At 71.3% G+C, this 112,376-nt stretch carries 96 protein-coding genes and 2 pseudogenes (1 of these 98 only partly in view); 45 read left to right on the top strand and 53 right to left on the bottom strand.

All coding sequences use genetic code 11. From position 1 onward, the window contains the following. Together ACTJKJ_RS12840 and ACTJKJ_RS12845 are read right to left on the bottom strand one after the other, a co-directional pair. Positions 1 to 2,381 (bottom strand): annotated as a pseudogene (locus ACTJKJ_RS12840) (heme utilization protein); the annotation flags it as partial. A 623-nt stretch (positions 2,382 to 3,004) separates the two neighbouring features. After that, positions 3,005 to 3,682, bottom strand: coding sequence for a GntR family transcriptional regulator (locus ACTJKJ_RS12845; protein ID WP_440820687.1), 678 nt, complete (start codon positions 3,680 to 3,682; stop codon positions 3,005 to 3,007). An 80-nt stretch (positions 3,683 to 3,762) separates the two neighbouring features. On the opposite strand from ACTJKJ_RS12845, the gene scpA reads away from it, so the two are divergent. The 5 genes from scpA to ACTJKJ_RS12870 all read left to right on the top strand — a co-directional run bounded on the left by scpA (position 3,763) and on the right by ACTJKJ_RS12870 (position 11,265). After that, positions 3,763 to 5,970, top strand: a complete 2,208-nt coding sequence (gene scpA / locus ACTJKJ_RS12850) for a methylmalonyl-CoA mutase (RefSeq protein WP_440820688.1) — start codon at positions 3,763 to 3,765, stop codon at positions 5,968 to 5,970. 53 nt (positions 5,971 to 6,023) lie between these two features. Further along, positions 6,024 to 7,055: a methylmalonyl Co-A mutase-associated GTPase MeaB gene (meaB, locus tag ACTJKJ_RS12855; protein WP_440820811.1), complete on the top strand. Its 1,032-nt coding sequence runs from the start codon at positions 6,024 to 6,026 to the stop codon at positions 7,053 to 7,055. Further along, positions 7,048 to 8,580: an acyl-CoA carboxylase subunit beta gene (locus tag ACTJKJ_RS12860; RefSeq protein WP_440820689.1), complete on the top strand. Its 1,533-nt coding sequence runs from the start codon at positions 7,048 to 7,050 to the stop codon at positions 8,578 to 8,580. Before meaB ends, ACTJKJ_RS12860 begins: the two co-directional genes overlap by 8 nt. A 131-nt stretch (positions 8,581 to 8,711) precedes the next feature. After that, positions 8,712 to 10,760, top strand: coding sequence for an acetyl-CoA carboxylase biotin carboxylase subunit (gene accC, locus ACTJKJ_RS12865; protein WP_440820690.1), 2,049 nt, complete (start codon positions 8,712 to 8,714; stop codon positions 10,758 to 10,760). A 10-nt stretch (positions 10,761 to 10,770) separates the two neighbouring features. Next, the gene (locus ACTJKJ_RS12870; RefSeq protein WP_440820691.1) at positions 10,771 to 11,265 is read left to right on the top strand and encodes a VOC family protein; all 495 of its coding nucleotides are present in this window, start codon (positions 10,771 to 10,773) and stop codon (positions 11,263 to 11,265) included. Between the two features lie 63 nt (positions 11,266 to 11,328). Here ACTJKJ_RS12870 and ACTJKJ_RS12875 read toward each other — a convergent pair whose 3' ends face one another. Continuing rightward, entirely contained in the window at positions 11,329 to 11,763 is a 435-nt protein-coding gene (locus ACTJKJ_RS12875; RefSeq protein ID WP_440820692.1) for a response regulator, read from the bottom strand. A gap of 72 nt (positions 11,764 to 11,835) precedes the next feature. Then, on the bottom strand, positions 11,836 to 12,222 hold the full coding sequence (locus ACTJKJ_RS12880; RefSeq protein ID WP_440820693.1) for a FlxA-like family protein: 387 nt from the start codon (positions 12,220 to 12,222) through the stop codon (positions 11,836 to 11,838). A gap of 133 nt (positions 12,223 to 12,355) precedes the next feature. On the opposite strand from ACTJKJ_RS12880, the gene ACTJKJ_RS12885 reads away from it, so the two are divergent. After that, on the top strand, positions 12,356 to 13,144 hold the full coding sequence (locus ACTJKJ_RS12885; RefSeq protein WP_440820694.1) for an inositol monophosphatase family protein: 789 nt from the start codon (positions 12,356 to 12,358) through the stop codon (positions 13,142 to 13,144). 59 nt (positions 13,145 to 13,203) lie between these two features. Continuing rightward, on the top strand, positions 13,204 to 14,685 hold the full coding sequence (locus ACTJKJ_RS12890; RefSeq protein WP_440820695.1) for an MFS transporter: 1,482 nt from the start codon (positions 13,204 to 13,206) through the stop codon (positions 14,683 to 14,685). 13 nt (positions 14,686 to 14,698) lie between these two features. Here ACTJKJ_RS12890 and ACTJKJ_RS12895 read toward each other — a convergent pair whose 3' ends face one another. Together ACTJKJ_RS12895 and ACTJKJ_RS12900 are read right to left on the bottom strand one after the other, a co-directional pair. Further along, a complete protein-coding gene (locus tag ACTJKJ_RS12895; protein WP_440820696.1) occupies positions 14,699 to 15,628 on the bottom strand; it encodes a glucosamine inositolphosphorylceramide transferase family protein in 930 nt (309 codons plus the stop codon). After that, positions 15,621 to 16,697, bottom strand: a complete 1,077-nt coding sequence (locus tag ACTJKJ_RS12900; RefSeq protein WP_440820697.1) for a glycosyltransferase — start codon at positions 16,695 to 16,697, stop codon at positions 15,621 to 15,623. The genes ACTJKJ_RS12895 and ACTJKJ_RS12900 overlap by 8 nt, the downstream gene beginning before the upstream one ends. A gap of 389 nt (positions 16,698 to 17,086) precedes the next feature. Here ACTJKJ_RS12900 and ACTJKJ_RS12905 point away from each other — a divergent pair, with 389 nt between their 5' ends. Further along, the gene (locus ACTJKJ_RS12905; protein WP_440820698.1) at positions 17,087 to 18,280 is read left to right on the top strand and encodes an efflux RND transporter periplasmic adaptor subunit; all 1,194 of its coding nucleotides are present in this window, start codon (positions 17,087 to 17,089) and stop codon (positions 18,278 to 18,280) included. 30 nt (positions 18,281 to 18,310) lie between these two features. Next, the gene (locus ACTJKJ_RS12910) at positions 18,311 to 21,544 is read left to right on the top strand and encodes an efflux RND transporter permease subunit (protein ID WP_440820699.1); all 3,234 of its coding nucleotides are present in this window, start codon (positions 18,311 to 18,313) and stop codon (positions 21,542 to 21,544) included. A gap of 15 nt (positions 21,545 to 21,559) precedes the next feature. Here ACTJKJ_RS12910 and ACTJKJ_RS12915 read toward each other — a convergent pair whose 3' ends face one another. From ACTJKJ_RS12915 to ACTJKJ_RS12925, 3 genes are all read right to left on the bottom strand, one after another. Next, on the bottom strand, positions 21,560 to 24,859 hold the full coding sequence (locus ACTJKJ_RS12915; protein ID WP_440820700.1) for a sensor histidine kinase: 3,300 nt from the start codon (positions 24,857 to 24,859) through the stop codon (positions 21,560 to 21,562). Positions 24,860 to 25,049: 190 nt separating this feature from the next. After that, on the bottom strand, positions 25,050 to 26,462 hold the full coding sequence (locus ACTJKJ_RS12920; protein WP_440820701.1) for an FAD-binding oxidoreductase: 1,413 nt from the start codon (positions 26,460 to 26,462) through the stop codon (positions 25,050 to 25,052). After that, positions 26,459 to 26,911, bottom strand: coding sequence for a DUF2069 domain-containing protein (locus ACTJKJ_RS12925; protein ID WP_440820702.1), 453 nt, complete (start codon positions 26,909 to 26,911; stop codon positions 26,459 to 26,461). The genes ACTJKJ_RS12920 and ACTJKJ_RS12925 overlap by 4 nt, the downstream gene beginning before the upstream one ends. Before the next feature lie 57 nt (positions 26,912 to 26,968). On the opposite strand from ACTJKJ_RS12925, the gene ACTJKJ_RS12930 reads away from it, so the two are divergent. Beyond that, entirely contained in the window at positions 26,969 to 28,243 is a 1,275-nt protein-coding gene (locus ACTJKJ_RS12930) for a YihY family inner membrane protein (RefSeq protein WP_343603011.1), read from the top strand. On the opposite strand, the gene ACTJKJ_RS12935 is transcribed toward ACTJKJ_RS12930, so the two are convergent. Beyond that, positions 28,227 to 28,547, bottom strand: coding sequence for a hypothetical protein (locus ACTJKJ_RS12935; protein ID WP_091724808.1), 321 nt, complete (start codon positions 28,545 to 28,547; stop codon positions 28,227 to 28,229). The genes ACTJKJ_RS12930 and ACTJKJ_RS12935 overlap by 17 nt on opposite strands. Before the next feature lie 110 nt (positions 28,548 to 28,657). Then, positions 28,658 to 29,236, bottom strand: coding sequence for a helix-turn-helix domain-containing protein (locus ACTJKJ_RS12940; protein ID WP_091724807.1), 579 nt, complete (start codon positions 29,234 to 29,236; stop codon positions 28,658 to 28,660). A gap of 130 nt (positions 29,237 to 29,366) precedes the next feature. On the opposite strand from ACTJKJ_RS12940, the gene kbl reads away from it, so the two are divergent. From kbl to ACTJKJ_RS12955, 3 genes are read left to right on the top strand one after another with little or no spacing between them, the layout of a single operon-like run. After that, a complete protein-coding gene (kbl, locus tag ACTJKJ_RS12945; protein ID WP_091724806.1) occupies positions 29,367 to 30,584 on the top strand; it encodes a glycine C-acetyltransferase in 1,218 nt (405 codons plus the stop codon). A gap of 21 nt (positions 30,585 to 30,605) precedes the next feature. Continuing rightward, positions 30,606 to 31,583 (top strand): NAD-dependent epimerase/dehydratase family protein, encoded by a 978-nt coding sequence (locus ACTJKJ_RS12950; RefSeq protein ID WP_440820703.1) that lies wholly within the window; start codon positions 30,606 to 30,608, stop codon positions 31,581 to 31,583. 42 nt (positions 31,584 to 31,625) lie between these two features. Then, positions 31,626 to 32,357: a hypothetical protein gene (locus tag ACTJKJ_RS12955; RefSeq protein ID WP_440820704.1), complete on the top strand. Its 732-nt coding sequence runs from the start codon at positions 31,626 to 31,628 to the stop codon at positions 32,355 to 32,357. Positions 32,358 to 32,418: 61 nt separating this feature from the next. Here the strand turns inward: ACTJKJ_RS12955 and ACTJKJ_RS12960 are convergent, their stop codons facing one another. The 3 genes from ACTJKJ_RS12960 to ACTJKJ_RS12970 form a co-directional block, all read right to left on the bottom strand. Continuing rightward, a complete protein-coding gene (locus ACTJKJ_RS12960; protein WP_147242535.1) occupies positions 32,419 to 32,778 on the bottom strand; it encodes a DUF962 domain-containing protein in 360 nt (119 codons plus the stop codon). Between the two features lie 62 nt (positions 32,779 to 32,840). Then, the gene (locus tag ACTJKJ_RS12965; RefSeq protein ID WP_440820812.1) at positions 32,841 to 33,662 is read right to left on the bottom strand and encodes an alpha/beta fold hydrolase; all 822 of its coding nucleotides are present in this window, start codon (positions 33,660 to 33,662) and stop codon (positions 32,841 to 32,843) included. A gap of 5 nt (positions 33,663 to 33,667) precedes the next feature. Then, entirely contained in the window at positions 33,668 to 34,981 is a 1,314-nt protein-coding gene (locus ACTJKJ_RS12970) for an O-acetylhomoserine aminocarboxypropyltransferase (protein WP_440820705.1), read from the bottom strand. 100 nt (positions 34,982 to 35,081) lie between these two features. On the opposite strand from ACTJKJ_RS12970, the gene ACTJKJ_RS12975 reads away from it, so the two are divergent. Then, positions 35,082 to 35,537 (top strand): CBS domain-containing protein, encoded by a 456-nt coding sequence (locus tag ACTJKJ_RS12975; RefSeq protein WP_091724801.1) that lies wholly within the window; start codon positions 35,082 to 35,084, stop codon positions 35,535 to 35,537. A gap of 218 nt (positions 35,538 to 35,755) precedes the next feature. On the opposite strand, the gene ACTJKJ_RS12980 is transcribed toward ACTJKJ_RS12975, so the two are convergent. Beyond that, the gene (locus ACTJKJ_RS12980) at positions 35,756 to 36,097 is read right to left on the bottom strand and encodes a PRC-barrel domain-containing protein (RefSeq protein WP_147242765.1); all 342 of its coding nucleotides are present in this window, start codon (positions 36,095 to 36,097) and stop codon (positions 35,756 to 35,758) included. 173 nt (positions 36,098 to 36,270) lie between these two features. Between ACTJKJ_RS12980 and ACTJKJ_RS12985 the strand changes: the two genes are divergently transcribed. From ACTJKJ_RS12985 to ACTJKJ_RS13010, 6 genes are all read left to right on the top strand, one after another. Continuing rightward, the gene (locus ACTJKJ_RS12985) at positions 36,271 to 37,185 is read left to right on the top strand and encodes a YihY/virulence factor BrkB family protein (protein ID WP_147242766.1); all 915 of its coding nucleotides are present in this window, start codon (positions 36,271 to 36,273) and stop codon (positions 37,183 to 37,185) included. 200 nt (positions 37,186 to 37,385) lie between these two features. Further along, entirely contained in the window at positions 37,386 to 38,561 is a 1,176-nt protein-coding gene (locus tag ACTJKJ_RS12990; RefSeq protein ID WP_440820706.1) for a hypothetical protein, read from the top strand. Between the two features lie 214 nt (positions 38,562 to 38,775). Beyond that, positions 38,776 to 39,765, top strand: a complete 990-nt coding sequence (locus ACTJKJ_RS12995; protein ID WP_440820707.1) for a glycosyltransferase family 9 protein — start codon at positions 38,776 to 38,778, stop codon at positions 39,763 to 39,765. Positions 39,766 to 39,992: 227 nt separating this feature from the next. Further along, complete coding sequence (locus tag ACTJKJ_RS13000; RefSeq protein WP_440820708.1) at positions 39,993 to 40,340, top strand: hypothetical protein; 348 nt, start codon at positions 39,993 to 39,995, stop codon at positions 40,338 to 40,340. Positions 40,341 to 40,603: 263 nt separating this feature from the next. Continuing rightward, positions 40,604 to 42,079: a sigma-54-dependent transcriptional regulator gene (locus ACTJKJ_RS13005; protein ID WP_440820709.1), complete on the top strand. Its 1,476-nt coding sequence runs from the start codon at positions 40,604 to 40,606 to the stop codon at positions 42,077 to 42,079. Between the two features lie 79 nt (positions 42,080 to 42,158). Then, entirely contained in the window at positions 42,159 to 43,379 is a 1,221-nt protein-coding gene (locus ACTJKJ_RS13010) for a DNA topoisomerase IB (RefSeq protein ID WP_440820710.1), read from the top strand. Positions 43,380 to 43,431: 52 nt separating this feature from the next. Here ACTJKJ_RS13010 and ACTJKJ_RS13015 read toward each other — a convergent pair. Together ACTJKJ_RS13015 and ACTJKJ_RS13020 are read right to left on the bottom strand one after the other, a co-directional pair. Beyond that, positions 43,432 to 43,980, bottom strand: a pseudogene (locus ACTJKJ_RS13015) (D-glycero-alpha-D-manno-heptose-1,7-bisphosphate 7-phosphatase); the annotation flags it as partial. A gap of 22 nt (positions 43,981 to 44,002) precedes the next feature. Then, positions 44,003 to 44,536 (bottom strand): response regulator, encoded by a 534-nt coding sequence (locus tag ACTJKJ_RS13020; RefSeq protein ID WP_297388542.1) that lies wholly within the window; start codon positions 44,534 to 44,536, stop codon positions 44,003 to 44,005. A 252-nt stretch (positions 44,537 to 44,788) separates the two neighbouring features. Between ACTJKJ_RS13020 and ACTJKJ_RS13025 the strand changes: the two genes are divergently transcribed. From ACTJKJ_RS13025 to ACTJKJ_RS13040, 4 genes are all read left to right on the top strand, one after another. Further along, a complete protein-coding gene (locus ACTJKJ_RS13025; protein ID WP_183479830.1) occupies positions 44,789 to 45,292 on the top strand; it encodes a hypothetical protein in 504 nt (167 codons plus the stop codon). A gap of 113 nt (positions 45,293 to 45,405) precedes the next feature. Beyond that, the gene (locus ACTJKJ_RS13030) at positions 45,406 to 45,771 is read left to right on the top strand and encodes a DUF883 family protein (RefSeq protein ID WP_091724791.1); all 366 of its coding nucleotides are present in this window, start codon (positions 45,406 to 45,408) and stop codon (positions 45,769 to 45,771) included. A gap of 13 nt (positions 45,772 to 45,784) precedes the next feature. After that, complete coding sequence (locus tag ACTJKJ_RS13035; RefSeq protein ID WP_440820711.1) at positions 45,785 to 46,327, top strand: phage holin family protein; 543 nt, start codon at positions 45,785 to 45,787, stop codon at positions 46,325 to 46,327. Then, entirely contained in the window at positions 46,302 to 46,949 is a 648-nt protein-coding gene (locus ACTJKJ_RS13040; RefSeq protein ID WP_440820712.1) for a hypothetical protein, read from the top strand. The genes ACTJKJ_RS13035 and ACTJKJ_RS13040 overlap by 26 nt, the downstream gene beginning before the upstream one ends. A gap of 50 nt (positions 46,950 to 46,999) precedes the next feature. On the opposite strand, the gene ACTJKJ_RS13045 is transcribed toward ACTJKJ_RS13040, so the two are convergent. The 3 genes from ACTJKJ_RS13045 to ACTJKJ_RS13055 all read right to left on the bottom strand — a co-directional run bounded on the left by ACTJKJ_RS13045 (position 47,000) and on the right by ACTJKJ_RS13055 (position 51,190). Then, positions 47,000 to 47,458 (bottom strand): ferritin-like domain-containing protein, encoded by a 459-nt coding sequence (locus tag ACTJKJ_RS13045; protein ID WP_091724788.1) that lies wholly within the window; start codon positions 47,456 to 47,458, stop codon positions 47,000 to 47,002. A 44-nt stretch (positions 47,459 to 47,502) separates the two neighbouring features. Then, entirely contained in the window at positions 47,503 to 49,857 is a 2,355-nt protein-coding gene (locus ACTJKJ_RS13050; protein WP_440820713.1) for an ATP-binding protein, read from the bottom strand. A 79-nt stretch (positions 49,858 to 49,936) separates the two neighbouring features. Continuing rightward, positions 49,937 to 51,190 carry an AI-2E family transporter gene (locus tag ACTJKJ_RS13055; RefSeq protein ID WP_440820714.1) on the bottom strand — a complete coding sequence of 418 codons (1,254 nt, stop codon included), beginning with the start codon at positions 51,188 to 51,190 and terminating at the stop codon, positions 49,937 to 49,939. 536 nt (positions 51,191 to 51,726) lie between these two features. On the opposite strand from ACTJKJ_RS13055, the gene rpoN reads away from it, so the two are divergent. Next, positions 51,727 to 53,130 carry an RNA polymerase factor sigma-54 gene (gene rpoN, locus ACTJKJ_RS13060; RefSeq protein WP_221210973.1) on the top strand — a complete coding sequence of 468 codons (1,404 nt, stop codon included), beginning with the start codon at positions 51,727 to 51,729 and terminating at the stop codon, positions 53,128 to 53,130. Between the two features lie 117 nt (positions 53,131 to 53,247). On the opposite strand, the gene ACTJKJ_RS13065 is transcribed toward rpoN, so the two are convergent. Further along, complete coding sequence (locus ACTJKJ_RS13065; RefSeq protein ID WP_183491783.1) at positions 53,248 to 53,604, bottom strand: hypothetical protein; 357 nt, start codon at positions 53,602 to 53,604, stop codon at positions 53,248 to 53,250. A gap of 146 nt (positions 53,605 to 53,750) precedes the next feature. Here ACTJKJ_RS13065 and ACTJKJ_RS13070 point away from each other — a divergent pair, with 146 nt between their 5' ends. Beyond that, positions 53,751 to 54,809: a mechanosensitive ion channel family protein gene (locus tag ACTJKJ_RS13070; protein ID WP_440820715.1), complete on the top strand. Its 1,059-nt coding sequence runs from the start codon at positions 53,751 to 53,753 to the stop codon at positions 54,807 to 54,809. A gap of 270 nt (positions 54,810 to 55,079) precedes the next feature. On the opposite strand, the gene otsB is transcribed toward ACTJKJ_RS13070, so the two are convergent. The 4 genes from otsB to ACTJKJ_RS13090 all read right to left on the bottom strand — a co-directional run bounded on the left by otsB (position 55,080) and on the right by ACTJKJ_RS13090 (position 59,055). Then, positions 55,080 to 55,865: a trehalose-phosphatase gene (gene otsB, locus ACTJKJ_RS13075; protein WP_440820716.1), complete on the bottom strand. Its 786-nt coding sequence runs from the start codon at positions 55,863 to 55,865 to the stop codon at positions 55,080 to 55,082. Further along, the gene (locus ACTJKJ_RS13080) at positions 55,862 to 58,153 is read right to left on the bottom strand and encodes an alpha,alpha-trehalose-phosphate synthase (UDP-forming) (RefSeq protein ID WP_440820717.1); all 2,292 of its coding nucleotides are present in this window, start codon (positions 58,151 to 58,153) and stop codon (positions 55,862 to 55,864) included. The genes otsB and ACTJKJ_RS13080 overlap by 4 nt, the downstream gene beginning before the upstream one ends. Continuing rightward, entirely contained in the window at positions 58,150 to 58,716 is a 567-nt protein-coding gene (locus tag ACTJKJ_RS13085; RefSeq protein ID WP_141225294.1) for a hypothetical protein, read from the bottom strand. Before ACTJKJ_RS13085 ends, ACTJKJ_RS13080 begins: the two co-directional genes overlap by 4 nt. A 126-nt stretch (positions 58,717 to 58,842) precedes the next feature. Continuing rightward, on the bottom strand, positions 58,843 to 59,055 hold the full coding sequence (locus tag ACTJKJ_RS13090; RefSeq protein WP_175538128.1) for a hypothetical protein: 213 nt from the start codon (positions 59,053 to 59,055) through the stop codon (positions 58,843 to 58,845). 377 nt (positions 59,056 to 59,432) lie between these two features. Between ACTJKJ_RS13090 and ACTJKJ_RS13095 the strand changes: the two genes are divergently transcribed. The 3 genes from ACTJKJ_RS13095 to ACTJKJ_RS13105 all read left to right on the top strand — a co-directional run bounded on the left by ACTJKJ_RS13095 (position 59,433) and on the right by ACTJKJ_RS13105 (position 61,847). After that, the gene (locus ACTJKJ_RS13095) at positions 59,433 to 60,425 is read left to right on the top strand and encodes an SDR family oxidoreductase (RefSeq protein WP_217648416.1); all 993 of its coding nucleotides are present in this window, start codon (positions 59,433 to 59,435) and stop codon (positions 60,423 to 60,425) included. Between the two features lie 217 nt (positions 60,426 to 60,642). Further along, on the top strand, positions 60,643 to 61,287 hold the full coding sequence (locus tag ACTJKJ_RS13100; protein ID WP_297389879.1) for a hypothetical protein: 645 nt from the start codon (positions 60,643 to 60,645) through the stop codon (positions 61,285 to 61,287). Beyond that, positions 61,284 to 61,847, top strand: coding sequence for a hemerythrin domain-containing protein (locus tag ACTJKJ_RS13105; RefSeq protein ID WP_091724777.1), 564 nt, complete (start codon positions 61,284 to 61,286; stop codon positions 61,845 to 61,847). Before ACTJKJ_RS13100 ends, ACTJKJ_RS13105 begins: the two co-directional genes overlap by 4 nt. Before the next feature lie 13 nt (positions 61,848 to 61,860). Here ACTJKJ_RS13105 and ACTJKJ_RS13110 read toward each other — a convergent pair whose 3' ends face one another. The 3 genes from ACTJKJ_RS13110 to ACTJKJ_RS13120 form a co-directional block, all read right to left on the bottom strand. Further along, positions 61,861 to 63,345: a type II toxin-antitoxin system HipA family toxin gene (locus ACTJKJ_RS13110; RefSeq protein WP_297389883.1), complete on the bottom strand. Its 1,485-nt coding sequence runs from the start codon at positions 63,343 to 63,345 to the stop codon at positions 61,861 to 61,863. Continuing rightward, positions 63,342 to 63,665 carry a helix-turn-helix transcriptional regulator gene (locus ACTJKJ_RS13115; protein ID WP_297389885.1) on the bottom strand — a complete coding sequence of 108 codons (324 nt, stop codon included), beginning with the start codon at positions 63,663 to 63,665 and terminating at the stop codon, positions 63,342 to 63,344. Before ACTJKJ_RS13115 ends, ACTJKJ_RS13110 begins: the two co-directional genes overlap by 4 nt. 162 nt (positions 63,666 to 63,827) lie before the next feature. Next, the gene (locus tag ACTJKJ_RS13120; protein ID WP_297389888.1) at positions 63,828 to 65,249 is read right to left on the bottom strand and encodes a PQQ-dependent sugar dehydrogenase; all 1,422 of its coding nucleotides are present in this window, start codon (positions 65,247 to 65,249) and stop codon (positions 63,828 to 63,830) included. 182 nt (positions 65,250 to 65,431) lie between these two features. Between ACTJKJ_RS13120 and ACTJKJ_RS13125 the strand changes: the two genes are divergently transcribed. Next, positions 65,432 to 67,564, top strand: coding sequence for a TonB-dependent receptor family protein (locus tag ACTJKJ_RS13125; RefSeq protein ID WP_440820718.1), 2,133 nt, complete (start codon positions 65,432 to 65,434; stop codon positions 67,562 to 67,564). A gap of 24 nt (positions 67,565 to 67,588) precedes the next feature. On the opposite strand, the gene ACTJKJ_RS13130 is transcribed toward ACTJKJ_RS13125, so the two are convergent. The 6 genes from ACTJKJ_RS13130 to ACTJKJ_RS13155 form a co-directional block, all read right to left on the bottom strand. Further along, positions 67,589 to 69,583, bottom strand: coding sequence for a response regulator (locus ACTJKJ_RS13130; RefSeq protein ID WP_440820719.1), 1,995 nt, complete (start codon positions 69,581 to 69,583; stop codon positions 67,589 to 67,591). Continuing rightward, positions 69,580 to 70,521: a sensor histidine kinase gene (locus tag ACTJKJ_RS13135; protein ID WP_440820813.1), complete on the bottom strand. Its 942-nt coding sequence runs from the start codon at positions 70,519 to 70,521 to the stop codon at positions 69,580 to 69,582. The genes ACTJKJ_RS13130 and ACTJKJ_RS13135 overlap by 4 nt, the downstream gene beginning before the upstream one ends. A 72-nt stretch (positions 70,522 to 70,593) precedes the next feature. Beyond that, a complete protein-coding gene (locus ACTJKJ_RS13140; RefSeq protein WP_440820720.1) occupies positions 70,594 to 71,634 on the bottom strand; it encodes a SpoIIE family protein phosphatase in 1,041 nt (346 codons plus the stop codon). 2 nt (positions 71,635 to 71,636) lie between these two features. Beyond that, positions 71,637 to 72,044 carry an anti-sigma regulatory factor gene (locus tag ACTJKJ_RS13145; protein WP_183491773.1) on the bottom strand — a complete coding sequence of 136 codons (408 nt, stop codon included), beginning with the start codon at positions 72,042 to 72,044 and terminating at the stop codon, positions 71,637 to 71,639. Next, complete coding sequence (locus ACTJKJ_RS13150) at positions 72,031 to 72,465, bottom strand: STAS domain-containing protein (protein WP_091724769.1); 435 nt, start codon at positions 72,463 to 72,465, stop codon at positions 72,031 to 72,033. The genes ACTJKJ_RS13145 and ACTJKJ_RS13150 overlap by 14 nt, the downstream gene beginning before the upstream one ends. Then, positions 72,462 to 73,352, bottom strand: coding sequence for an STAS domain-containing protein (locus tag ACTJKJ_RS13155; protein ID WP_440820721.1), 891 nt, complete (start codon positions 73,350 to 73,352; stop codon positions 72,462 to 72,464). The genes ACTJKJ_RS13150 and ACTJKJ_RS13155 overlap by 4 nt, the downstream gene beginning before the upstream one ends. A 206-nt stretch (positions 73,353 to 73,558) precedes the next feature. Between ACTJKJ_RS13155 and ACTJKJ_RS13160 the strand changes: the two genes are divergently transcribed. The 5 genes from ACTJKJ_RS13160 (at position 73,559) to ACTJKJ_RS13180 (ending at position 80,632) form a co-directional block, all read left to right on the top strand. Beyond that, entirely contained in the window at positions 73,559 to 74,656 is a 1,098-nt protein-coding gene (locus ACTJKJ_RS13160; RefSeq protein WP_440820722.1) for a response regulator, read from the top strand. Positions 74,657 to 74,767: 111 nt separating this feature from the next. Then, on the top strand, positions 74,768 to 75,559 hold the full coding sequence (locus tag ACTJKJ_RS13165; RefSeq protein ID WP_254783339.1) for a beta/gamma crystallin-related protein: 792 nt from the start codon (positions 74,768 to 74,770) through the stop codon (positions 75,557 to 75,559). 86 nt (positions 75,560 to 75,645) lie between these two features. Further along, positions 75,646 to 79,236 (top strand): response regulator, encoded by a 3,591-nt coding sequence (locus ACTJKJ_RS13170; RefSeq protein ID WP_440820723.1) that lies wholly within the window; start codon positions 75,646 to 75,648, stop codon positions 79,234 to 79,236. Between the two features lie 13 nt (positions 79,237 to 79,249). Further along, a complete protein-coding gene (locus ACTJKJ_RS13175) occupies positions 79,250 to 80,080 on the top strand; it encodes a CheR family methyltransferase (RefSeq protein ID WP_091724765.1) in 831 nt (276 codons plus the stop codon). A 165-nt stretch (positions 80,081 to 80,245) separates the two neighbouring features. Further along, positions 80,246 to 80,632, top strand: a complete 387-nt coding sequence (locus ACTJKJ_RS13180) for a hypothetical protein (protein ID WP_091724764.1) — start codon at positions 80,246 to 80,248, stop codon at positions 80,630 to 80,632. A gap of 275 nt (positions 80,633 to 80,907) precedes the next feature. Here the strand turns inward: ACTJKJ_RS13180 and ACTJKJ_RS13185 are convergent, their stop codons facing one another. Continuing rightward, positions 80,908 to 81,207 (bottom strand): hypothetical protein, encoded by a 300-nt coding sequence (locus ACTJKJ_RS13185; RefSeq protein ID WP_147242647.1) that lies wholly within the window; start codon positions 81,205 to 81,207, stop codon positions 80,908 to 80,910. A gap of 469 nt (positions 81,208 to 81,676) precedes the next feature. Here ACTJKJ_RS13185 and pepA point away from each other — a divergent pair, with 469 nt between their 5' ends. Then, complete coding sequence (gene pepA, locus ACTJKJ_RS13190; protein ID WP_297382115.1) at positions 81,677 to 82,477, top strand: flocculation-associated PEP-CTERM protein PepA; 801 nt, start codon at positions 81,677 to 81,679, stop codon at positions 82,475 to 82,477. Between the two features lie 215 nt (positions 82,478 to 82,692). On the opposite strand, the gene ACTJKJ_RS13195 is transcribed toward pepA, so the two are convergent. Then, positions 82,693 to 83,484 (bottom strand): Crp/Fnr family transcriptional regulator, encoded by a 792-nt coding sequence (locus ACTJKJ_RS13195; RefSeq protein ID WP_147242649.1) that lies wholly within the window; start codon positions 83,482 to 83,484, stop codon positions 82,693 to 82,695. 263 nt (positions 83,485 to 83,747) lie between these two features. Further along, positions 83,748 to 84,440, bottom strand: coding sequence for a heavy metal response regulator transcription factor (locus ACTJKJ_RS13200; protein WP_091724759.1), 693 nt, complete (start codon positions 84,438 to 84,440; stop codon positions 83,748 to 83,750). 95 nt (positions 84,441 to 84,535) lie between these two features. Between ACTJKJ_RS13200 and ACTJKJ_RS13205 the strand changes: the two genes are divergently transcribed. Then, entirely contained in the window at positions 84,536 to 86,821 is a 2,286-nt protein-coding gene (locus ACTJKJ_RS13205; protein ID WP_440820724.1) for an ATP-binding protein, read from the top strand. On the opposite strand, the gene paoC is transcribed toward ACTJKJ_RS13205, so the two are convergent. The 13 genes from paoC to ACTJKJ_RS13270 all read right to left on the bottom strand — a co-directional run bounded on the left by paoC (position 86,796) and on the right by ACTJKJ_RS13270 (position 100,293). Then, positions 86,796 to 89,018 (bottom strand): aldehyde oxidoreductase molybdenum-binding subunit PaoC, encoded by a 2,223-nt coding sequence (paoC, locus tag ACTJKJ_RS13210; RefSeq protein WP_440820725.1) that lies wholly within the window; start codon positions 89,016 to 89,018, stop codon positions 86,796 to 86,798. The two genes, ACTJKJ_RS13205 and paoC, sit on opposite strands and share 26 nt — an antisense overlap. Then, positions 89,015 to 89,983 (bottom strand): FAD binding domain-containing protein, encoded by a 969-nt coding sequence (locus ACTJKJ_RS13215; RefSeq protein WP_440820726.1) that lies wholly within the window; start codon positions 89,981 to 89,983, stop codon positions 89,015 to 89,017. Before ACTJKJ_RS13215 ends, paoC begins: the two co-directional genes overlap by 4 nt. Continuing rightward, positions 89,980 to 90,720: an aldehyde dehydrogenase iron-sulfur subunit PaoA gene (gene paoA, locus ACTJKJ_RS13220; protein ID WP_440820727.1), complete on the bottom strand. Its 741-nt coding sequence runs from the start codon at positions 90,718 to 90,720 to the stop codon at positions 89,980 to 89,982. The genes ACTJKJ_RS13215 and paoA overlap by 4 nt, the downstream gene beginning before the upstream one ends. Positions 90,721 to 90,817: 97 nt before the next feature. Next, positions 90,818 to 91,000 (bottom strand): DUF3606 domain-containing protein, encoded by a 183-nt coding sequence (locus ACTJKJ_RS13225; RefSeq protein WP_091724754.1) that lies wholly within the window; start codon positions 90,998 to 91,000, stop codon positions 90,818 to 90,820. A gap of 81 nt (positions 91,001 to 91,081) precedes the next feature. After that, the gene (locus ACTJKJ_RS13230; RefSeq protein WP_440820728.1) at positions 91,082 to 93,208 is read right to left on the bottom strand and encodes a diguanylate cyclase domain-containing protein; all 2,127 of its coding nucleotides are present in this window, start codon (positions 93,206 to 93,208) and stop codon (positions 91,082 to 91,084) included. Positions 93,209 to 93,273: 65 nt separating this feature from the next. Beyond that, on the bottom strand, positions 93,274 to 94,233 hold the full coding sequence (locus ACTJKJ_RS13235; protein ID WP_147242457.1) for a Gfo/Idh/MocA family oxidoreductase: 960 nt from the start codon (positions 94,231 to 94,233) through the stop codon (positions 93,274 to 93,276). 53 nt (positions 94,234 to 94,286) lie between these two features. Beyond that, the gene (locus ACTJKJ_RS13240) at positions 94,287 to 95,183 is read right to left on the bottom strand and encodes a class III extradiol dioxygenase subunit beta (protein WP_440820729.1); all 897 of its coding nucleotides are present in this window, start codon (positions 95,181 to 95,183) and stop codon (positions 94,287 to 94,289) included. Further along, entirely contained in the window at positions 95,180 to 95,641 is a 462-nt protein-coding gene (ligA, locus tag ACTJKJ_RS13245; protein WP_147242459.1) for a protocatechuate 4,5-dioxygenase subunit alpha, read from the bottom strand. The genes ACTJKJ_RS13240 and ligA overlap by 4 nt, the downstream gene beginning before the upstream one ends. A gap of 59 nt (positions 95,642 to 95,700) precedes the next feature. Beyond that, the gene (locus ACTJKJ_RS13250; RefSeq protein WP_297382134.1) at positions 95,701 to 96,639 is read right to left on the bottom strand and encodes an amidohydrolase family protein; all 939 of its coding nucleotides are present in this window, start codon (positions 96,637 to 96,639) and stop codon (positions 95,701 to 95,703) included. An 81-nt stretch (positions 96,640 to 96,720) separates the two neighbouring features. Further along, positions 96,721 to 97,692 carry a DUF1932 domain-containing protein gene (locus ACTJKJ_RS13255; protein ID WP_440820730.1) on the bottom strand — a complete coding sequence of 324 codons (972 nt, stop codon included), beginning with the start codon at positions 97,690 to 97,692 and terminating at the stop codon, positions 96,721 to 96,723. Position 97,693: 1 nt separating this feature from the next. Continuing rightward, on the bottom strand, positions 97,694 to 98,731 hold the full coding sequence (locus ACTJKJ_RS13260; protein WP_440820731.1) for a Bug family tripartite tricarboxylate transporter substrate binding protein: 1,038 nt from the start codon (positions 98,729 to 98,731) through the stop codon (positions 97,694 to 97,696). 144 nt (positions 98,732 to 98,875) lie between these two features. Then, a complete protein-coding gene (ligK, locus tag ACTJKJ_RS13265) occupies positions 98,876 to 99,559 on the bottom strand; it encodes a 4-carboxy-4-hydroxy-2-oxoadipate aldolase/oxaloacetate decarboxylase (RefSeq protein WP_440820732.1) in 684 nt (227 codons plus the stop codon). Positions 99,560 to 99,597: 38 nt separating this feature from the next. Continuing rightward, on the bottom strand, positions 99,598 to 100,293 hold the full coding sequence (locus ACTJKJ_RS13270) for a substrate-binding domain-containing protein (protein WP_440820733.1): 696 nt from the start codon (positions 100,291 to 100,293) through the stop codon (positions 99,598 to 99,600). A 165-nt stretch (positions 100,294 to 100,458) separates the two neighbouring features. On the opposite strand from ACTJKJ_RS13270, the gene ACTJKJ_RS13275 reads away from it, so the two are divergent. Next, positions 100,459 to 101,349 (top strand): LysR family transcriptional regulator, encoded by an 891-nt coding sequence (locus tag ACTJKJ_RS13275; protein WP_183491755.1) that lies wholly within the window; start codon positions 100,459 to 100,461, stop codon positions 101,347 to 101,349. A gap of 133 nt (positions 101,350 to 101,482) precedes the next feature. After that, positions 101,483 to 101,638: a DUF3309 family protein gene (locus ACTJKJ_RS13280; protein ID WP_091725332.1), complete on the top strand. Its 156-nt coding sequence runs from the start codon at positions 101,483 to 101,485 to the stop codon at positions 101,636 to 101,638. A gap of 81 nt (positions 101,639 to 101,719) precedes the next feature. On the opposite strand, the gene ACTJKJ_RS13285 is transcribed toward ACTJKJ_RS13280, so the two are convergent. Further along, positions 101,720 to 103,039 (bottom strand): 3-oxoacyl-ACP reductase, encoded by a 1,320-nt coding sequence (locus ACTJKJ_RS13285; protein WP_440820734.1) that lies wholly within the window; start codon positions 103,037 to 103,039, stop codon positions 101,720 to 101,722. Continuing rightward, on the bottom strand, positions 103,036 to 103,941 hold the full coding sequence (locus ACTJKJ_RS13290; RefSeq protein WP_440820735.1) for an ATP-binding protein: 906 nt from the start codon (positions 103,939 to 103,941) through the stop codon (positions 103,036 to 103,038). Before ACTJKJ_RS13290 ends, ACTJKJ_RS13285 begins: the two co-directional genes overlap by 4 nt. 137 nt (positions 103,942 to 104,078) lie before the next feature. Here ACTJKJ_RS13290 and ACTJKJ_RS13295 point away from each other — a divergent pair, with 137 nt between their 5' ends. Next, positions 104,079 to 104,525 carry a DUF4148 domain-containing protein gene (locus ACTJKJ_RS13295; RefSeq protein WP_175538280.1) on the top strand — a complete coding sequence of 149 codons (447 nt, stop codon included), beginning with the start codon at positions 104,079 to 104,081 and terminating at the stop codon, positions 104,523 to 104,525. Positions 104,526 to 104,715: 190 nt separating this feature from the next. Here the strand turns inward: ACTJKJ_RS13295 and ACTJKJ_RS13300 are convergent, their stop codons facing one another. After that, on the bottom strand, positions 104,716 to 105,768 hold the full coding sequence (locus ACTJKJ_RS13300; protein ID WP_440820736.1) for an alpha/beta fold hydrolase: 1,053 nt from the start codon (positions 105,766 to 105,768) through the stop codon (positions 104,716 to 104,718). A gap of 256 nt (positions 105,769 to 106,024) precedes the next feature. On the opposite strand from ACTJKJ_RS13300, the gene ACTJKJ_RS13305 reads away from it, so the two are divergent. The 5 genes from ACTJKJ_RS13305 to ACTJKJ_RS13325 all read left to right on the top strand — a co-directional run. Continuing rightward, on the top strand, positions 106,025 to 107,134 hold the full coding sequence (locus tag ACTJKJ_RS13305) for a beta family protein (RefSeq protein WP_440820737.1): 1,110 nt from the start codon (positions 106,025 to 106,027) through the stop codon (positions 107,132 to 107,134). Beyond that, complete coding sequence (locus tag ACTJKJ_RS13310; RefSeq protein WP_440820738.1) at positions 107,104 to 107,484, top strand: cobalt-zinc-cadmium resistance protein; 381 nt, start codon at positions 107,104 to 107,106, stop codon at positions 107,482 to 107,484. The genes ACTJKJ_RS13305 and ACTJKJ_RS13310 overlap by 31 nt, the downstream gene beginning before the upstream one ends. Before the next feature lie 135 nt (positions 107,485 to 107,619). After that, positions 107,620 to 108,924: a TolC family protein gene (locus ACTJKJ_RS13315; RefSeq protein ID WP_440820739.1), complete on the top strand. Its 1,305-nt coding sequence runs from the start codon at positions 107,620 to 107,622 to the stop codon at positions 108,922 to 108,924. A gap of 8 nt (positions 108,925 to 108,932) precedes the next feature. Then, on the top strand, positions 108,933 to 110,219 hold the full coding sequence (locus ACTJKJ_RS13320) for an efflux RND transporter periplasmic adaptor subunit (protein WP_297382161.1): 1,287 nt from the start codon (positions 108,933 to 108,935) through the stop codon (positions 110,217 to 110,219). Between the two features lie 10 nt (positions 110,220 to 110,229). Then, positions 110,230 to 112,376 carry the 5' portion of an efflux RND transporter permease subunit gene (locus tag ACTJKJ_RS13325; protein WP_440820740.1) on the top strand. The gene runs 1,042 nt beyond the window's last position, so the window shows 2,147 of its 3,189 coding nt (coding positions 1–2,147); the start codon lies at positions 110,230 to 110,232; its stop codon lies off the right edge, out of view.

The raw sequence follows: 112,376 nt of genomic DNA on the forward strand, positions 1-112,376 counted from the left end.
CTGGACATGGCCTGGACCTGGCCGGTGGTCAGCGCGGCGACCTGGCCGGTCGTCAGCGCGGCGACCTGGGCGGAGCCCAGCGCGTCGAACTGGTCGGTGGTCAGCGAGCGGATCGCGGCGGTGGACATGGCGCGCAGGTCACCGGTCTCGATCGCGCCCATCTGGTCGGTCGTCAGGCCGGCGATCTGGCGGGTCGACAGCGCGGCGACCTGGGCCGAGCTCAGCGCGGCGACGTTGTCCGTCGACAGTGCGCCGACCTGGGCCGAGCCCAGCGCGGCGACCTGCTGCGTGGTCAGCGCCTGCACGTCGGCGCTTTCCATGGTGTTGACCTGGGCGGTCGACAGCGCGGCGACCTGGGCGGTGCCCAGCGCGCGGATCTGGGCCGAGCCCAGCGCGTTCAGGTCGTCGCTGGACATGGCCTGGACCTGGCCGGTGGTCAGCGCGGCGACCTGGCCGGTCGTCAGCGCGCCGACCTGGTCGGAGTTCAGCGCGTCGAACTGGTCGGTGGTGAGCGAGCGGATCGCGGCCGTGGACATGGCGCGCAGGTCGCCGGTCTCGATCGCGCCCATCTGGTCGGTCGTCAGGCCCGCGATCTGGCGGGTCGACAGCGCGGCGACCTGCTGCGAGCTCAGCGCGGCGACGTTTTCCGTGGACAGCGCGCCGACCTGGGCCGAGCTCAGCGCCTGCACCTGCTGGGTGCTCAGCGCCTGGACGTCGGCGCTTTCCATGGTGTTGACCTGGGCGGTCGACAGCGCCGCGACCTGGGCGGTGCCCAGCGCGCGGATCTGGGCCGAGCCCAGCGCGTTCAGGTCATCGCTGGCCATCGCCTGGACCTGGCCGGTCGTCAGCGCGGCGACCTGGCCGGTCGTCAGCGCGCCGACCTGGTCGGAGCTCAGCGCGTCGAACTGGTCGGTGGTCAGCGAGCGGATCGCGGTCGAGGACAGCGCGCGCAGGTCGCCGGTCTCGATGGCGGCGATCTGGTCGGTCGACAGACCGGCCAGCTGGCGGGAGGTGAGGGTGGCGACCTGGGTCGAGCTCAGCGCGACGATGGCGTCGGTCGACAGCGCGGCGATCTGGGCCGAGCTCAGCGCGGCGATCTGGGCGGTGGTGAAGGCCTGGACGTCGGCGGACTCCATGCCCTGGACCTGGTCGGTCGACAGCGCGGCGATCTGGGCGGTGCCCAGGGCGCGGATCTGGCTGCTGCTCAGCGCGTTCAGCTCATCGGTGGACAGCACGGCGACCTGGCCGGTCGTCAGCGCGCCGATCTGGCTGCTGGACATCGCGGCGACCTGGTCCGAGTTCAGCGCCTGGACCTGGTCGGTCGACAGCGCGCGCACGGTGGCGGTGGACAGCGCCTTCATGTCGTCGGAGCTGATCGCGGCCATCTGGTCGGTGGTCAGGCCCTTGACCTGGGTCGAGGTCAGCGCGCCGATCTGGCCGGAGCTCATCGCCTCGATGGAATCCGAGCTCAGCGCGCCGATCTGGGCGGAGCTGAGCGCGCGCACCTGCGCGGTGGACAGCGCCTGCACATCGGCGCTGTCGACGCCGGCCAGCTGGTCGGTGGTCAGCGCGGCGATCTGCTGCGTGGTGATGGCGCGGATCTGGTTGGTGTCCAGCGCGGCGATCTCATCGCTGGCCAGCTGGCGGATCTGCTGGGTGGACAGCGCGTTGATCTGGGCGGTCGTCAGCGCGGCGACCTGGTCCGAGTTCAGCGCGGCGACCTGGTCGGTGCCCAGCGCCTTGACGGCGGCGGTGCTCAGCGCGTGCACGGCGTCGGAGCTCAGCGCGGCGGCCTGGTCGGAATTCAGCGCGGCGGTCTGGGTGCTGGTCAGCGCGGCGGCCTGGCCGGTGCCCAGAGCGGCGACGCCCTCGGTGGCGAGGGCGGCGACTTGCTGGGAGCTCAGGGCCTTGATCTGCTCGGTCTTGAGCGCCTGCAGGTCATCGGAGGCCAGGCTGTTGATCAGGCTGGTGGAGATGGCGGCCACCTGCTGGGTGCTCAGCGCCCGGATCTGGTCCGAGGCCAGCGCATTCAGGTCGTCGGACTCCAGGTTGCGGACCTGCTGGGTGGTCATCGCGCCGACCTGGCGGGTGGTCATCGCGCCGAACTGGTCGGAGCCCAGCGCATTGAGCTGCGCGCTGGTGAAGGTCTGGACCGCGGCCGTCGACAGGGCGCGCAGGTCGTCGGACTCGATGGCGGCGATGTTGGTCGTCGTGAAGAACGACACCGCCCGGGTGCCGAGCGTCGCGAACTGCGAGGTCGTCAGCGCCTGGAACTGTTCGGTGGAAAACGCTGCCCAGTCTTCGCTGGTCAGGCGCGCCAGGGTCGTCGACGTGAGGGCGGCGATCTGGTCGGTCGTCAGGTTGGTAATCAGCGATGCCATCTTTGGAACTCCGTGAACCTATGGGGCGGATGCGCCCATAGGCGCGAGGTGATATGGGTCAGCTTTGGCACCCGACTTCCGGATGCCGTCATCCGGTTTTCGGACGCGGGATGACGAACTTGAGCTAGCCCAGAAATGTTATTTGCCCACCGCTTAACGTGAACGGAACAAAAGGGCCGGGAGTCGGCCTCAGTTCACGGTTACAGACGGCGCGTAAAGCCCGCGAACGCGGGGGAGGGGATGCTTGCCGCGGCAAGGTTTCCGGGGCCAATGAGCGAACGGTCGTTCACTTGTCGCGGCCGGGACATCCAATGGTGATCGGCACTTGGGCGCGACTCTGAAGCAGGCGGAGCCCGGGTTTGCCGCGGTGGTGAGGCCGGCGTGAGCCTCTTGGAGGCTGCAACAAGATGTGAGCCGTGTGAACGAACACCGCTGGGGGAAGGGGCCGGGAGAGCGCGCCGAGGGGGCGCCGAGGGCGCGACAGATGTCGTCCGTGACAAGTTCACGGATTTTCCGGAGGCCCGGAAAGGTGGTTTTCGGGGGTTATCTCAAATACACCGGGAATATCGCCGGTGAATTAATGCCGAGGGATTTTCGCGGCGGCCTCGGGTTCGCGCGCGCGCCTAATCGGCAGCGCGGCCGGTGGCCTTGAGTCCATTGTCGAAGTGACATCGGACCAGTCGCGCCGCCCGCTCCGGGTCGCGGGCGAGCAGGGCGTCCAGCATGTCGCGGTGCTCCTGCAGCGACTCCTGCAACCGCCCCTGCTTGAACAGCGAGTGGTGGCGGTTGAGCTTCATCACCCGACGCAGGTCCGTGATGATCTGCATCCGCCAGCGGTTGCCGTCGATCTCGATGATGCGCAGGTGGAAGCGCTCGTTGGCGGCGAAGAAGTGCTCCCGGCCGGCCTCGCCGGCGGCCAGGCTTTCCTCGAGGGCCTGGTGCAGCTGGCGAAGTTCCGCCAGCTCCGGGTCGGTCGCCGTGCGGGCCACGACCGCGGCGGCGTCGCTCTCCAGCAGGGACAGCAGCTGGTAGGCCTCGCGCACGTCGCGCTCGGACATCTCGGTGACGTAGGCGCCGCGGCGCAGCCGCATCGTGACCAGACCCTCGGAGGCCAGCACCTTGAGCGCCTCGCGCATGGGAGTGCGGCTGATGCCGAGCTCGGCGCAGAGCTTGAGCTCGTCGATCCAGCTGCCGGGCTCGAGCTCCTTGGCGAAGATGCGCTGGCGCAGCCGCTCGGCGACCTCCTCATAAAGAGGGGCGCGGGGAGCGAGCGGTGCGGTGAGCGGGCCGGTGAGGGGCATGGCGCGGGAGTGTAGCGAATCCGAAATTCATAATTATGAATTCGCGCCACGCTATGATCCGCCGCTTCCAGGAGTCCCCCATGTCGAACGAACACAAGGTCCCCTCCGCCGCGCCGTCCGCCACAAGCGGGACGAACACTCCCCCGGAGTTCGCGCCGGCGACGCTGGAGCAATGGCACAAGGCGGCGGCCAAGTCCGCGCCCGGCGGGGACCCCGCCACCCTGAACTGGCACACCCCCGAAGGGCTGGTGGTCAAGCCGCTGTACACCGCGGCCGATACCCGCGACCTGCCGCACGCGGACACGCTGCCCGGCTTCGAGCCCTTCCTGCGCGGCCCGCAGGCCACGATGTACGCGGTGCGGCCCTGGACGATCCGTCAGTACGCCGGCTTCTCGACCGCCGAGGAGAGCAACGCCTTCTACCGCAAGGCGCTGGCCGCCGGCGGGCAGGGCGTGTCGGTGGCCTTCGACCTGGCCACGCACCGCGGCTACGACTCGGACCATCCGCGCGTGACCGGCGACGTCGGCAAGGCCGGCGTGGCGATCGACTCGGTGGAAGACATGAAGATCCTGTTCGACGGCATCCCGCTGGACAAGGTCTCGGTCTCGATGACGATGAACGGCGCGGTGCTGCCGGTGCTTGCCGGCTACGTCGTCGCGGCGGAGGAGCAGGGCGTCGCGCAGGCCCAGCTCAGCGGCACCATCCAGAACGACATCCTTAAGGAGTTCATGGTCCGCAACACCTACATCTACCCGCCCGAGCCGTCGATGCGCATCATCGGCGACATCATCGAGTACACGGCCTCGCACATGCCGAAGTTCAACTCGATCTCGATCAGCGGGTACCACATGCAGGAGGCGGGCGCGAACCAGGCGCTGGAGCTGGCCTTCACGCTGGCCGACGGCAAGGAGTACGTCAAGACCGCGATCGCCAAGGGCATGGACGTGGACGACTTCGCCGGCCGGCTGTCCTTCTTCTGGGCGGTGGGGATGAACTTCTATCTGGAGATCGCCAAGATGCGGGCCGCGCGCCTGCTGTGGTGCCGGATCATGAAGGGCTTCGGCGCGAAGAACCCCAAGAGCCTGATGCTGCGCACGCACAGCCAGACCTCCGGGTGGAGCCTGACCGAGCAGGATCCCTACAACAACGTGGTGCGCACCACCATCGAGGCGATGGCGGCGGTGTTCGGCGGCACGCAGTCGCTGCACACGAACTCGCTGGACGAAGCGATCGCGCTGCCCACCGAGTTCAGCGCCCGCATCGCGCGCAACACGCAGCTGATCATCCAGGAGGAGACCCACATCACGAACGTGATCGACCCCTGGGCCGGCAGCTACATGATGGAGTCGCTGACCCAGGACATGGCCGACAAGGCCTGGGCGATCCTCGAGGAGGTCGACGCCATGGGCGGCATGACCAAGGCGGTGGACTCCGGTTGGGCCAAGCTCAAGATCGAGGCCAGCGCCGCGGAGAAGCAGGCGCGCATCGACAGCGGCAAGGACGTGATCGTCGGCGTCAACAAGTACCGGCTGGCCAAGGAGGATCCGGTCGAGATCCTCGAGGTCGACAACGTCAAGGTGCGCGACAGCCAGATCGCGCGCCTGCGGAAGATCAAGGCCACGCGCGACGGCGCCAAGGTGCAGGCGGCGCTGGCGGCGCTGACCGAGGCCGCCCGCTCGGGCACCGGCAACCTGCTGGACCTGAGCATCCAGGCGATCCGGCTGCGGGCGACGGTGGGCGAGGTGTCGGACGCGCTGGAGGCGGTCTTCGGCCGGCACCGCGCCGACACGCAGAAGGTCACCGGCGTGTATGCCGCGGCCTATGACTCGGCCGAGGGCTGGGCCAAGCTGCAGGACGAGATCGCCGCCTTCGCCGAGGAGCAGGGCCGGCGGCCGCGGGTGATGATCGCCAAGCTCGGACAGGACGGGCATGACCGCGGCGCGAAGGTCGTCGCCACCGCCTACGCGGACCTGGGCTTCGACGTCGACATGGGGCCGCTGTTCCAGACGCCGGAGGAATGCGCGCGCCAGGCCATCGAGAACGACGTGCACGCCGTCGGCGTGTCGACGCTGGCGGCCGGCCACAAGACGCTGGTGCCGGCCATCATCCAGGCGCTCCAGGAGCAGGGCGGCGATGACATCGTCGTGTTCGTCGGCGGCGTGATCCCGGCGCAGGACTACGACTTCCTCTACGAGGCCGGCGTCAAGGGCATCTACGGGCCCGGCACGCCGATCCCGGCGAGCGCCAAGGACGTGCTCGAGCAGATCCGCAAGACGGTCGCGGCCTGAGCGGAGCGGACCGCGTGAACGCGCCGCTCCCTTCCGACCTCCCCGAGCACCCGCTGGCCGCGGCGCTGCTGGGCGAGCCCGGACCGGCCCAGCGCCGCGCGATGGCCAAGGCCATCACGCTGCTGGAGTCGACCCGCGCCGATCACCGCGCGCAGGCCGACGCGCTGCTCACCGGGCTGCTGCCGCGCACGGGGCGCTCGCTGCGGCTGGGCATCTCGGGCGTGCCGGGCGTGGGCAAGAGCACCTTCATCGAGGCGCTCGGCCTGGATCTGATCGCGCGCGGCCATCGCGTCGCGGTGCTGGCCGTGGATCCGTCGAGCACGGTGTCGGGCGGCTCCATCCTGGGCGACAAGACGCGCATGGAGCGGCTCTCGATGGACCCGCGCGCCTACATCCGGCCCAGTCCGTCCAGCGGCACGCTGGGCGGCGTGGCGGAGAAGACGCGCGAGGCCATGCTGGTCTGCGAGGCCGCCGGCCATGACATCGTGATCGTCGAGACGGTCGGCGTCGGCCAGAGCGAGACGGCGGTGGCGGGCATGACCGACATGTACTGCCTGCTGCAGCTGCCCAATGCCGGCGACGACCTGCAGGCGATCAAGAAGGGCGTGATGGAGCTGGCCGACCTGGTCGTGATCAACAAGGCGGACCTGGACGACGCCGCGGCGACGCGGGCGCAGGCGCAGATCACGTCCTCGCTGCGGCTGTACGGGCTGCATGGCCGGCCCGACCACGCCCATCACGACACGGCGATCTGGCATCCGCGGGTGATGCGGATGTCGGCGCTCAAGGGCGAGGGCGTCGACGCGTTCTGGCGCGCGGTGACCGAGTTCCAGGCGCTCCAGCAGGCCAACGGCGCTTTCGAGGAGAAGCGCCAGCAGCAGGCGCTGGCGTGGATGTGGGAGCGCATCCAGTCGGGCCTGAAGCAGCAGTTCAAGACGGCGCCCGCGGTGCGCGGCGCGCTCGAGGACATCACGGCGCGGGTGCTCGGCGGGCAGCTCGCGGCGTCGACGGCGGCGCGGGAGCTGCTGGCGAAGTTTTCCGGAGACAGGAATCCCGAGGATTCAAAGGACCAACGACATGCATGACATCCAACAGATGCTCGAGGACAAGCGCGAGCAGGCGCGCCAGGGCGGCGGCGAGAAGCGCATCGCGGCCCAGCATGCCAAGGGCAAGCTGACCGCGCGCGAACGGCTGGACCTGCTCTTCGACGACGGCACCTTCGAGGAATGGGACATGTTTGTCGAGCACCGCTGCGTCGACTTCGGCATGGCGGACAACCGGATCCCGGGCGACGGCGTCGTCATCGGCTACGGGATGATCAACGGCCGGCTGGCCTTCGCCTTCAGCCAGGACTTCACCGTCTTCGGCGGCGCGCTGTCCGAGGCGCATGCCGAGAAGATCTGCAAGGTGATGGACCAGGCGATGAAGGTCGGCGCGCCGGTGATCGGCCTGAACGACTCGGGCGGCGCGCGCATCCAGGAGGGCGTGGCCTCGCTGGGCGGTTATGCCGAGGTGTTCCAGCGCAACGTGATGGCGTCGGGCGTGATCCCGCAGATCAGCATGATCATGGGCCCCTGCGCCGGCGGCGCGGTGTACTCGCCGGCGATGACCGACTTCATCTTCATGGTGAAGGACAGCAGCTACATGTTCGTCACCGGGCCCGAGGTGGTGAAGACCGTGACGCACGAGGAGGTGACGGCCGAGGAACTGGGCGGCGCCTCGACGCACACGGCGCGTAGCGGCGTCGCGGACCTGGCCTTCGAGAACGACGTCGAAGCCATCCTGATGCTGCGGCGCTTCTTCAACTACCTGCCGCTGAACAACCGCGAGAAGGCCCCTTGCCGCCCGAGCGGCGATCCCGGCGCGCGGCTGGACCATTCGCTCGACACGCTGGTGCCGGACAACCCGAACAAGCCCTACGACATGAAGGAGCTGATCCTCAAGGTCGTGGACGACGGCGACTTCTTCGAGCTGCAGGCCGAGAACGCGAAGAACATCCTGACCGGCTTCGCCCGCATGGAAGGGCAGACGGTGGGCATCGTCGCCAACCAGCCGCTGGTGCTGGCGGGCTGCCTGGACATCAAGAGCAGCATCAAGGCAGCGCGCTTCGTGCGCTTCTGCGATGCCTTCAACATCCCGGTGATCACCTTCGTCGACGTACCGGGCTTCATGCCGGGCACCTCGCAGGAGTACGGCGGCATCATCAAGCACGGCGCCAAGCTGCTCTATGCGTATGCGGAGTGCACGGTGCCCAAGGTGACGGTGATCACGCGCAAGGCCTATGGCGGCGCGTATGACGTGATGAGCTCCAAGCACCTGCGCGGCGACGTCAACTTCGCCTGGCCCAATGCGGAAATCGCGGTGATGGGCGCCAAGGGCGCGGTGGAGATCATCTTCCGCGAGGACAAGAACGATCCGGCCAAGCTGGCCGCGCGCGAGGCCGAGTACAAGGCGCGCTTCGCGAATCCGTTCGTGGCCGGCGCGCGTGGTTTCATCGACGACGTCATCCAGCCGCACGAGACGCGCAAGCGCATCTGCCGCTCGCTGGTGATGCTCAAGGACAAGCAGCTCGAGAACCCGTGGCGCAAGCACGGGAACATCCCCCTGTGATCCGGGCCCCCCAGTCGCTTCGCTCCTGCCCCCAAGGGGCGCCGCCCAGCGGACCGGCGGAGCCGGATCCGCGGGCGTTGCTTGATCAAGGCCTGGCGTCGCCGGCCTGAACCGAATTCGAAGGTGCTGACATGTTCAAGAAGATCCTGATCGCCAATCGCGGTGAGATCGCGTGCCGTGTGATCAAGACGGCCAAGAAGATGGGCATCGCCACGGTGGCGGTGTATTCGGAGGCGGACAAGGACGCCCGCCACGTGGCGCTGGCCGACGAGGCCGTGCTGCTGGGCCCGGCGCCCTCGCGCGAGTCCTACCTGGTGGCCGACAAGATCATCGCCGCCGCGAAGCAGACCGGCGCCCAGGCCATCCATCCCGGCTATGGCTTCCTGTCGGAGAACGAGGACTTCGCGCGCCGCGTGGAGGAGGAAGGCCTGGTCTTCATCGGGCCCAAGCACTACTCGATCGCGGCGATGGGCGACAAGATCGCCTCGAAGAAGCTGGCCGGCGAGGCACAGGTCAACACGATCCCGGGCCACAACCAGCCGATCGAATCGCCCGACGAGGCCGTGGCCATCGCCCATCGCATCGGCTACCCGGTGATGATCAAGGCGAGCGCGGGCGGCGGTGGCAAGGGCCTGCGCGTCGCGTTCAACGACAAGGACTGCCACGATGGCTTCACCAGCTGCCGCAACGAGGCGCGCGCGAGTTTCGGCGACGACCGCGTGTTCATGGAGAAATTCGTCGAGTCGCCGCGCCACATCGAGATCCAGGTGCTGGGTGACGCGCAGGGCAACGTGGTCTACCTGTGGGAGCGCGAGTGCTCGATCCAGCGCCGCCACCAGAAGGTGATCGAGGAGGCGCCGTCGCCGTTCATCAGCGAGGCCACGCGCCGCGCGATGGGCGAGCAGGCCGTGGCGCTGGCCAAGGCGGTGAAGTACCAGAGCGCGGGCACGGTGGAGTTCGTGGTCGGCAAGGACCAGTCTTTCTACTTCCTGGAGATGAACACGCGGCTGCAGGTCGAGCATCCGGTCACCGAGTGCATCACCGGGCTGGATCTGGTCGAGCTGATGATCCGCGTCGCCGCGGGCGAGCCGCTGCCGTTCAAGCAGGACGAGATCCGGCGCGAGGGCTGGGCGATCGAATGCCGCATCAACGCGGAGGATCCCTTCCGGAACTTCCTGCCGTCGACCGGCCGGCTGGTGAAGTACCAGCCGCCGGAGACCTCGATGGAGGCGGCCGGCGAGGCGCGCTTCGGCGTGCGCGTGGACACCGGCGTCTTCGACGGCGGCGAGATCCCGATGTTCTACGACTCGATGATCGCCAAGCTGATCGTGCACGGCCGCGACCGCGACGACGCGATCGCCAAGATGCGCGAGGCGCTCAACGGCTTCGTGATCCGGGGCATCTCGAGCAACATCCCGTTCCAGTCGGCGCTGCTGGCGCATCCGGACTTCCGCTCGGGCGACTTCAACACCGGCTTCATCGCGCAGCACTACGGCAGCGGCTTCCATGCCGAGGACGTGCCGCACGACGATCCGGACTTCCTCGTGGCGCTGGCCGGCTTCATCCGCCGCAAGGCCCGCGAGCGCGAGGCCGGCATCACCGGTCAGTTGCCGGGGCACGAGGTCCGCATCGAGCACGACTACGTCGCGGTGGTCAACGAAGGGCAGGGCAACTTCAGCCGCCATCCGCTGAGCATCACCGAGTACGTCGGCAGCCTGGGCGAGGCGCTGGTGGCCATCGGCGGACACAAGCAGTACCGCATCGTGAGCCAGTCGCGGCTCAACGACACGCGCATCGTCGGCACGGTGGATGGCCGGCCCTTCGTCGCGCAAGCCGAGCGCGGCACGCCGAAGGCGCCGCTGGCGTATCGCATCCAGCACAACGGGCGCGCGATCGAGGTCACGGTGCTGTCGCCGCGCGCGGCCGAGCTGCACCGGCTGATGCCCTACAAGGCGCCGCCGGACACCAGCAAGCTGCTGCTGTCGCCGATGCCGGGCCTGCTGGTGCATGTCGCGGTCGAGCCGGGGCAGCGGGTGCAGGCGGGCGAGCGGCTGGCCGTCATCGAGGCGATGAAGATGGAGAACATCCTGACCGCGACGCAGGACGTGACGGTGGCCGAGGTGCTGGCCAAGGTGGGCGAGAGCCTGGCGGTCGATCAGCCGATCGTGCGCTTCGAGTGAGGAGGAGACGATGAGCGCATCCAACGGGCAGGGCGCGAAGCCCTATCGGATCCTGGGGATCCAGCAGATCGCGATCGGCGGGCCGGACAAGGCGGCGCTGCGGCGGCTGTGGGTGGACGTGCTGGGGCTGGAAGTCACGAGCAACTTCGTGTCGGAGCGCGAGAACGTCGACGAGGACATCTGCGCGATCGGCAGCGGGCCGCACAAGGTCGAAGTCGACCTGATGCAGCCGCTGGATCCGGAGAAGAAGCCGGCGGTGCACACGACGCCGCTGAACCACGTCGGGCTGTGGGTCGACGACCTGCCGAAGGCGGTCGAGTGGATGACGGCCAACGGCGTGCGATTCGCGCCGGGCGGCATCCGCAAGGGCGCGGCGGGTTACGACATCTGCTTCATCCATCCGAAGAGCAATGACGAGTTCCCCATTGCGGGGGAGGGCGTGCTGATCGAGTTGGTGCAGGCGCCGGAGGAGGTGGTGAAGGCGTTGGGCGAAGCCGGTGGCTGATGGGGCTGACGGCAGCCGGCTCCGATGGGGGACGCTTGGCGCTTCAGGAGCACTCCTGGCGCGTCAGTCGACCAGGATGTTCCGGTTCTTCAGCGTCAGGTGGATCTTGTCGCCGACCGTGTCCTTGTTGAACGGCTTGACGATGTAGCCGGTCGCGCCGAGTTGCGCGGCGCGGATGATGTCTTCCTTGCGGCCCTCGGCGGTGACCAGCAGCACCGGAATCGTGCGCAGTTGATCGCCTTCGGGTTTGGTGCGCAGCGCCTCCAGCAGCTGGAAGCCGTTCATCACCGGCATGTTCACGTCGCTGAGCACGAAGTGGACCGGCTCGCCGGACTCGGCCGACAGCTCCAGCTGCCGCAGCGCCGCCTTGCCGTCCTCGGCCTCCAGGATCTTCTTGAAGCCGAGCTCGCGCAGCAGGCCGGAGATGATGCGGCGCATGGTCGAGAAGTCGTCGACCACCAGGAAACAGAATTCTTCGCGCTTGATCGTCGTGACCATCTGACACCTCTTCAGGCGGGGAATCGTAGCGCGGCAGGATCCGCGCCCGAGCGCCCGAGCGCCCGGCGCGCGTCAGGCGACCTCGTCCAGCAGCGCGCCCAGCATCGATGTCGCCGGCGAGCGCCGGCCCACCGGCTCCTCCTCCGCGCGAGCCGCCGCTGGCGCCACCGGCGGGGCGCTCCGTGCCGCCGCCTTGGCCTGGGCGGCTTCCGCGGCCGCCTTCTGGATCTGCGCGATCTGCTCCATCACCATCTGCATCTGCGCCTGCAGCAGCTTCTGGTGCTTCTCCTTGACGGACGGGTCCATCGTCGAATCGGTCGCCAGGTCCTTCATCTGCTTCTGCAATTGCTTGAGCTGGGCCTGCAGGCGGGCGATCTGTGCATCGCTGCCCGACCCCGAAGGCGCGGAGGTGGACGATCCGGCGGGGGCGGCGGCGGCGGTGGGAACGGCGACATGCATGGAAACTCCTTCGGCAACCCTCGGGATATCGACCGCCGGGGGCAGGTCTTGAGCGTCGTCCGGGCGCATGCCGCGCAGCGTGCCGGCGCGCCTGTCGCCGCGAGGGGCAAGCCCGTGCGGGTAGCATCGCCGGATGAGCGCCACCCGTCCCGATCCCGTCGCCGAGCTGCTGCGGCACGCCGCCACCACCTACATCGCACCGCGCTTCCGCCGCCTGGCGGATGACGACGTGATGCAGAAGGCGCCCGGCGAATGGGTCACGACGGTGGACCGGGAGGTCGAGGCCTTCCTGACCCCCGAGCTGCGCGCGCTGGTGCCGGGCTCGCGCGTGGTCGGGGAAGAGCAGTGCGCGGAGACCCCGGAGCTGCTGGACCAGCTCGACGAGGGTCAGGTGTGGCTGGTCGATCCGCTGGATGGGACCTTCAACTTCATCTCGGGACGCGAGCCGCTGTCGTCGATGGTGGCACTGCTCGAGGATGGCGTGGCGGTCGGCGCCTGGATGCTCGATCCGATCGGCGGCGTGCTGCACCACGCGCGGCGCGGGCAGGGCGCCTGGCGCGAGGGCGAGCGGCTGAAGGCGGCGCCGGGACCCGGGCTGCGTCGCGCGGTCGTCAAGACGCGCTTCCTGCCGCAGGAACACCAGGGTCGCGTGGCGACCTGGCAAGGCGTCGAGATCCTCCCGGGCTTGAACTGCGCCGGTGCGGAATACCCCGCGCTCGTCGAGGGCGCCTTCGACGCGACGCTCTACTGGCGCAAGCTCGCCTGGGACCACGCGCCCGGCACGCTCTTCGTCACCGAGGCCGGCGGCGTCGCCGCGCGGCTGGACGGCACGCCGTACCGCGCGGGCGACCGCGAGCCCGGGTTGCTCGTGGCGCGCAGCCCCGAGGTGTGGGACGAAGCCGCGGCGGCCTGGAGGGTCTGACCGAGCCTGCGCCGTCGAACGCCCCGAGCGGGGAACGCCGATTGCCGCATCGCCCGTCGATGACGGCCTCGCTCGCTTCCCTGGACATCGCCCGCCGGCTCGATCGGCTCCCTTGGTCACGCTGGCACTGGCGCGTGGTGCTCGCGCTGGGCGTGGCCTGGGTGCTGGACGGCCTGGAGGTGACGCTGGTCGGCTCCGTCGGCGCCGTGCTGGAGCGACCTGACACGCTGGGGCTGTCCGCGGTGCAGGTCGGCTGGTCCGGCTCGCTCTACCTGGCCGGCGCGATCGTTGGCGCACTGGTCTTCGGGCGCCTGTCCGACCGGCTCGGCCGCAAACGGCTGTTCCTCGCCACGCTGGCCGTCTACGCCGTCGCGACGCTCGCCACCGCCTTCTCGACCGATTTCGCGTTCTTCGCGCTGTGCCGCTTCGTCACCGGCCTGGGCATCGGCGGCGAATACGCCGCCATCAACTCCGCCATCGACGAGCTGGTGCCCGCCCGCGTGCGCGGCCGCGTGAACCTGGCGATCAACGGCAGCTTCTGGATCGGTGCCGCGCTCGGCGCCGCGGCCAGCCTGCTGCTCCTGCATCCGGACGTGCTGGGCCCGGTGCGGGGCTGGCGCGTCGGCTTCGCGATGGGCGCGTTGCTGGCGGTGGCCATGGTGCTGGTGCGCCGTCACGTGCCCGAAAGCCCGCGCTGGCTGCTGCGCCACGGTCGCGTCGAGGAGGCGCAGCGCATCCTGGCGGACATCGAGGCGCAGGTCGCCGCCCAGCACGGTCCCTTGCCCGAGGTGCCGCCGGTCGCGCGCCGGGAGCACCGCCGCGCGGTGCCCGACCTGCGCGAGGTGCTGCACGTGCTGCTGCGGCGCTATCGGACGCGCAGCGCCGTCGCGCTGGCGCTGATGCTGGCGCAGGCCTTCTTCTACAACGCGATCTTCTTCAGCTACGCGCTGGTGCTCACCCGCTTCTATGGCGTCGAGGACCACCGCGTGGCGCTCTACATCTTCCCGTTCGCACTGGGCAATGTGCTGGGACCGCTGCTGCTGGGGCCGCTCTTCGACCGCGTCGGGCGGCGGCGGATGATCGCGCTGACCTACGGACTGGCCGGCGTGGGCCTGGCCGCCACCGGCGTGGCCTTCGTCGCGGACGTGCTGGACGCGCGCTCGCAGGCGCTGTGCTGGTCGGCGGTGTTCTTCTTCGCGTCCGCCGCCGCCAGCTCTGCCTACCTGACGGTGAGCGAGGTCTTCCCGCTCGAGATGCGCGCGATGGCGATCGCGATCTTCTATGCGGTGGGTACCGGGGCCGGCGGCTTCGCGGCGCCGCTGCTGTTCGGCTGGCTGGTCGAGAGCGCCCAGCGCGGCCAGGTGGCGATCGGCTACGGCATCGGCTCGGCGCTGGTGATCGTGGCCGGCCTGCTGGCGCTGCGTTTCGGTGTCGACGCCGAGTGCAAACCGCTGGAGGACATCGCACCGTCGATGGACGGCGCGCACGATGGGGACGACGGACTCGAGGGCGTGTCGCGCGACGCGGTCGCGCGTCGTTAAGGCGCCGGGCGGATCAGCGCTGGCCGAACCAGCGTCGCACGCGGCGCTTCCAATCCAGCCACTGGCGATGGCGCGAGCGGTCGATGCGCTTGACGTCGATCAGCGTGAACTCACCGCAGGCCGACATCGTGTGCAGGCCGCTGAGGAACCCGGGATGCGCGAGGTCGCCGGTGAAGGTGGCCGGCAAGGCGCGCACCTCGACGGCCTGCGGCGTGAGCCGGTCGAAGCGCAGCCAGCGCGTCGCGCCGCCATAGCTGGTGCGGCTGTCCTGCACCGGCAGCGTCACCCGGCCGTCGGCGTCGACGAAGGGCGTGCCGGCCGGACGCGCGCCGTCATGCGCGGACCTCACCGGATTCGCCGCGTGAGGCGTCCAGGGGCCTTGCAGCGCGTCGGCCCAGGCGACTTGCAATTCGCGCTGGTCGCGCTTGTCGGGCCCGATGACGGCATAGAACATCCACCAGCGCCCCTCATGCCGCAGCAGCGAGGCATCGACCGCATGCACGCCGGGCAGCAGCGCGCAGACCCGTTCCCAGCGCTCCCAGCGCTCGGCGCCATCCACCGCGCGGTACAGGGCGACCTCGGCGGCCTGGCTGGACTCCGGCACCATCCAGACCTGGCCCTCGTGCTCGAAGACGAAGGGATAGGAGAGGTGGAAGGGCTGCCGCAGCACCGGCTGGGGCGTGCTCCAGGCGCCGTCGGCCAGGTTCAGCGTGAGGCGCTGCAGGTCGGCGCGCTTGGTCCGGTAGTCGAAGTGCTCGACGAAGACATGGAGCGCGTCGCCCTCGCGCAGTGCGAAGGGGTCGGCGTAGTAGCGCCAGTCGCCGGCTTCCGGCATCCAGACGATGCGGTCGCGCAGTTCGCGCAGGCGCTCGGGGCTGAGGCGGTCCAGGCGCTCGGGGACGACGCCGACGGTCCAGAAATCCGACTTCGGCCGCTTAACCACGGGCGTCTTCCACGCTCAGCCCGGCAAGGTCCTGGATCTTGACGCCCTGGCGCGCGAGCGCCTCCTGGTACAGGCCCAGCGTGGCCCGCACCGCGCTGGAGCGGTCGTAGCGGTCCATGTCGTAGTCCACCGGGCGGCGGGCATGGCGGACGCGCTCGGCCAGCGCGGCGGCGATCGCCTGGCCCATCGCCACGGCGTCGTCGACCGGCACGATCGCCGACTGCGCCGGGTCCAGCATCTCGCGCGCGCCCAGCGTGGCTGTCGCCACGATCGGCAACCGCGCGCGCATGGCCTCGAGGATGGCCAGCGGGAACTGTTCCTCGCGCGACGACGACACGTACAGGTCCATCTCGCCGAGCAGTTCGTCGATGTTCCAGCGGAAGCCGAGCAGGTGGATGCGCCGGTCGTCGCCGCGCAGCGACTCGAGTTCCGCGTGCTGCGGGCCTTCGCCGATCAGCACCAGGTGGGCCTGCGGCGGCGCATGGCGCTGGAAGGCCTCGATCAGCGTGTGCATGCCCTTGGCCGCGTGCAGCCGGCCGACGCAGCCGACGACCGGCGCGGTCGCCGGGATGCCGAGCTCCTGCCGCAGCGAGCCCGAGGGCGCCTTCGCCGCGCAGGACGCGGGGCTGCGTTCCGGAGCCCAGTTGTAGATGACGCGATGCATGCCGCCGAAATCCTTCAAATGACCGACCTGGGCCGAATTGACGCACACCAGCGCGTCCATCCGCGCATGGTGGTGCGCCTTGTAGCCCACATGGAGCGTGCCGACCCGTACCCGGTCCCGGGCCGCCGCCACCGCCTTGCAGGCCGGGCCCAGGTGGCCGTGGACGATGTCCGCGCCCAGCCGGGCCGCCAGGCGCCGCACGCGCGCCCCGCGCAGCACCGGCAGGCGCAGGCCGTGGAAGCGCACGCGCTGGTCGAGCGCATGCCGGACGGCCGAGCCGGCCGGGCCGATCACGTGGACGGTGTGGCCCAGCGCCGCTTGGGCGTTGGCCAGGTCGACGCAGTGATGCTCGCCACCGGCGATGCGAGACGAGAAGACCACGTGGACGATGGAGAGTGCGCGCATGACGTCGAAACGGCAAAAAAGCTAAGAAACGTTTCGAGTCTATTTCTTAACAATCAGCAATACTGACGGCACTTCCCCTAGTCGTGGGGTGTACGGGTAGCGCATGTGCAGCAGGTGTGCGCAATTCCCGGCGGGGCATTAACGGCTTGTGAACACCTGACCCTCGGTCGGGCGGCGGACGGGGCGCCGCGATGAAACCTCAGGTAACCGGCGCCGGTGGTTCCCGTGCAGCGGGAACGGCGCGACGAAGCGCTGTTTCCCGGGGATGAACTGCAGGGGGTGACCACCTGCATGCAGGGTCATTGAAGTTAAGCTAGCGCGCCCTTTTTGCGGCTTGCGCACGAAGGACATTTTTTTACGACCTTGTCATCTCCGCCGGAGCCCGCTTCATGTTGCGTTTGTCGCTGATCGCCGTTGTCGCCGCGTCCCTGCTTGCCGCCTGCGGCAAGCCTTCCCCCGACAAGCAGGCATCGCCCGCCGCCGCCGCGGCCAGCGCGCCCAGCCTGCTGGTGGCGCCGGAGGACGTGCAGACGCTGGGCGTGAGCGAATACGCCAGCGGCCCGGTCATCACCGGCTCGATCCAGCCGGAACGCCGGGCCGACCTGCGCGCCGAACTGCAGGCCGTCGTGCTGCAGGTGTTCAAGGAGAACGGCGAGCGGGTGAAGCGCGGCGACCTGCTGGTCCGCCTGGACGACACCGCGATCCGCGACACGGTGCAGTCCGCCGACGAAGCCGCCCGCGCCGCCTCGCAGAGCTTCGAGCAGGCCGAGCGCCAGTACCAGCGCCTGAAGACGCTGCAGGCCCAGGGCATGAGCTCCATCCAGGCGATGGAGGACGCGGAGATCCGCCGCAACAACGCCCAGAGCGACCTGGTGGCCGCCCGCGCCCGCGTGGCCACCGCGCGCCAGCAGCAGCAGCGCACCGAGGTGCGCGCCCCGTTCGACGGCGTCGTCAGCGACCGCAAGGTCTCGCCGGGCGACTCGGCGCAGATCGGCAAGGAGCTGATCAAGGTGATGGACCCGGCGTCGATGCGCTTCGAGGGCCTGGTTTCCGCGGACCGCATGGCCGAGATCAAGCTGGGCCAGACGGTCTACTTCCGGGTCAACGGTTATCCGCAGGTCGATTTCCAGGGCAAGGTGCGCCGCATCGCGCAGGCCGCCAACGCGAGCACCCGCCAGGTGGAAGTGCTGGTCGACTTCGCCGGTGCCCAGCAGCCCGGCGTGGCCGGCCTGTACGCCGAGGGCCGGGTGCAGACCAACAGCGTCTCGGCGCTGATGGTGGCCGACGGCGCGCTGGTGCGCGAGGGCGACAAGGCCTTCGTCTGGCGCGTGGACGGCGGCAAGGTCGGCAAGTCCGCGGTCCGCCTGGGCGCGCGCGACGACCGCCAGGGGCTGTACGTCGTCACCACCGGCCTGAAGCAGGGCGACCGCATCCTGCGTCATCCGACCAGCACGCTGATCGACGGCCAGCGCGTCGAGCTGACCAAGGCTGCGGTGCCCATGGCCAGCGGCGCCGGCACCAGGTCCGCCGCACCCGCCGGCGCGGCGCCGGACTTCGCGGCCTCCGCGGCCTCGGGCATCTGACGACCGGCCGGACTCGAGGAGACTTCCGCCATGTTCCTGTCCAATTTCTCGGTCAAGAAGCCGATCTCGATGGTGGTGATCATCATCGGGCTGATGGCGCTGGGCCTGCTGGCGCTGTCCAAGCTGCGCGTCAACCAGATCCCCGACGTCGAGCAGCCGTTGATGGTCGTGGGCATCACCTACCCGGGCGCCTCGCCCGAGACCGCCGAGCGCGAGATCATCAACCGCATCGAGAAGTCGCTGAACAGCATCTCGGGCGTGACCGAGGTGCGCTCGACCGCGAGCGAGGGCTACGCGCAGCTGCTGCTGATCTTCAACTTCAACAAGAACATGATCGAGGCGGCCGATGAGGTCCGCAACGCGATCGCCGCGGTCCGGCACAAGCTGCCGCTGGAGATGCGCGAGCCGGTGCTGCAGCGCATCGATCCGTCGGCGCAGCCGATCATGCAGCTGGCGTTGTCGTCGAGCTCGCAGACCCACGCGGAGATCTCCCGCCTGGCCGAGGACCAGCTCGCCGATCGCTTCCGCGCCATCTCCGGCGTGGCCACGGTGACCGTCAACGGCTCGCTGAACCGGGAACTGTCGGTGCTGCTGAGCGCGCAGAAGCTGCGCGAGTTCAATGTCTCGGTGACCGAGGTCGTCAACGCGCTGAAGATGCAGAACACCACCGCGCCGGTGGGCAAGGTGCGCGGGCTGATGGAGGACCAGTCGATCCGGCTGCTGGGCCGCATCGAATCGCCGAGCGACTTCAACCAGATCGTGGTCAAGCGCTCCGGCGGCGAGCTGATCCGCCTGGGTCAGGTCGCGACGGTGCAGGACGGCTTCGCTGAGCAGACCGGCTTCTCGGTGCGCAACGGTCATCCGAACGTGGGCCTGTCGGTTACCCGCTCGCGCGACGCGTCGACGGTGACGGTGGCCGACGCCACCCGCAAGCTGGTCGAGGAGATCAACGCCACGCTGCCCAAGGGCACGAAGCTGGAGGTGACGCAGGACGGCGGCCGCGACGCGCAGGACAGCCTGAACAACGTGATCCACGCGCTGGTCTTCGGCGCCGGCCTGACGGTGTTCGTGGTCTACGTGTTCCTCAACTCGTGGCGCTCGACGCTGATCACCGCGCTGTCGCTGCCCACCTCGGTGATCGCGGCCTTCATCGCGGTCTGGCTGTGCGGCTTCACGCTGAACTTCATGAGCCTGCTGGGCCTGTCGCTGGCCATCGGCGTGCTGATCGACGACGCCATCGTGGTACGCGAGAACATCGTGCGCCACATGGAACGCGGCGCCGACCGCCGCACCGCGGCGCTCAAGGGCACGGCCGAGATCGGCATGGCCGTCGCGGCGACCACCTTCTCCATCGTGGCCGTGTTCATCCCGGTGGCCTTCATGCCGGGCGTGTCCGGCGAATGGTTCCGGCCCTTCGGCCTGACCGTGGTGGCCTCGGTGCTGGTGTCGCTGTTCATCTCCTTCACCCTGGACCCGATGCTGTCGGCCTACTGGGGCGACCCGCCCGGCTACCACCATGCGAAGAAGACCGGCGTGTCGCGGCTGCTGCAGCGCTTCAATGACTGGTTCGACCACCAGGCCGACCGCTACGGCCTGGTCATCGAGTGGGCGCTGCACCACCGCCGCTGGATGGCCTTCTTCGCGGCGGCGAGCTTCGTGCTGGCGATCGTGCTGCAGTCGACGCTGGGCGGCTCGAGTTTCCTGCCGGCCTCGGACTCCGGCACCATCGCCATCGAGGTCCGCACGCCCGCGAGCTCCAGCCTGGAATACGCGCGGCTGAAGATGGCCGCCGGCTCCGCGCTGGCGCGCCAGCTGCCCGAGACCAAGGCGACCAACGAGTACGTCAACGTCAGCGGCGGTCGCATCTACGTGGACCTGGGCAAGAGCACCGAGCGCAAGCGCAGCGCCGCCGAGATCGCGGCGGACCTGCGCACCCGCGTGGCCCGCCTGGTCGGCGCCGAGTACGTGGTGCTGGACGACCTGAACAACGGCGCGCAGAAGCCGGTGCAGATCCGCTTCCACGGCGCGGAGTCGCGCAAGCTGATGGAGATCACCACCGAGTACATGGCCAAGCTGCGCAACGTGCCGGGCGCGGTCGACGTCGGCCTGTCGGAGCAGGATCCGCAGGACGAGCTGCAGATCGAGATGAACCGCGGGTTGGCCAACTCGCTGGGCATCTCCGTCGGCGACGCGGCCAATGCGCTGCGCGTGGCCTTCGCCGGCGTGGAGGTCGGCGACTGGGTCGACCCCAGCGGCGAGACCCGCGACGTGGCGGTGCGCCTGGCGCCGGAGGACCGCGTCGACGCGAGCAACATCGAGCGCCTGCCGATCGCGGTGAGCGGTGCCGGCGTGATGGTGCCGCTGGAGCAGATCGCGACGGTGTCGATGGGCAAGGGCCCGGCCAAGATCCAGCACTCGGACGGCAAGCGGATGATCGCGGTGTCGGCCAACGCGCATGGCCGCTCGCCCGGCGAGGTGACCAAGGACGCGGTCAAGCTGGCGCGCTCCATCAACTTTCCGCAGGGGTACGGCATCGAGCTGGCCGGCGCGTCCAAGGACCAGGAAGAGGTCTTCGGCGCCATGTTCATCGCGCTGTTCTCCGGCATCGGGCTGATGTACCTGATCCTGGTGATGCAGTTCGGCAGCTTCTCGGCGCCGATCGGGGTGATGTATTCGCTCAAGCTGTCGTTGATCGGCGTGGTGGTGGCGCTGCTGCTGACCAAGGGCACGCTGAACCTGATGAGCTTCATCGGCATCATCATGCTGGCCGGCCTGGTGGCGAAGAACGCCATCCTGCTGCTGGACGCGGCGCGCCAGGAGGAGGCCGCCGGCGTGCCGCGCGAGGAAGCGCTGATGCATGCGGGCCGCAAGCGCTTCCGGCCCATCCTGATGACCACCTTCGCGCTGGTGGCCGGCATGCTGCCGGTGGCGGTCGGCGTGGGCGAGGGCGGCGAGTTCTACCGTCCGATGGCCGTGGCCATCATCGGCGGCACCATCACCTCGACCTTCCTGACGCTGCTGATGGTCCCGTGCTTCTACGACAGCATCCAGCTCTTCTTCGATCGCCTGATCGAGCGCTTCCCGCGCCGCGTCGAGCGCTTCAGCGCCGCTGGTGCCTGGGCGATCAGCATCTTCCAGACGCTGCTGGTCGGACTGGCCTTCCTGACCTGGGTGCTGTTCGTGTTCTGGGTCCTGGAGTGGCTCTACCGGCGCGTGAAGCCGGCGCCGCGCGCCGACGCGGTGCCGGTGGGCGCTGACGACTGATCCGCGTCAGCCGCGTCAACCGCGTCGAACGCGGCGCCACCATGGGCCGCGGGAGACCGCCGGCCCGGCGTCGCTGGCGCCTTCGTAGGCGCGCGCGGCGGGAGCGTGCAACTCGACCTGCGTGCCGATGCCGGCCTGCGAGTCCAGCCGGTAGGCGACGCCCGCGAGCTCCGCGCGTTCGCGCATGCCCGACAGGCCCCAGTGGCCGGGGCGGCCGCCGCGGGCTTTCACCTCGTCCGGCACGCCGACGCCGTCGTCGCGGACGAACAGCGTGAAGCCGCCGTCGCCATAACGGAGCGCGACCTCGATGCGCCCGGCCTGCGCATGCTGGAAGGCGTTGAAGATCGCTTCGCGCGCGATCAGGCAGATCGATGCCGCCAGCGCCGGCGCCAGCGGGCGCGGCGTGCCCTCGACGGTCAGCACGAAGTCCGCGCCGTGGGTGTGGGAGAGCTCGCGCCCCAGCGCCTCGAGCGTCTGCTCCAGCCGGTTGAGGTCGGGCGGCGGCAGGCGCAGGTCGGTGACGCGGTCGCGGCCTTCGACCAGCAGCGCGTCCGCATCGACCAGCACGCGCTCCATCGCGGCGCGTTCGGTGCCGGGCAGCCGGCGCGCGATCGCCTCGAAGCGCAGGATCAGGCCGTAGACGCCCTGCAGCAGCGTGTCGTGCAGGTCGCGCGCGATGCGCTCGCGCTCCTGGATGCGGGCGGCGAGGCGGTCCTGCTCATGGGCGCGGCGCTGGCGGGCGCGCAGCGCGGCCAGGCCGGCCAGGAGCGCGATGCCGATGGCGATCGCCGCGACCCGGAAGCCCGCGTGCTGCGTCAGCGTTGGCGCGATCTCGAAGCGCAGCGCCGCCGGCGTGGCGCTCCAGGGACCGCGGTCCTGGGACGCCTCGACGCGGAACTCGTAGGTGCCCGGGCCGAGGTTGGTATAGAAGGCGCGGCGCCGCGCGCCCGCGTCCTGCCAGTCGCGGTCCTGGCCGATCAGCCGGTAGCGGAATCGGGTGCGCTCGGGCTGGGCCAGGCTGATCGCGGTGTACGAGATCTCCAGGTCGCGGGTGCCGGGGGCCAGGCGCAGAACCCGGTTTGCGCCGTCTGCGCCATCCAGGCCGGCCGCGACGGGCTCGCCATGCACGGACAGCTGGTGGATGTCCACCGCCGGGGGCGCGGCCTCGCCCTCGGGCAGGCGCCGCGGATCGACGCGCATGACGCCGTTGCTCAGCGAGAACCACAGCAGCCCGTCCGGCGTGCGGGCCGCGGTGCGCAGCGGCCAGGACTGTTCGGCGCGACCGGTCAGGCCGTCGAGCAGGTCGAAGCGGCGGCCCGCCGGGCGCTGCGCCGCCTCGGTGGTGCTGGCGAGCGCGCGGCGGACCTCATCGGCGCGCAGTCGCGTGATGCCGTTCGCGCCGTTGATCCAGAGCTCGCCCTCCGGCGTCTCGACGAGGCCCGACACGCCCTCGAGCGCATCCGCGTCGGCCAGCCGCAGCCGGGGCATACCGGGCTCGGAAAGCAGTTGCACGCCGCGTTCGCCGCCGACCCACAGGTGCGCGCCCTGGCGCGCGATGACCTTGATCGCGCCGATCGCCAGGCCGTCGGCGGCGGTGAGGCGGGTGGTCTGGCCGGCTTCGTGACGCAGCAGCGTGCCGTCGGAGTAGCCGATCCAGACCCGGCCCTGCGCGTCGCTGGCGATCGCGTCGGGGCCCTTGCGCGGGAAGACGCCCGAGCCGGACAGGCGCGTGGTCTTGCCGTCGGCGTAACGCATCAGCCCGTAGCGGTGGCCGTTGAACCACAGCGCGCCGGTGGCGTCCTCGGTGATCTCGAACACGGCGGCCCGCCAGGGCTCGCCGTCGGGCGTGGGGACGGGCACGAAGCGGCCGTCCTCCTGCGTCCACAAGCCGGTGCGACCGCCGGCCCAGAGCCGCTGGCGGCTGTCGACGAAGACCGACGTGAAGGTGGTCATGCCCGGGTCGGTGGGCACGGTGCGGGGCGTGGTCTCGCCGGGCGCGAGGCGCTGGATCGAATCGCCGGCGGCGACCAGCAGCCCGCCGGATCCGTCGACCGCCATCGCGATGCTGGCGCCGCGGTTGGGCAACTCCACGCGATCGACCGCCGCGCCGCGGAAGCGGTCCAGCCCGCCGTTGGTGCCGACCCAGATCGCACCGTCCCGGTCCTGGAAGACACGCATCACCAGCGGGCCGGACAAGCCCTTGTCGGTGCCGAGGAACTGGGACGCGGCGTCGGCCGCGGGATCGATCCGGTTGAGCCCGTCCTTCGCGCCATACCACAGCTGGCCCGCGCGATCGAAGGTCGGCACGAAGAAGCTGCGAGGCACCGGCACCGGCGCGGCGACCGTCCCGATCCGGTCGGCGATCGGGCCGGCCTTGGCGCTGTCCGCTCCGGGTTTGATGCCGCTCGCTCCGGTCGAGGCGCTGGCTACGCTCGTCGCGCCCGCTCCGGTCGGGGCGTTTGCTCTGCTCGTTGTGCTCGCTCCGCTCATGGCGCCGGAGCCGACGCCGGCGCCTTCACCCGGCAGGGGCAGGCGGAAGAAACCGCGCACGGCGGGCGAGATGTCGTTGGCCCAGGCGCGGCCGTCGGGCCCGATGACCAGCTGGGTCTGGCCCAGCGACGGCACCTCGGACGCGACGAAGCGGGCGCCGCCCGCGGGCCGGACGAAGACGGTGCGATCGGTGACGCACCAGATGTTGCCGGCCGCGTCGACCGCCACCGACAGCGCGATCGGCGCCTGTCCGTTGCCATCATCGAAGCCGGAGCCCGGGTCCATCGCGACCCAGCCAGCGCCCTGGCGCTTGAGCAGCGAGCGGCCGGTGGCGACCCAGAGCGTGCCGTCGCGCTCGGCCGCGAAGGCGCGGGTGGAGGTGACGAAATGGCCGGTCGCCGGCTCGACCTGGACGATGCGCCCCCGGCGGACGAGCGCGAGGCCGCCCTCGAGCAGGCCCACCCACAGGCCGTTGTCGGCGGTCGCGAAGAGCGACAGCACCTGCCGGCTGGGCAACTGCTCGCCGGCGATCGTGTCGAAGCGCTCGAAGCGCAGGCCGTCGAAGCGGAACAGGCCGTTGCCGGTGCCCAGCCAGAGGTAGCCGTCGCTCGTCTGCGCGATCGCCATCACCGGCCCCGGCATGCCGTCCTTCAGGCCCCAGCTCGTGTGCTGCAGATGGGCCAGGGGCTGCTCGGAAGGCGTCGAGGACTGCGCATGCGCGGCCGGGCCGGACAGTATGAGGGCCAGAGCCAGGGCCAGCGCGATGGCGTGTGGCCGGCAGACGCGCGCGGCGGACAGCGAGCCACGCGGGCGCGGCGATGGCATCAAGGGCGGGTTCGGGACGGACATCGAGACGGAGAGACGGGAAGGCACGCGCAAGCGCGAGGATTGTGCCCGCGCGGCCAGCACGATCCGTGCAAGCGCCGGTGACTGGCCTCTCTAAAGGAAAGCGCTCGCCGAAAGCGCCCGGGGGAAAGCGCTCGGGAGAAGCGCCCGGTGGAAGCGCCGCGCGCCTTCAGACCACCCGGCCGGGGTTCAGCAGCCCGCGCGGATCCAGCGCCTGCTTGATCTGGCGCATCAGCTGCAGGGCCACCGGGCTCTTGCGCTGCGCCAGCTCCTCGCGTTTGAGCTGGCCGATGCCGTGCTCGGCCGAGATCGATCCGCCGTGCGCGGCCACCTGGTCGTAGACCAGCGCGTTGACCGCCGCTTCGTGCGTGCGCAGGAAGTCCGCGGGCGCGACGCCCTCCGGCGCCTGGACGTTGTAGTGCAGGTTGCCGTCGCCCAGATGGCCGAAGTCCACCAGCCGCGAGCCGGGGAAGCGCTCGGCCAGCAAGCGGTCGCAGCCTTCGACGAAATCGGGGATGCGCGACACCGGCAGCGCGATGTCGTGCTTGATGTTCAGGCCTTCCTCGCTCTGCGCCAGCGGAATGGACTCGCGCAGGTGCCACATCGCATGGCTCTGCGCCAGCGTCTCGGCCACCGCCGCGTCGTCGATGACGCCGCGCTCCAGCGCGTCCTCGAGCAGGGCCTCGAACTGCGCGCGGGCATGGGTCTCGCCCTCGCTGTCCGACAGCTCCAGCAGCACCGTCCACGGCCGCGGGCCCAGCGGCTGCACCAGCTGCGGGAAATGCTTGCCCACCAGGGCCAGCGACAGCGCGTTCATCACCTCGAAGCCGGTCAGCGCCGCGCCGCAGCGCGCCTGCGCCAGGCCCAGCAGCGCGACCGCGTCGCGCAGCGTGTCGCAGGCGGCCAGCGCCGTCATCCGCGCCAGCGGCAACGGATGCAGCTTCAGCGTCGCGGCCGTGATCACGCCCAGCGTGCCTTCCGAACCGATGAAGAGGTCGCGCAGGTCGTAGCCGGTGTTGTCCTTGCGCAGGCCGGACAGCCCGTCCCAGACGGTCCCGTCCGCGGTCACCACCTCCAGGCCCAGGCACAGCTCGCGCGCGTTGCCGTAACGCAGCACCTGGGTGCCGCCGGCGTTGGTCGCCAGGTTGCCGCCGATGGTGCAGCTGCCTTCGGCGGCCAGGCTCAGCGGGAAGAGCAAGCCGGCGTCGCGCGCCGCCTGCTGCACCTGCTGCAGCACGCAGCCGGCGTCGACGGTCATCGTCAGGTTGGCGGGATCGATCTGGCGCACGCGGTTGAGCCGCTGCAGGCTCAGCAGCAGTTGCGTGCCGGAGTCGTCCGGCACGCCGCCCCCCACCAGCCCGGTGTTGCCGCCTTGCGGGACCAGCGGCACGCCGTGCTCGCGCGCCAGCGAGACGATGGCCGCGACCTGCGCGGTGTCGGCCGGCCGCACGACCGCCAGCGCGCGGCCCGCGTAGCGCTTGCGCCAGTCGCGCTCGTAGCCGGAGAGGTCGTGCTCGCCGGGCAGCAGCACGTGCGCCTGGCCCAGGCAGGCGCGCAGGGCATCGATCAGCGCGGCGCTCATGCGGGGTCTCCCGTCGATCCGGCCTCGGCCGCGCGGGCCTGCGCCAGCCGCAGGCGGATCTGCGCCGCGCAGGCGATGAAGATCGTCAGCGACAGGGCGACCTCGATCCACGCCAGCGCCATGCCGGCGCCGCCCTCGGAGGTGCCGCGCACCAGGCCCTCGGTCATGTAGAGCCAGATCATCAGGCTGACCCAGCGGTAGGTGTAGAGCCGGTAGCGCCACAGGCCGGGCAGCGGCAGCAGCAGCGGCAGGGCCTTGATCGCCAGCGTGCCGCGGCCGGTCGGCGCGAGCCACAGTTCCCAGGCCAGGCAGACCAGCGCCAGCGCCAGCGTGGCGAGGAACGCGACCTGGCGGCTGCCGCGCTCGCGCGCGGTCGGCTCGGTGCGGGCGGTCGGGGGGCGGGCGGTCGTCGAGGTCGTCGCGGTCGCGGGCGGCGCGGTCGGTGTCATCGCGAGGCGATCCGCGGGGCGGCGGCGAGGGTTGACATGGCTGGCATCATAGCCAGCATGTTGAGGGAACCTAGCAGTGATCAGGCGCCGCCGCAGAGCTGGCGCGAGGGCATCCGCGAGCTCGCGCGCGAGCTGTTGACCTGGCCTTACGCACGCACGCTGCGCCTGTTCGTGCAGCGCTTCCGGGAGGAGCGCCTGGGCCTGACCGCCGGCAGCCTGACCTTCACCACGCTGATCTCGCTCGTGCCCCTGCTGACCGTGGCGCTGGCGCTGTTCACCGCGTTCCCGATGTTCTCCAGCTTCCAGTCGGCGCTGGAGAAATACTTCCTCAAGTCGCTGATCCCCGACAACATCGCGCGCCCGGTGCTGATGTCGCTGACGCAGTTCGCGGCCAAGGCCAACCGGCTGGGCGTGGTCGGCCTGATCGTGCTGGCGGTGACGGCGCTGTCGCTGATGCTGACGATCGACCGCACGCTCAACCAGATCTGGCGCGTGCAGCGGCCGCGTCCGATCGCGCAGCGGGTGCTGGTGTACTGGGCGGCGATGACGCTGGGCCCGCTGCTGCTGGGCGGCAGCCTGACCGTCACCAGCGTGCTCATCACCTACAGCCGGGACCTGGTCGACAACATGCCGCGCGGCCTGGTGGTCCTGCTCAACAGCGTGGACCTGGTGGTGCTGTGGGGCGCGATCGCGGCGCTCTTCCATTACGTGCCCAACACCGACGTGCGCTGGCGCCACGCGCTGACCGGAGCGGCCTTCGTCGCGGTCGCCTTCCACCTGGCCAAGCAGGCGCTGGCCTGGTACGTGAAGCAGGTGCCGACCTATTCGACGCTCTACGGCGCCTTCGCGGCGGTGCCGATCTTCCTGATCTGGATCTACGTCGGCTGGTCGATCGTGCTGCTCGGCGCGATCCTGGCGGCCAATGCGCCGGCGCTGGCCGGCGGCGTCAGCGTGCGCCGCAACCGGCCCGGCATGCAGATGGCGCTGGCGCTGGACGTGGTGCGCGAGCTCGAGGCCGCGCGCGCGGGCGGAGAGTCGGGGCTGTCGATGCTGGCGATGTCGCAGCGCATGAGCGTCGATCCGCTGCAGCTCGAGCCGGTGCTCCAGCAGCTGCAGAAGCTGGACTGGGTCGGCCGCCTGGAGGAGGAGGGCGCCCAGCGCGTGGTGCTGCTGTGCGAGCCGGCCTCGACGAGCGCCGAGCCGCTGGTGCGCGCGCTGCTGGCCGAGCGCCAGCCGGGGCTGGCGGCGCTGTGGGAGCAGGCCGGCTGGGGGCGCGCCACGCTGGGCGCGCTGATCGAGCGGCCGGCGCCGGTGGCTAGCGCCACAGCGTGACGGCCGCGCCGCCGATCACCGCCAGCAGGGCCACGATCGAATAGACCGCCCGCCGGTAGGGCGGCTTGGGCCGCGTGGCGCCGGTGGGCTTCATGCCGTACTTGGGCGTCGCGCCCAGCGGCAGCGCGGCCTTGTCGATCAGCGGTTGCGCGCGGTGCTCGCGGGCGCGCTGCTCGGCCACGCGCAGGCGCGCCGAACCGTCGAGCAGCTGGAGCTGCTTCGCCTGGGTTTCGGTGTCGACAGTGGCCGGCTGGGTCGGGGTGGGGATGTGGGGATGCTTCTCTGAAAACGAGCGTTGCTGCATGTGGACTGCCTTGACTGCAATACGCTCCCTCGCCTCCGCGAATCGGGCAATTGTCTCGACGACGACGCGCGGGTCAAGTAACAGGAGGTGATCCGGGGCGTTCGCCGCGGTCAGGCGTGCAGCACCACGAGCAGCGCCGTCGCCGCCTTCTTCGACAGGTTGCGGATCGCGTGCGCGCCGTCCACGGCGTAGCGCGCGGTCTCGCCGCTCTTGACGAGCTGGCGGCTGCCGCCGGCCGTGACCTCGAGTTCACCGGCCAGCACGCTCAGGTGCTCGCGCGAGCCGGGCTCGTGCGCGGCGGACTCGAGCGCGCCGCCGGGCTGCACCGTCAGCTCGTACCACTCGAAGTTGCCGGCCAGGTCGATGGGGCCGAGGATGCGCAGTCGGCACAGACCGTCCGGGCTCGACAGCGCCGGCGTCGCATGCGAGGCGACCACCTCGATCGGCGGGGCGGCGGGCCGCTCGCCGCCCAGCAGCTCAGACAACTCCACCCGCAGCGCATTGGCAAGCCGCCACACCACGGCCACCGTGGGATTGGCCTGGTTGCGCTCGATCTGCGAGAGCATCGACTTGGAGACGCCCGCCCGCCGCGACAGCTCGTCCAGCGACAGGCCCTGGGCTTGCCGCAGCGCCTGCAGCGTCGCGCCCACGCGGGGAGGTTCCAGTTTTTCGGAAGGATTGGCGGACATCTGAGGCGGGCGAGGGCGTTCCGGGGTGGAAGAAGGCGCCTTGACCGGCCTCCGCTCTTCCTTGATACTGCACGGCTGTTCGATATAACGAACGCGTTCGATTTAACGGATTGTGCCGCAGGAGCACCGCATGACCAACATCGCCTCCCCGTCCACCGACGACTTCTATCGCCACCTGCAGAACGAGCTGCAGGGCATCCGCGACGCCGGCCTCTTCAAGAGCGAACGCATCATCACCAGCCCGCAGGGCGCCGTCGTCAAGACGCGTGACGGGCGCGAGGTCCTCAACCTGTGCGCCAACAACTACCTGGGGCTGTCCTCGCATCCGAAGGTGGTGGAGGCCGCCCACGAGGCGCTGCGCACCCATGGCTACGGCCTGTCGTCGGTGCGCTTCATCTGTGGCACGCAGGACATCCACAAGGAACTCGAGCAGCGCCTGGCGCGTTTCCTCGGGACCGAGGACACCATCCTCTACGCCGCCGCCTTCGACGCCAACGGCGGGCTGTTCGAGCCGCTGCTGGGCGAGCAGGACGCGATCATCAGCGACGAGCTGAACCACGCCTCCATCATCGACGGCATCCGCCTGTGCAAGGCCAAGCGCTTCCGCTACAAGCACAACGACATGGCCGACCTGGAGGCGCAGCTGACCGCGGCCCGCGCCGCCGGCGCGCGTCACGTGATGGTCTTCACCGACGGCGTGTTCTCGATGGACGGCACGATCGCGCAGCTGGACAAGATGCGCGAGATCACCGACCGCTTCGGCGCGCTGCTGGCGATCGACGAATGCCACGCCAGCGGCTTCATGGGCAAGACCGGCCGCGGCACCCACGAGTACCGCGGCGTGTTCGGCAAGGTCGACATCATCACCGGCACGCTGGGCAAGGCGCTGGGCGGGGCGTCGGGCGGCTTCACGACGGGGCGCAAGGAAGTGATCGAGCTGCTGCGCCAGCGCTCGCGGCCCTACCTGTTCTCCAACACGGTGGCGCCGAGCATCGTCGGCGCGTCCATCGCCGTGCTGGACCTGCTGGAAGGGAGCACCGCGCTGCGCGACAAGCTCGAGGCCAACACCGCCTTCTTCCGCGAGGCCATCCAGCAGGCGGGTTTCCAGATCAAGCCGGGCACCCATCCGATCGTGCCGGTGATGCTGTTCGACGCGGTCAAGGCGCAGCAGCTCAGCGCGCGGCTGCTGGAGCTGGGCGTGTACGCGGTCGGTTTCTTCTATCCGGTGGTGCCCAAGGAGCAGGCCCGGGTGCGGGTGCAGATCTCGGCGGTGCACGAACGCGAGCACCTGGAGCGGGCCGTCGCCGCGTTCGCGCAGGCGGGCCGCGAGCTGGGACTGGTGAAGTAAGGCGCTGAGAAGAAGATCCCCATGACGACCAAGATCCTGTTGATCGGCGCGAACGGCCAGATCGGTTCCGAATTGGCGGTGGAGCTGGCCAAGCGCCATGGCAACGCCAATGTCATCACCAGCGACGTGGCGCCGCAGGGCCGCGTGCCGCAACTGACCCACGAGATGCTGGACGTCACCGACGCGGCGGCGCTGGCGGCGGTGGTCAAGCGGCACGGCATCACGCAGATCTATCACCTGGCCGCGGCGCTGTCCGCCACGGGCGAGAAGCATCCGATGTGGGCCTGGGACCTGAACATGAAGGGCCTTCTGAACGTGCTGGAGCTGGCGCGCACGGCGAAGCTGGAGCGCGTGTTCTGGCCGAGCTCCATCGCCGCCTTCGGACCGCAGACGCCCAAGCAGGCCACGCCGCAGACGACGGTGATGGATCCGACGACGATCTACGGCATCTCCAAGCTGGCCGGCGAGGGCTGGTGCCGCTGGTACCACGCCAATCACGGCGTCGACGTGCGCAGCCTGCGCTATCCCGGCCTGATCAGCTGGAAGACGCCCCCGGGCGGCGGCACGACCGACTACGCGGTGGAGATCTTCCACGAGGCGCTCAAGCACGGCCGCTACACCTGCTTCCTGAAGGAGGACCAGGCGCTGCCGATGATGTACATGCCGGATGCGCTGCGCGCGACGATCGAGCTGATGGAGGCACCGGCGGAGCGCATCACCGAGTGGGGCAGCTACAACCTGGCGGGCGTGAGCTTCACGCCGGAGCAGATCGCCGCGTCGATCCGCCGTCGCATCGCGGGCTTCACGATCGACTACGCGCCGGACTTCCGCCAGAACATCGCCGCGAGCTGGCCGCAGTCCATCGATGACAGCGTCGCGCAGCGCGACTGGGGCTGGAAGCTGGGCTACGACCTGGACGCGATGGCCGACGACATGCTGGCCTCGCTGAAGGCGCAGGCCGAGCAGGGTGCCGCGGCCGCCCAGGCGGCGCAGGCCTGAGGACGTAGAGTCACGAGCTGTCTTCGTTGCCCTGAACACACCGTGACCCGACTCGCCGCTGAATTCCAACGCCTCTACGCCGCCGGCCCAGATGGTGCCTCGCGCGCGCTCGTGCTCGACGTGGGGCGCCCGTCGGACTGGGAGTTGCTTGCCAACGTGTGGCGCGGCGTGCAGCTCGACCTGGCGCTGCCCGCGCCGGGCATCGCCATCGCGGGCGAGAACAGCTATCAGCTGTGGTTTTCGCTGGAGCGCGGATGCTCGCCGGAGGCGGCCGCCGCCTTCTTCGATGGCCTGAAGTTCCGATACCTGGCCGGCATCGCGGGCCCGCGCATTCACTGCCTGACGGAGCCGCCGGTGATGCCGGCCGAAGTCCGGGAAGGGCAATGGTCGGCGTTCGTCGCACCGGATCTCGCGCCGGTGTTCGTCGAGGCGACATGGCTGGACATCCCGCCCGGCGCCGAAGGCCAGGCGGATCTGCTGAAGTCCTTGAAGTCGATCACACCGCAGGCGTGGGAGGCGGCGCTGGCGACCCTCGCGCCGCGCGGCCAGCAGGACGGCGCGCGCTCCGACGGGCGCGTGGACCGCGCGTCGACCGGCGAGGCGATGCCGGAAGCGCCGCGGGTGACGTCGACGCCTGCCGTTCCGTCAGCCATCCCGACGAACTTCACCGACCCCCGCACCTTCCTGCTGCACGTCATGAACGACGCGACGTTGCCGATGGCGATGCGGATCGAGGCGGCCAAGGCCTTGCTGCCTGAATCGGGCAAGTCCTGACCGGCGGCTGGCAGCGCGGGTGCGATGTCGGCATCGACCCAATCCCCTCCCACGGGGACGCTCAGAACCGGATCTTCCCGGTCCAGATGTCCTTGTACATGACCCAGTCGCCCATGAAGCTGTAGAGCGGGCGCTTGAACGAGGCGGGCTTGTTCTTCTCGAAGCCGAAGTGCCCCACCCAGGCGAAGGCGTAGCCGCACAGCAGCCCGATCAGGATGAAGCCCCAGCGCTGCGTCGCGAGCGCGTAGGCCAGGAAGGCCAGCCCCAGCGTCGAGCCGACGAAGTGCAGTCGGCGGCAGGTGCGGTTGCGATGCTCGCCCAAGTAGAAGGGATAGAACTCGGCGAAGCTGCGCATCGCCTTCACGCGGTCCGCGCCGGCGTCCGAGTCGCGCGGCGCGTGGGGCAGGGGGCTGGTGCTCATGGGCGTCTCCTGGCGCGGCCCTCGCGGGGCCGTCTGCGGGTGAGGGACTCACCGTACGGCGCTCAGCCGAGCGCCGCCTTCAGCGCATTCAACATCCCTTCCGGCGCCTCGGTCATCAGTGAATGCCCGGCCGGCAGCGTCTGCACCCGCGCGCCCAGCAACTCGGCCAGCTGCTTCGCCGCCTTGGGCGGCGTCATCGCGTCCTTCGCGCCAAGGATGAGCTCGGTCCGCACGCCGGCGGCTGTCAGCGTCGCGGCGGCCTGCGGCGCACCCTGGTAGCGATCGCAGACCAGGAAGTCGTGCTCGAACAGGTTGCCCCGTTCGCCGTAGCCATCCTGCATGCGCTCCATCAGCGCGAGGTTGCCGCCGTGCAGCCACGCGCCCGGTCCCGGGTAGGACGGCTTGCCGGCGGTCGTCGCATGCGAGAACGCGTTGACCATGGCCATCGCCGCGCGCGGCCGCTCGCGCGAGGTGGCCAGCAGCGCGTCCGAGACCTTCATCGGCCAGGCCGTGCCGACCATCGCCAGCCTGGCGATGCGCGCCGGGCGCCGTGCCGCGGCCTCGAGCGCGATCAGCGATCCCATCGAGTGCCCGACCAGCGAGACCGCGCGGTCGGCCGTCACGCCGGCGGTGTCCAGCAGCGCGTTGATCCAGTCGCCGAGCGCCTCGACGTCATCCAGCGCCGGCCCTGCGCTGCGGCCGTGGCCGGGCAGGTCCACCGCCAGCACGCCGCGCCCGTGGTGGGCGAAGTAGCGGGCCAGCAGCGTCCACACGCTGTGGTCGTGCAGCGCGCCGTGGATGAACACGACGACGGGCAGCGTCGCATCGAAGCGCTTGCCGCCGGTGTAGGCGTAGGCCGGGCGGCCCTGGAGGTTCAGCTTCATCGCGCTCATTTGGCGGCCACCTTCAATGCGGACTTGAGATCGGCGATCAGGTCCTCGGGATCCTCCAGGCCGATCGACAGCCGGATCGTTCCTGCGCCGATGCCGGAGGCGGCGAGCGCCGCGTCGTCCATGCGGAAATGCGTCGTCGAGGCCGGATGGATCACCAGCGAGCGCGCATCGCCGACATTGGCCAGGTGCGAGAACAGCCGCAGCGATTCGATGAAGCGGCGGCCGGGCTCGCGGCCGCCCTTCAGGTCGAAGCTGAACACCGCGCCGGCGCCCTTGGGCATCAGGCGCTGCGCCAGCGCGTGGTCGCGGTGCGAGGGCAGGCCGGGGTAGTTGACGCGTTCGACGATGTCCTGCGATTCGAGGAACTCGGCGATCCGCTGGGCGTTGCTCACGTGGCGCTGCATGCGCAGCGGCAGCGTCTCGATGCCTTGCAGCATCAGCCAGGCGGTGTGCGGGCTCATGCAGGCGCCGAAGTCGCGCAGGCCTTCGCGGCGCGCGCGCAGCAGGAAGGCGCCCACCGTGCTTTCCTCGCTGAACACCATGCCGTGGAAGCCGTCGTAGGGTTCGCAGAGTTCGGCGTAGCGGCGGCGGTCGCCGCTGGCCGCGTGGGCGCGGTCCCAGTCGAAGCGGCCGCCGTCGACCAGCAGCCCGCCCACCACGGTGCCGTGGCCGCAGAGGAACTTGGTCGCCGAGTGATGGACCAGGTCGGCGCCCAGCGCGATCGGCTGCTGCAGGTAGGGGGTTGCGAAGGTCGCGTCCACCAGCAGCGGGCGGTGGGCGTCGTGGGCGATCTGGGCGATGGCGGGGATGTCCAGCACGTCCAGTCCCGGGTTGCCCAGGCTTTCGCCGAGCAGCAGCCGGGTCTCGGGCCGGATCGCCGCGCGCCAGGCGTCGAGGTCGCCGGGCCGGACGAAGGTTGTCGAGATGCCGAAGCGCTTGAGCGTGTAGTGCAGCAGGTTGTGCGAGCCGCCGTACAGCGCGCTCGAGGCCACGATGTGGTCGCCGGCGCTGGCGATGGTGGCGATGGCCAGCTGCAGTGCGGCCTGGCCGCTGGCTGTGGCGATGGCGCCGACGCCGCCGTCGAGCGCGGCGATGCGTTCCTCCAGCACCGCGGTCGTCGGGTTGGACAGCCGGGAGTAGACGTGTCCGCTGCGTTCCATGTTGAACAGGCCGGCGGCCTGTTCGGCGCTTTCGAACACGAAGGAGGTGGTCAGGTGCAGGGGCACGGCGCGGGCGCCGGTGCTGGGGTCGGGCGCGGCGCCGGCGTGTAGCGCCAAGGTATCAAAGCCCGGGTCGGAAGGACCTGACATGGGTGGTCTCCTGCTTGTGATGCGGTGAGGTGAGGTCTGGCGCCGGGCATTGTGTGCTATGTTGGCGGCCAACTTTTCCTCACGTTTTTCTCAGGCGACCATGAAAGTCTCCGACATCCTGCGCGTCAAGGGCAGCACGCTGTTCACTGTCTCTCCGGACACGCCGCTGGCGCAAGCGGCCGAGACCATGGCCGAGCGCGACATCGGCTCGCTGGTCGTGATGGAGTTTGGCGACCTGGTGGGCATGCTCACCTTCCGCGAGGTCATCCAGGCGGTGGTGGGCAATGGCGGGAGTGTCGGGACGCGGCTGGTGCGCAGCGTGATGGATGATGCGCCGCTGACCTGCACGCCGGAGACCGAGATCGACGAGGTGCGGCGGATGATGCTGGGTCGTCACGCGCGCTACATGCCGGTGCTCAATGGCAAGCAGTTGATGGGCGTGATTTCGTTCTACGACGTGGCCAAGACGGTGGTGGATGCGCAGGATTTCGAGAACCGGATGCTGAAGGCCTACATCCGGGATTGGCCGTCCGAGGACGGCGCCCAGCCCTCCTGACGCGACTCGCGCACAAGAAAAAACGCCCCGCATCCACGGGGCGTTTGTCTTTGCCCGCCGCGCCTCGGTCAAGGGGCAGTCGTGCACTGCGAGGCAGATGTGATGCCTGCCGCGGTGCCCGGCTGGGATGCGGGGCTAGGCGCAGACCGGAGCCATAGCGGCGCTATGGCGAGGATCTGCAACGCCGCCCCGCGCCCAGCCGGGCGCCGCGGCGGGCGTCACATCCAGGCGACGCCGTAGTAGTCGTAGACCTTGCGGCCGTACTCGTCGGTGTACTCGGGGCGGTCGGTCTGGGCGTAGCGGGGCGCCTTTTCGAGCTGGTCTTCGCGCAGGGGGACGACGTAGCCGTCGAGGCTGGTGTCGTACTTGAGCATGTTCCAGGGGATGGGATAGCGGTCGGTGCCGATGCCCATGAAGCCGCCGAACTCGAGGGCTGCATAGCGGACGAGGCCGGAGCGCTTGTCGATCACCAGGTTGTCGATGGTGCCGAGCTTGTCGCCGTTGCCGTTGTAGACCTTGGTGCCTTCGACGCGATCGGAGGCGATGGTGGTGCTGGCCATGAGGGGGTTCTCCTAGTCAGTTGCGATAAGGGGAAGGAGGCAAATCGCGTGCCGCGCTCCTCCCAGCCACCCGCTCACCCGCCCGTACGCCCATTCGCCCGTACGCAACTCGACCGGGAATTTCCCTTGCCTGAACAAGGGAACCCTTCACCGCCGCGCCGCGGCCCTTCCGCATGCCCAAGCTGCCCACCGCCGTCCGTGAAGCCGTCGACATCGTCAGCGAGGCCGCGCAAGGCTGGAGCGACGACAACGCGCCCAGCATGGGCGCGGCGCTGGCCTACTACACGCTGTTCTCGATCGCGCCGCTGCTGCTGATCGTTATCAGCGTGGCCGGCCTGGTGTTCGGCGAGCAGGCCGCGCGCGGCGAGGTGATGGCGCAGCTCTCCGACCTGCTGGGCACGCAAGGCGCGATGGCCGTGGAGGACCTGCTCAAGCGCGTGAACCGGCCCGACGAGGGCGGCTGGGCCGCCGCGATCGGGACCGTCGTGCTGCTGGTGGGCGCCACCTCGGTCTTCGCCGAGCTGCAGAACTCGCTCAACCGCATCTGGAAGGCGCCGCTGGTGAACAGCGGTCCCGTCTGGAAAAGCCTGCTGACGCTGCTGCGCAAGCGGCTGCTGTCGCTCGGGCTGATCCTCGGCCTGGGTTTCCTGTCGATGGTGTCGATGGTCGCCAGTGCTGCGCTGGCGGCGATCAGCAAGTGGTGGACCGGCTGGCTGGGCGCGGAGTTCGTGCTGCTGGCGCAGGTGCTGAACGCCACGCTCGCCTATGCGCTGATCACCGTGATGTTCGCCGTCATCTACAAATGGGTGCCGGACGTGCCGGTGCGCTGGCGCGACGTCTGGGTCGGCGCGCTGATCACCTCGGCGCTGTTCAGCCTGGGCAAGACGCTGATCGGGCTCTACATCGGCCGCAGCGGCGTCAGTTCCGCCTACGGCGCGGCGGCCTCGCTGGTGGTGATGATGCTGTGGGTTTACTACTCGACGCAGGTCTTCCTGATGGGCGCCGAACTCAGCTGGGCCTTCGCCAAGCGCCACAGCCTGCGGGAACAGGCGGCCGCCACCGCGGCGCGGGCGCTCCAGGCTCGCTGAAACCTTTGTCGGCGCGGTGCCGACGCCGCGCCGACGTCCCTCGGCCGTTCCCCTGACGACCCGTGGATGCCCGATGAACACGGGGATTCCGGCCGTCAGGTCCGTCGACGCCGGCATGAGGTTTGCCTTGATCCCTTGTGGATTCGGCGGCATGGGCCGCCGGGTTTGTACAACCGGCGAAACGCCTGAAAGGAAGTGCCATGAACCAGTATGGGCAACGAGGCAGACAGGACCAGCGTCAGGACAACCAGTGGGGCCAGGGCGATCGCGATCGTTCGCACTACGGGGCGCAGACGGGCAGCCAGCGCGGCCAGGACCGGTCGCGGGAGGACCAGCAGGCGGCCTACCAGGGCTCGAGCTTCCAGGCCGACCGGGACGACTCGCGCGGCGGCAGCTACGGCGGCGGTTACGGCGGCAGCTACGGCCAGGGCCGCGACGAGCGCGACGACTACCGCCAGGACTACCGCAGCCACGGCGACCTCCAGAGCCAGGGTGGCTATCGCGGCGGCTACGAGAACGAAGGCTGGGGCGGTGACCGCGGGCGCTCGATGAGCGGCAATTACGGCGGTGGCAGCCAGGGCGACAGCGGTGGCTACGGCGGCTACAGCGGGTCCGGCGACTACGGCAGCCGAAGCTACGGCGCGTCCAGCGGCTACGGGCGCGACAGCACCGGCTCGGGCGCTTATCGCGACCAGGGGCCGCGCCATGAAGGCTGGCGCGAGGATGCCGGTCGCCGCGGCGACTATGGCGGCATGGCCGGCTCCAGCTCGAGCAGCAGCTATGGCGCCTCGCTCGGCGAGCATTACGGCGGCAGCCAGGACGCGCAGGGCGGCGGACTCGAAGGTCGCGGTTATCCGGGCAGCCAGCGTGGCGGCTACGGCGGGCAGTCTGGCGGTTATGGTGGCCAGTCCGGCGGCTATGGCGGTTCGGGTGGTTCGGGCAGCTACGGCGGTTACGGCGAACAGGGCGGCGGCTACGGCGCCCAGTCGCAGCGCCGGCAGCATTACGACCCCGACTACGAGCAATGGCGCGCCGAGCAGATGCGCAGCCTCGACAACGACTATCACGGCTGGCGCCAGGACCGCTACCAGAAGTTTTCCGAGGACTTCAACAAGTGGCGTTCGGAGCGCTCCTCGCGGCAGGGCTCGTCCAGCGGCACCGGATCCTCGTCGGGGCAGTCCATGAGCTCGCAGGACACCAGCGACTCGACGCGCTTCGGGCAGGGTGGCAACACGCTGGGCAGCGGCACCGGGACGCACGAGAGCGGCCAGTCCACCACCAGCGGGTCGTCCAGCCTGTCCAGCGCCTCCACCGGCGCCACGCCCGGCGCGTCCAGCAGCACGACGCCGGGCTCGTCCTCCAGCAAGACCAAGTGAGGTCGCGCTGAGCCGCGCGTCGCGATGACGCGATCAGCGCGGCGGCAGGGTGGCACGGCGGCCGGACGCGAGCGGGCGATCACGCGGCAGACCGCGTGGATGCTCGCTGTTGGTCCGGCATGCCGCTTGCCGCGCGAGCCTCATGATCGCGACGAGCCTCGAACAGCGCGCCCGCCCGCCCAGCCCTCCGGGGCTGGGGGAGGCGGGCGTTCCCATGCTCGACGGCGCGGCGCCGGTCGACGCGCGCTCGCTGGCCGAGGCGCGCCATCGCCGCTGGTGCAACGTGCGCCGCGTGCTGCTGGTGCGGCTCGACGGCGTCGCCGGCGTGCTGGCCTCGACGGCCGCCTTCGCGGCCCTGCACGAGACGATGCCGTGGACGCAGCGGACGCTGCTCGCCGCGCCGGAAGCCCTCATCCTGCGACCGCACCTGCAGGCGGTCGACGAACTGCTCACCTTCAACGCGCCCTGGACCGCCGGCGGCGCCGCCGCGCTGAACGCGGAACCGTCCACCATGCGCGGCGACGCCGAGATGCACCTGGTGCGCAAGCTGCGCCGCAGCCACTTCGACGCGGCGGTGCTGTTCGCGGCCTCCTCGCAGGCGGCGTTGCCGGCGGCGCTGCTGTGCCGCATGGCCGGCATCCCGCTGACGCTCGCCCAGGTGCGCGAGCCGGCGCACGGGCTGCTCAGCGATGAACTGCTGGGCGACGACACCGTGCAGGACGACACGCGTCGCCAGCTCGATCTCGTCGGCCATGTGGGCATGCGCACGGCGGACGAGCGGCCGAGGCTGCGCCTGCTGCCCAAGGACAGCCACCAGATGCGGAACGCCTTGCAGCAAGCGGGGTTGCGCTTCGGTCAGCGCTACCTGCTGGTGTGCCCCGGCGGGGGCGGCGCGCGGCACTGCCCGGTGGCGGCCTATGCCGCGGCCGTGGACGTGCTGATCGACACCTGGGCCGACGACACCGCGGTGGTCCTGTGCGCGCTGCCCGGCGACGAGGCCGCGCTGGCGGAACTGCGCGCGGCCATGCCCGCGCGGGGACAGGTCTTGCCTCCGGTGTCCTCGATCGGCGAATTGGCAGCGCTGGCCGCCGACGCGCGCGTCATGATCGCCGCGGACGACCTGCCGCTGACCGTGGCCGCCGCCGCGCGGGTGCCGGCGGTGCTGCCCGGTCAGGCCTTGCGACGGGAGATGAACCCGCCCTGATCGCGGCGGTCCGTCCCGTGTTCGCGAGGTCGGCGGCGGGCCGTAAAGCCACCCGCCGGTGTCCCGAAAAACGGTGCGAAATCGTCACCGAACGTTCCGCCGGGCACGACGGTTGCTCTGGTCGCGGGCCGCGCGCGGACGTGCGGCACCTGCACGGCCGGACGGATGTCCGCGCCGCGCTCGATCCCCGGATCGACACCCCGTTTTTCCATCACAGGAGGTTTTTCATGCACCTGCGCAAGCTCGCCTGGGCGATGCCGCTGATGCTGGCCGCGACCGCGGCCCAGGCGGACAGCTCCGGCAGTTTCCTGGAGGGTGCCAAGCTCGCGGCGCTGAGCCGACCGGAGGCCGCGGCCCCGGCGCACAGCCCCTCCCACCGCCACCCGGCCGGCGTCAGAACCGCTGCTCCAGCCCAGACGCCGGTCTTGCAGACAGTCCCCGCGCCCGGCCCGTCCTCCGCCATCGACACGGAAGACGAGCCCGCCGACGCCACCTTCGAGATCCGCAACTTCCTCACCCTGGTCGTCGCCTTGGCCTTGGTGGGATGGATCCAGCGTCGCCGCCGGGATGTCTGACCCGACCTTCCCTTGGCCGGCACCGGCGCGGTCCGCGGACCGCTTCCCGGTGCCGTTTTCATGCGCCATTGTTCGAATGTCGTGCGTGCCTGGTCGTTGATCGCCAGGTCGTCACCGGAATTTTTTTCAAATGAGTTGAGGCAGGGGCTGGCAAGCCGGCCGCTTGCTGCAAGAATGAGTTATCCGGGTTCGACAGACATTCATCACGAATCGTCGAATCCCCATGCCCAGGCGTGTTTCCTCCCACACACAAGGATGTACCGGTGACCCATGCGTTGATCGTGGATGACGATGTCGATTCCGTCGCCACCCTGCAGGAACTGATTGCGAGCGAGAGATTCACCGTGTCGGTGGCCCACACCTTGCGCGATGCCCGGCGGCACATCGCGCTGCAGCAGCCCGATGTCGTGCTGCTCGACCTGCAACTGCCCGACGGCAACGGGATGGAGCTGTTCCAGGACCCGCAGCTGGTGGCCAATTCCGAGGTGGTGCTGATCACCGGCCACGCCAGCCTGGACACCTCCATCCAGGCGCTGCGCATGGGCGCCGCCGACTACCTGGTCAAGCCCATCAACATCACGCAGCTGCAGGGCGTGCTGTCGCGGGTGATGAAGCCCGCCGCGCTGCAGGCGGAGGTGTCCGAGCTGAACGCCAACCTCGCGCAGAGCGGCCACTTCGGCCTGCTCTGGGGCCGCACCCAGCCGATGCAGCGGATCTACGAGCAGATCTCGCGCGTGGCCGGCACCAGCGTGTCGGTCTTCATCAACGGCGAAAGCGGCACCGGCAAGGAGCTGGTCGCGCAGACGGTGCACGACCTGAGCCGCCGCCGCAAGAAGCCGTTCCTGGCGGTCAACTGCGGCGCGATCTCGCCCAACCTGATCGAGAGCGAGATCTTCGGCCACGAGAAGGGCGCCTTCACCGGCGCGGACAAGCAGCACGAAGGTTTCTTCGAGCGCGCCAGCGGCGGCACGCTGTTCCTGGACGAGCTCACCGAGATGCCGATGGAGCTGCAGGTCAAGCTGCTGCGCGTGCTGGAGACCGGCCGCTTCATGCGGGTGGGCTCGACGACCACGCTGGACGCCGACGTGCGGGTGATCGCGGCCTCCAACCGGCCGCTGCTGCAGGCGGTGCAGGCGGGCAAGCTGCGCGAGGACCTGCTGTACCGCCTCAACGTCTTCCCGATCGAGATGCCGCCGCTGCGCGACCGCCTGGACGACGTGCCGCTGCTGGCCGACCATTTCCTGCGCCAGATCGCGGCCAAGGAAGGCAAGAACAAGCGCTTCACCGCCAAGGCGCTGGCGCAGCTGCAGACCTACCACTGGCCCGGCAACGTGCGCGAGCTGCGCAACGCGGTCCAGCGCGCCTACGTGATGGCCGCCGGCGACATGGTCGACGAGCAGTGGCTGCCCAAGGGCGAGGGCGCCGAGATCCCGGCCACGGCCGCCTCCGCGGCGGCGGTGACCAGCTTCGGCGCGGCGCCGGGGCAGCCCGCCGCGGCGCCCGCGGTCTCGACGCTGGTCGCCGGCTCGGGCGAGTCGTCCGGTCCGTCGATCACGATGCCGCTGGGCAGCTCGATGGCGCAGGTCGAGAAGGCCTTCATCCTGGCCACGCTGCAGCACTACAAGCATCACAAGGAGCAGACGGCGGCCGTGCTCGGCATCAGCCTGAAGACGCTCTACAACCGGCTCAAGGAATACGCAGCGGAGGACGCGGCGGCGGCCGACAAGGCCGCGCAGTAACGGGCGGTCGCACGCGCGATCGCCGCTCGTCGCGCGGCCCGGCATGCGCCCTGCCTGGGGAAGGCAGGAGGACGAGCCGATGGGACTGCGCTGGGTCTGTGACGATGAACCGGGGCTGCGCCGCGTGCGCGCGGCCCGCGGCTTCCGGTATGTCGACGCGGACGGGCGTCCGGTGCGGGACGAGGCCACGCTGCGGCGCATCCGCGCGCTGGCCATCCCGCCGGCCTACGTGGACGTCTGGATCTGTCCCCGCGACGACGGGCACATCCAGGCCACGGCGCGCGACGCGCGCGGACGCAAGCAGTACCGCTATCACGCCGACTGGATGGCGCTGCGGGGCGAGAACAAGTTCGGCCTGCTGCTGGACTTTGGCCATCGCCTGCCGCGGCTGCGGCGCCAGGTGCAACGCCGCCTGCGCGACGGCGGCCTCGATCGCGAGCGGGTGCTGGCGGCGCTGGTGCGGCTGCTCGATCGCACCTGGATGCGCATCGGCCATCGCGAGTACGCGCGCAGCAACGGCTCCTACGGCCTGAGCAGCCTGTTGTCGCGCCACGTGAAGGTCAAGGGCGACGCGCTGCTGCTGAGCTTCCCCGGCAAGAGCGGCGTGCGGCACCAGCTCGCCGTGCGCGACGACCGCGTGGCCGCGCTGGTGCGGCGCTGCCGCGATCTGCCGGGACAGGAACTCTTCGGCTACGAGGACGAGGCCGGCATCGCGCATCGCATCGATGCCTCGGACGTGAACGACTGGCTCGCCGAGGCGGGCGGGCCCACCTGCAGCGCCAAGGTGTTCCGCACCTGGCATGCGAGCGTGCTCGCGCTGGACCTGCTGCTGGCGCATGCGCGCGCCGGCACCGCGCCGGTCGACGCGCAGAAGCAGACGGTGAAGGACGTCGCCGCGCGCCTGGGCAATACCGCCGCGGTCTGTCGCAAGTCCTACATCCACCCCGCCGTGCTGGCCTGGGCGCAGTCGGACCAGCTGGCCGAGCTGCCGACGCAGCGCTGGATGCAGTCGCCCCCGGCGCTGGCCGGACTGAGCGTCGCCGAACGCCGCCTGCTGGGGCTGCTGCGGACGCAGCCGCGCGTGGCGATCGCTACGCCGATGCCGGCGCCGTCGGCGAGGGCGCCGCGCCCGCGGGCCTCGACGGCGACATCGGCAGCGACGACAAGCCCTTCGGCGCGCCCGCAGCGGCCGCCGCGTCCGCCGCGTCGAAAGGGTTCAGCGGCGGCTCCTGCGCGTCAACGGTCCACGCGGACGCGTGCGCGCGCAGCAGGTGATCGCACAGCGACGGCCAGTCGCTGAAGACGCCGTCGGGCTCGCGCAGTGGCGAGCGCCGCCAGGTGGTTTCGCCGCCGGTGTCCAGCAGCAGGCCGGACGCGCCGGCGCGATGGCCGGCCTCGACGTCGTCGAGCAGGTCGCCCACCATCGTCGACCGGGCCAGGTCCAGGCCATGCGCCCGCGCGGCGCGCGTGAGCATCCCCGGCGCGGGCTTGCGGCACAGGCAGCCGGGCCGGCCCTGCGCATCGGGCGCATGCGGGCAGACCGCCACGTCGTCGAGCGTCACGCCGAAGTCGTCCTTCAGGCGCCGCACCAGCGCCGCCTGCAGCCCGGCGAACTGGGCCCGCGTGAACGCGCCGCGGGCGATGCCGCTCTCGTTGGTGACCAGCACCAGCGCCAGCCCCGCGGCCTGCAGCCGGGCGAGCGCCTCGCCGGCGCCCGGCATCAGGCGCAGCCGCGCCGGATCGGTGATGGCGCCGTCGTCCGGGACCGTCAGCGTGCCGTCCTTGTCGAGGAAGACGGCGGGACGCAGCCGCGCGTGCGCCGGCCTGCCGGCAGGCGCGCGGGAGAAGTCGAGGTCGTGGAGGGAGAGGGTGGTGAGGGGGGCGTCGAGCCAGACAGTCACGAGGGCAGCCTCCGCGCCGCGTTCAGCGCATCCAGCCGTAATCGGTCTGGCGCGGGGCCAAGGACTGCTTGTGCCGCGCCATCATGCCGGCCTCGCGGCGCGGGCTGTCGGCGGCGGGGTCGACGATGACGCCGGCCTGCAGGGGCGGCGGCGCCGTCCGCTCGGCACCCACGTGCTGCCCGCCACGCGGCGGCGGCAGCAGCTCGGCCAGGCGGTCCAGCGTCTTGCGCACGTCCAGCGGCTTGGCCCAGAGCTCGAGGAAGCCCGCGCCGAGCGCGTCGAAATCGGAATCGGCGGTCACCGCGATCGCCGGCACCTGCGCCCAGCCGCGCCGCATGCGCAGCAGCTTCAGCAGGTCGGAACCGTGGCAGTCGGGCAGGTTCAGGTCCACCAGCAGCAACGAGGGCTGCAGCCGCGCGCTCAGGCGCCAGGCCGGCATGCCGGCCTCGGCCACATGCAGCCGCAGGTCGCGGCGTTGCTCGAACATCGCCTCCATCACGATGACGTTGAGCGGGCTGTCTTCGATGTACAGCACCGACGTGAGACCGTCGTTCATCGTTTCGCTCCTTCCCTGGTCCTTCAGTTGGTCGCGAAAAAGGGCAATCCTCGTGCCCGGATGCGTCCCAATCCTTGGGGATGTCACGCATTCGGCTCCAGCGGTGTAACCGCCCGACGACCGATCCGTCAACGGTCCTGACACGATGTCGGGGGCTTGGGATTCCGCGCTTCGCCATCGGGAAAGGCGAAGCGCGCGATGGGTACGAGGCTTGCCTTGCGGAGGAAGACTCGCCACTCCAAGGAGCCCGTCATGGCCACGAGTACCCGAGCCGGCGCCGCCGGCGGCAGCGACGACGACCGTCCCACCAGCTTCGGCGTCCACAAGCCGGTGGACCACCTGGTGATCAGCTTCCCCGGCGCCGCCGAGGCGGGCCAGGCGCGCGCCGCGCTGGCCGCGCACGGCATCGCCGAGGCCGACCTGCACGCGGTGGACGACCGCGAGATGGTGAAGCTGGTCGAGCGCGACCTGCGCCATGCCAGCCCGCTGGCGGCGATCGGGCAGGAGATCAATCTCCTGCGCAGCCATGGCGAGTTGGCCGAACGCGGCTACCACTTCCTGGTCGTCAAGGCCAAGGACGATGCGCAGGCGCGCGAGATCGCCGAGATCGCGCGTCGCAACCGGGCTGAGCGCGCCCAGTATTACGGCCACTTCATCATCGAGGAGCTGCTCGAGCCCGAAGGCGGCCGGCCGCAGGTGGCCGAGTCGCCGCACCGCGGCCTGGACGCTCATCCGAAGCCGCCGCTGCCACGCTGAATCGCGCCTGTGAACCGCGCCTGCGAATGACGGCACGCGGCTTGCCGTCACCCCGATTACCCCCTGTCCCGGCACTCCCGCCGCCCCTCGTGCACGACGAAAGGAAATTTCCCATGAGCACCACGCCCAACAACGAGAAGAGCGACAAGTCCGTGCCGTTCACGACGGCCGACGACGCCGCCAAGATCGCCAACGGCAGCGCGCCGTCCAGCACCGCCGCGGTCGATCTGGTGAATCGCGTCGCCGACAAGGCGCACGCCACCATCGACCGCCTGGCGACGACCGCCGCGCCGAAGGCGCAGCAATTGCAGAAAAGCCTGGAAGACACGAACGAGCTGCTGCACGAGCGCGCCGACCGGCTGCGCACGACCGGCAACGAGTGGTGCGACAGCCTGCGCGCGAACGTGCGCGAGCATCCGCTGATGGCCGTGGGCACCGCGCTGGCGGTGGGCCTGCTGATCGCGCGTCTGACGCGCTGAGCCCGGCGCGCCCATGAGCGACGTGCCGCACGGCTCGCCGTCCTTCCCGCCCCCGTTCCCGCCACCCTTTCCGCCGCCGCCGTCGCCGCCCTCCGGGGCGCCGTCGGGCAGTGCCGCCGACGCCTCCCCGGGCGCCGCGGCGCCGCCGGGCGGGCAGGGCTGGATGGGCGAGCTCCAGGGCATGGCCCGCGCCGCGCGCGGCATGCTGTCCGGCCGCTTGCTGCTGCTGGCGCTGGAGCTCCGGCGGGCCCGGCACGGGCTGGTCAGCCTGGCGATCCTCGGCGTCGTGGCCGCGATCGCCGGCGCGACCGCCTGGCTCGCCCTGTGGGCGCTGCTGGCGGCACTGGCGGTGCACCTGGGGCTGAGCTGGCCCTGGGCCTTCGCCGGCATCCTGGCCGTCAACTTGCTGCTGCTGCTGTGGGTGGTGGCCGCGATGAAGGCGCTGGCGCCGATGCTGGCGCTGCCGGCCTCGCGTCGCCAGTTCCACTGGCTGTTCAACGATCCGATGGATCCCGAGGCACCGAGCGCCGATGGCCACACCTCAACCCCGCCCTGATCCCCGCCGCATTCCCGACGTCCCCGATCGCGAGCTCGCGACGGAGACGATCGACGACCTCAACCTGCGCATCGAGATGGCCGAGCTGCGGGTGGTCCGGCGCGACCTGGAGTTCCGCCTGCATTGGGAGGCGCTGCAGCAGCGCGGCAAGGCCGTGATGGTGCCGAGCCGCTGGCTGCTGCCGGCCCTGGGCACCGGCGCGAGCTGGCTGTTCTGGCGCCTGGTGCGGGGCAAGCGCCGCCGTCACGCGCGGCATGAGCGCGGCGGCCGGCACGACGCGACCGCGCGGGCCTTCCACGCCCACGCCCATGATCGCGACGCGGCTCCCGGCCCGGCGCACGAGGGCGGCGGCGGCCGGCCGGAACTCGGCATGCTGCAGCTGCTGACGGTGCTGTGGGGCCTGATGCCGACGCGCGTGCGCGGCCGCCTCGGACCCGAGGTGACGCAGCTGCTGCTGGGCGTGATCGCCGGATTCCTCCAAGGCCGCAAGCAGCAGCGCGAGGAAGCGCGGCAGGCGCAGGGCGCGGCGGCGGGCGGCGCGTCAGACCGCGATGCAGCCCGGGATGAAGCTGCGGCGCCGTCTCACGATTCGCGCCAAGGCCCTCGCCAGGACCCACGCTGAAACGACGAGGAGCGCGCCAGCGGCGCGCTTCCGTGCGGTCCGGGGAGGGCTTACACCTTCTCGGCGTTGCGCGCCTGGTCGCGCAGCAGCTTGATCTGGTCGTGGTTGCGCAGCACGCCGGCCAGCTGGCGCTGCACCACTTCGAGCACGCCGGCCGGCAGGGCCTTCTGCGCGGCCTTGCGGTAGCGGCCCACGGCGGCGTCCTCGCCGCGCTCGCATTCCTCGAGCATGGCCTTGTCGCTGTAGCCGGTCAGCGTGCCCTTGACCGCGACCCAGCCGCGGTGCATCGCGCCCGTGGCGCTGCCGTCATCCTCGGGAGTGCCGCCGTGCTGCCGCACCAGTTGCTGCAACTCCGAGCAGGCCTGGCGGCAGTCCGCCGCGCGCTGCGCGAAGACTTCGCGCAGGCTGGTGCTCTTGACGTGCTCGGCGCAGCTGAGGAAGCCGTATTCGCCGTCCTTGCAGGTCTCGATCAGGGTGTTCAGCTCGTCGATGACATCCTTGTTGTCCATGGCAGTCCTTCCGTTGGGGAGTGGAGATGCCTGGATTCAGCAAGTCACATACCCGTGGGCAGGCCCATCGCGCGCCGCAGCGCCTCCAGGATCTGCGACGGCGAGGCCGGCTTGCGCAGCACGATGAAGGAGGACTCGGCAATGAGCGCCTCGCTGTAGCCGCTGATCAGCACCACCGGCAGGCCCGGCCGACGCTTGCGCAGCTCGCGCGCCAGCGCCTGGCCGTCCATCGAGCCCGGCATCACCACGTCCGACAGCACGACGTCCACCGCCGCGCCGCTGCCGAACAGCTGCAGCGCCTCGTCGGCGTCCTTGGCCGTCAGCACCTGGCACGAGAAGCTGCGCAGCAGGCTGGCGGTGACGCGGTTGAGCTCCTCGTTGTCCTCCACCAGCAGTACCCGCGCGCCGGCCAGCGCATTGGCGCGCGCCTCCGGCAGCGCCACCTCGTCACGGGCACCGCCGCCGCCGGCGGACGCGCTGCTGCGCGCCGGCAGCAGCAGGGTCACCGTCGTGCCGGCACCCAGCTGGCTGGCGATGCGCGCGGTGCCGCCGGCCTGCACGCAGAAGCCCAGCACCTGGCTCAGGCCCAGGCCGGTCCCCTTGCCGACCGGTTTGGTGGTGAAGAAGGGCTCGAAGACGCGCACCAGCAGGTCCTCGGGAATGCCGGGCCCCCGGTCGGAGACGCTGATGGCGACGTACTCCCCGGGCGCCAGGTCCTGGACGTCGCCCGGCGCGGCGCGGCCGGCCTCCAGCGTGATCTCGCCCATGCCGTTGGTCGCGTCGCGCGCATTGAGCGCGATGTTGATCAGCGCGAGCTCCAGCTCCGAGGGATCGACCCGCACGCTCGGCAGGTCCGGCGCCATCGTCATCGTCAGCTGCATGCGCTTGCCCAGCACGGTGGCCAGCAGCTCGTTCATCTCGCCGAGCGTGGAGCGCAGGTCCACCACCTGCGGATGCACCGGCTGGCGACCGGCCACCCGCAGCAGGTGCTGGGTCAGTCGGCTGCCGACGTCGACCGAACGCATGATCGCGCCCAGCGGCATCGCCAGCGATTCCGCATGCGGGCTGCGCTGGATCAGATGGGCGCTGTTGCTGATGACGCCCAGCAGGTTGTTGAAGTCGTGCGCGACGCCGCCGGTCAGCCGGCCCAGCGCCGCCGTGCGCTGCGAGCGCGAGCTGAGCTGCTCGGCCTCGCGGGTGCGGTCGATGGCCTCGTTGACGCGGTCCTCGAGCTCGGAGCGCCCCTGCCGGATCGCGACGCTGGCATCCTCCAGCGCCAGCGCGACCTCGTCGCACTCGAGCATGCCGGTCTTGGGCGCGTGCACCGGCTCGCCAGCGCGCAGCTCGCTGGCGATCGCGCTGAGCGCGTGGATCGGGCCGGAGATGCGCCGGCTGATCCACAGCGCGCCGAACATGCCGACCAGCACCAGCAGCAGCGCGCCGATGGCGATCGGCTGCAGCGCGGTGCGGCCGCCCAGCCCGCCCACGCCGCTGTCGCGCGGCACCGCGGTCACCACCGTCCAGCCCTGCGGCGACTTGGTGAAATAGCCGACCACCGGCTTGCCGTCCAGGTTGACCGAGTCGAAGCGCGCTTCCTCGCGCGTGGCCATCAGGCGCCGGAGATCGTCGGTGCCGGGGCGGCCGGCGTAGCTGATGCCGCCCGGGTGGCGGGCGACCACCGTGCCGCGGCCGTCCATGATCGTGGCGGTCCAGTCGGGCGGGAGCCGCTGGGCATCGATGATCTGCTGCATCTCCTGCGGCAGGACGCTGATGCTCATGTTGAGCCAGACATGCCCGCCGCGCTCGATCGGCTGGACGATCTGCGCGCGCAGCTGGCCGGTCGCCGGGTCGGGCCCGAGGTCGCCGATGACGGCCTGCTCGATCAGCGGGACGGCCTCGCGGACCAGCACCGGGCGCGAGGCGGCCGTCGTGGGCAGCCCGGGCGGCGCCGGCGTGGCGACGGCGACCGGCGGGGCGGTCATCGCGGGCCCGGGCGCCGACGCGGCGGCCGCGGGCGCGAGCGGCGTGTCGGCCACGCGGCCACTGGCCAGGCGGGTGCTGAAGAGCGTGCGGCCGGGCGCGTTCAACTCGACCCAGCCCGAAAGCCCTTGCATCGCGCGGCGCGACTGCAGCTCCAGCATCGCCAGGTCGTCCTGCGGGACCTGCGGCGCGCTGTCCAGGATCTGCGACAGCGACAGCACCCGCGCGATGCCGGCGCGGCGCGCCAGTTCCTTGTCCACCACCATCGAGAGCGCGCGCGTGCTGTCGCGCATGTGGCGCACGGTGGCTTCCTGCTCGTCGCTCCAGGTCTGCCAACTGACCCACAGCGCCGCGATGATGCCCGGCAGCATCACGGACAGGACGAGCACGAGCAGGCGGGAACGGATCGGCAAAGGCATGGGCGGTGCGGCGGAGGAACGGTCATGCCGCCGCGGCCAGAGGCCGGCGGCGCGGACGCGGGAGCGTCGCGGCGGCAGATTATGGGCGGTGCTGTTCAAGGGCGTCGGGACGGGCCGCCGGGGCGGCACCGTCGAGGGAAGTCACGGGCGGCGACGAGGCGGGCGGGACCGCCGAGGCGGCGGCCGGCGACAAGGGATGTGGCGACAAGGGCGGCGGGCGCAGCAAGCTGCTCAGCGGCGGGCAGGGCCGGTCGCTGCCGCGCAGGTAGACCGCGACGGGACGCATGTGGCGGTTGCGCTGGCTGATGCTGCGCAGGCAGATCAGCAGCGGGACCGCGAGCACCGCGCCCGCGACGCCCCAGAGCCAGCCCCAGAACATCACCGACAGCAACACCGACAGCGGGTTCATCGACAGCCGCTTGCCGATCACCATCGGCGTCACGAAGTTGGACTCGATCCCATGGATGCAGAGGTAGGCCAGCACCGGCGCGCTCATCGCCGCGAAGCCCGCGTCGCCCAGCGCCGAGGCCAGCGAGGCCGCCAGCAGCAGGCCGCACATGATCAGCGGCCCGAGATAGGGAATGAAGTTGAGCAGCCCGGCCAGCGCGCCCCACAGGCCCGGGTTGGGCAGGTCCACCATCCACATCGTGCCGGCCACCACCAGCCCCATGCCGACGTTGATCGCGGTGACCGAGGCCACGTAGCGCGAGATGTCGCGCTGGGCCGCGCGCAATCCTCCCAGCACCATCGCGCGCAGCCGCGGGCGGTGAGGCAGGAGCTCGATGCAGCGCGACAGCACCCAATGCTCCGAGGCCAGCAGGAAGTACAGCAGGATGGTCGTCGCCGCGGCCGACACCAGGAACTTCAGGCCGCCGCCCAGCACCTGCGCCGTCAAGGCGACGCCCTCGCTGGCCAGGCGGTCGCGCACCGGGTCGGCGGGCGGGGCGGGGGCGCGGCCGGCGCTGCGCCGCTCGACCGGCGGGCCGAAGCCCGGAATCGACGCGCGCCACCGGTCCACCCGGTTCAGCGCCTGCGTCACCGCCTCCGGCGCGCGCTGCCACCATTGCGCGGCGGGCTCCGCGAGCAGCGCCACGCTCAGCACGCTGCAGCCCACCACGGTCGTCACCAGCATCGCGGCGCTCACCGGTTCGGGCATGCCATGGTGCCGCATCGTCCGCACGGCCGGCGCCAGCACGAAGGTGAGGATCAAGGCCACCAGGACCGGCAGCACGATGGCGCTCGCTTCCTTCAACAGGAAGACCAGCGCGATCAAGAGAAGACCCCGCGTCGCCCAGCGGCGCATCGTGGTCGGGGGCAGGGTGGCGGCTCGCAAGATGTAAGGATGACGGAGGGACGGGGCTGTCGGACGCTCGAAGCAAGCCCCGGGCCAGCCGTCGTGCCGCTCGCGTCCACGACCCGAGGGCGCGCGGGACCCGGCACGGTACGGGTGGTTACCCGCCCACGGGACCGGAATGGCGCGCCAGCGAGCGGGCACGACCACGCCGGCCATCGGTAAACGGTGCCGAAAGCCTTGCTCGATCGAGCCGGTGAAAGAGGTCCCGCGACCCTGCGGGACGCCGCGGACCGGCGCGCGAGCGACGAATCCGAGGTCGCCGTCGCGTCCGGCCAATTCGCCGGCAGGCCCCGTGCCCAGTGGGTTTGCGGCTTTCGGGCAGGCACGCCGGATGACGCCGGCTCCGCGATGTGAAACCGTCGCGGCGAGGTGGCATGGTCCTTGCGCAGAAGGACCATCAGGCCGGTTCGCCGGCACTGCCTGCAACCCGTTCCCGTCCTCCGCGGCGGGGACCTCCGGAACCGGTTGCGGGCAGTTTCATCCTCTACCGGACAGGAGTCTCACAAGTGGGAGCAATGGAACTCAGGCACGAGCACAAGCAGTCGCAGACACTGTCGCCTCGCCTCCAGCATGCCGTGCGGCTGCTGCAGATGTCCTCGCTGGATTTCTCCACCATGGTCACCGACATGCTGGGGCGCAATCCTTTCCTCGAAGTCACCGAGGGCTCGGATGAAGCCCTGCCGCTGGACGCCGACGTGCCGGTGGCGCCGTCGCCGGTGATGGCCGAAACCCCGGAGCCGCTGCCGGACGATCGCGAGATCTGGCGCGCGGAGAGCTCCGGCTCGATGCGCCGGGCCGAAGACGGCGAACTCAGCGCGCTCGAGATGACCGCCGCGCAGACCTGCCTGCGCGAGCACCTGCGCAGCCAGCTCAACGTGCTGCGGCTGTCGCCGCGCGACCTGGTGCTGGCCACCATCGTGGCCGAATCGGTCGACGACGACGGCTACCTGCGCAGCTCGCTGGAGGAGCTGGCCGCGGTGGCCCAGATGCAACCGCCGGTGGCGCTGGAAGAGATGCAGATCGCGCTCAAGCGCGTGCAGGCGCTGGACCCGCTGGGCGTGGGCGCGCGCAGCGTCGCGGAATGCCTGCTGCTGCAGCTGCCCAAGATCGAGGACGCCCGCAGCCGCCGGCTGGCCGAGCGCATCATCACCCAGCACCTGAACCTGCTGGCCTCGCGCGACATTCCGGCGCTGGCGCAGTTGCTGGATGTCAGCGTGGCGGAAGCGGAGGCGGTCTGCCTGAAGCTGCGCCGCTTCGATCCTCGGCCGGGCTGGCGCTACGAGACGACGCAGGCCGCCTACATCGTGCCGGACGTGCTGACGACCAAGGTGCGCGGCCAGTGGCGGGTGCAGCTCAATCCGGCGGTCATTCCCAAGGTGCGGATGAACCAGGTCTATGCGGAGCTGTTCCAGCGCCATCGCCAGCAGGGGCATGCCGAGATGGCCAACCACCTGCAGGAGGCGCGCTGGACGATGCGCAACATCGAGCAGCGCTTCTCGACCATCCTGGACGTGGCCAGCGCGATCGTGCGCCGGCAGCGCCACTTCCTCGAGTTCGGCGCGATGGCGATGAAGCCGCTGGGGCTCAAGGAGATCGCCGACGAGGTCGGCATCCATGAATCGACCGTCTCGCGGGTGACCAACAACAAGTACCTGGCGACGCCCACCGGCGTGTACGAGCTCAAGTACTTCTTCTCCCGCGCGATCGTGAGCAGCAACGGCAGCGCGTGCTCCGGCACGGCGATCCGCGGGCTGATCAAGGACATCATCGAGGCCGAGCGGCCCGAGAACCCGCTGTCCGACGCCGAGATCACGCGCCAGCTGGCCCGCCAGGGCCTGGTGGTGGCGCGGCGCACGGTGACCAAGTACCGCCAGATGCTGCGCATCGACGCCGTGGAACGGCGCCGCCAGCACAGCTGACGACCGACGATCATTCCCGAGGCGCGATGGAGACAAGGACAGGGCCCGATGAGGCCCTGTTTTCATTGGCGCATGGCCTGGGGTCGCGCGGTGCGCCGTGGAGGCGGGGGGCGGTGGTCAGCCGCCGCCGCGACGCGTCGGGCCGGAGGGCGCCGGTCCGGGGACCAGCCGGTCGCGCCGCTCGGCATCCAGGCCGGGTGTGGTGCGCAAGTCGGTATCGACCTGCCCCTGCTTGAGGTCGTCGCCCGCCTGGCCCATGACTTCGCGCTGACGCTCGCCCGCGGCGCCGGTGCCGTGGCTGCCGGTCGAGTCGCCGCGCACGCTCTGGTCGCGTTCGTGCGGCAGCTGCATATCCTCCTGGTGCTGTGGCTGCGCGTCGGGCGCCTGCGTGCCCGGCGCGACCGGCGCCTGGTCCAGCAGGCGCCGCGGTTGCGACGCGTCGCCGGGCGACGGACGGGTCTTGCTGTCGGCCATGTCGGTCTCCTGATCGTGGAATCACTCCCCGTCCGGCAAGCGGGCGGCCCGGCGCCGGAACGGGACTTGCCGCTGCCCGCCGCATGCAAGCCTGGAAGACCCGATTCAACGTCCTCGATGCCGACCTGCTGCTGTGGGGTCAGTTGTTGCTCGGCGCACTGGCCGTGGTGGCGGGCGCGCTCCTGCTGCACGCGATCCTGCGGCCGATCGCGCTGCGGCTGACCCGCTTCTCACCGCTCCTGACCGCGGTGGTGAAGCGCTGCGACAACCCCGCGCGCTGGGCACTGCCGCTGATCGGCCTGCTGATCGCCGCCCAGGGCGTGCCCGATACCGTCGCCGGCATCGGTGGCGTGCAACACCTGCTGGGCGTGCTGACCATCCTCGCGCTCGCGGCTGTGGGCGCCGGAGCGATCACCGGCGTCGCGCAGGGCGTGGCGCTGATGCATCCGGCCGACGTCGAGGACAACCTCGCGGCACGCCGCATCCAGACCCAGACCAAGGTGCTCGCGCGCGTGGCCAAGGGCGCGGTGATGCTCACCGCGCTGGCCTTCGTGCTGATGACCTTCCCACGCGCGAAACAGGTCGGCGCCAGCCTGCTGGCCTCGGCCGGCATCGCCGGTCTCGTCTTCGGCCTGGCCGCGCGATCGGTCTTCGGGAACCTCCTCGCCGGCCTGCAGATCGCCATGGCCCAACCCATCCGGCTCGACGACGTGCTCATCATCGAAGGCGAATGGGGACGGGTGGAGGAAATCACCTCCACCTACGTCGTGCTCAAGGTCTGGGATGAACGCCGGCTCATCATCCCGCTGCAATGGTTCATCGAACATCCATTCCAGAACTGGACGCGCACCAGCGCCAGCATCCTCGGCACCGTGATGCTGTGGGTCGACTTCACCTTGCCCGTGCAGGACCTGCGGGACAAGGCGACGGCGATGTGCAAAGCTTCAGCCCACTGGGATGGGCGCGTCTGCGGCGTGCAGGTCGTCGAGACCACCGAGCGCACCATGCAGATCCGTGTGCTGGTCAGCGCGAAAGACTCCGGGAAAGCCTTTGACCTGCGATGTGAGTTGAGGGAAGGGCTCATTGCCTGGCTGCAGAAGACGTATCCACAATCGCTGCCCAGGGTGAGGGCGCTCGTGGAAGACGTGCCGGCGCCGGCGGCACCCGTCATCAAACCCTCGTTGCCGCCGTCGCCGGCGCCTTGAAGGGGCTGGTTCTGCGGAGACCGAGCGCCGCTCAGTCCGACCGGGTCCCCTTTTCTCCATCTCCCTCCTTTGGCGGCCGCCCCGGCCGCCAAATTCCCTCCTTAAGTTCCGAAAAGGGGACCCGGTCGGACTGAGCTCGAAGCACTGGCGTCCTGCGACCACGATCACGACCGCGACGAGGACTGCGGTGCGCGATGAGGGTCGTGACCGTGACCGCCAAGCGTGCACGCCGCATCGACCGCGAGACGCGGCGGCATGCGGCGTGCGGTGTCAGGGGCGGGCGAGGGCGCCGGAGCTGTCGAGGTGCGAGAGCATCAGGCGCAGGACGTCGTCGATCTCCGACTGCTCCTGGAGGTAGTAGCGCGCGTGGCTGTGGTCCAGGCGAGGACCGATGCGCACCGTCACCCAGTCGTCGCCCGCACGCTCGAAGGCAGGCTCGTCGTTGGTGTCGTCGCCGACGTAGAAACCAGCCTCGGCACCGTAGCGGCGGGCCAGGCGCTGCATGGCGTCGCCCTTGTCCGGCGCGTTCTCGACCAGGATGTTGACGACGCGCTTGCCAGGCTCCGCCTCGATGCCCGGCGGCAACTCGCGCATGAGCGTCGCGATCGCCTCGCGCGCCAGCACCGGGTCGGGCGCCAAGCGGTAATGGATGGCGAGCGAGGCGCCCTTGTCCTCGATGCTCGCGCCCGCGTCGGCCAGCATCGGCGCCAGGCGCCGCGCCCGTTCCCGGAAGGCCTCGAGCGTGGTGACCAGGCGCGGGTCCGGGCCGTCGAACTCGTCCTCCGCGCCGTGGTTGCCGACGATGTGCGTGGGCTTGAAGCCGAGCCGGTGCCGGACGTCCAAGACCTGGCGGCCGCTGACGACCGCGATCGGCACGCGCTCCGCGAGCCGCGCGAGCAGGGCCGCCGTGCGCGCCGGGATGCGCGCCTCGTCCGGATGCATGACGATGGGCGCGAGCGTGCCGTCGAAATCGAAACCAAGCAGCGGTCGGCGGGTCATGAGGCGGGCGAGCGCGGCGCGGCCCTCCGCGTCGAGCAGGTATCGCACCGGCTTCATGGCGTGAGAGCCTCCTCGCCAGACTCGCGCGCACGGCGCTGCACGCGCCGCGTGATGCGCTCGCGCAGCCGCCACTGGCCGGCATCGGTCAACATGCGGCCGGCCCAGCGGTAGACGTTGAACTCGCGCACCGTCATGCGCAGGCTGGCCATGCGCTCGCGCTGCTCCTGCGGCGGCATGGTGGCGGCGCGGTGCAAGGCATCGGTGGTTTCCTCGACGTGGTACGGGTTGATGACCAGCGCCTCGGGCAGCTCGCGCGCGGCGCCGGCGAAGCGGCTGAGGATGAGCACGCCCTGGTCGTCGTCGCGCGCGGCGATGAATTCCTTGCAGACGAGGTTCATGCCGTCGTGCAGGCTGGTGACGACGCACATGTGGGCCGCGCGGTAGAGCTCCATCAGCGCCGAGTGGTCGTGGTGCTCGGCCAGCAGCAGCACCGGCTTGTAGCCCGCGCCGCCGAAGCGCAGGTTGATGCGCTCGGTGACGCGGTGGATGCGATCCTGGAACTCGCGGTATTCCTCCAGCGCGCTGCGCGTGGGCGCGGCGACCTGCACGAGCACGAAGCGGCCCTGCCACTGCGGGTACTTCTCGAGCAGGCGCTCGACCGCGTGCAGCCGCTCCAGGATGCCCTTGGTGTAGTCGAAGCGGTCGACACCGACCGCCATGACGGTGTCGGGCGCCAGGCCCAGCCGCTCGAAGACCGCCGCGCGCGCGTCCGCCGGCGAGGGCCAGCCGGCGCGCTCCTCGTCGGTCGGCCAGGCGATGGAGATGGGGTAGCTCTGCACCAGCGTGGGCTCGCCCTGGTAGCTGATGGTGGAGTGCTCGTGCTCGATGCGGGCCTCCAGGTAGCGGTCCACGGTCTCGGTGAAGTTCTTGCAGTGGAAGCGGGTGTGGAAACCGAGGATGGTGCTGCCCAGCATCCCCTGCAGCAGCTCGCGCCGCCACGGGCAGATGCCGAAGGACTCGGGGTTGGGCCAGGGGATGTGCCAGAAGGTGATGATCGTCGCCTTGGGCAGCTTCTCGCGCACCATCGCCGGCAGCAGCGCGAAGTGGTAGTCCTGCACCAGGACCACGGGGTCGTCGCCGCGCGCCTCGGCGACGACGGCGTCGGCGAAGCGCTGGTTGACCGCGCGGTACTGCGCCCAGTCGGATTCGCGGAAGACCGGTCGCACATGCGCGACGTGGCACAGCGGCCAGAGGCCCTCGTTGGCGAAGCCCTGGTAGTAGCCGCGCTCTTCCTCGTCGCTGAGCCAGATGCGGCGGAGCACGTACTCCTGCGTGTCGGGCGGGACGGCGACGCGGTCGTTGGCGTCGACGACCTCCTGGTCCGCGCTGCCGCTGCCGTGCGCGATCCAGGTGCCGGAGCAGGCGCGCATGACCGGCTCGACCGCGGTGACCAGGCCGCTGGCGGGCCGGCTGACCGAGATGCCGTTCGGGCCGCGCTGGTGGATGTAGGGCTCGCGGTTGGAGACGACGATGACCTGGTCGCCGCGCAGCTGCGTGCGCAGCAGGCCGCGCAGGCGGTCGGGGTCCCAGGGCGTGAGCGGGCCGTGCTCGCGGTAGAGGTTGTCCTCGAGCTCGCGGATGTGCTGCCGGATCTCGACCTCCAGCGGCTGCAGTTCGGGCGGCGCGGTCTGCGGGCCGCTGCCGTCGGAAGCGGCGCCGCCCAGCAGCGGCCGCACCAGGCCCTCGCCGCGCAGGATCGCGCGCATGCCGGAGACCCAGCCGCGCCAGCTCAGCTGCGCCACGACCATCGTGATGCCCGCGACCGCCAGGCCCAGCACCGTGATGAAGATGATCATGTAGCGCCGCGTGTCCAGGCTGCGGCGGTCGGGCAGGCTGAGGTCGTGCAGCAGCACGAGGCGGTCGGAGTCGGCCTGCTGCGGATTGACGGGGAACACGCCCACGTGCACCGCGCCGCTGGCCAGCTCCAGCCGCGGATCCTTGCGCGCGGCGGTGATCTCGGCCTCCTTGCAGCCCAGCGTGTCGGGGAAGCCCTTGGTGCTGAGCACCTGCGTGCCGTCGGCCGCGCACATGGCGATGCCCACCAGGCGCTCGTCGAGCACGCCGCGCTCGAGCAGGTTGCGCAGGCGGTCGCGCTTGGCGGTGGGATCGATGTCGGCGATGGCGACGGAGAGGGTCTTGGCGACCATCTCGCCGCGGGCGCTCAGGTCGCGCGAGAACCAGCGCAGCGTCATCCGGTCCAGCAGCGGCAGCGCCAGCAGCGCCGCGACGGTCAGCGTGATCAGCAGCGGAACCAGGAAACGGATCTGGAGATGCAGCGACTTCATGCCCGGCTGCCTGCGCGTCGGGGCGCAGGGTCTGCCAGGACGTCGAAGTCCTCGTCGTAGTCGCCGTAGTCGCTGTCGTTCTCAGCGTCCGCGCTGGCGCGGGGATGGTCGCGCAGCGCGTGCATGCCGCCCAGCGCCAGGCCGGCCGCGAAGCCGCCGTAGATCATCAGCAGGCTCATCGCCGAAGGCGGGCGCGTGCCGGCGGCGGTGGCGCGCTTGTCGGCGCCCGGGGTGAGCACGCTGGGCGTGACGACGCGGTCGACGCCGACCGCGACGGCCGTGAGCAGCAGCGCGTCGGTGACGGCGTTGCCGCGGGTGGGGCGGTCACGCAGGGCCCGCAGGCGGTCGTAGAGCGCGCCCCACACCAGGCCGGTGGCGGTGTGTAGCAAAAGGTTGGCGGCGGAGGATTTCAGCGGCGGACGGCCGACGCGGTACTCGGAACGACCGACCAAGTGGGCATGGTCGGACCGGCTGCCGCGCAACAGCGCCAGCCCCGAGAACAGGCTGGCCAACACGCCGTCGGCGCATGCCCGGCGCAGCGCCGGGAGCAGCAATGCATTCAAAGGCGACTCCTGTGACAGAGGGAAACAAGCCCCTGTCATTGGCAATCGCCGTGCCGCCCGATGCTGGTGCGCGCCTCTCTCCGAACGCGACGCCCGCGATTCGCCCGCTCGCCGGATCGCCCGGAGTCAGTTGATGGCGGTGGGCGGCGGCATGTAGGGCGGCTCGCGCACCGGGATCGGGTTCTCGCCAGGGATGGGCGGGTCGATGACGTCGGGCGGCTGGTCGTCCGGCTCCGGCGTGGGGCCGTGCGGCGGCGGCGGCACGAAAGGCACCTCGTTCGGATGCGGCGGGCTGGGCGGCACCGTGTGGGCGTGGAGCGGCGGAGCGAATGGCGTCATGAGCGGTCCTTGTGTCGCACGGGTGCCTGCAAGCGGCGCGCCCGGTTTCAAGTGGCGGCTTCGCCGCAATGACACGGCCCCTCACCCCTCCCTCTCCCCGCTCGCGGGGAGAGGGTGCAACGCGAGATGCAACGCGAGGGGCAACGAGCGGTGCAACCAGGGTGCAACGAGAGGTGCAACGGGGGCGAAGAGAGATGCAAAGAGGGGGGAAAGAGAGGGTGAAAAGAGGGGCAAAGGGGGGCGCCACCGCTGGCGGTATTGCCCCCTCTCCCGCTTGCGGGAGAGGGAAGGGGTGAGGGCCAGCGGCGGTGGAAGTACAGCCCGGTCCGGCGCTTGCCGATTCCGGGCATCGACGACCGTTCCCAAGGAGTACCCCCATGACGACGAAGACCGCGAAGGACACCGTGGAGAAGCAGCAGCACGTGCAGCATCAGCAGGACGTCAAGGACCAGGAAAAGCAGGCCAAGGAAGCCGGCAGGAAGTCCTCGAAGGACGAGCCGGTGCAGGCCGGCGCGCGCGAGCAGCCCAGCCGCTTCCCCACGCAACACCTGGACAAGCCGGGCGAGGAGGGTGATCTCGACCTCGCGCCGCGTTTCCTGGCGCCCGACTACCGCGGCAGCGGCAAGCTCGAGGGCATGACGGCGATCGTCACCGGCGGGGACTCCGGCATCGGCCGCGCGGTGGCGGTGCTGTTCGCCCGGGAGGGCGCGGACGTGGCCATCGTCTACCTCAGCGAGGACGAGGACGCGCGCAAGACCGCCAGCCACGTGGAGGCCGAGGGCCGCCAGTGCGAGCTGATCAAGGGCGACGTGCAGGACCGGGAGTTCTGTCGGCAAGCGGTGCAGAAGGTCGTGCAGCGCTTCGGGCGGCTGGACGTGCTGGTCAACAACGCGGCCTTCCAGGAGCACGCCGAGACGCTGGCCGACCTGACCGAGGAACGGCTGGAGCTCACCTTCCGGACCAACATCTTCGGCTACTTCCACATGGCCCAGGCGGCCTTGCCGCACCTGAAGCAGGGCGCGAGCATCATCAACACCGGCTCGGTGGTGGGCCTGCGCGGCAGCGCGACGCTGCTGGACTACGCCTCGACCAAGGGCGCGATCCATGCCTTCACCAAGTCGCTGGCGCAGAACCTGCTGCCGCAGGGCATCCGCGTGAACGCGGTCGCGCCCGGGCCGGTGTGGACGCCGCTCAACCCGGCCGACTCCCCCGCCAAGAAGGTGTCCGAGTTCGGCGCCACCAGCGACATGAAACGCGCCGCGCAGCCCGAGGAGCTGTCGCCGGCCTACGTGTATCTCGCCTCGCCGGTGTGCTCGGGCTACGTGACCGGCATCGTGCTGCCGGTGACCGGCAGCGTGGGCGCCATTTGAGGATCAGCCTGACGCCGCCCTTCGTGCCGGCTTCGACGCCGCCTTCGACGTGGCGCCGACGCCGGCTCCCACGGCGCGCTCCAAGCGGCGCGCGCCGGGGTCCGGCCGCGGCCGCTGTCCCCCGATCGGGGACGGCACCGCGATTGCCCGGAGCCTGTCGACGGCGATTCCCCGCCCGCGCCACCCGCCCTCCGGAAGTTCCAAGGAGACCCGCCTCATGAACGACAAGGCCTTCGAGACGCCCTGGCACCTGGTGTGGTGCGCCGACGTCGCGAGTCAACGCCTGCTGCACGTCAGCGCCTCGGTGGAAGGGCTGCTCGGCCTGACGCCACAGTCGCTGCTGGACGACCCGATCCAGTGGAACCACGCGGTGCTGCCGGCCGATGCCGGCGAACTGCCGCGGCCGTTCTGCGCCGACGATCTGCCGCATGGCGACGGGCATGTGCGCGAGTACCGGATGATCGGCGCCGACCTGCACCTCTACCGCGTGCGCGATCGGCGCTTCCGCCGCCGCGATCCGCTCAGCGGCGCGCTGCGCACCCTGGGCGTGATCGAGGCGCTCGACGAGGCGCCGCTCGATGCGCAGGCGCTCGGGGAGTCGTCCTGGCAGCAGTTGTGGGAGGGGCCGGACGCTGCCTCGCCACCCGCGCCAGGCCCGACCGACGCGCCGAAGCGCTCCGACGAGACCGCGCCCGCGGAGCCGCCCGCGCCCGGCCCCGAGCAGGCGCCCCATGAGCATCCGGACGATCCGGGCGTCCACCCCGACGGCCCCCGGCGCTATCACGACGACCACGCCACGCCGGCCAGGCAACGCCTGGCGCAGCCGCTGGCGGAGTGCCTCGAGCAAGGGGAACCGGCATGAGGGCCCATGTCCTGCCGAGGACCGAGTTCCGTGCCGACCTGATGGCGCGGGACGAGGTCGTGGCCCTCCTGATCGACGACCACCAGCGCGCGCAGCACGCCTTCCACCAGTTCGACCGGCTCTGGGCGCTGGGGGACCACGAGTCCTGCGAGGCGCTGGTGCGCCGCACCTGCGCGCTGCTGACGGTGCATGCGACGCTGGAGGAAGAGCTGTTCTACCCGGCGGTGCGCAAGTGTCCGGAGGTCGGCGCCGTGGAGCGCCGGCTGATCAACGAGGCCGAGATCGAGCACCTGGTCGTGCGCATCCTGATGTCGCAGCTGCGGCGCATGCGCGCGGACGACGCGCAGTTCGCGCCCCTGGTCGGCGTGCTGGGCCGCTACGTCAGCCATCACGCCAAGGACGTGGAGCAGGGCATCCTGCCGCGGCTGACGCATGCCTCGTCGGTGGACTGGTCGTCGCTGTCGACCGCGCTGCGGCGCCGTCGCGACGAGCTGGAACGGCAGTGGCGCGACGAACTCGCCCAGGAGAGCGCGGAGTACGAGCGGCAGCAGGACGCCTGAGCGTCCATGGGCCTCAGCCCGAGGCCGCCTCGCCGTCGGGGCGTTCGGCCATGGGGGCCGTTTGTGCCATCGGTGCCGCCGGTGCCGCCTGTGCCGTCTGCGCGTTTGCGGCGGTGCGTGCCGCGCGGCGCGCCAGCGATGCCACCAGCTCATGCGCCTGGAAGTGCGCCAGCAGCCGCTGCTTCTGCTGCGCGGTCAGCAGGGACGCCTCGATCATCTCGGGCCAGTGCGCGAAGGCCGCCTTGACGCAGCGCGAGATCGCCTGCTCCGCCGGCTTGACCGGGATGCGCAGCCGGTCGCAGAAGGCCTGCAGCAGCGCCGGCGACATCGACTGCGGCGCCGTCGTCGCGCCCTCGGAAGCCCGCGCGGCCCGCGGCAGGTACTCCGGCGGCAGGATCAGCAGCGCATGGCCGCGCAGGCGGTGGTACACCGCGTAGGCGACCAGGTCGTAGGCCGGCGAGAGCGTCGGCGTGAGGCCGTCGAGGTAGCGCACGCCGAGGTTCTTCAGATGCATGTCGGCATTGCCGACCATCTCGTTGACCACCAGCCGGCGCAGCAGCTCGTGCACCGCCGGCTGCCCCATCGAGGGCTCGGCCATCAGCACCGCGGCGATGTCGAGGTAGGTCACCGGGCGTCCGTCGGGACCGCCGCCGTACTTGTCCTCGGGCATGCGGCCCAGGATCTGGGCGAAGTCCTCGACGTGGATGCGCCCGGCCGGCGAGCGGTCGAAGCGCGTCACCGCGAGGAAGCGGGTCTGCCCGGTCGCGTCGCCGAGGTCGTAGCCATGCGGCAGGCCCAGGCGCTCCAGCGGCTCGAGCGCCGCGTCGCAGGTGTCCACACCGGCCGCGCGCGCCAGGCGCAGCGTCAGGTCCTCGACCTCCGGCAGCAGCGGCTGCCCGACGACCGGCAGCTTGGCGATGATGTGGGTGTCGTGGTCCTTGGTGCGGCCGACGTAGCGGTCGCCATCGCGGATCACGCCGAGCTTGGGCTGCACGCCCGACAGCGACACGCCTTCCTCGAGCGGATCGGCGGTGACCGACATCTCCAGCGCGTCCTGGCCCTGGGTCACGTAGCGGGCGAGCTCGTCCCGCGACAACGCCACCGGCAGCGCGTGGACCTTGCCGGGCAGATCCTTGCCGCAGGCGGCCAGCATCTCGAAGTGGTCGGTCGGGGCGCACTGGCGCAGCGCGGCGACGTGGTCACGGAACACGCCCTCGGGCAGCAGGTTCTGGAAGAAGGCCGGCAGCAGCCAGCCGTTCTTCGCCGAGTGGCGACCGTTGAAGCTGGCGGACCGGATGTCGCGCCAGACCGCCGCCTGCGCCTGCGGCGTGGCCGCGCGCATCGACAGCGACAAGGTGGGCATGACGGCGCCGGCGCGCGCGACCAGGTCCTCGTCGGCGACGAAGCGGTTGGTGACCGCCGCGCCGGGCAGCGCGTACTGGAACAGCACGCCCAGGCGGAGCTCCCCCAGGTGGATGGCCAGCGCCTTGACGTTCATCGCGGCCCCTTGGCGGCGGAGGACCCGGCGGGCGCGTGCAGCGCATCCAGCGCCTCGGTGACGACGGACCGGACCGGCGGGCCGAGCTCCTCGCCCGCGCCCAGCGCCCGCGCCGCGCCCTTGGGCACCAGCAGCAACTCCAGTCCCAGCCGGTCGGCCAGCGCCATCAGCGTGGTGAGACGGAAGTCCTCCTCGCCGCTGAGCACATGGGTCAGCGTGCGCGGCGACACGCCCGACGATTCCGCCAGGCGCGCCTGCGTCCAGCCGTTGCGCTTGGCGGCGTCACGCAGGGTGTCGGCAATTTCCGGGAGGGTGAGCATGGTAATTAATTGCTGATCGACGGTTAAACCGTAGTTTATTGCCAGATCGGCGTCAAGAGATCAGCAATATATTGCGCATAAAAATGAAAATGGCACCGAAGTGCCATTCTCCAATCCCGCCGTCGAAAGGGAAGGGCGCGACGGCGCGCGATGCGCGGCTCCTCAGCGGGAAGCCGGCGTGCTGGCCGCGCCGGCCGCGGCCGGGAAGGCCGCGCGAGGCCCGGCGGCTCCGGCCGCCGTCACGCGCCAGATCGCGTTGCCGACGTCGTCCGCCACCAGCAGCGCGCCCTGGCGATCGATCGCCACGCCCACCGGCCGGCCCATCGCCTGGCCCTTGGCGTCGAGGAAGCCGGTCAGCACGTCGATCGGCATGCCGCTGGGCTTGGCGCCGACGAAGGGCACGAAGACGACCTTGTAGCCCGCGGGCACCTTGCGATTCCAGGAGCCGTGCTGGCCGATGAACATGCCGTGCGCATAGTCCTGCGTGAGCTTGTTGCCATCCGCCGAGGCCAGCCCCAGCGAGGCCGTGTGCGCGCCGACCGCGTAGTCCGGCACCAGCGCCTGCTCGACCAGCTCCGGTCGCTGCGGCTTGACCCGCTCGTCGACGTGCCGGCCGTACCAGCTGTAGGGCCAGCCGTAGAAGCCGCCGTCGCGCACCGAGGTGATGTAGTCGGGCACGAGATCGTCGCCGAGTTCGTCGCGCTCGTTCACCGCCACCCACAGCGCCTTGCTGGTGGGCTCCCACGCCAGGCCCACCGGGTTACGCAGCCCCGAGGCGAAGACGCGCGAGGCACCGCTCTGCAGGTCGATCTCCAGGATCGCGGCGCGACGCTGCTCGTTCTCCAGGCCGTTCTCCGCGATGTTGCTGTTGGAGCCGATGCCCGCGTAGAGCTTGGTGCCCTCGGCATTGGCGATCAGGCTCTTGGTCCAGTGGTGGTTGATCGTGCCGCCCGGCAGGTCCGCCACCTTGACCGGCGTGCCGGCCAGCCGGGTCTGCCCGCTCGCGTAGGGGAAACGGACCACCGCGTCGGTGTTGGCGACGTAGAAGTTGTTGCCGATCAGCGCCATGCCGAAGGGCGAGTTCAGGCCCTCGGCGAAGGCGAAGCGCTGGTCCGCGACGCCGTCGCCGTCCGTGTCGCGCAGCAGCGTGATGCGGTTGGCGCTCTTGGGCGTGGCGCCGGCCTTCTTCTGGAACTGCTTGGTGATCCAGGCCTTGGGACCCTTGCCGTCGTCGGGGCGCTCCGGCGCGTTGGTCTCGGCGATGAGCACGTCGCCGTTGGGCAGCACATGCAGCCAGCGCGGGTGGTCCAGCTTGTCGGCGAAGCGCGTGACCGCCAGCCCGGGCGCCGCCTGCGGCTTGCCGCCCGCGGGCCAGCCGACCGCCTTGGCGACCTTGACCGTCGGCACCAGCGTCCTTTGCGGCTCGGGCAGGGTCGGGTTGGGCCCGTAGCCGGGCGGCGTGGCGGTCTGCGCCTCGAGCGCGAGCACGGCCTGATGGCCGAGCGCCGCGACGGCGGCGAGGGCCGTCAGCGCGAGGCCGGCGGCGGCTGGGCGCGCGAGGCGCCGGAAGGTGTTGTCGTTCATGCGGACTCCAGGCGGGATCGGTCCGTGCGCGGACCGGGACGCCGCGTCCGGGCGCGGCACCTCGTGCGGTCCAGCAAGCGAGGTGCCCGGATCCGGCGCGCGTCGTTCGTCGCTGGCATCCCGATTGCTCCCTCCGGCGCCGGGCCGCGTATCGTCGCGGTCCGTCATTCACCGGGGACTTCATGCGATCGACGAGGGAATGGATCGGCGCCGCGGCGCTGTGGGGATGGGGCTTGGCCGCGGCGCAGGGACAGCCGGCCGCGCTGCCGGCGGTGGTGGTCACCGGCAGCACCTCGGAGCGCGCGCTGCAGGACGCGCCGTATGCGGCGTCGGTGGTCGACGCCGACACGCTGCGCGGCGCCGGCCCCGGCATCCATCTGTCCGAGGCCCTGAATCGCGTGCCCGGCCTGACCGCCAACAACCGGCAGAACTACGCGCAGGACCTGCAGCTCTCGTCGCGCGGCTTCGGCGCGCGGGCCCCGTTCGGCGTGCGCGGGCTGCGCCTGTACACCGACGGCATCCCGGCCACGATGCCCGATGGCCAGGGGCAGGTGACGCACTTCGACCTGGCCTCCGCCGCGCGGGTGGAGGTGCTGCGCGGGCCCTTCACCGCCCTGTACGGCAACAGCTCGGGCGGGGTGATCGCGCTGGTGAGCGCGCCGGTGCGCGAGCGATTCGCCGAACTGGATCTGGACGCCGGCAGCGCCGGCCTGCGCCAGACGCGGATCGAGGCCGGCACCCCATTCGGCGACGGCTGGGAGGCGCGACTGGGCGCGTCCCACCTGGAGATCGACGGCAGCCGGCCGCACAGCGCGGCCAGGCGGACGCTGGCCAACGGTCGCCTGGCCTGGACCGGCGCGCGTGACCAGGTGCTGATGCTGCTCAGCGACATCGACCAGCGCGCGCAAGATCCGCTGGGGCTGACCGCCGCGCAGCTCGCCGCCGATCCGGACCAGACCGCGGCGCCGGCGACGCAGTTCAACACCCGCAAGAACGCGCGGCAGACGCAGCTCGGCCTGCGCTGGCGTCATCAGTTCGAAGCGGCAAGTCCGCTGGCGGAAAGCGTGCTGACGGCCTATGCGGGCCGGCGCGCGGTGACGCAGTGGCAGTCCATTCCCGTCGCCGCGCAGACGCCGCCGGGCAGCGGCGGGGGCGTGGTCGACTTCAGCCGCGACTACGACGGCATCGACGCGCGGGCGCTGTGGCGCGTCGGCGCGGCGACGCTGGTCACCGGCGTGAACACGGAACGCCAGGAGGACGATCGCCAGGGCTACGAGAACTTCGTCGGCAGCGGCGCGGCCCAGCGCCTGGGCGTCACCGGCGCGCTGCGCCGCGACGAGGGCAACGAGGCGATCACCCGCGAGGCCTATGCCCAGCTGGAGCTGCCGCTGACGGCGACGCTGGACGCCAGCGCCGGCCTGCGCGCCGGTCGCGTGCGTCTGGCCGCGCGCGACCGCTTCCTCGGCAACGGCGACGATTCGGGCGCGATGCGCTACCGCTACGCGACGCCGGCCGTCGGACTCGGATGGCGACTGACGCCGGCGCTGCTGCTGCATGCCGCCGTCGGCCGTGGCTTCGAATCGCCGACGCTCAACGAGCTCGCCTACCGGGCGGACGGGCAGGGCGGCTTCAACGCGGGACTGCGGCCGCAGAAGAGCACGCAGCAGGAACTGGGCGCCAAGTGGCGCGCGGGGACGGTCTCGCTGGACGCCGCGGTGTTCCATGTCGCGACGCGCGACGAGATCGGCGTGCTGTCCAACAGCGGCGGGCGGTCGAGCTTCCAGAATGTCGGTCGCACCCGGCGCAGCGGCGTGGAACTGGCGGGCAGCTGGGACGCGACGCCGCGCTGGCGCGCCCAACTGGCGCTCGGCACGCTGAAGGCGCGATACCGCGATGGATTCCTGACCTGTGTCGGCACGCCCTGTCCATCCGCGAACGTGGCGGTGCCGTCCGGCAATCGCATCGCCGGCACCCACGGCGGCAGCGCCTACGCCGAGCTGGCCTGGCGGCCCTTCGAGACGGCGCGCGACGGCGAGTGGGCGGTCGAATGGCGCGGCGTCAAGCGCGCCGCGGTCAACGACCTCAACAGCGAATGGGCCGCCGGCTACGGCGTGCTCAACCTCCGGGCCCGTCATGGCTGGACCCTCGGTGCGCTGCGCGCCGAGCTGACCGCCCGCATCGACAACCTGGCCGACCGTCGCTACGCCGGCAGCGTGATCGTCAACGACGGCAACGGCCGCTTCTACGAGCCGGCGCCGGGCCGCGCCTTCTGGCTGGGCCTGTCGCTGCGCGCCGCGCCGCCGGGCGGCGGCTGATCCGGCGCCGGGTCGCGGCGCGCCTCAGCCCACGTCCGCGCGGGTGATCTGCGCCACCAGGCGCATCAGCAGCGGCGGCTTGAGCGGCTTGGCCAGGTGGGCGTCGAAGCCGGCCTGCAGCGCCTGCTGCCGGTCCACGTCGCGCGAGAAGGCGGTCAGCGCGATCGCCGGCAGCCGCTCGCCGGGCGGCTCGAGGCCGCGGATGTCCCGCACCAGGTCGTAGCCGTCGCGACCCGGCATGCCGATGTCGCTGATCAAGAGGTCGAAGGCGTTGCCGGCCAGGGCCAGCAGCGCCTCGTCCGCGCCGTGGACCACGGTCACCTGCGCGCCGCGCTCGCCCAGGATCAGTTTCAGCATCGCGCCGGCGTCCACGTCGTCGTCCACGACCAGCACCCGCAGGCCCGGCAGCACGATCGCCGGCGCGTCGCCGGTGGCGGCCTCGCCGAGGGCGCCGAAGGCGCTCAGCATGCCGGGGCCGGTGTCCACGTCGGGCGGCGCGTTGTCGGCACCGGGCAGCCAGAAGCGGAAGGCCGCGCCGCGCCCACGCCCTTCGCTGTGGACCTCCACCCAGCCGCCATGCGCCTCCACCAGACTCTTGACGATCGCCAGCCCCAGGCCGAGCCCGCCGTGCTGGCGGCTGCTGGCCGCGTCGCTCTGGGTGAAGCGGTCGAAGACATGGGGCAGGAACTCCGGCGCGATGCCCTGGCCCTCGTCGCGGACCTCCACGCGCGCGCCGCCATCGGCGGCTCGCAGCGTCAGGGTGATCGTGCTGCCGCGCGGCGAGAACTTGGCGGCGTTGCCCATCAGGTTCCAGATCACCTGCTGCACCCGCCCGCTGTCGGCCAGCAGCGGCGTGGCCTCGTCCCGCAGGTCCAGCGCCAGCCGGTGGCCGCTTTCGTCGAGCGTGTGCTGGACCACCGCCACCGCCTCGCGCAGCACCGCGCCGGCCTCGACTCGCTCGCGCGCCAGCGGCAGCTTGCCGATGTTGAGCCGGGACATGTCCAGGATGTCGGTGATCATCCGCGCCTGGATCGACACGTTGCGGTCGATCGCCGCCAGCCCCTTGACGAGCAGCTCCGGCGGGCTGTGCCGCTGCAGCACGTGCGTCCAGCCCATGATCGCGTTCAGCGGCGTGCGCAGCTCGTGCGACAGCACCGCGATCAGGTCGTCCTTCATGCGCGAGAGCCGCTCGGCCTCGCCGCGCGCGACGCGCTCGCGGTCGAGCAGTTCCTGGCGCTGCCGCGCCAGCAGCTGGCGCTGCGAGATGTCCGAGGCCATCGCCATGCAGATGCCGGGCTCGATCGGGGGCGAGGCGGTCCATTCGACCGGCATCGCGCGGCCGCCGCTCGAGCGCAGCGGGAACTCCGCGCGCGCGCCCTCGCTGCCGAGCATCGCGATGAAGCCGCGCGCGGCGCCTTGGTCCTCGCTGGCGACGAAGTCGGTCAGCGGGCGGCCCGCGACCGCTTCGCCCTGGTCGGCGCCGAGCTCCAGCAGCGCCAGCATCGCGGGATTGGCTTCCAGCAGCGTGCCGTCGCCGGCCCGCAGCAGGCAGATGCCGATCGGCGCCTGCGCGTAGACGGCGCGGAACTTGGCCTCGCTGCGCCGCATCGCCTCCTCGGCCTCGCGGGTGCGCACCAGCGACTGGATGGTCGACACCAGCACCGCCGGCTCGACCGGATGGGTGAGGTAGGCATCGGCGCCGGCGTCCAGGCCGCGGACCTTGTCCTCGTCGGTGAGGTAGGCGGCCGTCAGGTGGATGACCGGCAGACGGAAGGTGCTGGCCTGGGCGCGCAGGCGGCGGCACAGCTCGAAGCCGTCGATGTCGGGCAGGTGGATGTCCAGCACGACGGCGGACGGCCGCTGCTCCGCGGCGCGCAGCGCCTCGGCGCCAGTGGCGGCTTCCAGCGTCCGGAAACCGGCCGCGTTGAGCAGCCGCACCGTGGTGTAGCGGCCCACCGGATCGTCGTTGACGACGAGCAGCCGGTGCCGCGAGCGGTCGATGGCGTGGGGCTCGCTCATGCGTCGGGCACCCCCCTGACTGCGTTGGCCTCCGCGTCGGTCGCCGCTTCGGTCGCGCCGGTCCCGCCCGGCAGCTGCAGCGGCAGCGTCACCGAGAACACCGACCCCACGCCCGGCGTGCTGCTCAGCGCGACGCGGCCGCCGAGCAGCTCCGCCAGCCGCTTGCTGAGCGACAGGCCCAGGCCGGTGCCGCGCAGGCGCTTCTGGATCGGCGAGTCGATCTGGGCGAAGTCCTGGAAGATCGCGCCGTGGAATTCCGGCGCGATGCCGATGCCGGTGTCGCGCACGGAGAAGGTGATCTCGTCCGCGCCGTCCGGACCGTCGCCCACCAACGCGCTGACGCGCACCTCGCCCTGCGCGGTGAACTTCAGCGCGTTGGAGATGAAGTTGCGCAGGATCTGCGACAGCTTGGCGTTGTCGGTGAAGAGCTGCGAGACGCCTTGCGGCTCCTCGAAGACCAGCTGCACCTCCGGGTTGACCAGCACCGGCTTGAACATGCCGCGCAGCGCCGCGAACAGGTCGACCAGCTCGAACCAGGCCGGCGAGATGTCGATGCGGCCGGCCTCGACCTTGGCCAGGTCGAGCAGGTCGTTGACCATGTCGGCGAATTCCTCCGACGTGGTGCGGATGAAGTTGATCTGCCGTTCCTGCTCCAGCGTCAGCGGGCCGTCGATGCGGTCGAGCAGCAGCCGCGTCAGGCTGCGGATCGACGAGATCGGCGTGCGGAACTCATGGCTCATGTAGGCGAGGAAGCGGCTCTTGAGCTCGGTCGCCTGGCGCAACTGCTGGGCCTGCGTGTCCAGCTCGGCGTACAGCGCCAGCACGCCGCGGTTGGTCTCGTCGAGTTCGTTCTGCAAGGCCTCGACCTGGGCGCGGGCCGCGGCCAGCGCGGCCTGCAGCGCGGCGACATCCGGAGCGATGGTCGTGGTGTCGTTCATCGGCGTCATGCGCGTTCCAACTGTGTCAACTGTCCTCACTGTCTCGCTGTCCTCACGGTCCTTCATCGTCCGTCATGGTCCTTCATGGCGGCGCACCACGACGACGGTCGCGTCGTCCCGTCCGCGCAGGTGGTCCCGGGCGATCCATCCGGCGATGACCGCCGGGTCGGCCTGCAGCAGGCCGGGCGTGTCCGCCAGCGACCAGCGGCTGACGATGCCATCGGAGTGCAGCACCAGCACCGCGTGGGGCGGCCAATCGTAGACCACATCCTGCAGGCGTCGCACCTGCAGGCCGAGCGTGCCGTGCTGCGACAGCAGCGAGCGGTCGGCCACGCCGGAGATCAGGCGCCCGATGACGTTGCCGGCGCCGCCGAAGCGCAGCGACGCGCCGCCTTCATCGAGCGCGACCATCGCGGCGGCGCAGCCGCGCGTGCTGCGCAGCGGCTCGTGCGCGCTGTCCAGGAAGGCGGCCGGCGAGGCCCGCAGGCCCGGCGCCGCCTCGCCCAGCAGCGCCATCAGCCGATCCGCCGCCGTGGCCGCGTCGGGCCCGTGCCCGAGGCCGTCGGCCAGCGCCAGCGACCACTGCGTGCCGTCGCGGCGCAGGGCCCAGGCGTCGCCGCTCACCGACTCGCCGGGCGCCGCGAGCGACAGCCCGGCGATGTCGAAGGCCGCAGGGCGCGCGGGCACGGACGTGCGCTCGCCCCGCACCGCGAAGCGGGTGGCGATGACCGTGCCCCGGCCAGGCGCCGAGAACGCGCCGAAGCGGTCGGCCTGGCGCCGGATCGCGCCCAGGCCCGTGCCGGACGAGCCGCCGGTGCTGTAGCCGTCGCGCAGGCAGCGCTCGAGGTCCATGCCGTCGCCCTGGTCCATGGCCAGCACCTGCACGGCGGGCGGGCCCGCATCGCGCGCGACGTCGGGGCCGACCAGCAATTCGGCCTTGCGGCCGGGGCCGACATGCCGGACCAGGTTGGTGCCGAGCTCGGTCACCACCAGGGCCAGCCGGCCGGCGGCGTCCGCGTCGAAGCCCAGTTCGGTGGCCAGCGCCTGCGCGGCCCGCCGGGCTTCGCCCACCTGACTGACGTCGTCGATGGGGAAGCGACGAAGCGGACGCATGGCTACTTCCAGCGCGTGATCGTCACGCGCGTGCCGCGTCCGGGCCCGGACTCGATCTCGAAGTCGTTCACCAGCCGCTTGCTGCCGGACAGGCCCATGCCCATCCCGTTGCCCGAGGTCCATCCATCCTTCATCGCCAGCTCCAGGTCCGGAATGCCCGGCCCCTGGTCGACGAAGGCAAGTTGCAGGCCCGTGCGCACGCCGGCCTGGACGAACTGCCAGGCCATCTCGCCGCCGCCGCCGTAGATCAGCGTGTTGCGCGACAGCTCGCTGGCCGCGGTGATCATCTTGGTCTGGTCGACCAGGGAGAAGCGCAGCTCCTGCGTCAGGCGCCGCACCAACTGGCGCGCCAGCACGATGTCGGACTCGACGCGGATCGGCAGCGCGCCGGCGGACTCAGCGGCCGGCACCGGGCGGCTCCTCGATGTCGTCGGTCGATGCGGCCTCGTCCTCGTCCAGCCCGGCCTGCGCCAGGGCGTCGGCGCGGCGCAGCAGCGCCATGCCCCGCTCGACGTCCAGCGCGGTGCTCACGCCCGGCAACGACAGGCCCAGCTCCACCAGCGTGATGGCCACCGCCGGCTGCATGCCGACGACGACCGAGTTGGCGCCCAGCACCCGGGCGATGCCGGAGATGCCGGCCAGCATGCGGCCGATGAAGGAGTCGACGATCTCCAGCGCGGAGATGTCGATCAGCACGCCGGTCGCGCCGGTCTCCTGGATGCGGTTGGCCAGATCGTCCTGCAGCGCCATCGCGGTCTGGTCCTGCAGGTCGACCTGGATGGTGACCAGCAGCGTCCTGCCCATGCGCAGGATGGGGATGCGGGTCGTCATGCGGCGCCGCCCGTGCCGGCCGTTCCGCTCATGGCGCCCGGGGTGGCCTTGGCCTTGGAGACGACGAAGCCGGCGCGTCGCATCGCCAGCGCCAGCGCGTCGGCCAGCGTCGCCTTGGTCGTGATGCCTTCCAGGTCGATGCCCAGATGCACGATGGTCTGCGCGATCTGCGGGCGGATGCCGCTGATGATCGCGTCCGCGCCCATCAGCCGGATGGCGGTGACGGTCTTGAGCAGATGCTGCGCGACCAGCGTGTCGACGGTCGGCACGCCGGTGATGTCGATGATCGCCAGCGCCGAGCCGGTCTCGACGATGCGCTGCAGCAGCGTCTCCATGACCAGCTGGGTGCGGCCGCTGTCGAGCGTGCCGATCATCGGCACCGCCAGCACGCCGTCCCACAGCTTGACGACCGGGGTGGAGAGCTCCAGCAGCTCCTGCTGCTGCCGGGCAATGATGTCCTCGCGGGTGCGCTGGTAGGTGCTGACGGTGTGCTGCGCCATGTGGTCCAGCAGCGAGGACACCTCCCAGGTGGCGTCCACGAGTGCGGCCGGCTGGTCGCCGAAGCGGCGTTGCAGGCCGGCGAACAGCGGCTTCTTGAGCGCCAGCACGAAGCGGCTGGTGTCGGCGGCGGTCGAGCCCTGGGCGGCGCGCGAACGCGACAGGCTGGCCAGCACCTCGCGCAAAGGCGCCCAGGGCGCGTCGTCGAAGTTCTCGGTGTTGCCGGTGGCGCGCACGCCGGCGAGGAGGGCGTCCAGCAGTTCGCCGGTCTCGCGGCCTTCGCTGGCCAGCGCGCGGCCGCTGGCGGCGAGTTCGGCCTGCCATTCGGCGAGCACCCGGTCGCGTTGGGTGGACAGGAGATCTTCGACGGCGGCGCTGTTCTGTTTCATCGGGTCCTCTTGGGCGCGGTTGACGCCGTGATGCGGGGAGAAGGGTGCGCGGGATGGCGCGGCGGCCGCGATCGTACTCTGCCGACCTCACCCGCTCCGGCGTCACGGGGCGAGGATTGGGGGCGGGTAAGCCCTGGGGCGAAATGGGCATGCCGTTTGCCCAATGCCCCTGTCAGACATTCAAGACCAACGATTGGGAGAACGACGTGGCCGATGAGATCAGCGTGCTGGTGGTGGACGACAAGCCGCAGAACCTGCTCGCGATGAAGGCGCTGCTGGCCGACTCGGGGCAGCGCGTGTTGACGGCGGAATCCGGTCCCGCCGCGCTCGAACTGCTGCTGGTGCATGACGTGATGCTGGCCCTGCTGGACGTGCAGATGCCGGGCATGGACGGCTTCACCCTGGCCGAGCTGATGCGCGGGGCGGAGCGTACCCGGCACGTGCCGATCATCTTTCTGACCGCCGGCTCCCAGGAGGCGCAGCGCAGCTTCAAGGGCTACGAGGCCGGCGCGGTCGACTTCATCTACAAACCGGTCGACGCGCATGTGCTGCGCAGCAAGGTCGCGGTCTTCGCCGACCTGCACCGCCAGCGCCTGATGCTGGCCGAGCGCATCGTCGAGCAGGAACGCCTGGCGCGGGTGAACGCGCTGATGCTGGGCGCGCTCAGCCACGACATCCGCAGCCCGCTGTCGGTCATGATGCTCAACGCCGAGCTGCTGATCCGCCAGACCGAGTCGCCCTCGCTGCAGAAGGCCGGCCAGCGGGTCAAGGCGGCGGCGACGCTGCTGGGACGCCAGGTGGACCACCTGGGCAGCCTGGCGCGGCGGCCCTGCGAGCTGCTGCAGGTGCAGCCGGTGCGCGGCGACCTGGCCACGCTGGCGGCACAGCGCCTGGACGTCGAAAGCAACCAGGCGGTGATGTGGGTGCCGCCCGCGTTCGAGCGCGTCGGCGACACCACCGGCGACTTCGATCCGGAACTGATGGCCCAGGCCATCGACCGGCTGATCATGCAGGGCGCCACGCATGCCGGCGACTGCGGGATCCGCATCCAGGTCGACGGCGCGGCGCATCGCTCGCTGACGCTGCGCATCAGCTTCGATCGCGTGCTCGAACCCGAGGCCGCCATCCACCTGTTCGGCGGCACCGAGCCGGTGTCGGGCATGTCCTCGGCCCTGGTCGGCCCGGGGCTGGAAGAGCCCGAGCGCGTGGCGCGCGCGCATGGCGGCTCGCTGATCGGCGCGTCGCGGGCGCGGCAGGGCACGATGTTCGAGCTGCTGCTGCCGCGGCTGCAGTCGGAACGTTGAGAGGCCCCGATGCGGCGTGGCGTCCTACAGCCCGGGCCAGCGCGGCCCGACAGACCCCGGCGCGCCGCTGGACCACAGTGGAGGCATCGCATCAACACGATGGGGATCCTCATGAAGCCTTGCAGCTCCCGCACGATGAAGGCGGCCGTCGCGGCCGCCGCCTGCGTCCTGGCCGGCCAGGCGATGGCCGACATCACCTTCTACGAGGACGAGCAGTTCCGCGGCCGCACCGGCGGCATCGACACGCAGGTGCGTTTCCTCAAGGAGATCGGCTTCAACGACCGCGCGTCCTCGATCGAGGTGCGCGGCGAGCGCTGGGAGGTCTGCGAGGACCCGGACTATCGCGGCCGCTGCCGCGTGCTGCAGCCGGGCAGCTACCCGTCGCTGCGCTCCATGGGCCTCGACAACCGGATCAGCTCGGCGCGGCGCGTGGACGAGCGCGCCGAGGTCGGCCGCGACCGCTACGGACCCGAGCCGCAGCCCACCTACTACCGCCGCGGCGAGGAGACGCTGTACCAGGCGCAGGTGGTCTCGGTGCGCGCCGTGATGGGCAACGAGCAGCAACGCTGCTGGATCGAGCAGAAGGAAGTGCGGGACCGGCCCAACGTCGGCGGCGCGGTGATCGGCGGCGTGCTGGGCGGCATCCTGGGCCACCAGTTCGGCGGTGGCAGCGGGCAGGCGGTGACGACCGCGGCCGGCGCGATCGGCGGCGCGGTGGTGGGCAGCAACGTGAACCGCAACGACGTGCGCAACGTGCAGCGCTGCGGCGCGGCGCCCAATGGCGGCAACCCGCAGTACTGGGACGTGACCTATCGCTTCAACGGACAGGAGCACTACATGCAGACCCGGCAGCCGCCGGGAGCGACCGTGACGGTCAACGCGCGCGGCGAGCCGCGCGAGTGACCGGCCAGGGTCATCGACAGCCCCCCCCCCGAGAGGATCCCGGGGACCGGCCNTCCCGGCCGCCCCGCTTTCTCATTCATGCTTTCATGAACACCACGACGACTCCCGGCCCCCTCACCAGCGCCACCGGCGCCACCAGTGCCAACAGCGCGAACCTCGGCGGCGCGCTCGCCCGCCGCCATGAATGGCTCCCGCTGCCCACGCTGCTCGGTTACGCGCTGGCGGTGCTCACCATCGTGGTCGTCGCCGCCTTTTCATGGCGCACGCAGCGCACGCAGGCGGAGACCGCCGATGCGATGGCGCGCACCCTGGCCGTGCAGGAGCAGATCCAGGCGCTGGGCTCGGCGATCAAGGATGCCGAGACCGGCCAGCGCGGTTTCCTGATCACCGGCCTGGACAACTACCTGCTGCCGTTCAACACCGCGCAGGTCACGCTGCCGGCCGCGACCGAGCGCCTGCGCGCGAGCTTCCAGAACTACCGTTCGCAGCTGGCCCGGCTGGAGCTGGTCGAGCAGCTCGTCAAGGCCAAGCTGGGCGAGATGGAGGAATCCATCGCGATGCGCCGCAAGGGCGACGGCATCGGCGCGGTGACCGTGGTGCAGGGCGACCGGGGGCGGATCCTGATGGAGCGCATCCGCACGCTGCTGGGCGAGATGGAGCGCGAGGAGCGCGATCGCGCCGCCGAGCGCCGCGTGCTCTGGGACACCGCCGTCCAGCAGACGGCCGGGATGATGTGGGGCGGCTCGGCGCTGCTGCTGGTGCTGACGGCGGTCGCCGCCGCGCTGAGCGCGCGCGCGCATCGCGCCGCCCGCACCGAGGAATGGCTCAAGGCCGGCCTGGCCGGCCTGGGCGTGGAGCTGCAGGGCGACCCGCATGTGGAGCGGCTCGCCGACGTCGCGACCAGCTTCCTGGCACGCTGGACCGACGCCCGGGTGGGCGCCTTCTACGTCAGCCAGGACGACGGCAGCTACCTGCGGGTGGGCGGTTATGCGTTGCCGGTCGCGGCGGAAGGCGAGGCCGCGCCCGTGGTGCGCGGCGGGGACACGCTGGTGGGCCAGGCCGCGCGTGATCGCCGGCCGGTGCATGTCACGCGACTCCCGGCCGACTACCTGCCGGTCAGCTCCGCGCTGGGACGGGCGACGTCGACCGAGCTGCTGATCGCGCCGGTCGGCGTCGACCGGCGCCTGCAGGGCGTGGTCGAACTCGGCTTCCTGCATCACGTCGGCGAGGCCGAGCGCGAGCTGCTGGCGCGGGTGGCCGAGCCGCTGGCGATGGCGCTGCGCGCCGCCAAGGACCGCAGCCGGCTCGAGTCGCTGCTCGAGGAGAGCCGCCGCCAGGCCGAGGAACTGCAGATGCAGCAGGAGGAGCTGCGCGCCAGCAACGAGGAGCTGGAAGAGCAGGGCAACGCGCTGCGCGACTCGCAGCTGCGGCTGGAGAAGCAGCAGACCGAGCTCGAGGAAAGCAACGCCCAGCTCGAGGAGCAGGCGCGCCAGCTCGAGCTGCAGCGTTCGGAGCTGACCCAGGCCCAGGCGCAGCTCACCGACCGCGCCGAGGCGCTGGAGCGCTCCAACCAGTACAAGAGCGAGTTCCTGGCCAACATGAGCCACGAGCTGCGCACGCCGCTGAACTCGACCCTGATCCTGGCCAAGCTGCTGGCCGACAACAAGGACGGCAACCTGAGCGACGAGCAGGTCCGCTTCGCGCAGACCATCAGCTCGGCCGGCAACGACCTGCTGGCGCTGATCAACGACATCCTGGACCTGTCCAAGATCGAGGCCGGCAAGGTCGACATGCAGATCGACCGCGTGTCGCTGCCGCGCCTGCTGCAGCAGCTGACCCAGGTCTTCGCCCCGATCGCCGCGCAGCGCAACCTGGCCTTCGGCCTGCAGCTGGCGCCCGGCGCGCCCGAGTGGATCGAGACCGATGAGACCCGCCTGGGCCAGATCCTCAAGAACCTGCTGTCCAACGCGCTGAAGTTCACCGAGCGCGGCTCGGTGCGCATGGAGGTGGGCGCCACCGCGGACGGCCGCATCGCCTTCGCGGTCACCGACACCGGCATCGGCATCCCGGCGCATCAGCAGGCGCCGATCTTCGAGGCCTTCCGGCAGGCCGACGGCAGCACCCATCGCAAGTACGGCGGCACCGGGCTGGGTCTGTCGATCTCGCGCGACCTGGCGCGGCTGCTGGGCGGCGACATCCACCTGCGCAGCGCGCCCGGCGAGGGCTCGACCTTCAGCCTGGTGCTGCCGCCCACGCACGAGCTGCCGGCCGACGGCCAGGTGCAGCGTCCGCTGTCGCCGGCGCAGGCGCCGATCACCGCGCCGCCGGCCATCGCCGCCTTCCAGGCCTCGCTGCCGGCGGACGGCGAGGCGGAGGAGGGCGCCGACGGCCTGGCGGTGTCGCTGCTGCGCGAGCCGGCGCCCGCCGCGCCCGAGCCGCGGCTGCCGCAGCTCGACGACGACCGGCTCTCCTGGGTGCCGGGCGACCGCGCCATCCTGGTCATCGAGGACGACCCGCGCTTCGCGCTCATCCTGCGCGACCTGATCCGCGAGATGGGCTTCGTCTGCCTGATGGCGCACACGGCCGAGAACGGCCTGTCCGTCGCCCAGCGGTATGCGCCCAGCGCGATCCTGCTGGACATGAACCTGCCGGACCACTCCGGGCTGGGCGTGCTGGACCGCCTCAAGCGCGAGCCGCTGACGCGGCACATCCCGGTGCACGTGATCTCGGTGGCCGACTACACCCACGAGGCGCTCGAGCGCGGCGCGGTCGGGTATGCGCTCAAGCCGGTCAAGCGCGACGAGCTGGAGATCGCGCTGCAGCGGTTGGAGGCCAAGTTCTCGCAGCGCCTGCGCACGGTGCTGGTGGTCGAGGACGATGCCCGGCAGCTCGACAGCATCCGCCACCTGCTGGCGGCGGACGAGGTCCGCATCCATGGCGTCTCGACCGCGGCCGAGGCGCTGGAGGCGCTGCGCCAGTCGACCTTCGACTGCATGGTCATGGACCTGAACCTGCCGGACATGAGCGGCTACGACCTGCTCGACCAGATGGCGCGGCAGGACGACGTCGCCTTCCCGCCGGTGATCGTCTACACCGGCCACACGCTGTCGCCGCAGCAGGAGCAGCAGCTGCGGCGCTACTCGCGCTCGATCATCATCAAGGGCGCCCGTTCGCCCGAGCGGCTGCTCGACGAGGTCACGCTGTTCCTGCACCAGGTGGAAGCCCAGCTGCCGCCCGAGCGCCAGCGCATGCTCAAGGAGGTGAGGGCGCGCGACAACATGCTGGAGGGGCGGCGGGTGCTGATCGTCGAGGACGACGTGCGCAACATCTTCGCGCTGTCGGCGGTGCTGGAGCCCAAGGGCGTGAAGGTGGAGATCGCGCGCAACGGCCGCGAGGCGCTGGAGCGGCTGGCCGCGCCGCTGCAGGGACCGGGCGCGAAGGCGCCGGTGGACCTGGTGCTGATGGACATCATGATGCCGGAGATGGACGGCTACACCGCGATGCGCGAGATCCGCGCGCGGCCCGAGCTCAAGCGGCTGCCGATCATCGCGCTCACCGCCAAGGCGATGAAGGACGACCAGGAGAAGTGCATGGCCGCGGGCGCCAACGACTACATCGCCAAGCCACTGGACATCGAGAAGCTGCTCTCGCTGGTGCGGGTCTGGATGCCGCGCTGAGGACGACCGGCCGATGGCGCAAGCAGCCCCCGAGCTGGACATCGAGGTCCGCCTGATCCTGGAAGCGATCTACGAGCGCTACCACTACGATTTCCGCGACTACGCCGGCACCTCGCTGCGCCGCCGCCTGAAGGCGGCGATGCAGCGCTTCCACTGCGCCAACCTGTCGCAGCTGCAGGGACGGCTGCTGCGCGAGGCCGAGGTCTTCCGCTCGGTGCTGGCCGACCTGACGGTGCAGGTCAGCGAGATGTTCCGCGACCCCGAGTACTTTCGCGCGCTGCGCGAGCAGGTCGTGCCGGTGCTGCGCACCTTCCCGTCGCTGCGCATCTGGGTGGCGGGCTGCAGCGGCGGCGAGGAGGCCTATTCGATGGCGATCCTCATGAAGGAGGAAGGGCTGCTGGAGCGCACGCTGATCTACGCGACCGACATCAGCCACGAGGCGCTGGCGCAGGCGCAGGCCGGGGTGTACCGGATGGACCAGGTGCCGCTGTTCTCGGAGAACCACCGGGCGTCGGGCGGGCGGGGCTCGCTGTCGGAGTACTACACGGCCGCCTATGACCACGTGCTGATGGACAAGGCGCTCAAGGAGCGCATCGTCTTCAGCGACCACAGCCTGTCCACCGACAGCGTCTTCGCCGAGGTCCAGCTGGTGTCCTGCCGCAACGTGCTGATCTATTTCAACCGCGCGCTGCAGGACCGGGCGCTGGGCCTGTTCAGCGAGGCGCTGTGCCGCAACGGCTTCCTCGGCCTGGGCGCGCGGGAGACGCTGCGCTTCTCCTCGCATGCCGGCGATTTCGTCGAGATCGCGGCGCGTGAGCGGCTCTATCAGAAGCGGGCGCGTTGAAGACCCTCACCCCAACCCTCTCCCGCAAGCGGGCGAGGGGGTCGTGTGGCCTTGTGGTCGTGCGGTGGCGCGGGAGCAGCGATGGGGTTTGCATGTCTGGGCTGCGGGTCCGGCCTTTGCCGAACTGTCTGCATCGACCCCTCGGGTCTTGCAAGGAGTACCCAGATGGCCACCAGCAGCATCCTTGGCGGCGTGCCCGCCCCGTCGCAGTCCAAGGGACGCGGCACCGACTCGCTCGGCCCGAGCGACAGTTCCGACAGCGGCAGCGACGTGCTCGGCGAACGTCCGCTGGCCACCGGCACGGACGATCCGGACGAACTGGGCGCGACGCCCGCCGATCCTTCCAGCGATACCGACCGCTTCGGCACCGGCGAGCGTGGCTCGGCCACGCCGGGCCGCGCGACGGACGCCGCCGACATCCTGCCGGACCGGGTGAGCCGCTCGCCGGCGATCGAGGACGTGGACGCGTCGATCGACGTCGAGGACCTGGCCAGCGGGGACGATCCGTCCGCGGGGCCGGATCCGGAGCATGAGGACGATCCCTCGGCCTGAAGCGCTGGTGAAGAGAAGCCGCCGGCAGCGCGCAAGCGCCGCCGGCGCCGCTCAGCCGCGGCCGGTGCGGATCCGGCGCGGCGAGGCCCGCCGTGCGCCGCGCCCAGGTGTCGCCGACGCGGCGCGCGTGCGGGCGGGCGCGGCATCGGTGGCAGAGGTGCGGACGTGGCGATCGGTGGGCATCGCGGCTCGAGGGCAAGGAGTGTGCCCGTCCCGCGGCGATCGATGGCGATCGCCATCGCGTATGGCGCGCGTGGGGTGCGGAGCGACGACGCTCAGAGCGCGCCGATGACTAGCATCGAGGCGAGCACGCCGCCCGCCAGTGCGATGAGCCACAGGCGCAGCGGCGCGGGCTCCTGGCGCGGGCGGCGCTGCTGGTGGCGGTGCGTCAGGAAGCAGGCCACCGCGGCGCCGCCGGCCAGCAGGAAGACGAGCGCGAAGCCCAGTCCCTCCACCGAGCGGTTGTGATGCAGCGCCAGCGCCAGCACGATCTGGCCCAGCATCAGCCCCGCGACGCCGGAGGCAGCGGTGGAGGTCAGGGCGGCGGAAGCGGCGGAGCGGACAGGCTGGGACATGGCGGGCGAAGGGGCGTCGGAAGCGATGCGCGATTGTCCGGTGCGGCCGCGCCGATGCGGCCACGGAAAAGCGCCGGGCAAGCGCAGTAATTCGCGCCGAGGCGCATCGACGCATGCCGGCGCACGCCGCGCATACCGATGCGGGCCACGCATCCCGATGCAGGCCGTTGCAGGCTGCACATGCCGAAGCACATCGACGCATATCGACGCATGCCGACGCACCTTGACGCGTGGCGCCGCAGCGCGACTTGCCCCCGATGGCATCGGGGATGTGGCCCGTCGCGCACACGCGGCATCCCGCGAACGCGGGGGCGTTCCGGGCACGCCGGGGGTGGTTCGTCGCACCTTCCGGGTACAGCCCCCGGGAGGGGCCGTTTTTATGTGGGTGGACGTACAGACGCTCTCTGGGGCGCCTGGGGACACTGCGCCGTCCGCGATTGGCGGACATCTTTCTATCGGAGCAACCACCATGACCCTGCCTTTGCTCTCCCGCAAGCCTGTGGCGTTCCAGCGCACCCTGCTGGCCCTCGCCCTGGCCGCCGTCAGCGCCAGCGCTTCCGCGCTGCCGCAGTTCACCTGGGACCCGGCCACCGCCGGCCTGAACGGCTCGGCCTTCACCGCCGACAACCTGCTGGTGTCGAACTACTCGACCATCACCTTCGGGGCCGGCAACACGTTCAGCGAATCGGGCTACCTGTCCATCAGCGCCGCCCAGCTCGGTGGCATCACGCTGCCGTCCAACGGCCTGAACTCGGACTACGGCTTCTACATCCAGTTCAGCGGCAACGGCACGCTGACGCAGGCCGGTGATCCGGGCTCGGTGTCCACGGTCGGCACGCTGACCTCGCTGAACTACACCCTGTACGGCTACAACGGCACCTCGTCGTTCGGCTTCACGGGCAACACCCCGACCGAAAGCGCGACCGGCGAAGTGGCCCTGGCCAGCGGCTCGCTGGTGCTGGGCACGGTGGCGACCACGCCGCTGGGCGACGGCACCTTCAACCCCTCGGCCAATGCCAAGCTGACGCTGAACTGGCTGGTGCCGGGCTTCCAGACCTCGCTGCCGGTGTATGACCTGGCGCTGACCTCGTTCTCCAACACGACGTCGCAGGTCGAGCCCTTTGCGGGCGGCTTCCGCATCCGCCAGGGCGGCGGCTCGATCAACTTCGCCGCCGCCGTGGTGCCGGAGCCCTCGACCTACGCGATGCTGATCGCCGGTCTGGGTGCCATCGGCTTCGTGGCGCGCCGTCGCGGCCGCACGGAGAAGTGATCGTGCGACCGGTCCCGCCCGGGGCTGGTCCAGGTCCACGGTCCGGATCTCGAGGGCATGCGGGTGCCCGGAAGCTCCGGACCGACACGCGCGACACGGCGACGGTGCGGGCCGGCACCGTGGCGCGCGGCACGGAGCGTTCAACAGGCGCTCGACGACGCCCCGTCCTCGACGGGACGTCCGCTGCGATGCTTTGAAGCGATGCGAAGAAGCCCTCAGGCCTGCACGGCGACGGGCGCGAAGGTGGCAGAGGTGGCCGCGTTCACGCCGTCCGGGTCCTGGGGCAGCAAGCGCTGGAAGTCCTGCTTGAGCAGGGCGTAGCACTCGCAGGCCCGGGCCTCCAGCCCCGGTCGATCCAGCACCGCGATATGTCCGCGGGAGTAACGGATCAGGCCGGCGGCCTGGAGGCGCTGGGCGCTCTCGGTGACGCCTTCCCGGCGCACGCCCAGCAGGTTGGAGATCGACTCCTGGGTGACCGACAGCTCGTTGTGGCCATGTTGGCGGTCCAGGCACAGCAGCAGCCAGCGGCACAGCTGCCGCTCCAGCGAGTGATGGCGGTTGCAGACCGCGGTGTGCGCGATCTGCGAGATCAGCGACTGCAGGTAGCGCAGCAGCATCTGCGACGACCCACCGGGCCGCATCAGTTCCTCGCGCACCAGCGACACCCGCATGCGGAAGGCCAGGCCGGCGCGCTGCACGACGGCGCGGCAGGCGGGCGATTCGCCGCCCATCGCGGCCGCCAGGCCGGCGGCGCCCTCGGAGCCGATCATCGCGACCTGCGCCGAGTCGCCGGAATGCGTGGTGTGGATCAGCGACACGATGGCCGTGATCGGGAAATACACATGCGTCGCGGGAGCGCCGGCCTCGAACAGCACGCGCCCCTTGAGCAGCTCGACGGTCTCGAGCTGTCCGGACCAGCGGGCCTGATCCTCCTCGGGCATCTGCACGAGCAGGAGATTGGCGCGCGGCTGGGACGCGGCAGGAGTTGCGGCAACGGGCAGGGACATCAAAAACTCCAGGAACTGGACATCGTTCCAATCGGACAAGATGGCAATCACCGTGCCCGCCGCGGTAAACGCCGGTGTCCTTTTGTGCCAAGGCGTGTGTGCTCGCGCGGCGATGCGCCGTTTACGTGCGCTGGCGCACCAGCTTGCAGATGCCTGCCGCACAGCGATCCAGGGGGAGGGCCTCCTGGACGGCGGCGCGCCGCTTCGGCAGCGACCTGGAGGCGCTGACGATCTTCGTCCGCATCACCGGGCCGGCCCCGTGCTCAGGGCTCGCGTGTCTCCAGCACATAGCCCATCCCGCGCACCGTGTGCAGCAGCGGCGCCTCGAAGGGCCGGTCCAGCTTGGTCCTCAGGCGCCGCACGGCGACCTCGACGACGTTGGTGCCGCTGTCGAAGTTCATGTCCCAGACCTGCTCGGCCAGCTCGGTCCGGGACAAGACCTGGCCCTGGCGCCGCAGCAGCAGCGTGAGCAGGCTGAACTCCTTGGCCGTCAGGTCCAGGCGCTGGCCGGCGCGGTGCGCCTTGCGGCGCAGCAGGTCGAGCTCCAGGTCGGCCAGCTTCAGCACGGTGGCCTCGGCCACCGGCGTCGCGCTGGCGCGCCGCAGCAGCGCCTGGATGCGGGCCACCAGTTCCGAAAAGGCGAAGGGCTTGACCAGGTAGTCGTCGGCGCCGGCCTGCAGGCCACGCACCCGGTCCTCGACCTCGGCCCGCGCCGTCAGCATCAGCACCGGCAGCGTGCGGGTGTGGTCCTGCTGGCGCAGCGCGGCCAGCACGGCCAGGCCGTCGATGCCCGGCAGCACGCCGTCGAGCAGCACCAGGTCGTAGGCGCCTTCGCTGGCCTGGTGCAGGCCGTCGACGCCGTCGCGCACCAGGTCGACGACGAAGCCCTCCTGCGTGAGGCCGCCGCGCAGGTATTCGCCCAGCTTGTCCTCGTCCTCGATGACGAGCAGTTTCATCGCCGCCCTCCCTGGCAGGTCATGGTCGCGCGGCCCCGGATCGGGGGTGTGAGGACACCGTCAAGGGCCCGGGCCCGCGCCTAGAATCGCGCACCATGCCCGACCGGACCCCGACCTCCACCGCGCCGCGCGCCGGGTCCGTCAGCGGCAAGTTGCGCGCCATGGTCTGGCTGATCGTGCTGCCGACGCTGCTGCTGTCGGTGATCGCCGGCATGGCGGTCTTCCACACCGAACGGCGCGCGGCCGTCGCCGCCGCGACCGAAACCGCCGAGGCGCTGAGCCTGGTCACCGACCGCGAGATGGCGGTGCGCACCGCCTTGCTGCAGGCCCTGAGCGTGTCCCCGAGCCTGGCCGAGGGCCGGCTGGCGCAGTTCCATGGCGAGGCCACGCGGCTCGTGGCCGGCACGCCCCGCACCATCGTGCTGACGGCGCCGGACGGCCGGCAACTGCTCAACACCCGGGTCGCCTGGGGGCAGCCGCTGCCGCCGGCCGCGGCCTTCCCGGGCGGCGTCGACGCACGCCGCCGGCTGATCGTCTCCAACCTCTACGTCGGTCCGGTCGACCGTCGGCCCAGCTTCGCGGTGCGGGTGCCGGTGACGGTTGCCGGCGAGCCGATGTTCCTCGGCCTGGGCAGTCCGGTCAGCGAGATGCAGCAGATCTTCCGCCAGCAGCCGCTGCCCACCGGCTGGCTGGGCGTAGTGCTGGACGGGCAGGGCGCCGTCATCGCCCGCACGCGCGAGCCGGAACGCCGCGTCGGGCAGCGCGCCACCGGCGACATGCTGGACGCCCTGGCCCGCGCCGACCGCGGCGTGGTGGACCTGCGCACCCTCGACGGCGAGCCGGTCTTCACCGCCTTCAGCCGCGCACCGGACTCCGGCTGGGTGGTGCTGATCGGTCTGAGCCAGGCGGAGCTGGCCAAGAGCGCCTGGGCCGCGTTCGCGATGATGCTGGCGCTGTCGCTGGTCTTCATCGTGCTGGCGCTGGTGCTGGCACGGCGCATGAGCCGCGCGATCGCCGAGCCGCTGCGCCGCCTGCGCAAGGACGCGATCCGGCTGGGCGGTGGCGGCACGCTGGAGGAAGTCCGTAGCGGCATCGACGAGATCGACATCGTCCAGCGCGCCCTGGCCGTGGCCAGCCGCGAGCGCGCCGGCAGCGAGCAGCGCTTGCGCGAGGAGGTCGACACCGCCGTCGCCCAGACCCGCAATGCGCAGCAGACGGCGCTGCGCAGCCAGAAGCTGGAGGCGCTGGGCCGCCTGACCGGCGGCATCGCGCACGACTTCAACAACCTGCTGCAGACGATGACCACCGGGCTGCAGCTGGCGCGCCGGCTGAGCAGCGATCCGCGCGCCGACAGCGCGCTCGACGCCTGCCAGCGCGCCACCTCCAAGGCCGCGCAGCTGACGCGGCAGCTGCTGGCCTTCGGCCGCCAGCAGGTGGGCCATGAGACCGTCATCGACCTGCGTCGCCAACTGCCCGAGCTGATGGCGCTGGCCAGCGGTGCGGTGGGCAGCGCGGTCGAGGTCACGCTGGCCATCGACGAGGCGCTCTGGCCGGTGCGCACCGATCCGGTCCAGCTCGAGCTTGCGGTGCTCAACCTGGCGCTGAACGCGCGCGATGCGATGCAGGGGCGCGGCACGCTGACGGTCTCGGCCCACAACCGCGTGCTGGCCGAGGGCGACCCGGTCGGCCTGGCCCCGGAGCTGCAACCGGGCGAGTACGTCGCGATCGCGGTGCGCGACACCGGCGACGGCATGACGCAGGAACAGATGGAGCGCGCCTTCGAGCCCTTCTTCACCACCAAGCCGGTGGGGCAGGGCACGGGCCTCGGGCTGGCGCAGGTGTATGCGCTGGCGCGGTCGGCGGGCGGCACGGCCGGCATCGTCAGCAAGATCGGCCTGGGCACCGAGGTGACGTTGTGGCTGCCGCGTTCGCACGGGCGGATGGAGGACGCGGCGTCGCCGGTCCCCGCCGGCCCGGTCACCGAGCGTCGCCATGCGGGCACGGTGCTGCTGGTCGAGGACGAACCCTCGGTGCGCGAGCTCACCGCGCAGGCGCTGGAGGAGCGCGGTTTCACCGTCAAGACGGCGCCCTCGGCCGACCATGCGTTGGACCAGCTGCGGGCCGGCCTGAGCGCCGACGTGGTGCTGACCGACATCGTCATGCCCGGCGCGCGCAGCGGCGTGGACCTGGTGCGGACCTTGAAGGTGCTCAAGCCGACGCTGCCGGTGGTGCTGGCCAGCGGCCATCCGGTGCGCATCGAGGAGGCGCCGAACGTGCCGCTGGTGCCCAAGCCCTACGACATCGACGGCCTCGCCGCGGTGCTGGCCGAGGCGATGAATCCGACGCGCGAGGGCCTCACGCCGGCTTCGGCAGCGCCTTGAGCAGCTTGTCGAGCGTGATCGGATAGTCGCGGATCCGGACGCCGGTGGCGTTGTGGATGGCGTTGGCCACCGCCGCCGCGACGCCGCAGATCCCCAGCTCGCCGACGCCCTTGGCCTTGAGCGGCGAGGACACCGGGTCGGTCTCGTCCAGGAAGATCACGTCCTGGTGCGGGATGTCCGCGTGCGCGGGCACTTCGTAGCCGGCCAGGTCGTGGTTGACGAAGAAGCCGCGGCGCTCGTCGACGTGCAGCGCCTCCATCAGCGCCGCGCCCACGCCCATGGTCATCGCGCCGATCACCTGGCTGCGCGCCGTCTTCGGATTGAGGATGCGCCCGGCGGCGCAGACCGCCAGCATGCGGCGCACGCGCACCTCGCCGGTGTAGGCGTCGACGGCGACCTCGCAGAAGTGGCCGCCGAAGGTGGACTGCTGGTACTTCTTGTCGAGGTCGCCGAACTCGATGCGGTCCTCGGCGGCGATGCCCTCGGCGCCGGCGATCTCGCCCAGCGGCAGGCTGCGGCCGCCGCCGCGCAGCTGGCCGTCGGCGAAGACGGCGTCCTTGAGGTCGATGCCGGCGCGCCGGGCGACCGCCTCGCGCAGCGCGACGCAGGCGGCGTAGACGCCCGAGGCCGAGCTGTTGCCGCCCCATTGCCCGCCCGAGCCGGACGACACCGGCAGCGCCGAGTCGCCCAGGCGCACGACGACCTGGTCCAGCCCCACGCCCATCATCTCGGCCGCGGTCTGCGCCAGGATGGTGTAGCTGCCGGTGCCGATGTCGGTCATGTCGGTCTCGACGGTGACGATGCCGCGGCGGTCCAGGCGCACCCGCGCGGCCGACTTCATCACCAGGTTGTTGCGGAAGGCCGCCGCCACGCCCATCCCGACCATCCAGCGGCCGCCGGGGCCTTCGCGCCGCTGGCCCGGCGGCATGCGCCGGTTCCAGCCGAAGCGCTCGGCCCCGGTGCGCAGGCATTCGCCCAGCCGGCGCTGCGAGAACGGCCGGTCGGGCTGCTCCGGATCGACCTGCGTGTCGTTGAGCAGGCGGAACTGGATCGGGTCCATGCGCAGCTGCTCGGCCATCTCGTCGATCGCGATCTCCAGCGCCATCAGGCCGGGCGCCTCGCCCGGCGCGCGCATCGCGTTGCCCTCGGGCAGGTCCAGCACCGCCAGCTTCATCGCGGTCATGCGGTGCTGGCCCGCGTAGAGCAGCCGCGTCTGCGCCACCGCCGTCTCGGGCGAGCCGCCGGGCAGGTCGCCCGACCAGCTCTCATGGCCGATCGCCGTGATGCGGCCGTCCTGGCCCGCGCCGATGCGGATGCGCTGCAGCGTCGCCGGGCGGTGGGTGGTGTTGTTCATCATCAGCGGTCGCTGCAGCGCCACCTTGACCGGACGGCCGGCCGCCTTCGCGCCGAGCGCGGCCATCAGCACGTCGGCGCGCAGGAAGAGCTTGCCGCCGAAACCGCCGCCGACGAAGGGCGAGATCAGCCGCACCTTGTCGCGCGGCAGGCCCAGGGTGCGCGCCAGGTCGCCGCGGCCCCAGTCGATCATCTGGTTGGAGGTCCAGACGGTGAGGCGATCGCCTTCCCAGACCGCCAGCGTCGCATGCGGCTCCATCATCGCGTGCGACTGGTCGGGGGTCGTGTAGGTGTGATCGATGCGCACCGGCGCGCGGGCGAAGGCGCCGTCGAAGTCGCCGACCCGCGTCTCGGGCGGCGTGCCGCCGGGGCCGTCGTCCTGCTTGGGGGGCTTGGCCTGGTCCTTGGCCTTGGCCAGGCTGAAGGCGCCCGGCTCGGGCGTGTACTCGACGCGGATCAGCGCGGCCGCCGCGCGCGCCTGCTCGAAGCGCTCGGCGACCACGACGGCGATGGCCTGGTGGTAGTGCGCGATCTCCGGTCCGCCCAGCAGCGCGGCAGTGTTCATCCGCCCCTTGCCGAGCTTGCCGGCGTTCTGCGCGGTCACGACGGCGAGCACGCCGGGCGCGGCTTCCGCGGCCTGGACGTCGATCCACGCGATGCGGCCCTTGGCGATGCCTGCGCCGACGACGACGCCGTAGGCCGCGTCCCGGGCGACGTCATGGCGCTCGTAGGCGTAGGGCGCGGTGCCGGTGGTCTTGCGCGGCCCGTCGATGCGGTCGCTGGGCCGGCCGACGATCCGCAGCTGGTCGATCGGATTGGTGGTGGCGGGGGTGTCGAACTTCATGCGGTCCTCCCGGTGAGCCGGGCCTGAGCCAGGACGGCGGCGAGCGTGCGCTCGACCAGCGGCAGCTTGAACGCGTTCTCCGCGGTCGGTGTCGCGCCGGCCAGCAGTGTCTGCGCGGCGGCGGGCACGCCCTGGCGCAGCGCGGTCTCGGCGCGCTCGACGCGCCAGGGCTTGGGCGCGATGCCGCCCACGGCGAAGCGCGCGGCGCCGCCGTCGCGCGGGATCACCGCGGCCACCGAGACCAACGCGAAGGCATAGGACGCGCGGTCCCGCACCTTGTGATAGAGCTGCGTGCCGCCGAGCGGCCGCGGCAGGGTGACCGCGGTGATCAGCTCGTTGGCCTCGAGCGTCGTCTCGATGTGCGGCGTGTTGCCCGGCAGGCGATGGAAGTCGGCGATCGGGATGCGCCGCGCCTGTCCGTCGGGCCGCAGGGTCTCGACGGTCGCGTCCAGCACCCGCATGGCCACCGCCATGTCGCTCGGATGCGAGGCGATGCAGGCGTCGCTGACGCCGATCACCGCCAGCGGCCGGCTCATGCCGGCGATTGCCGGGCAGCCGCTGCCGGGCTGGCGCTTGTTGCAGGGCTGGTCCGTGTCGTAGAAGTAGGGGCAGCGGGTGCGCTGCAGCAGGTTGCCGGCGGTGGTGGCGCGGTTGCGCAACTGGCCGGAGGCGCCGGCCAGCAGCGCGCGCGACAGCACACCGTAGTCGCGCCGCACGCGGGCGTCCGCCGCCAGGTCGGTGTTGCGCACCAGCGCGCCGATGCGCAGGCCGCCCTCGGGTGTCGGCTCGATCCGGTCCAGGCCCAGGCCGTTCACGTCGATCAGGTGGACGGGCGCCTCGATCTGCAGCTTCATCAGGTCGAGCAGGTTGGTCCCGCCGGCGATGAAGCGCGTGCCGGGCCGCGCCGCCGCCGCGGCGACCGCGGCGGTGGGCGAGGTGGCGCGCTCATAGGTGAAGGGCTTCATGCGGGCCTCCGCTCGCCGGTGCCCGGCACGGCGACGCCGGCCACCTCGGCCATCGCGTCGATGATGTTGGAGTAGGCGCCGCAGCGGCACAGGTTGCCGCTCATGCGCTCGCGCAGTTCGTCGATGGACAGCAGCGGCCGGGCCTGGAGGTCGGGCGTGACGTGGCTGGGCAGGCCGGCCTTGATCTCGTCGAGCACCGCGACCGCCGAGCAGATCTGGCCCGGCGTGCAGTAGCCGCATTGGTAGCCGTCATGCCGCACGAAGGCCGCCTGCATCGGATGCAGCCGCTCCGGCGTGCCCAGGCCCTCGATGGTGACGAGCTTCGCGCCCTGGTGCATGACCGCCAGCGTCAGGCAGGCGTTGACGCGCCGGCCGTCGAGGTGGATGGTGCAGGCGCCGCACTGGCCGTGGTCGCAGCCCTTCTTGGTGCCGGTGAGCTGCAGATGCTCGCGCAGCAGGTCCAGCAGCGAGGTGCGGTTGTCGACGTCCAGCGTGTGGGACTGGCCGTTGACGTCGAGCGTCACGCGGGTGGTGGCCACGAGGTTCTCCTGAGGGCGCGCGCCGGGGCGCGACGGGGTCTGCGCGGTCGCCTCGAGGGGCGCGCCGGCGGCGACCGCGGCCGAGGCGCCCGCGCCGGCGATCAGCAGGCCGCGGCGCGAGATCGCCCCGGGGTCAGCGTCGCACGGGGCGGCGTCCGGGGGAGACAGGGAAGACGCGAGGTCCGGGTCGACATCCATGCTGGGCACTCCTGGCGGGTCGGATCGGGAAACTGCCCAGGCAGCAATCCTTGTTCCCGGCGGTGGGCGGAGCACCCTCGGCCGCTCGGCGCGCCGCTTAACGGTGCGCCTGGAGCCACTCCTCGACGGCCTTGGCGCTGGTGCCGACCGCATCCACCGCGTGCCGCAGCAACTCCGGCGAGACACCGAAGCGCTCGCCCCAGTAACGCAGCTCGTAGTCGTCCTGCACGTTGACCCGATGGCGGTCGCTGGTGTGCGGGCTGGAGGTTTCCTCGGTCATGACGATCGCTCCCTGTCGGTCACGGTATCGCTGTCGCTGCCGCTGTCGCTGCCACCGGCCCGCGGCCGCGTGGCCGTCGCGCTAGGACCGCCGCGGCGGCACCCGGCTGCTGTCCTCGCCGTCCAGCGTCGCGCCCGGATCTTCCTCCCCGGCGACCGATTCGTCGAACGAATGGTCAGGCACCGCTGGCGGCCCGGGGTCTCTCGGCCGCTGCCCCGCGGGCGCGGCACTGTCGGTCCCCGGTTCGGGCGCGGGGCCGGAGGGCGTGTCGATCGCGTCCACCGGCGTGGGCGCGTCGGGGCCGACGGAGGTCGCCGGCGAGTTCGGTGCGTTCATGGCGTTCCCTGGCATGCTGCTGGCCGACACCACGCGCCGCTTGCCGGCGCGCTTGGCCATCGTCATCGCCGTCTCGGCGAGCCGCATCAGCGCTTCCGCCTGACGGCCATGCAGCGGGGCAAACGCGATGCCGATGCTGGCCGTGATCGACGCATGATCGCCGTCGGGCAGGCGGATCGGCTCGGCGATGGACGCCAGCATACGGCGCAGCGCCGGCTCGGCCTCGTGCTCCCCACGCAGCGCGGTCAGCAGCAGGGCGAATTCGTCGCCGCCCATGCGCGCCACCAGGTCATGGTTGCGCACGCCGGCCTGCAGGCGCTGCGCCACCACCCGCAGCACCACGTCGCCGGCTTCATGGCCGAACTGGTCGTTCAGCTCCTTGAACCCGTCCAGGTCGACCCAGCACACGGCCACCAGCCCGACCCGCTCGCCCAGCAGCGTGAGCGCGCCGGCCAGCCGCTCGGTGAAGCGCACCCGGTTGGGCAGGCCGGTCAGCGCGTCGTGCACCGCCAGGTGCCGGGCGGTGGCCTCGCTCTCCTTGAGCGCCGAGACGTCGATCATCATCCACAGCGACTCGTTCCCCGACACCGACGCGCCGCTCAGGTCGATCCACACCGGCGTTCCGTCCTTGCGCCGCATCCGCAGCTGCTGGCGGTAGCGCCGGCCGGACTCGATGGCCGGGTAGGCCGCCTCGCCGACTTCGCGGAAGCTGGCCTCGTCGAGGTAGAGCTGGCGGGTCGGCTGGCCGAGCAGCTCGCCCGGCGCATAACCGAACAACGACGACAGCGCGCGGTTCTGCCACACGACGCTGCGGCCGCGCAGGCGCATCATGCCGACCATGTCGTTGTCCAGCATCAGCGCCTGTTCCAGCGCCAGCTGCTGCAGGCCGGTGGCGGCACGGCGGTCGCGGCGCTGCTGCAGGAACACCAGCACCGAGCAGCCCAGCACCGTCAGGATGACCACGGCTGCGAGCCCGCCCTGCTGCAGCACCTCGCCACGCCAGGCGGCCAGGAAGTCGGCGGTGCTGGCGCCGGTGAAGATGGTCAGCGGATAACCGCGCACCTGGCGGTAGCAGGTGATGCGCTCGATGTTGTCGAGCTTGGTCTTGGTCATGTACCAACCCTGCTGCGGGTTGGCTGCCATCTTGCGCATCAGGTCCTCGGACACGATCACGTCGCCGACGCCGCGGATCGAATGCGGCTCCGCCGCCGAGTAGCGCGCGATCAGCCGCTGGCTGCGGGTGCGCAGCGAGATCGCACCCTCGGCGCCGATGGTCAGGCCCTTGAAGCCCTCGATGAAGTGTTCGGTCGAGAGCGTGGTGTAGACGACGCCGGCGAAGCTGCCGTCCCCGGCCTCGAGCCGGCGGGCGACGACGATGCCCCACTTGCGCAGCACGCGGCCGAACAGCGGCTCGGAGATCACCACGCCGTCGCTGTCGCGGGCGCGCTGGAAGTAGTCGCGATCGCCGACGCTGACGCTGCTTTCCTCGGCCGCCAGGCCGTAGATCACCTGGCCATGCGCGTCGGTCATGCGGATCGCGTCGACCTGCGGCAGCAGGCTGCGCTGGTCGGCCAGCGCGCGTTCCATCGCGCGCTTGAGCGCCTCGGGACCGCCACCGGTGCGGCGGTACTGCAGCGCCAGCGTCTGCAGCGCGTTGTCCACCTGCTTGAGCTCGGCGCCGATCTCGATGCTGAGGCTGGCGGCCAGGTTCTCGGTGGTCTCGCGGGCGCGGGTCAGGTCGGACTCGCGGCCGGCCTGCAGCGCCAGCCAGGTCGCGGCGACGATGGCCGCGGCGATGACGAGGTTGCCCACCGCCAGCCACAAGGCCAGACGGGTCAGCGAGCGGGGAACGTAGGGGGGCAGGCGGTCCATCGGCGGCACGGGGACGAGGCGGCCATCCTAACCGCGCCGACCCTCCGCCGGTGGTCAGCCGGGGATCAGCCGGCCGTCAACTCGCGCTCCAGGTCGTGCAGCACCTGGTAGCAGGGCAGCACCTGGGCGACGCTGGCGACCGGCTCGCGGCCCTCGCGGATCGCGGCGACGAACTCGCGGTCCTGCAGCTCGATGCCGTTCATGGACACATCCACCTGGCTGACGTCGATGATCTCGTCCTTGCCGGTGACCAGGTCGTCGTAGCGGGCGATGTAGGTGCCGGTGTCGCCGATGTAGCGGAAGAAGGTGCCCAGCGGCCCCTCGTTGTTGAAGGACAGCGACAGCGTGCAGATCGCGCCATTGGCCGCCTGCAGCTGCAGGCTCATGTCCATGGCGATGCCCAGCGTGGGGTGGATCGGGCCCTGCAGCGCGTGGGCCTTGACGATCGGGCTGCCGCACTGCCAGGCGAAGAGGTCCACCGTGTGCGCCGCGTGGTGCCACAGCAGGTGGTCGGTCCAGCTGCGGGCCTGGCCCAGCGCATTCATGTTGGTGCGGCGGAAGAAATAGGTCTGGACGTCCATCTGCTGGATCCGCAGCTGGCCGGCCGCGATGCGGCGATGGAGCCACTGGTGGCTGGGATTGAAGCGGCGGGTGTGGCCGCACATGGCGACCAGGCCGGTCTCGCGCTGGCGCCGCACGACGGCCTCGCCCTCGGCCAGCACGTCGCACAGCGGGATCTCGACCTGCACATGCTTGCCGGCGTCGAGGCAGGCCAGCGTCTGGCGGGCATGCAGCTGCGTCGGCGTGCAGAGGATGACGGCGTCGACGTCGTCCCGCGCGAGCGCCTCGTCGAGCTCGGTCGTGGCGTGGCCGATGCCGTACTTGGCGGCGGTCTCGCGGGTCTTGTCGAGGTCGCGGCTGATCAGGGACACGACCTCGACGCCGTCGATGAGTCGCAGCGCGTCGAGGTGCTTCTGGCCGAAGGCGCCGGCGCCGGCCAGCGCGATGCGCAGGGGAGTGGACATGGAAGGCTCCAGTGGGGCGGGGCTCCGATGGGAGCCCCGGGGATAGCGGGGGATCAGGGGTTCTCGAGGATCAGGTGGCCGACCGCCGTGTTGGAGGCGGGCACGTGATAGAAGCGGTGGGCCACGCGCGGTGCGCGGGGTGGGGCGTCGAGCCCGGGAAGGTCCGCGAGGTCGCTCATCGCGCCGCGCGCGATCAGCCACATCACGAGCTCGATGCCCTCGGAGCCGGCCTCGCGGACGTACTCCAGGTGCGGCATCTCGGACAGGCCGCGCGGGTCGGCGATCAGGCGGTCCATCCAGGCCTGGTCCCAGGTCTGGTTGATGAGGCCGGCGCGCGGTCCCTGCAGCTGGTGGCTCATGCCGCCGGTGCCCCAGACCTGCACCTTGAGCGGCGCGTCGAAGCTCTCCACGGCGCGGCGGATCGCCTGCCCCAGCTGCAGGCAGCGGCGGCCCGAAGGCACCGGGTACTGCACCACGTTGACCGCCAGCGGGATCACCGGTACCGGCCACTGCGGCGCGCCGGCGGGCTGCTCGCCGAACATCAGCGACAGCGGCACGGTCAGCCCGTGGTCGACCGTCATGCGGTTGACCAGTGTCAGGTCGAAGTCCTGCTGGATCACGCTCTGCGCGAGGTGGGCGGCCAGCTCGCCATGACCGAGGACCGGCGGCACCGCGCGCGGCCCCCAGCCTTCGTCGGCCGGCTCGTAACGCTCGGCGGTGCCCAGCGCGAAGGTGGGGATCATGTCCAGGCTGAACGCGTTGGCATGGTCGTTGTAGACCAGCACGATCGCGTCCGGCCGGTGCGCGTCCATCCAGCGGCGCGAGGCGTCGTAGCCCGCGAACAGCGGCTGCCAGTAGGGATCCTGCGTGCGGCCCTGGTCCATGGCCACGCCGATGGCCGGCACATGGGAGGTGTAGACGGAGGCGGTGATGCGCGCATGCGTGCTCATCGGGTGTTTCCCTTCGTCGCGCCCCGGGTGTCGCCCGCCGTCGCCTGCTTCGCATCCGCGCAGGCCGCGTCGTCCACCCGCTTGCGTCGCGGCGTGCCGTCGGGCTGGCGCCCGCCGGCCAGCATCATGTCGCGGTAGTCGGTCTCGGTCATGCCAGTCATGCCGGCGGCCATCTGCTGGTAGCTGCGGCCGTCGGTGGCGCCGATCTTGGCCAGGAAGTAGATGTTGCCGCCCAGCCGGATGCACTGGTTGAGGTCGCGCGCCAGCACGGCCTCCTTCTGCGCCGGCGTCATCGGCCATTCGTCGAGGTAGGCGCGCTCGTCGGCCTTGAAGCGCGCGCGGTTCTCGGCCTTCATCAGCGACATGCAGAACTGGTTGAGCCAGTAGCCCTTGCGGGCCTGGTCGGCATCGAAGATGGTGGTGCCGGGGATGTCCCGGTAGGGTTTGTCGATCGACATCGAAGTCTCCTGGAAACGGTTCGCCATCGGGCTCATCGGGCTCATCGAGCTCATCGAGCTCATCGGGATGAGGCCTCCGGCCAGTACAGCCGCATCGGGTTGTCGACCAGCAGGCGCTGGCGCAGCGCGGCGGTGGGCGCGATGCGCGGGATGAGGTCGACCAGCAGGCCGTCGTCGGGCATGTGGTCCTTGAGGTTGGGGTGCGGCCAGTCGGTGCCCCAGAGCACGCGGTCCGGGAACTCCTCGACGACGCGGCGCGCGAAGGGGATCACGTCGCGGTAGGGCTCGGTCTCGCCGTCCAGCGCCGGCGGGCCGCTGGCCGACAGCCGCTCCGGGCAGGTGACCTTGCTCCAGACGAAGGGATGCTCGCGCAGGAAGCGCAGGAACAGCGCGAACGCGGGGCCGTCCACCGGCTGGGTCACGTCGGGCCGGCCCATGTGGTCGACGACGACGGTGGTGGGCAGCGCGGCGAAGAAGTCCCACAGCTCGGGCAGGTCGGGCGCCTCGAAGTAGAGGACCACGTGCCAGCCCAGCGCCTTCACCCGGTGGGCGATCTCCATCAGCTCGTCGCGCGGGGTGGAGTCGACCAGGCGCTTGACGAAGTTGAAGCGCACGCCGCGCACACCGGCTTCGTGCAGCTCGCGCAGCTGCGCGTCGGTGATGCCGCGGCGCACCGTGGCCACGCCCCGCGCCCGGCCGCCCGAGGCGCGGCAGGCGTCGACCATCGCGCGGTTGTCGTCGCCGTGGCAGGTCGCCTGCACGATGACGTTGCGGCTGAAGCCGAGCCGGTCGCGCAGCGCGAAGAGCTGGGCCTTGCCCGCGTCGCAGGGCGTGTATTTGCGCTCGGGCGCGTAGGGGAACTCGGCGCCGGGACCGAAGACGTGGCAGTGCGCGTCGACGGCCCCTTCGGGCAGCTGGAAGCGCGGGGTCGACGGGCTCGAGTGCCAGTCGAGCCAGCCCGGGGTCTTGTCGAAGCCGCCGGTGGTGGGAAGCGTCATCGCGGGGTCCTTGTGCGAAAGCGGGAAATCGGGGAGGGAAGGCGGGGAGGGAAGTCGGTGGCCGTCGGCGAGGCGCAGCGCTCAGCCGTGCGGCGGGAGCCGGGGCTTGGCCAGGTGCGCCAGCAGCCGGTCGGCCTCGCTGCGCCAGTCGGGGCTGCGGCCGAAGGCCGGATCGCCGCGCTGGCCGAACAGGCCGTCCTCGGCCAGATCGGCCATCCAGGCCTGGCGCTCGGCGGTACCTTCGGCGCTCCAGGGCGTGAGCCCGGCGTCGCGGACGGTCTCGGCGACCTCGCGCACCTCCTCGCTGCGGCGCCGGCCGTGCTGGATCACGCGCTGGAAGAAATACGCGGCCTGCTTTTCCCACTCGATGCCGGGGAAGGTCTCCTTCAGCGAGGCCAGCACCGCGTCCTCGACGCCGTAATGGCGGGCGGCGGTGAGGCTCTCGATGACCATGGCCTCCAGGCCCTTGATCATGACGCTGCGGCACATCTTGGTCGCGCTGACGACGCCGAGCTCCGCGCTGCCCACGCTGGCGGCGAAGCCCAGCCGCGCCAGCAGCGGCGCGATCGCGTCCGCATGCGGGCCGCCCAGCAGCAGGGGGACCTTGATGCGGTAAGGCGGGACGCTGGTCATCACCGCGCCCTCGACATAACGGCCACCGGCCGCCTGCACCGCCTCGGCCGCCTCGCGCTTGGCCTTGGGCGAGGCCGAGTTGAAGTCCAGCACGAAGGTGCCGGGCCGCAGGCCCGCGGCGGCCGCGCGCGCCGCGTCCAGCGTCTGGCTGGCGGTGACGGCGCTCACGACCAGGTCGGCCGGCGTGGCCACCATCGTGGCCGAGGGGCTGAGCCCGACGCCGAACTGCACGGCGTGCTCGCGCATGGTGTCGGCGTCGGCGGACGGCGACTCCAGCTTCAGGTCGTAGGCATTGACGACGACGCCGGCGGCGCGCAGGTCCTCGGCCAGGATGCGGCCGACCTCGCCGTAGCCGACGAGGCCCACGCGCAGCTCGTCCAGCGCCGGCGGCTGGCCGTGATCGGAGGCGGCGGTGCTCATGTCAGTCCAGCGAGAGGTTGAAGCGCTTGATCAGCGCGGCGTACTTGGCCGACTCGGCGGAGATGAAGCCCATGTACTGCTCCTTCGTGGTCGGGAAGATGTCGTAGCCGAAGGTGACATAGCGCTCGCGGATGTCGGGCTCGGCCAGCGCGGCCTCGATGTCGCGCTGGATGCGCTCCTGCACCGCCTTGGGCAGCCCGCGCGGCGCGGCGATGGTGGTCCAGCCGGTGGCCTCGTAGCCGGCGGGGCCGCCGGACTCGGCCACGGTGGGGACGTCGGGGAAGGCCGGGTGGCGCTTCGGGCTGGTGATGGCGATGAAGCGGATCTTGCCGGCGCGCTGCAGCGGCCCCGCCGTCGCCATCGTGCCCAGGGCGAAGTTCAGTTCGCCGTTCGCCACGGCCGTGTAGAGCATCGACGTCTCCTTGTAGACGACGTGCGTCATCTGCGTCTGGGTCATCGCCTCGAGCTGCGCCGCGCCCAGGTGCACCGGGTTGCCGACCGACCAGGAGCCGTAGTTCAGCGCGCCGGGATGGGCCTTGGCATCGGCCACGATGTCGCCGACGGTCTTGTACTTGCTGTTGGCCGACACGCCGACGAAGAAATAGGCCTTGAACAGCGGCGCGATCGGGTCGAAGTCCTTGACCGGGTCGTAGGGCAGCTTCTTGAACAGGTGCGGATAGATGACCAGGTGGGCGTTGTCCAGCTGGATCAGGTCGTGGCCGTCGGTGGCGCCGCGCTTGAAGGCGTCGATCGCGATGAAGCCGTTGGCACCGGGCTTGTTCTCGACGATCACTGGCTTGCCCCACTTCTTGGACAGCTTCTCGGCGACGACGCGGGCCACGGTTTCCGGACCGGCACCAGCTGGGAAGGGCGTGAGGATGCGCACCGGCCGGGTCGGCCAGTCGGTCGCGGGCGCGCTGGCCTGCGCCGCGGCGAGGCGAGGCAGGGCCGCGGCGAGCAGCGCGGCGGCGGCCAGGGCCAGGACTTGCCCGCTGCGGGCGAGGGCGGTGCGGCGGGCGCGAAGGCGGGGTGCGGTCATCGTCGTTGTCTCCAGGGGCGTCGATCGTCGGCCTCTGCGGGGCGGGCCGTTCGGGGGGAGGGGGACTGCGGTGGGGACTGCGGGGGACTTCAGGGATTCTCGAAGGGACTGCGGGAATCAGGGGCGGCGGGTCGTCCGGCCGGATCAGTCGATGTAGCGCAGGCCGGCATTGGCCAGCGGCTCGCGCATCTTGTACAGGTCCAGTCCGAGCACGCCGGCGGCGAACTGGTCGCGCTTGGCGCCCTCGTTGGCCTCGCGGGCGGCGGCGGCGTCCAGCGTCTTGGACGCCATCGCGGCGGGGACGCAGACGATGCCGTCGTCGTCCGCGACGATCACGTCGCCGGGATGGACCAGCGCGCCGGCGCACACGACCGGGATGTTGACCGAGCCGGGCGTCGCCTTGATCGTGCCCTTGGCCGAGATGCACCGGCTCCAGACCGGGAAGCCCATCTCGTTGAGCGTGCGCACGTCGCGGACGCCGGCGTCGATGACCAGCGCGCGAGCGCCGCGCGCCTTGAAGGAGGTGGCGAGCAGGTCGCCGAAGTAGCCGTCGCTGCACTCGGCGGTGACGGCGGCGACGACGATGTCGCCCTCGCGGATCTGCTCGGCGGCGACGTGCAGCATCCAGTTGTCGCCGGGCTGCAGCAGCACGGTGACGGCGGTGCCCGACACCGACACGCCGGTCTGGATCGGCCGCATGTAGGGCTTGAGCAGGCCGACCCGGCCGAGGGCCTCATGGACCGTCGCGGCGCCGAAGTGGCCGAGCGCATCGGCGGCACCGCGGTCGGCGCGGGTGATGTTGCGGTAGCAGACACCGAGTTCGTACATGGCGGATTCCTGGTGGACGGTGGAAGGCGTGGCGCGGGTCAGGCGGCGGGTGTGGCCAGCCCGAGTCGACGGCGCAGCGCCTCGTGGCGGGCCGAGGCGAAGTCGTCGACGACGCGCTGCGCGGTGGCGGGTTCGCCGCTGGTGGCGGCGACGGCGGCGGTGAAGCGGGTGACGATCTCCAGGCCGGGTGGCATCGGGCCCAGCAGCGTCACGCCCGGATGGCCCAGCAGTTCGCTGAGCTGCTGGAAACCCAGGTCGACATCGCCCTGGGCGACCATCGTCGCCACGGGGACGCCCGCGGGCGACTGGCGCAGGCGCGCGGCCAGCGCGTCCTTCAGGCCCCAGTCCGCCAGCAGCGCCAGCAAGGCCTGCCCGCTGGGGCCGGTCGAGTAACCGATGGCGCGCGCGTCCAGCAGCGCCTGGCGCAGCGCGTCGGCGCTGTCGACGGCGGGCCGTGCCTGACCCTCGGGTGCGGCGACGTACATCGGCGAGTCCGCGATCGGCCGCAGGGAGCCGGCCCGCAGGCGGCCCGCGGCCGCCAGGCGGGCCATCGCGTCGGCGGCCAGGACGACGAGGTCGACCGCCTCGCCGGCCTCGACGCGACGGGCGGCATCGACGCCGCCGATCGATTCGAAGCGGATCTCCAGGCCGTGCGCGGCGGTGTAGGCGGCGGACAGCTCGGCCAGCAGCACGCGGGTGGCCATCGAGGAAATGCCGGCGAGGGGGGCGATCACGAGCGGGGTTCCGTTGGAGGTCGAGGTCGGAGGGGCGGGGGAGGGATTGCGGCGGATTCTGGTCCGGCCGGGCCAGACGATCCAGTTCTAGCTTCCACTAGCTGATATTCCGATCGGGCATGGACCGGATGGTCCGGCCATGCCGGATCGTGAGAGCATCGCCGCATGAACCTGACTCAGCTGGAAACCTTCGTCCATGTCGCCGAACACGGCAGCTTCAGCAAGGCCGCGATGGTGCTCGGCGTGGCGCAGCCGGCCCTGAGCCGGCAGGTGCGGGCGCTGGAGACGGAGTTGCACGAGACCCTGCTGCTGCGCAACGGGCGCGGCGTGGCGCTGACCGAGGCGGGGCGGCGGCTGCTGCAGCACGGGCAGGACATCCTCAACCTGGTGAGCCACGCGAAGGACGACCTGCGCTCGCGCCGCAGCGAGCCGGTGGGGCAGATCACGATCGCGATGCCGCCGACGCTGGCGCGCTTGCACACGCTGGCGCTGATCCGGGCGTTCCAGGCGGAGATGCCGCAGGCGCGGCTGACGATCATGGAGGGTTTCTCGGTGCACCTGACCGAGTGGCTGCTGACCGGGCGCACCGACCTGGCGCTGGTCTACAACCCCGAGCCGCTGCCGGCGCTGGAGATCCTGCCGCTGCGCCGCGAGCGGCTGTGCCTGGTGAGCCCGAAGGACCAGGCGCCGGCGCGGCCGCCGACGCTGTCGCAGCTGTCCCGCTATCCGCTGGTGATGCCGCAGCGGGGGCACATCTTCCGCGCGCTGATGGAGCAGGCGGCGGCGATGGCGGGCGTGCAGCTGGACGTGCGCTGGGAAGTGGCGAGCGTGCCGGCGATCCTGGACTGCGTCGCGGCGGGCATCGGCCACGCGGCGCTGGGCGAGGACGCGCTGCAGATCTACGAGCGGCCGGAGCGTCTGGTCACGACGCCGTTCGCGCGGGCGGACATCCAGAGCACGCTCTGCCTGGTCACGCCGACCAGCAAGCGCGCGACGCCGCTGATGCAGCGCACGGCGGCGGTGCTCATGCGCATGGTGGGGGACGGCGCGCGGTGAGTCGGAAAGGGCACGGCTTGGGCGGACAAGGAACGAGCGACGGCGCGGGCACAGCGGTTGCCACGCAAAGGCATCTGCCGGCGGCGCTCCCGGGCGCCGGCCGGGATCGATTCACAAGATGCCGGAGATCCGCATGATCAGCACCATCCTGCTTGTCGTCCTCATCCTGCTCCTGATCGGCGCGCTGCCCGCCTGGCCGCACAGCCGCGGATGGGGCTACTACCCCAGCGGCGGCCTGGGCCTGGTGGTGCTCATCCTGGTCATCCTGCTGCTGATGGGCTACATCTGACCGGTCGGTCAGCGGCCACCGGGGCGCTCACGCCCCGTCAGCGGGCCGGGCGCTCAGGCGCCCGTCCATGGCCTCAAGCGATCACGCGCCTAGCAGCGACTGGCCGCATACGCGCAGCACCTGGCCGGTCAGCGGATGCGCGGCGGGCGAGGCCAGGAAAGCGATCGCTTCGGCCACGTCCGCCGGCGTGCCGCCTTGCTTGAGCGCATTCAGGCGGCGCCCCGCTTCCCTCACCATCAGCGGCATGCGCCGTGTCATCGCGGTCTCGATGAATCCCGGCGCCACGGCGTTGATCGTGCCGCCGCGTTCGGCCAGATGCTCGGCGCGCGCCGCGACATAACCGATCAAGGCGGCCTTCGACGCGCTGTAGTTGGTCTGGCCGGCGTTGCCGGCGATGCCGCTGATCGACGACAGACAGACCTCGCGGATGCCCGGGTTCAGCAAGCCCGCTTCGTCCAGGCGCGCATCGATCGCCAGGATCGCCGCGAGGTTCACCGCCATCACGGCATCCCATTCCGCGGTCGACATCCGCGCCAGCGTGCGGTCACGCGTGATGCCGGCGTTGTGCACCAGCATGTCGACGCCACCGACCCGGCGCACGGCGTCGACCAATTCGTCGACGGTGCCCGCCGCGGTCAGATCCGCGGCCAGCAGCGGACCGTCGATCTCGCGCGCCAGGGCCTCCAGCGGCTGGCGCGCCGCCGGCACGTCGACACACAGCACCCGCAGCCCGTCACGCGCCAGCCGGCGCGCGGTGGCGGCGCCGATCCCACCCGCGGCGCCGGTCACCAGCGCCACCGGCTGCGGCCGGTCAGGCGCGGGCGCCGCCTCCTTGCGCCAGGCGAGCACCTGTCCGGACACGTAGGCCGAGCGGTCCGTCGCGAAGAAGCGCAGCGCGCCCGCCAGCGATTCGGCCGACGCCGCGCCTTCGCCCAGCACCAGCGCGTTCGCGGTCGCGCCGCGGCGACCGATCTCCTTGGCCAGCGCGCGGATGAAACCCGACACCGCCTGCAGGCAGGCGGCTTCGGCCGCACTGGCCGCGCCGGAGGAGCTCAGCGCGAGGACCCGGCCGCCGGGCGCCAGCCGCGAGACGCCGAACTGCGCCTGCATGAACAGCGCCTGCAGCGCGGCGACATCGCGGCAGCCGGTGGCGTCGATGACCAGCGCGCTCGCCGGCGCGTCGCCCGCCGCCGTGCCGCCTTGCGCGGCGATGGCCGCCAGCAGCGAGGGCATCGGCGCCGCGCTCCCCGGCGCGATCACGCGCAGGAGACGTCCCGCCAGTTCCTGGTCCTGCCAGGCATCGTGGCGCCGCAGGAGCGGCACCGGCTGCGGCAGGCCGAGCGCGCGTGCGACGCGGCGACCCAGGGGATGTTGGACGAAGGAGAGCAGGCGATCGGTCATCGGGGCGAGGCGGGCGGGGAACTCGTCGAGGCGGACGGCGTCGACGCACTCGCGCCGGTGGGGGTCGCCTCGGGCCGGCGCGCAGTGTAGGCGGGCGCGCGCCGGCCGCCGGTCAAGGTGAACCCGATGCGCGTCTCCCCGTCGCCGGACCGCGCGAACGGCGCGCCGCCATGCATGCGCGCGATCGCGTCGACGATGGACAGCCCCAGGCCCAGATGCTCCCCGGATGGCCCGGCGCCGACCGACTGCGACTCGCGCGAGGACTCCGCCCGATAGAAGCGGTCGAAGAGCCTCGGCAGGCGGGCCGCCGGAATCACCGGCCCGAGGTTGGCGACCCACAGCCGGCCGACACCGCCTCGAACCGGCTCGATGCCCACGCGCAGCGTGCTCCCCGGCGTCGCATAGCGGGTCGCGTTGTCGATCAGGTTGGACAGCGCGCGCTTGAGCAGCGCCGCATCGACCTCGGCCGCGCCGTCGCCCTCGATGCGCAGGGACAGTCCGGCTTCGTCGAGCGCGGCATCGTGATAGTCCGCCACCTCGCGCGCCAGCGCCGCCAGGCTGTCGACCGCTTGACGCCGCGCGCGCTGGCCGCCGTAAGCGCGGGACAGGAACAGCATGTCGCCCACGATGTCCTGCATGCGATGCAGTTCTTCGAGATGACCGCCCAGGCGATCCGCGACGGCCGGCGGCAAGCCGCCCTCGCGCAGGGTCAGCTCGGTGCCGGCGATCAGCGTCGCCAGCGGCGTGCGGAGTTCATGCGCGACGTTCGCGCTGAAGGCCTCGCGCTGCGCGCAGGAACGCCGCTGCCGCTCGAGCATCGCGGTCAACTGGTCCACGCGTTGCCGCAGGGCGCGCAGCAATCCGCCCGCGCTGCGCAACGATGACAAAACGGTCATCCGCATGTCCGCCTCGTGTCAGCGCGGGCTGCGTAGAGTCGATCCCAAGGCGTTTGAAAAGCGCGCCGACGCAGCGGGATCCGCTCCGTGGCAACGCGATGGATCACGCGTGCTGGACCACTTTCAACCGAAGGAGTTTCACCATGCATCACTTCAAGAAGCTGTCGATTCCCCTGGGCGCCGCGGCCTTGGCCGCCGCACTGGCCGTGCCCGCGTTCGCCCAGGTGGAGGAAGAGATCGTGTCCGGGCCCAAGTCCCGCGACCAGGTGATCGCGGAACTGGAGCAGGCCCGCGCGGACGGCACCCTGGCCCAGTTGCAGGGGGAGCACAGCTATGCGCCGGACTTCGATGAAGCCCGAGGCATGGACGTGCAGTATTCGAATCACCAGGCCGATGCCGATGTGACGGTGGGCATGTCGTCGGACACCAGCAGCGAAGTGCGTTTCTCCGCACCTGCTGCGGGCGGCAAGACACGTGCCCAGGTCATGGATGAGCTGGAACAGGCTCGCGCCGACGGGACGCTGGAGCGTCTGTGGAGCGAGCAGGGGTATGCGCCGGAGTTCGAGGCGGCGCGTTCGTCCACTCGCTGATCGCTCCCTCAGATCCCGCACCGGCCGTGACGATCCGCTCGTCGGGTCCGACCGGAACCGTGCTGGCCTGATGGACCGCAGGATGGACTTTGGATGACCCGACCCGTACCGAACGGTCATCCCACTTCGAGCAACGGGGTTCCCGCTTGGGAACCCCGCTTTCGTTTCCGCACCGGAAATTCTGAGGCGCTCAGAACCGCCTGACGTCGAGGATGGCTTGCGCGAACGCCTTCGGCGCTTCCTGCGGCAGGTTGTGGCCGATGCCACCGCGCAGGTCGCGGTGCTCGTAATGCCCGCTGAACTTGGGACGATAGGCGGCGGGCGACGGATGAGGCGCGCCATTGGCATCGCCCTCCAGCGTGATCGTCGGAATGCCGATCACCGGCGCCGCGCCGATGCGGGCCTCGATCGCATCGAAGCGCGGCTCGCCCTCGGCCAGCCCCAGGCGCCAGCGGTAGTTGTGCACGACGATGTCGACATGGTCCGGGTTGAAGAATGCGGCCGCGCTGCGCGCGAAGGTCGCGTCGTCGAAGCGCCACTGCGGCGAGGCCAGTTGCCAGATCAGCCGCGCGAAGGCCTCGCGGTGTTGCTGGTAGCCCAGGCGGCCGCGCTCGGTCGCGAAGTAGTACTGGTACCACCATTGCAGCTCGGCCGCCGGCGGCAGCGGCTGCTGGTTGACCTGTCGGCTGACCAGCAGGTAGCCGCTGACGGACACCAGCGCCTCGCAGCGCTCCGGCCATAACGCGGCCAGGATGCCCGCCGTGCGCGCGCCCCAGTCGCAGCCGGCGACCAGCGCCTTCGGAATGCGCAGCGCGTCCAGCAAGGCGATGGCGTCGCTGGCCAGCGCGCCCTGCTGGCCGTTGCGAGGCGTGCCGGCCGACAGGAAGCGCGTCGTGCCGTAACCCCGCGCGTAGGGAACGATCACGCGATGTCCGGCCGCGGCCAGCAGGGGCGCGACCGCCTCGTAGGTATGGACGTCATACGGCCAGCCATGCAGCAGCAGTACCGGCGGGCCGTCGGCGGGGCCCGCTTCGACGTAGCCCACCCGCAGGTCGCCGGCGTCGATCTCCTTCAGGACGCCGAAGGCCGGCGAAACGGTGAGCGGGGATCCGCTGGCGCCGGGCGTGTCACCCGCGGGCGCGGCGGTGGCGGCGCGGCTCAGGCCGGTCGGGAGGGCAACGGCGGTGGCCGCCGAAGCGGCGCTGATCAGGAAGCGGCGGCGGGGCAGGAAGGCCTCGGTCATGTCGGTCTCCAGGGTGTGGTGGCGAAGGCCCCAGTGGACCGGGCGGATGTATCGCCGGCTTGTCGAATTGCCGGCCGGGGTGCATGCCGGTGTCGCCCGGGCGCCAGCAGATACAGCGGCATACAAACGCGTCGTCCGCTGCGATTCCTGACATCGATCAATCCCGCCGCTGGCATGCGAGGCCCCGCGTTCCTAGCCTGCGCGGACCGGGCGCGCGGGGCGTCCGCGACCGGGGCGGGGCCCCAAGGAGGAGTCGATGAAGGACGTGTCGCTGGACGAGGTCGTCTACTTTCCCTCGCTGCGGACGCAGCCGGCGGAACTGCTGGGCCTGCGCGAGCTCGATCGGGCGCGCAAGCGCCGCATGCTGCCCTTGCTCACGCTGACGCCGACGCCGCGGATGCCCGCCCTGGTGGACTTCCGCCATGCCGCCCGGCAGGCGGAAGAGGTGATGCGCTCGCTGCCCTACCTGGTGGACCTCGGCCGTGCGCCGTCCGAGCATGCCGCGGCCTGGCGGCAGCTGGTCGATCCGGCGCAGGGGTTCCGGCTCTGGCGCGAGTTCGTCCAGGACCATCCGGGCGCGCTGCCCGTGGTCCAGGCGCCCGACGGTGCCAACCCACGTGCCGTCGCGCAGCAGGCGGTGGACATCGAGCGCGAGTTCGGGCTGGTCGTCTTCCGCCTGCGCGGCGCGGTGCCCTTGACGAGCGGCGTCGAGCTGGCGCTGGACCAGCTCGACGCGCCCGGGCGGGCGCTGGTCGTCCTGGACTTCGGGACCGAGCGGGACTGGCTGTTGGGCTGCGCGGGCAACGCGCGCGACCTGGTGCTGCGCTGGCGGGCCAGATGGCCCGAGTTGCGCGTCGTGGTGATGGGCAACAGCTTTCCCTCCGCGGCGCAGGCCGTGGGCCGCGCGCCGACCGGCGAGTTCCCGCGTTCGGGGCGCCTGGCCCTGCTCGAGCGGGAATTGCATCGACGGGTGGGCGCCTCGGCGCGGGTCGCTTATGGCGACCATGGGGCGGTCCACGTGCCGAGCGAGCCTGGCGCCGAGTGGCCGCCGGGCCTGGTGCGGATCGATTACTCGCACCAGGGCGAATGGCGCTTCGAGCGACGACTGCGATCGACCGTCGACGAGGCCAGCCTGGAGGCGGCGTCGGCGATCGTCTCGGGCGCGCCGGGCTTCGGGGAACGCGGCCTCTGGGGCGAGCACGCGATCCAGGAGGCCGCGAACGGCCGGGCCTTCGCGCGCGGCCGGGAGGAGTGGACCGCGGTGCGTGTCAACCTGCATCTGGCGACGCAGGTCGACGAGATGATCGAGGAAGCGGCCGCCTATACTCGCGCCCCATGCGCCGCTGGTTCGCCGTCTTCCTGCTGATCCTGGTGCCGCTCCAGCTGAGCTGGGCGGTGGCGGCGACCTATTGCGGGCATGAGGACGATCCCGCCGCCCGTCATGTCGGGCATCACGAGCATCGTCATGAGGGCGAGCATCGGTCTGGCTTCTCGCCGGAGGCCCCATCCGCCGACGCCGCCAAGGCCACCCATCTGCCGACGCCCTGCGTTGACGACGACTGCGGCTTCTGCCATCTGGGGCACACCCAGCCGGTGGCGAGCACGCCGCTGGAGCTGCCCGCCGTGAACGGGCCGATCGCTCGCGCCGCCGCGCCCGAGTCCTGGTCCTCGCGCGGCCCTGACCGCCGCGAACGCCCCAATTGGCGCACCGCCTGAGCGGCGGGCGCCTCGTCCTTCCCTGATCCTCGACCGCCTCGACCTGGCCGAGGCCTCAGGCGCTCGCCGATTCCCCGTTGATCCCTTTCCTGCCCGTCGCTCCACGCGGCGGCGGGCGCAACGCCGGAGTCTCCGATGCGCAAGTTCCTGGTGCCGCTGTGCAGCGCGGCACTGCTGTCCCTTCTTCCCCTGGCGAGCCGGGCCTCGTCCGGTCCGGTCACCGCCGGGCCCTCGTCCGATGCCGGATCTCCACCCCCAGCCGCCTCGCTGCGGCCCGACACGCTCCAGCCGCTCTCGCTGGGAGCGGCCATCGAGCGCGCCCTGGGCGCGCACCCGCGGCTGCGCGCGGCCGCCTTCGACGTCGAGGCCGCCGACGGCGCGGTGCGGCAAGCGGCTCTGCCGCCCAATCCCACGTTGAGCCTCGAGCAGGAGGACACCCGGCGCGAGACCCGCACGGTCACCGTCCTGCTGAGCCAGCCGCTGGAGATCGGCGGCCAGCGCGCCGCCCGGACCGAATGGGCCCGGCGCGGTCGCGACCTGGCGCAGGCGGAACTCGACACCGTGCGCGCCGAGCTGCGCGCCGAGGTGGTCCAGGCCTTCTTCGCTGCCTTGCTGGCGCAGGAGCGCCTGCAGAGCGCCGAGGAGTCGCTGCGCATCGCCGGCGACGGCGCCGGTGCGACCGCGCGCCGCGTGGCGGCCGGCAAGCTGTCGCCGATCGATGAGACCCGGGCCCGGGTCGCGGTGTCGACGGCGCGAATCGAATGGCGCCAGGCGCAGGCCGAGCAGCTCGCCTCGCGGCATGTGCTGGCGGCCGCCATCGGCGTGGAGGAATCCACGATCGGCGCGCTCGACGGTCGCGCGGACGCGCTGCCGTCGTTGCCGGATGCGGCCGAGGTCGGCCGGCGGCTGGCCGATGCGCCGGCTCTGCGCCGGGCTCGGCTGGACGTCGAGCAGGCCCAGGCCGCCTATGACCTGGCGCGCACCCAGCGGATCCCCGACCTGACGGTGAGCCTGGGCGCGAAGCGCTCGCAGGAGATCGGCCGCAGCCAGGCCGTCATCGGCGTGTCGCTGCCGCTGCCGCTGTTCGATCGCAACCAGGGCGCGCAGCGCGAGGCCCTCAAGCGCCGGCAGGCGGCCGAGCAGCGCGCCGAGGCGGAATCGCAGCGCCTGCGAGCCGAGGTGCTGGCCGCCGCCGACGAACTGCGGGCCCGGGCCGACGAGGTCGAGGCGCTGCGCCGCGAGGTGCTGCCCGGCGCGCGCGAGGCCTACACCGCCGCGAGCCGCGGCTTCGAGCTCGGCAAGTTCGGCTTCCTGGACGTGCTCGACGCGCAGCGCACTTGGCTGCAGGCGCGGACGCAGCTCCTGGACGCGCTGGCCAAGGCCTACCGCGCCCAGGCCGAACTCGACCGGCGCCTCGGCGCCCCCGCCCAGCAACCGTGAGAACGACGATGAATTTCAACAAGCAAGACGACAAGACCGCCTCGGGCCACGCGCTGCCGAAGCGGCAACGGATCGCGATCGCGGTGCTGCTGGCCATCGGCCTGGGCGGCGGCGCCGCGATCCTGGCCTCGGGGCCTGCTTCCTCGCCCAAGGGCCACGGCGAGCACGCCGAGGACGGACACGATGACCACGGGCATGACGAGGCGCCGGGTGCGCGGCCGGCTGCGGCGAAGGATGAGCACGGGCATGCGGGCTCGGCCGCAGCGCCCGAGACCGTCGCCATGAGCGAGGCGCAGGTCCAGGCCGCCGCGATCGCGCTCGAGGCCGCCGGACCGGCGACCCTGCGCGCGACCACCCGCCTGCCGGGCGAGATCGGCTTCAACGAGGACCGCACCGCGCATGTGGTGCCGCGCGTGGCCGGGGTCGTCGAGGCGGTGCCGGCGGCGCTCGGCCAGGCGGTGCGCAAGGGCGAGCTGCTGGCGGTCATCGCCAGCGCGCAGGTGTCGGACCAGCGCAGCGAGTGGCTCGCCGCGCAGAAGCGGCTGCAGCTGGCGCGCACGACCTTCGAGCGCGAACGCCAGCTGTGGGAGGAGAAGATCTCGCCCCGCCAGGACGTCGACGTGGCCGAGCAGGCGCTGCGCGAGGCGGAGATCGCGGTCGCCAACGCGCGCCAGAAGCTGCAGGCCGTGGGCGCGTCGCCGACCGGCGGCGCGCTCAACCGCTTCGAATTGCGCGCGCCTTTCGATGGCGTCGTCGTCGAGAAGCATCTCGCGCTGGGCGAGCAGGTCAAGGAGGACGCCAGCGCCTTCGTGCTGTCGGACCTGCGCACCGTCTGGGCGCGGATCGACGTGCCCGCCGCCGACCTGGCCAAGGTGCGTGTGGGCGCGCGCGCCGTGGTGCGCGCCACCGCCTTCGAGCAGTCGGCGCCGGGCTCGGTCACCTACGTCGGCGCGCTGATCGGCGGGCAGACCCGCACGGCCCAGGCCCGGATCGCCTTGTCGAACCCGGACGGCGCCTGGCGACCCGGCCTGTTCGTCGACGTGGACCTGGTGACCGGCGAGACGTCGGCGCCGGTCACCGTGCCGGCGGAGGCGGTGCAGGTCGTCGAGGACCGGCCGGTCGTCTTCGTGCGGGTGCCCGAGGGCTTCGCCGCGCAGCCGGTGAAGACCGGTCGAGCCGACGGGCAACGCATCGAGGTCCTCGAGGGCCTGAAGCCCGGCACGCGGGTCGCGACGCGCAATGCCTTCGTCATCAAGTCCGAGGCCGGCAAGGGCTCGGCGACCCATTCGCACTGACGGAGGCAGCATGTTCGAACGCATCATCCGATTCGCCATCGAGCACCGCTGGCTGGTGCTGCTGGCCGTGCTGGGCATGGCGGCGCTGGGGGTCTTCAGCTACCAGAAGCTGCCGATCGACGCCGTGCCTGACATCACCAACGTCCAGGTGCAGATCAACACCGGCGCGCCGGGCTATTCGCCGCTGGAGACCGAGCAGCGCGTGACCTTCCCGGTGGAGACCGCGATGGCGGGGCTGCCGGGGCTGAAGCAGACCCGCTCGCTGTCCCGCTACGGGCTGTCGCAGGTCACGGTGATCTTCCGCGACGGCACCGACATCCATTTCGCGCGGCAGCTGGTCAACGAGCGGCTGCAGGCCGCGCGCGAGCAGCTGCCCGACGGCCTGACGCCGGCGATGGGGCCGGTGTCCACGGGCCTGGGCGAGATCTACCAGTGGACCCTCGAGGCCGAGGAGGGCGCGCGCAAGGCCGACGGCACGCCCTACACGCCGACCGACCTGCGCGAACTGCAGGACTGGGTCGTCAAGCCGCAGCTGCGCACGGTGCCGGGCGTGACCGAGGTCAACACGATCGGCGGCTTCGCGAAGGAGTTCGAGATCGCGCCCGATCCCGGCCGGCTGTCCTCGCACGGGCTGACGCTGGCGGACGTGGTCGCGGCGCTGGAGCGCAACAACGCCAATGTCGGCGCGGGCTACATCGAGCGGCGCGGCGAGCAGTACCTGATCCGCGCCCCCGGCCAGCTGCGCGGCCTGGCCGACATCGGCCAGGTCGTGCTGCGCAGCGACGGCGGCGTGCCGGTGCGGGTGCGCGACGTGGCGCAGGTGGGCATCGGCAAGGAACTGCGTGGCGGCGCCGCGACCGACAACGGCCGCGAGGTGGTGCTGGGCACCGTGTTCATGCTGAGCGGCGAGAACAGCCGCAGCGTCGCGCAGGCGGTGGACCGCAAGATGAAGGCGGTCGCCACCACGCTGCCCAAGGGCGTGCAAGTGGTCACCGTCTACGACCGCACGGTGCTGGTGGACAAGGCCATCGCCACGGTGAGGAAGAACCTGGTCGAAGGCGCGGTGCTGGTGATCGCGGTGCTGTTCCTGTTCCTGGGCAACCTGCGCGCGGCGGTGCTGACGGCGATGGTCATCCCGCTGTCGATGCTGTTCACCTTCAGCGGCATGGTCAGCCAGAAGGTCAGCGCCAACCTGATGAGCCTGGGCGCCCTGGACTTCGGGATCATCGTGGACGGGGCGGTCGTGATCGTCGAGAACTGCGTGCGGCGGCTGGCGCATGCGCAGGCGCGACTGGGCCGGCCGCTGACGCGTGGCGAGCGCTTCCATGAAGTCTTCGCCGCGGCGCAGGAGGCGCGCCGGCCGCTGCTGTTCGGGCAGCTGATCATCATGGTGGTTTACCTGCCGATCTTCGCGCTCACCGGCGTGGAGGGCCGCATGTTCCATCCGATGGCGGTGACGGTGGTGCTGGCGCTGCTGGGCGCGATGATCCTGTCGATCACCTTCGTGCCGGCCGCGGTGGCGCTGTTCATCGGCGACAAGGTCCAGGAGAAGGAGAGCCGCCTGATGGCCTGGGCGCATCGCGCCTACGAGCCGCTGCTGGGCCGCGCGATGGCGGCGCGGCCGGTGGTCATCACCGGCGCGGTCGTGGCCGTGGTGCTGTCCGCGCTGCTGGCGACGCGGCTGGGCAGCGAGTTCGTGCCCAGCCTGGACGAGGGCGACTTCGCGGTGCAGGCGCTTCGGCTACCGGGTACCAGCCTGACGCAATCGGTGGCGATGCAGCGGCAGCTGGAGGCGCGGCTCAAGCAGAAGTTCCCGGAGATCGAGCGGGTGTTCTCGCGCACCGGCACGGCCGAGATCGCGGCGGACCCGATGCCGCCCAACATCTCCGATGCCTACGTGATGCTCAAGCCGCGCGACCAGTGGCCCGAGCCCCGGCGCACGCGCGAGGCGCTGATCGAAGCGGTGCAGGCGGAACTGGCCACGCTGCCGGGGCAGAACTACGAGTTCTCGCAACCGATCCAGCTGCGTTTCAACGAGCTGATCTCGGGCGTGCGCTCGGACGTGGCGGTGAAGGTCTTCGGCGACGACATGGCGCAGCTGGACGCGGCAGCGGCGCGCATCGCCGCGGTGCTGGGCGGGATCGAGGGCGCGACGCA

This window comes from Roseateles sp. 22389 (assembly GCF_052044995.1).
GTDB lineage: Bacteria > Pseudomonadota > Gammaproteobacteria > Burkholderiales > Burkholderiaceae_C > Roseateles.

Coding starts and splice junctions, on each gene's coding strand:
- ACTJKJ_RS12845 (WP_440820687.1), bottom strand. CDS start 3,682: ATGCCCCTCACCGGCCCGCTCACCGCACCGCTCGCTCCCCGCGCCCCT.
- scpA (WP_440820688.1), top strand. CDS start 3,763: ATGTCGAACGAACACAAGGTCCCCTCCGCCGCGCCGTCCGCCACAAGC.
- ACTJKJ_RS12860 (WP_440820689.1), top strand. CDS start 7,048: ATGCATGACATCCAACAGATGCTCGAGGACAAGCGCGAGCAGGCGCGC.
- accC (WP_440820690.1), top strand. CDS start 8,712: ATGTTCAAGAAGATCCTGATCGCCAATCGCGGTGAGATCGCGTGCCGT.
- ACTJKJ_RS12870 (WP_440820691.1), top strand. CDS start 10,771: ATGAGCGCATCCAACGGGCAGGGCGCGAAGCCCTATCGGATCCTGGGG.
- ACTJKJ_RS12875 (WP_440820692.1), bottom strand. CDS start 11,763: ATGGTCACGACGATCAAGCGCGAAGAATTCTGTTTCCTGGTGGTCGAC.
- ACTJKJ_RS12880 (WP_440820693.1), bottom strand. CDS start 12,222: ATGCATGTCGCCGTTCCCACCGCCGCCGCCGCCCCCGCCGGATCGTCC.
- ACTJKJ_RS12885 (WP_440820694.1), top strand. CDS start 12,356: ATGAGCGCCACCCGTCCCGATCCCGTCGCCGAGCTGCTGCGGCACGCC.
- ACTJKJ_RS12890 (WP_440820695.1), top strand. CDS start 13,204: ATGACGGCCTCGCTCGCTTCCCTGGACATCGCCCGCCGGCTCGATCGG.
- ACTJKJ_RS12900 (WP_440820697.1), bottom strand. CDS start 16,697: ATGCGCGCACTCTCCATCGTCCACGTGGTCTTCTCGTCTCGCATCGCC.
- ACTJKJ_RS12905 (WP_440820698.1), top strand. CDS start 17,087: ATGTTGCGTTTGTCGCTGATCGCCGTTGTCGCCGCGTCCCTGCTTGCC.
- ACTJKJ_RS12910 (WP_440820699.1), top strand. CDS start 18,311: ATGTTCCTGTCCAATTTCTCGGTCAAGAAGCCGATCTCGATGGTGGTG.
- ACTJKJ_RS12915 (WP_440820700.1), bottom strand. CDS start 24,859: ATGCCATCGCCGCGCCCGCGTGGCTCGCTGTCCGCCGCGCGCGTCTGC.
- ACTJKJ_RS12920 (WP_440820701.1), bottom strand. CDS start 26,462: ATGAGCGCCGCGCTGATCGATGCCCTGCGCGCCTGCCTGGGCCAGGCG.
- ACTJKJ_RS12925 (WP_440820702.1), bottom strand. CDS start 26,911: ATGACACCGACCGCGCCGCCCGCGACCGCGACGACCTCGACGACCGCC.
- ACTJKJ_RS12930 (WP_343603011.1), top strand. CDS start 26,969: ATGTTGAGGGAACCTAGCAGTGATCAGGCGCCGCCGCAGAGCTGGCGC.
- ACTJKJ_RS12935 (WP_091724808.1), bottom strand. CDS start 28,547: ATGCAGCAACGCTCGTTTTCAGAGAAGCATCCCCACATCCCCACCCCG.
- ACTJKJ_RS12940 (WP_091724807.1), bottom strand. CDS start 29,236: ATGTCCGCCAATCCTTCCGAAAAACTGGAACCTCCCCGCGTGGGCGCG.
- kbl (WP_091724806.1), top strand. CDS start 29,367: ATGACCAACATCGCCTCCCCGTCCACCGACGACTTCTATCGCCACCTG.
- ACTJKJ_RS12950 (WP_440820703.1), top strand. CDS start 30,606: ATGACGACCAAGATCCTGTTGATCGGCGCGAACGGCCAGATCGGTTCC.
- ACTJKJ_RS12960 (WP_147242535.1), bottom strand. CDS start 32,778: ATGAGCACCAGCCCCCTGCCCCACGCGCCGCGCGACTCGGACGCCGGC.
- ACTJKJ_RS12965 (WP_440820812.1), bottom strand. CDS start 33,662: ATGAAGCTGAACCTCCAGGGCCGCCCGGCCTACGCCTACACCGGCGGC.
- ACTJKJ_RS12970 (WP_440820705.1), bottom strand. CDS start 34,981: ATGTCAGGTCCTTCCGACCCGGGCTTTGATACCTTGGCGCTACACGCC.
- ACTJKJ_RS12975 (WP_091724801.1), top strand. CDS start 35,082: ATGAAAGTCTCCGACATCCTGCGCGTCAAGGGCAGCACGCTGTTCACT.
- ACTJKJ_RS12980 (WP_147242765.1), bottom strand. CDS start 36,097: ATGGCCAGCACCACCATCGCCTCCGATCGCGTCGAAGGCACCAAGGTC.
- ACTJKJ_RS12985 (WP_147242766.1), top strand. CDS start 36,271: ATGCCCAAGCTGCCCACCGCCGTCCGTGAAGCCGTCGACATCGTCAGC.
- ACTJKJ_RS12990 (WP_440820706.1), top strand. CDS start 37,386: ATGAACCAGTATGGGCAACGAGGCAGACAGGACCAGCGTCAGGACAAC.
- ACTJKJ_RS12995 (WP_440820707.1), top strand. CDS start 38,776: ATGCTCGACGGCGCGGCGCCGGTCGACGCGCGCTCGCTGGCCGAGGCG.
- ACTJKJ_RS13000 (WP_440820708.1), top strand. CDS start 39,993: ATGCACCTGCGCAAGCTCGCCTGGGCGATGCCGCTGATGCTGGCCGCG.
- ACTJKJ_RS13010 (WP_440820710.1), top strand. CDS start 42,159: ATGGGACTGCGCTGGGTCTGTGACGATGAACCGGGGCTGCGCCGCGTG.
- ACTJKJ_RS13020 (WP_297388542.1), bottom strand. CDS start 44,536: ATGAACGACGGTCTCACGTCGGTGCTGTACATCGAAGACAGCCCGCTC.
- ACTJKJ_RS13025 (WP_183479830.1), top strand. CDS start 44,789: ATGGCCACGAGTACCCGAGCCGGCGCCGCCGGCGGCAGCGACGACGAC.
- ACTJKJ_RS13030 (WP_091724791.1), top strand. CDS start 45,406: ATGAGCACCACGCCCAACAACGAGAAGAGCGACAAGTCCGTGCCGTTC.
- ACTJKJ_RS13035 (WP_440820711.1), top strand. CDS start 45,785: ATGAGCGACGTGCCGCACGGCTCGCCGTCCTTCCCGCCCCCGTTCCCG.
- ACTJKJ_RS13040 (WP_440820712.1), top strand. CDS start 46,302: ATGGCCACACCTCAACCCCGCCCTGATCCCCGCCGCATTCCCGACGTC.
- ACTJKJ_RS13045 (WP_091724788.1), bottom strand. CDS start 47,458: ATGGACAACAAGGATGTCATCGACGAGCTGAACACCCTGATCGAGACC.
- ACTJKJ_RS13050 (WP_440820713.1), bottom strand. CDS start 49,857: ATGCCTTTGCCGATCCGTTCCCGCCTGCTCGTGCTCGTCCTGTCCGTG.
- rpoN (WP_221210973.1), top strand. CDS start 51,727: ATGGAACTCAGGCACGAGCACAAGCAGTCGCAGACACTGTCGCCTCGC.
- ACTJKJ_RS13065 (WP_183491783.1), bottom strand. CDS start 53,604: ATGGCCGACAGCAAGACCCGTCCGTCGCCCGGCGACGCGTCGCAACCG.
- otsB (WP_440820716.1), bottom strand. CDS start 55,865: ATGAAGCCGGTGCGATACCTGCTCGACGCGGAGGGCCGCGCCGCGCTC.
- ACTJKJ_RS13080 (WP_440820717.1), bottom strand. CDS start 58,153: ATGAAGTCGCTGCATCTCCAGATCCGTTTCCTGGTTCCGCTGCTGATC.
- ACTJKJ_RS13090 (WP_175538128.1), bottom strand. CDS start 59,055: ATGACGCCATTCGCTCCGCCGCTCCACGCCCACACGGTGCCGCCCAGC.
- ACTJKJ_RS13095 (WP_217648416.1), top strand. CDS start 59,433: ATGACGACGAAGACCGCGAAGGACACCGTGGAGAAGCAGCAGCACGTG.
- ACTJKJ_RS13100 (WP_297389879.1), top strand. CDS start 60,643: ATGAACGACAAGGCCTTCGAGACGCCCTGGCACCTGGTGTGGTGCGCC.
- ACTJKJ_RS13105 (WP_091724777.1), top strand. CDS start 61,284: ATGAGGGCCCATGTCCTGCCGAGGACCGAGTTCCGTGCCGACCTGATG.
- ACTJKJ_RS13110 (WP_297389883.1), bottom strand. CDS start 63,345: ATGAACGTCAAGGCGCTGGCCATCCACCTGGGGGAGCTCCGCCTGGGC.
- ACTJKJ_RS13115 (WP_297389885.1), bottom strand. CDS start 63,665: ATGCTCACCCTCCCGGAAATTGCCGACACCCTGCGTGACGCCGCCAAG.
- ACTJKJ_RS13120 (WP_297389888.1), bottom strand. CDS start 65,249: ATGAACGACAACACCTTCCGGCGCCTCGCGCGCCCAGCCGCCGCCGGC.
- ACTJKJ_RS13125 (WP_440820718.1), top strand. CDS start 65,432: ATGCGATCGACGAGGGAATGGATCGGCGCCGCGGCGCTGTGGGGATGG.
- ACTJKJ_RS13130 (WP_440820719.1), bottom strand. CDS start 69,583: ATGAGCGAGCCCCACGCCATCGACCGCTCGCGGCACCGGCTGCTCGTC.
- ACTJKJ_RS13135 (WP_440820813.1), bottom strand. CDS start 70,521: ATGAACGACACCACGACCATCGCTCCGGATGTCGCCGCGCTGCAGGCC.
- ACTJKJ_RS13140 (WP_440820720.1), bottom strand. CDS start 71,634: ATGCGTCCGCTTCGTCGCTTCCCCATCGACGACGTCAGTCAGGTGGGC.
- ACTJKJ_RS13150 (WP_091724769.1), bottom strand. CDS start 72,465: ATGACGACCCGCATCCCCATCCTGCGCATGGGCAGGACGCTGCTGGTC.
- ACTJKJ_RS13155 (WP_440820721.1), bottom strand. CDS start 73,352: ATGAAACAGAACAGCGCCGCCGTCGAAGATCTCCTGTCCACCCAACGC.
- ACTJKJ_RS13165 (WP_254783339.1), top strand. CDS start 74,768: ATGAAGCCTTGCAGCTCCCGCACGATGAAGGCGGCCGTCGCGGCCGCC.
- ACTJKJ_RS13170 (WP_440820723.1), top strand. CDS start 75,646: ATGAACACCACGACGACTCCCGGCCCCCTCACCAGCGCCACCGGCGCC.
- ACTJKJ_RS13175 (WP_091724765.1), top strand. CDS start 79,250: ATGGCGCAAGCAGCCCCCGAGCTGGACATCGAGGTCCGCCTGATCCTG.
- ACTJKJ_RS13180 (WP_091724764.1), top strand. CDS start 80,246: ATGGCCACCAGCAGCATCCTTGGCGGCGTGCCCGCCCCGTCGCAGTCC.
- ACTJKJ_RS13185 (WP_147242647.1), bottom strand. CDS start 81,207: ATGTCCCAGCCTGTCCGCTCCGCCGCTTCCGCCGCCCTGACCTCCACC.
- pepA (WP_297382115.1), top strand. CDS start 81,677: ATGACCCTGCCTTTGCTCTCCCGCAAGCCTGTGGCGTTCCAGCGCACC.
- ACTJKJ_RS13195 (WP_147242649.1), bottom strand. CDS start 83,484: ATGTCCCTGCCCGTTGCCGCAACTCCTGCCGCGTCCCAGCCGCGCGCC.
- ACTJKJ_RS13200 (WP_091724759.1), bottom strand. CDS start 84,440: ATGAAACTGCTCGTCATCGAGGACGAGGACAAGCTGGGCGAATACCTG.
- ACTJKJ_RS13205 (WP_440820724.1), top strand. CDS start 84,536: ATGCCCGACCGGACCCCGACCTCCACCGCGCCGCGCGCCGGGTCCGTC.
- paoC (WP_440820725.1), bottom strand. CDS start 89,018: ATGAAGTTCGACACCCCCGCCACCACCAATCCGATCGACCAGCTGCGG.
- ACTJKJ_RS13215 (WP_440820726.1), bottom strand. CDS start 89,983: ATGAAGCCCTTCACCTATGAGCGCGCCACCTCGCCCACCGCCGCGGTC.
- paoA (WP_440820727.1), bottom strand. CDS start 90,720: ATGGATGTCGACCCGGACCTCGCGTCTTCCCTGTCTCCCCCGGACGCC.
- ACTJKJ_RS13225 (WP_091724754.1), bottom strand. CDS start 91,000: ATGACCGAGGAAACCTCCAGCCCGCACACCAGCGACCGCCATCGGGTC.
- ACTJKJ_RS13230 (WP_440820728.1), bottom strand. CDS start 93,208: ATGGACCGCCTGCCCCCCTACGTTCCCCGCTCGCTGACCCGTCTGGCC.
- ACTJKJ_RS13235 (WP_147242457.1), bottom strand. CDS start 94,233: ATGTCCACTCCCCTGCGCATCGCGCTGGCCGGCGCCGGCGCCTTCGGC.
- ACTJKJ_RS13240 (WP_440820729.1), bottom strand. CDS start 95,183: ATGAGCACGCATGCGCGCATCACCGCCTCCGTCTACACCTCCCATGTG.
- ligA (WP_147242459.1), bottom strand. CDS start 95,641: ATGTCGATCGACAAACCCTACCGGGACATCCCCGGCACCACCATCTTC.
- ACTJKJ_RS13250 (WP_297382134.1), bottom strand. CDS start 96,639: ATGACGCTTCCCACCACCGGCGGCTTCGACAAGACCCCGGGCTGGCTC.
- ACTJKJ_RS13255 (WP_440820730.1), bottom strand. CDS start 97,692: ATGAGCACCGCCGCCTCCGATCACGGCCAGCCGCCGGCGCTGGACGAG.
- ACTJKJ_RS13260 (WP_440820731.1), bottom strand. CDS start 98,731: ATGACCGCACCCCGCCTTCGCGCCCGCCGCACCGCCCTCGCCCGCAGC.
- ligK (WP_440820732.1), bottom strand. CDS start 99,559: ATGTACGAACTCGGTGTCTGCTACCGCAACATCACCCGCGCCGACCGC.
- ACTJKJ_RS13275 (WP_183491755.1), top strand. CDS start 100,459: ATGAACCTGACTCAGCTGGAAACCTTCGTCCATGTCGCCGAACACGGC.
- ACTJKJ_RS13280 (WP_091725332.1), top strand. CDS start 101,483: ATGATCAGCACCATCCTGCTTGTCGTCCTCATCCTGCTCCTGATCGGC.
- ACTJKJ_RS13285 (WP_440820734.1), bottom strand. CDS start 103,039: ATGACCGATCGCCTGCTCTCCTTCGTCCAACATCCCCTGGGTCGCCGC.
- ACTJKJ_RS13290 (WP_440820735.1), bottom strand. CDS start 103,941: ATGCGGATGACCGTTTTGTCATCGTTGCGCAGCGCGGGCGGATTGCTG.
- ACTJKJ_RS13295 (WP_175538280.1), top strand. CDS start 104,079: ATGCATCACTTCAAGAAGCTGTCGATTCCCCTGGGCGCCGCGGCCTTG.
- ACTJKJ_RS13300 (WP_440820736.1), bottom strand. CDS start 105,768: ATGACCGAGGCCTTCCTGCCCCGCCGCCGCTTCCTGATCAGCGCCGCT.
- ACTJKJ_RS13305 (WP_440820737.1), top strand. CDS start 106,025: ATGAAGGACGTGTCGCTGGACGAGGTCGTCTACTTTCCCTCGCTGCGG.
- ACTJKJ_RS13310 (WP_440820738.1), top strand. CDS start 107,104: ATGCGCCGCTGGTTCGCCGTCTTCCTGCTGATCCTGGTGCCGCTCCAG.
- ACTJKJ_RS13315 (WP_440820739.1), top strand. CDS start 107,620: ATGCGCAAGTTCCTGGTGCCGCTGTGCAGCGCGGCACTGCTGTCCCTT.
- ACTJKJ_RS13320 (WP_297382161.1), top strand. CDS start 108,933: ATGAATTTCAACAAGCAAGACGACAAGACCGCCTCGGGCCACGCGCTG.